Origin of the sequence: Tenacibaculum sp. M341 (assembly GCF_004337695.1) — a bacterium.
Lineage (GTDB): Bacteria > Bacteroidota > Bacteroidia > Flavobacteriales > Flavobacteriaceae > Polaribacter.
In genome coordinates this window covers 172,669-276,748 of record NZ_SJXJ01000005.1, presented here as the reverse complement: position 1 = coordinate 276,748, position 104,080 = coordinate 172,669, and the positions used below count along the sequence as shown (strand labels likewise).

Annotated in this window: 113 protein-coding genes, 3 tRNA genes and 1 pseudogene (1 of these 117 cut by a window edge); 70 read left to right on the top strand and 47 right to left on the bottom strand. The window is 29.5% G+C overall.

The window, feature by feature from the left end:
* Positions 1-107 (top strand): annotated as a pseudogene (locus EYW44_RS07855) (IS982 family transposase); the annotation flags it as partial.
* A 29-nt stretch (positions 108-136) separates the two neighbouring features.
* On the opposite strand, the gene EYW44_RS07850 reads toward EYW44_RS07855, so the two are convergent.
* Positions 137-478 (bottom strand): hypothetical protein, encoded by a 342-nt coding sequence (locus tag EYW44_RS07850; protein ID WP_132723113.1) that lies wholly within the window; start codon positions 476-478, stop codon positions 137-139.
* A gap of 23 nt (positions 479-501) precedes the next feature.
* The gene (locus EYW44_RS07845; protein ID WP_132723112.1) at positions 502-1,104 is read right to left on the bottom strand and encodes a hypothetical protein; all 603 of its coding nucleotides are present in this window, start codon (positions 1,102-1,104) and stop codon (positions 502-504) included.
* 139 nt (positions 1,105-1,243) lie between these two features.
* Here EYW44_RS07845 and EYW44_RS07840 point away from each other — a divergent pair, with 139 nt between their 5' ends.
* Complete coding sequence (locus tag EYW44_RS07840) at positions 1,244-1,813, top strand: Crp/Fnr family transcriptional regulator (RefSeq protein WP_132723111.1); 570 nt, start codon at positions 1,244-1,246, stop codon at positions 1,811-1,813.
* A 59-nt stretch (positions 1,814-1,872) separates the two neighbouring features.
* Positions 1,873-2,301, top strand: a complete 429-nt coding sequence (locus EYW44_RS07835) for an SRPBCC domain-containing protein (protein WP_132723110.1) — start codon at positions 1,873-1,875, stop codon at positions 2,299-2,301.
* A 48-nt stretch (positions 2,302-2,349) separates the two neighbouring features.
* Here the strand turns inward: EYW44_RS07835 and EYW44_RS07830 are convergent, their stop codons facing one another.
* Positions 2,350-3,582, bottom strand: coding sequence for an ABC transporter permease (locus EYW44_RS07830; RefSeq protein WP_132723109.1), 1,233 nt, complete (start codon positions 3,580-3,582; stop codon positions 2,350-2,352).
* Positions 3,583-3,587: 5 nt separating this feature from the next.
* On the opposite strand from EYW44_RS07830, the gene EYW44_RS07825 reads away from it, so the two are divergent.
* From EYW44_RS07825 to EYW44_RS07795, 6 genes are all read left to right on the top strand, one after another.
* A complete protein-coding gene (locus EYW44_RS07825; protein WP_132723108.1) occupies positions 3,588-4,865 on the top strand; it encodes an exo-beta-N-acetylmuramidase NamZ family protein in 1,278 nt (425 codons plus the stop codon).
* A 1,015-nt stretch (positions 4,866-5,880) separates the two neighbouring features.
* Positions 5,881-6,894 carry a hypothetical protein gene (locus EYW44_RS07815; protein WP_132723107.1) on the top strand — a complete coding sequence of 338 codons (1,014 nt, stop codon included), beginning with the start codon at positions 5,881-5,883 and terminating at the stop codon, positions 6,892-6,894.
* Positions 6,895-6,994: 100 nt separating this feature from the next.
* On the top strand, positions 6,995-7,459 hold the full coding sequence (locus EYW44_RS07810) for a hypothetical protein (protein WP_132723106.1): 465 nt from the start codon (positions 6,995-6,997) through the stop codon (positions 7,457-7,459).
* Positions 7,460-7,591: 132 nt separating this feature from the next.
* Positions 7,592-8,245 (top strand): hypothetical protein, encoded by a 654-nt coding sequence (locus EYW44_RS07805; protein ID WP_132723105.1) that lies wholly within the window; start codon positions 7,592-7,594, stop codon positions 8,243-8,245.
* A gap of 166 nt (positions 8,246-8,411) precedes the next feature.
* Positions 8,412-9,278 carry an AraC family transcriptional regulator gene (locus tag EYW44_RS07800; RefSeq protein ID WP_165872182.1) on the top strand — a complete coding sequence of 289 codons (867 nt, stop codon included), beginning with the start codon at positions 8,412-8,414 and terminating at the stop codon, positions 9,276-9,278.
* A gap of 258 nt (positions 9,279-9,536) precedes the next feature.
* Complete coding sequence (locus EYW44_RS07795; protein WP_132723103.1) at positions 9,537-10,421, top strand: sterol desaturase family protein; 885 nt, start codon at positions 9,537-9,539, stop codon at positions 10,419-10,421.
* A 45-nt stretch (positions 10,422-10,466) separates the two neighbouring features.
* Here EYW44_RS07795 and EYW44_RS07790 read toward each other — a convergent pair whose 3' ends face one another.
* From EYW44_RS07790 to EYW44_RS07770, 5 genes are all read right to left on the bottom strand, one after another.
* Positions 10,467-11,123, bottom strand: a complete 657-nt coding sequence (locus EYW44_RS07790) for an aspartate/glutamate racemase family protein (protein ID WP_132723102.1) — start codon at positions 11,121-11,123, stop codon at positions 10,467-10,469.
* A gap of 30 nt (positions 11,124-11,153) precedes the next feature.
* Positions 11,154-12,101, bottom strand: a complete 948-nt coding sequence (locus EYW44_RS07785; RefSeq protein ID WP_132723101.1) for an L-histidine N(alpha)-methyltransferase — start codon at positions 12,099-12,101, stop codon at positions 11,154-11,156.
* The gene (gene egtB / locus EYW44_RS07780; RefSeq protein ID WP_243643623.1) at positions 12,101-13,255 is read right to left on the bottom strand and encodes an ergothioneine biosynthesis protein EgtB; all 1,155 of its coding nucleotides are present in this window, start codon (positions 13,253-13,255) and stop codon (positions 12,101-12,103) included. Before egtB ends, EYW44_RS07785 begins: the two co-directional genes overlap by 1 nt.
* Positions 13,256-13,532: 277 nt before the next feature.
* The gene (locus tag EYW44_RS07775) at positions 13,533-14,528 is read right to left on the bottom strand and encodes a PLP-dependent cysteine synthase family protein (protein WP_132723099.1); all 996 of its coding nucleotides are present in this window, start codon (positions 14,526-14,528) and stop codon (positions 13,533-13,535) included.
* A gap of 101 nt (positions 14,529-14,629) precedes the next feature.
* Positions 14,630-16,726 (bottom strand): S9 family peptidase, encoded by a 2,097-nt coding sequence (locus EYW44_RS07770; protein WP_132723119.1) that lies wholly within the window; start codon positions 16,724-16,726, stop codon positions 14,630-14,632.
* A 130-nt stretch (positions 16,727-16,856) separates the two neighbouring features.
* Between EYW44_RS07770 and EYW44_RS07765 the strand changes: the two genes are divergently transcribed.
* The 4 genes from EYW44_RS07765 (at position 16,857) to EYW44_RS07750 (ending at position 18,390) form a co-directional block, all read left to right on the top strand.
* Positions 16,857-17,180 (top strand): YbaB/EbfC family nucleoid-associated protein, encoded by a 324-nt coding sequence (locus EYW44_RS07765; RefSeq protein WP_132723098.1) that lies wholly within the window; start codon positions 16,857-16,859, stop codon positions 17,178-17,180.
* Positions 17,181-17,188: 8 nt separating this feature from the next.
* Entirely contained in the window at positions 17,189-17,494 is a 306-nt protein-coding gene (locus EYW44_RS07760; protein WP_243643622.1) for a DUF2752 domain-containing protein, read from the top strand.
* 4 nt (positions 17,495-17,498) lie between these two features.
* Positions 17,499-17,834, top strand: a complete 336-nt coding sequence (locus tag EYW44_RS07755) for a CCC motif membrane protein (RefSeq protein WP_132723097.1) — start codon at positions 17,499-17,501, stop codon at positions 17,832-17,834.
* A 136-nt stretch (positions 17,835-17,970) separates the two neighbouring features.
* Positions 17,971-18,390, top strand: coding sequence for a lipocalin family protein (locus tag EYW44_RS07750; protein ID WP_132723096.1), 420 nt, complete (start codon positions 17,971-17,973; stop codon positions 18,388-18,390).
* A 157-nt stretch (positions 18,391-18,547) separates the two neighbouring features.
* On the opposite strand, the gene EYW44_RS07745 is transcribed toward EYW44_RS07750, so the two are convergent.
* The 3 genes from EYW44_RS07745 to EYW44_RS07735 form a co-directional block, all read right to left on the bottom strand.
* A complete protein-coding gene (locus EYW44_RS07745) occupies positions 18,548-18,862 on the bottom strand; it encodes a hypothetical protein (protein WP_132723095.1) in 315 nt (104 codons plus the stop codon).
* Positions 18,863-18,974: 112 nt separating this feature from the next.
* Complete coding sequence (locus tag EYW44_RS07740; protein WP_132723094.1) at positions 18,975-20,195, bottom strand: hypothetical protein; 1,221 nt, start codon at positions 20,193-20,195, stop codon at positions 18,975-18,977.
* Positions 20,196-20,461: 266 nt separating this feature from the next.
* Positions 20,462-21,001 (bottom strand): hypothetical protein, encoded by a 540-nt coding sequence (locus EYW44_RS07735; RefSeq protein ID WP_132723093.1) that lies wholly within the window; start codon positions 20,999-21,001, stop codon positions 20,462-20,464.
* A 486-nt stretch (positions 21,002-21,487) separates the two neighbouring features.
* Here EYW44_RS07735 and EYW44_RS07730 point away from each other — a divergent pair, with 486 nt between their 5' ends.
* Entirely contained in the window at positions 21,488-24,460 is a 2,973-nt protein-coding gene (locus EYW44_RS07730; RefSeq protein ID WP_132723092.1) for an AAA domain-containing protein, read from the top strand.
* 64 nt (positions 24,461-24,524) lie between these two features.
* On the opposite strand, the gene EYW44_RS07725 is transcribed toward EYW44_RS07730, so the two are convergent.
* The 4 genes from EYW44_RS07725 to rocD form a co-directional block, all read right to left on the bottom strand.
* Complete coding sequence (locus EYW44_RS07725; RefSeq protein ID WP_132723091.1) at positions 24,525-24,722, bottom strand: hypothetical protein; 198 nt, start codon at positions 24,720-24,722, stop codon at positions 24,525-24,527.
* A gap of 123 nt (positions 24,723-24,845) precedes the next feature.
* Entirely contained in the window at positions 24,846-25,034 is a 189-nt protein-coding gene (locus tag EYW44_RS07720) for a hypothetical protein (RefSeq protein WP_132723090.1), read from the bottom strand.
* A 139-nt stretch (positions 25,035-25,173) separates the two neighbouring features.
* Complete coding sequence (locus EYW44_RS07715) at positions 25,174-25,455, bottom strand: hypothetical protein (protein WP_132723089.1); 282 nt, start codon at positions 25,453-25,455, stop codon at positions 25,174-25,176.
* A gap of 11 nt (positions 25,456-25,466) precedes the next feature.
* The gene (rocD, locus tag EYW44_RS07710) at positions 25,467-26,747 is read right to left on the bottom strand and encodes an ornithine--oxo-acid transaminase (RefSeq protein ID WP_132723088.1); all 1,281 of its coding nucleotides are present in this window, start codon (positions 26,745-26,747) and stop codon (positions 25,467-25,469) included.
* 239 nt (positions 26,748-26,986) lie between these two features.
* On the opposite strand from rocD, the gene EYW44_RS07705 reads away from it, so the two are divergent.
* The 4 genes from EYW44_RS07705 to rlmD all read left to right on the top strand — a co-directional run bounded on the left by EYW44_RS07705 (position 26,987) and on the right by rlmD (position 30,762).
* Positions 26,987-28,144 (top strand): mechanosensitive ion channel, encoded by a 1,158-nt coding sequence (locus tag EYW44_RS07705; RefSeq protein ID WP_132723087.1) that lies wholly within the window; start codon positions 26,987-26,989, stop codon positions 28,142-28,144.
* A 54-nt stretch (positions 28,145-28,198) separates the two neighbouring features.
* A complete protein-coding gene (locus EYW44_RS07700) occupies positions 28,199-28,552 on the top strand; it encodes a hypothetical protein (protein ID WP_132723086.1) in 354 nt (117 codons plus the stop codon).
* 104 nt (positions 28,553-28,656) lie between these two features.
* On the top strand, positions 28,657-29,160 hold the full coding sequence (locus tag EYW44_RS07695; protein ID WP_132723085.1) for a hypothetical protein: 504 nt from the start codon (positions 28,657-28,659) through the stop codon (positions 29,158-29,160).
* A 147-nt stretch (positions 29,161-29,307) separates the two neighbouring features.
* Positions 29,308-30,762, top strand: a complete 1,455-nt coding sequence (rlmD, locus tag EYW44_RS07690; RefSeq protein WP_132723084.1) for a 23S rRNA (uracil(1939)-C(5))-methyltransferase RlmD — start codon at positions 29,308-29,310, stop codon at positions 30,760-30,762.
* Between the two features lie 270 nt (positions 30,763-31,032).
* On the opposite strand, the gene EYW44_RS07685 is transcribed toward rlmD, so the two are convergent.
* Complete coding sequence (locus tag EYW44_RS07685; RefSeq protein ID WP_132723083.1) at positions 31,033-31,776, bottom strand: hypothetical protein; 744 nt, start codon at positions 31,774-31,776, stop codon at positions 31,033-31,035.
* 8 nt (positions 31,777-31,784) lie between these two features.
* Positions 31,785-32,480 (bottom strand): hypothetical protein, encoded by a 696-nt coding sequence (locus tag EYW44_RS07680; protein ID WP_132723082.1) that lies wholly within the window; start codon positions 32,478-32,480, stop codon positions 31,785-31,787.
* A 140-nt stretch (positions 32,481-32,620) separates the two neighbouring features.
* Between EYW44_RS07680 and EYW44_RS07675 the strand changes: the two genes are divergently transcribed.
* The 9 genes from EYW44_RS07675 to EYW44_RS07640 all read left to right on the top strand — a co-directional run bounded on the left by EYW44_RS07675 (position 32,621) and on the right by EYW44_RS07640 (position 38,704).
* Positions 32,621-33,106, top strand: coding sequence for a DUF6452 family protein (locus EYW44_RS07675; protein WP_132723081.1), 486 nt, complete (start codon positions 32,621-32,623; stop codon positions 33,104-33,106).
* Entirely contained in the window at positions 33,081-33,809 is a 729-nt protein-coding gene (locus tag EYW44_RS07670; RefSeq protein WP_207893759.1) for a DUF6048 family protein, read from the top strand. Before EYW44_RS07675 ends, EYW44_RS07670 begins: the two co-directional genes overlap by 26 nt.
* 43 nt (positions 33,810-33,852) lie before the next feature.
* Positions 33,853-34,800, top strand: a complete 948-nt coding sequence (locus EYW44_RS07665; protein WP_132723079.1) for an isopenicillin N synthase family dioxygenase — start codon at positions 33,853-33,855, stop codon at positions 34,798-34,800.
* Between the two features lie 13 nt (positions 34,801-34,813).
* Complete coding sequence (locus EYW44_RS07660; RefSeq protein WP_132723078.1) at positions 34,814-35,137, top strand: translation initiation factor; 324 nt, start codon at positions 34,814-34,816, stop codon at positions 35,135-35,137.
* 166 nt (positions 35,138-35,303) lie between these two features.
* Positions 35,304-36,242 carry a DUF1835 domain-containing protein gene (locus tag EYW44_RS07655; RefSeq protein WP_132723077.1) on the top strand — a complete coding sequence of 313 codons (939 nt, stop codon included), beginning with the start codon at positions 35,304-35,306 and terminating at the stop codon, positions 36,240-36,242.
* Entirely contained in the window at positions 36,243-37,112 is an 870-nt protein-coding gene (locus EYW44_RS07650; protein WP_132723076.1) for a nucleoside phosphorylase, read from the top strand.
* Positions 37,113-37,967 (top strand): substrate-binding domain-containing protein, encoded by an 855-nt coding sequence (locus tag EYW44_RS07645; RefSeq protein WP_132723075.1) that lies wholly within the window; start codon positions 37,113-37,115, stop codon positions 37,965-37,967. It abuts the gene before it with no gap.
* A gap of 25 nt (positions 37,968-37,992) precedes the next feature.
* Positions 37,993-38,151, top strand: coding sequence for a hypothetical protein (locus EYW44_RS22150; protein WP_165872180.1), 159 nt, complete (start codon positions 37,993-37,995; stop codon positions 38,149-38,151).
* Positions 38,135-38,704, top strand: coding sequence for a hypothetical protein (locus tag EYW44_RS07640; RefSeq protein ID WP_132723074.1), 570 nt, complete (start codon positions 38,135-38,137; stop codon positions 38,702-38,704). The genes EYW44_RS22150 and EYW44_RS07640 overlap by 17 nt, the downstream gene beginning before the upstream one ends.
* Before the next feature lie 2 nt (positions 38,705-38,706).
* On the opposite strand, the gene EYW44_RS07635 is transcribed toward EYW44_RS07640, so the two are convergent.
* Positions 38,707-39,348, bottom strand: coding sequence for a protein-L-isoaspartate(D-aspartate) O-methyltransferase (locus tag EYW44_RS07635; RefSeq protein ID WP_132723073.1), 642 nt, complete (start codon positions 39,346-39,348; stop codon positions 38,707-38,709).
* A gap of 118 nt (positions 39,349-39,466) precedes the next feature.
* Here EYW44_RS07635 and EYW44_RS07630 point away from each other — a divergent pair, with 118 nt between their 5' ends.
* Complete coding sequence (locus EYW44_RS07630; RefSeq protein WP_132723072.1) at positions 39,467-40,432, top strand: Gfo/Idh/MocA family protein; 966 nt, start codon at positions 39,467-39,469, stop codon at positions 40,430-40,432.
* Between the two features lie 25 nt (positions 40,433-40,457).
* Positions 40,458-41,345, top strand: coding sequence for a 3-hydroxybutyryl-CoA dehydrogenase (locus tag EYW44_RS07625; RefSeq protein ID WP_132723071.1), 888 nt, complete (start codon positions 40,458-40,460; stop codon positions 41,343-41,345).
* A gap of 398 nt (positions 41,346-41,743) precedes the next feature.
* On the opposite strand, the gene EYW44_RS07620 is transcribed toward EYW44_RS07625, so the two are convergent.
* The 5 genes from EYW44_RS07620 to EYW44_RS07600 all read right to left on the bottom strand — a co-directional run bounded on the left by EYW44_RS07620 (position 41,744) and on the right by EYW44_RS07600 (position 48,841).
* Positions 41,744-44,323 (bottom strand): DUF6923 family protein, encoded by a 2,580-nt coding sequence (locus EYW44_RS07620; RefSeq protein ID WP_132723070.1) that lies wholly within the window; start codon positions 44,321-44,323, stop codon positions 41,744-41,746.
* Between the two features lie 189 nt (positions 44,324-44,512).
* Positions 44,513-45,631: an efflux RND transporter periplasmic adaptor subunit gene (locus EYW44_RS07615; RefSeq protein WP_132723069.1), complete on the bottom strand. Its 1,119-nt coding sequence runs from the start codon at positions 45,629-45,631 to the stop codon at positions 44,513-44,515.
* 33 nt (positions 45,632-45,664) lie between these two features.
* Positions 45,665-46,909, bottom strand: a complete 1,245-nt coding sequence (locus EYW44_RS07610; RefSeq protein WP_132723068.1) for an ABC transporter permease — start codon at positions 46,907-46,909, stop codon at positions 45,665-45,667.
* A 2-nt stretch (positions 46,910-46,911) separates the two neighbouring features.
* Entirely contained in the window at positions 46,912-48,141 is a 1,230-nt protein-coding gene (locus EYW44_RS07605) for an ABC transporter permease (protein WP_132723067.1), read from the bottom strand.
* Positions 48,134-48,841, bottom strand: coding sequence for an ABC transporter ATP-binding protein (locus EYW44_RS07600; protein WP_132723066.1), 708 nt, complete (start codon positions 48,839-48,841; stop codon positions 48,134-48,136). Before EYW44_RS07600 ends, EYW44_RS07605 begins: the two co-directional genes overlap by 8 nt.
* A gap of 139 nt (positions 48,842-48,980) precedes the next feature.
* Between EYW44_RS07600 and EYW44_RS07595 the strand changes: the two genes are divergently transcribed.
* Genes EYW44_RS07595 through EYW44_RS07585 form a run of 3 tightly spaced genes read left to right on the top strand, consistent with a single transcriptional unit; the run spans position 48,981 to position 50,712 of the window.
* Entirely contained in the window at positions 48,981-49,397 is a 417-nt protein-coding gene (locus EYW44_RS07595) for a thiol-disulfide oxidoreductase DCC family protein (RefSeq protein WP_132723065.1), read from the top strand.
* Position 49,398: 1 nt separating this feature from the next.
* Positions 49,399-50,049, top strand: a complete 651-nt coding sequence (locus tag EYW44_RS07590) for an HAD family hydrolase (protein WP_132723064.1) — start codon at positions 49,399-49,401, stop codon at positions 50,047-50,049.
* Between the two features lie 9 nt (positions 50,050-50,058).
* The gene (locus EYW44_RS07585) at positions 50,059-50,712 is read left to right on the top strand and encodes an SMI1/KNR4 family protein (RefSeq protein WP_132723063.1); all 654 of its coding nucleotides are present in this window, start codon (positions 50,059-50,061) and stop codon (positions 50,710-50,712) included.
* Between the two features lie 31 nt (positions 50,713-50,743).
* Here EYW44_RS07585 and EYW44_RS07580 read toward each other — a convergent pair whose 3' ends face one another.
* The 7 genes from EYW44_RS07580 to EYW44_RS07550 form a co-directional block, all read right to left on the bottom strand.
* Positions 50,744-51,886 carry a flavohemoglobin expression-modulating QEGLA motif protein gene (locus tag EYW44_RS07580; RefSeq protein ID WP_243643621.1) on the bottom strand — a complete coding sequence of 381 codons (1,143 nt, stop codon included), beginning with the start codon at positions 51,884-51,886 and terminating at the stop codon, positions 50,744-50,746.
* 50 nt (positions 51,887-51,936) lie between these two features.
* On the bottom strand, positions 51,937-52,770 hold the full coding sequence (locus tag EYW44_RS07575; protein WP_132723061.1) for an N-formylglutamate amidohydrolase: 834 nt from the start codon (positions 52,768-52,770) through the stop codon (positions 51,937-51,939).
* A 19-nt stretch (positions 52,771-52,789) separates the two neighbouring features.
* Positions 52,790-53,116, bottom strand: coding sequence for a hypothetical protein (locus EYW44_RS07570; protein WP_132723060.1), 327 nt, complete (start codon positions 53,114-53,116; stop codon positions 52,790-52,792).
* The gene (locus EYW44_RS07565; RefSeq protein ID WP_132723059.1) at positions 53,117-53,953 is read right to left on the bottom strand and encodes a sulfurtransferase; all 837 of its coding nucleotides are present in this window, start codon (positions 53,951-53,953) and stop codon (positions 53,117-53,119) included.
* 143 nt (positions 53,954-54,096) lie between these two features.
* Complete coding sequence (locus tag EYW44_RS07560) at positions 54,097-54,963, bottom strand: tetratricopeptide repeat protein (RefSeq protein ID WP_132723058.1); 867 nt, start codon at positions 54,961-54,963, stop codon at positions 54,097-54,099.
* A 107-nt stretch (positions 54,964-55,070) separates the two neighbouring features.
* On the bottom strand, positions 55,071-55,778 hold the full coding sequence (locus EYW44_RS07555; RefSeq protein WP_132723057.1) for a LytR/AlgR family response regulator transcription factor: 708 nt from the start codon (positions 55,776-55,778) through the stop codon (positions 55,071-55,073).
* 8 nt (positions 55,779-55,786) lie between these two features.
* Positions 55,787-56,809: a sensor histidine kinase gene (locus EYW44_RS07550; protein WP_132723056.1), complete on the bottom strand. Its 1,023-nt coding sequence runs from the start codon at positions 56,807-56,809 to the stop codon at positions 55,787-55,789.
* A gap of 201 nt (positions 56,810-57,010) precedes the next feature.
* On the opposite strand from EYW44_RS07550, the gene EYW44_RS07545 reads away from it, so the two are divergent.
* Positions 57,011-57,751: a S1 family peptidase gene (locus EYW44_RS07545; protein WP_132723055.1), complete on the top strand. Its 741-nt coding sequence runs from the start codon at positions 57,011-57,013 to the stop codon at positions 57,749-57,751.
* Between the two features lie 65 nt (positions 57,752-57,816).
* On the opposite strand, the gene EYW44_RS07540 is transcribed toward EYW44_RS07545, so the two are convergent.
* From EYW44_RS07540 to EYW44_RS07530, 3 genes are all read right to left on the bottom strand, one after another.
* Positions 57,817-59,667 (bottom strand): DUF4419 domain-containing protein, encoded by a 1,851-nt coding sequence (locus EYW44_RS07540; RefSeq protein ID WP_132723054.1) that lies wholly within the window; start codon positions 59,665-59,667, stop codon positions 57,817-57,819.
* Positions 59,668-59,715: 48 nt separating this feature from the next.
* Positions 59,716-60,747: a glutathione synthase gene (gene gshB, locus EYW44_RS07535; protein WP_132723053.1), complete on the bottom strand. Its 1,032-nt coding sequence runs from the start codon at positions 60,745-60,747 to the stop codon at positions 59,716-59,718.
* 121 nt (positions 60,748-60,868) lie between these two features.
* Positions 60,869-62,194, bottom strand: coding sequence for a dicarboxylate/amino acid:cation symporter (locus EYW44_RS07530; protein ID WP_132723052.1), 1,326 nt, complete (start codon positions 62,192-62,194; stop codon positions 60,869-60,871).
* Positions 62,195-62,523: 329 nt separating this feature from the next.
* Here EYW44_RS07530 and EYW44_RS07525 point away from each other — a divergent pair, with 329 nt between their 5' ends.
* Both EYW44_RS07525 and EYW44_RS07520 read left to right on the top strand, forming a co-directional pair.
* Positions 62,524-63,168: a DUF937 domain-containing protein gene (locus EYW44_RS07525; RefSeq protein ID WP_132723051.1), complete on the top strand. Its 645-nt coding sequence runs from the start codon at positions 62,524-62,526 to the stop codon at positions 63,166-63,168.
* A gap of 71 nt (positions 63,169-63,239) precedes the next feature.
* Positions 63,240-63,557: a DUF6787 family protein gene (locus tag EYW44_RS07520; RefSeq protein WP_132723050.1), complete on the top strand. Its 318-nt coding sequence runs from the start codon at positions 63,240-63,242 to the stop codon at positions 63,555-63,557.
* Here the strand turns inward: EYW44_RS07520 and EYW44_RS07515 are convergent.
* The gene (locus EYW44_RS07515; RefSeq protein ID WP_132723049.1) at positions 63,554-63,832 is read right to left on the bottom strand and encodes a hypothetical protein; all 279 of its coding nucleotides are present in this window, start codon (positions 63,830-63,832) and stop codon (positions 63,554-63,556) included. The genes EYW44_RS07520 and EYW44_RS07515 overlap by 4 nt on opposite strands.
* Before the next feature lie 104 nt (positions 63,833-63,936).
* Here EYW44_RS07515 and EYW44_RS07510 point away from each other — a divergent pair, with 104 nt between their 5' ends.
* The 4 genes from EYW44_RS07510 to EYW44_RS07495 all read left to right on the top strand — a co-directional run bounded on the left by EYW44_RS07510 (position 63,937) and on the right by EYW44_RS07495 (position 67,237).
* The gene (locus EYW44_RS07510; protein WP_132723048.1) at positions 63,937-64,572 is read left to right on the top strand and encodes an NUDIX hydrolase; all 636 of its coding nucleotides are present in this window, start codon (positions 63,937-63,939) and stop codon (positions 64,570-64,572) included.
* Between the two features lie 36 nt (positions 64,573-64,608).
* Complete coding sequence (locus EYW44_RS07505) at positions 64,609-65,430, top strand: lysophospholipid acyltransferase family protein (protein WP_132723047.1); 822 nt, start codon at positions 64,609-64,611, stop codon at positions 65,428-65,430.
* A gap of 88 nt (positions 65,431-65,518) precedes the next feature.
* Positions 65,519-66,610 (top strand): M42 family metallopeptidase, encoded by a 1,092-nt coding sequence (locus tag EYW44_RS07500; protein ID WP_132723046.1) that lies wholly within the window; start codon positions 65,519-65,521, stop codon positions 66,608-66,610.
* Between the two features lie 72 nt (positions 66,611-66,682).
* Complete coding sequence (locus EYW44_RS07495; protein ID WP_132723045.1) at positions 66,683-67,237, top strand: NUDIX hydrolase; 555 nt, start codon at positions 66,683-66,685, stop codon at positions 67,235-67,237.
* On the opposite strand, the gene EYW44_RS07490 is transcribed toward EYW44_RS07495, so the two are convergent.
* The 5 genes from EYW44_RS07490 to EYW44_RS07470 all read right to left on the bottom strand — a co-directional run bounded on the left by EYW44_RS07490 (position 67,224) and on the right by EYW44_RS07470 (position 71,431).
* A complete protein-coding gene (locus EYW44_RS07490) occupies positions 67,224-67,784 on the bottom strand; it encodes a hypothetical protein (protein WP_132723044.1) in 561 nt (186 codons plus the stop codon). The two genes, EYW44_RS07495 and EYW44_RS07490, sit on opposite strands and share 14 nt — an antisense overlap.
* Positions 67,785-67,850: 66 nt before the next feature.
* The gene (locus EYW44_RS07485) at positions 67,851-69,383 is read right to left on the bottom strand and encodes an alpha/beta hydrolase-fold protein (RefSeq protein ID WP_132723043.1); all 1,533 of its coding nucleotides are present in this window, start codon (positions 69,381-69,383) and stop codon (positions 67,851-67,853) included.
* Positions 69,384-69,625: 242 nt separating this feature from the next.
* On the bottom strand, positions 69,626-70,051 hold the full coding sequence (locus tag EYW44_RS07480) for a DUF2147 domain-containing protein (protein WP_132723042.1): 426 nt from the start codon (positions 70,049-70,051) through the stop codon (positions 69,626-69,628).
* Positions 70,052-70,167: 116 nt separating this feature from the next.
* Positions 70,168-70,695, bottom strand: coding sequence for a KdsC family phosphatase (locus tag EYW44_RS07475; RefSeq protein WP_132723041.1), 528 nt, complete (start codon positions 70,693-70,695; stop codon positions 70,168-70,170).
* Positions 70,688-71,431: a Rossmann-like and DUF2520 domain-containing protein gene (locus EYW44_RS07470; RefSeq protein WP_132723040.1), complete on the bottom strand. Its 744-nt coding sequence runs from the start codon at positions 71,429-71,431 to the stop codon at positions 70,688-70,690. The genes EYW44_RS07475 and EYW44_RS07470 overlap by 8 nt, the downstream gene beginning before the upstream one ends.
* A gap of 73 nt (positions 71,432-71,504) precedes the next feature.
* Between EYW44_RS07470 and EYW44_RS07465 the strand changes: the two genes are divergently transcribed.
* The 5 genes from EYW44_RS07465 (at position 71,505) to EYW44_RS07445 (ending at position 74,692) form a co-directional block, all read left to right on the top strand.
* Complete coding sequence (locus tag EYW44_RS07465) at positions 71,505-72,653, top strand: trans-sulfuration enzyme family protein (protein WP_132723039.1); 1,149 nt, start codon at positions 71,505-71,507, stop codon at positions 72,651-72,653.
* 5 nt (positions 72,654-72,658) lie between these two features.
* Complete coding sequence (locus tag EYW44_RS07460) at positions 72,659-73,102, top strand: OmpA family protein (protein ID WP_132723038.1); 444 nt, start codon at positions 72,659-72,661, stop codon at positions 73,100-73,102.
* Positions 73,099-73,815 carry a bacillithiol biosynthesis deacetylase BshB1 gene (gene bshB1 / locus EYW44_RS07455; protein ID WP_132723037.1) on the top strand — a complete coding sequence of 239 codons (717 nt, stop codon included), beginning with the start codon at positions 73,099-73,101 and terminating at the stop codon, positions 73,813-73,815. The genes EYW44_RS07460 and bshB1 overlap by 4 nt, the downstream gene beginning before the upstream one ends.
* A gap of 55 nt (positions 73,816-73,870) precedes the next feature.
* Positions 73,871-73,946, top strand: a tRNA-His gene (locus EYW44_RS07450).
* A gap of 248 nt (positions 73,947-74,194) precedes the next feature.
* A complete protein-coding gene (locus EYW44_RS07445) occupies positions 74,195-74,692 on the top strand; it encodes a hypothetical protein (RefSeq protein ID WP_132723036.1) in 498 nt (165 codons plus the stop codon).
* Between the two features lie 535 nt (positions 74,693-75,227).
* Here EYW44_RS07445 and EYW44_RS07440 read toward each other — a convergent pair.
* The gene (locus tag EYW44_RS07440; RefSeq protein ID WP_132723035.1) at positions 75,228-76,133 is read right to left on the bottom strand and encodes a lysophospholipid acyltransferase family protein; all 906 of its coding nucleotides are present in this window, start codon (positions 76,131-76,133) and stop codon (positions 75,228-75,230) included.
* Between the two features lie 91 nt (positions 76,134-76,224).
* On the opposite strand from EYW44_RS07440, the gene EYW44_RS07435 reads away from it, so the two are divergent.
* A complete protein-coding gene (locus EYW44_RS07435) occupies positions 76,225-76,875 on the top strand; it encodes a rhomboid family intramembrane serine protease (protein ID WP_132723034.1) in 651 nt (216 codons plus the stop codon).
* A 59-nt stretch (positions 76,876-76,934) separates the two neighbouring features.
* Here EYW44_RS07435 and EYW44_RS07430 read toward each other — a convergent pair.
* The 3 genes from EYW44_RS07430 to EYW44_RS07420 form a co-directional block, all read right to left on the bottom strand.
* Positions 76,935-77,007 (bottom strand) — tRNA-Gly (locus tag EYW44_RS07430).
* A 385-nt stretch (positions 77,008-77,392) separates the two neighbouring features.
* A tRNA-Gly gene (locus EYW44_RS07425) sits at positions 77,393-77,465 on the bottom strand.
* A gap of 64 nt (positions 77,466-77,529) precedes the next feature.
* On the bottom strand, positions 77,530-77,976 hold the full coding sequence (locus EYW44_RS07420; RefSeq protein ID WP_132723033.1) for a GNAT family N-acetyltransferase: 447 nt from the start codon (positions 77,974-77,976) through the stop codon (positions 77,530-77,532).
* A gap of 26 nt (positions 77,977-78,002) precedes the next feature.
* On the opposite strand from EYW44_RS07420, the gene EYW44_RS07415 reads away from it, so the two are divergent.
* Together EYW44_RS07415 and EYW44_RS07410 are read left to right on the top strand one after the other, a co-directional pair.
* Positions 78,003-78,449: a GNAT family N-acetyltransferase gene (locus EYW44_RS07415; protein WP_132723032.1), complete on the top strand. Its 447-nt coding sequence runs from the start codon at positions 78,003-78,005 to the stop codon at positions 78,447-78,449.
* Complete coding sequence (locus EYW44_RS07410; protein WP_132723031.1) at positions 78,436-79,344, top strand: MBL fold metallo-hydrolase; 909 nt, start codon at positions 78,436-78,438, stop codon at positions 79,342-79,344. The genes EYW44_RS07415 and EYW44_RS07410 overlap by 14 nt, the downstream gene beginning before the upstream one ends.
* 221 nt (positions 79,345-79,565) lie before the next feature.
* Here the strand turns inward: EYW44_RS07410 and EYW44_RS07405 are convergent, their stop codons facing one another.
* Both EYW44_RS07405 and EYW44_RS07400 read right to left on the bottom strand, forming a co-directional pair.
* Positions 79,566-80,705 (bottom strand): response regulator, encoded by a 1,140-nt coding sequence (locus tag EYW44_RS07405; RefSeq protein WP_132723030.1) that lies wholly within the window; start codon positions 80,703-80,705, stop codon positions 79,566-79,568.
* A gap of 104 nt (positions 80,706-80,809) precedes the next feature.
* A complete protein-coding gene (locus tag EYW44_RS07400) occupies positions 80,810-81,937 on the bottom strand; it encodes a response regulator (RefSeq protein ID WP_132723029.1) in 1,128 nt (375 codons plus the stop codon).
* Positions 81,938-82,111: 174 nt separating this feature from the next.
* On the opposite strand from EYW44_RS07400, the gene EYW44_RS07395 reads away from it, so the two are divergent.
* Genes EYW44_RS07395 through EYW44_RS07385 form a run of 3 tightly spaced genes read left to right on the top strand, consistent with a single transcriptional unit; the run spans position 82,112 to position 87,980 of the window.
* Positions 82,112-85,210: a hypothetical protein gene (locus EYW44_RS07395; RefSeq protein WP_132723028.1), complete on the top strand. Its 3,099-nt coding sequence runs from the start codon at positions 82,112-82,114 to the stop codon at positions 85,208-85,210.
* Positions 85,210-86,430 carry a hypothetical protein gene (locus tag EYW44_RS07390; RefSeq protein ID WP_132723027.1) on the top strand — a complete coding sequence of 407 codons (1,221 nt, stop codon included), beginning with the start codon at positions 85,210-85,212 and terminating at the stop codon, positions 86,428-86,430. The genes EYW44_RS07395 and EYW44_RS07390 overlap by 1 nt, the downstream gene beginning before the upstream one ends.
* 5 nt (positions 86,431-86,435) lie before the next feature.
* Positions 86,436-87,980 (top strand): glycoside hydrolase family 2 TIM barrel-domain containing protein, encoded by a 1,545-nt coding sequence (locus EYW44_RS07385; protein ID WP_132723026.1) that lies wholly within the window; start codon positions 86,436-86,438, stop codon positions 87,978-87,980.
* 112 nt (positions 87,981-88,092) lie between these two features.
* On the opposite strand, the gene EYW44_RS07380 is transcribed toward EYW44_RS07385, so the two are convergent.
* Positions 88,093-89,133: a serine hydrolase domain-containing protein gene (locus tag EYW44_RS07380; RefSeq protein WP_132723025.1), complete on the bottom strand. Its 1,041-nt coding sequence runs from the start codon at positions 89,131-89,133 to the stop codon at positions 88,093-88,095.
* Positions 89,134-89,821: 688 nt separating this feature from the next.
* Between EYW44_RS07380 and EYW44_RS07375 the strand changes: the two genes are divergently transcribed.
* From EYW44_RS07375 to EYW44_RS07355, 5 genes are all read left to right on the top strand, one after another.
* Positions 89,822-90,721 (top strand): DUF6438 domain-containing protein, encoded by a 900-nt coding sequence (locus EYW44_RS07375; protein ID WP_132723024.1) that lies wholly within the window; start codon positions 89,822-89,824, stop codon positions 90,719-90,721.
* 37 nt (positions 90,722-90,758) lie between these two features.
* Complete coding sequence (locus tag EYW44_RS07370; protein ID WP_132723023.1) at positions 90,759-91,268, top strand: hypothetical protein; 510 nt, start codon at positions 90,759-90,761, stop codon at positions 91,266-91,268.
* A 115-nt stretch (positions 91,269-91,383) separates the two neighbouring features.
* On the top strand, positions 91,384-92,328 hold the full coding sequence (locus EYW44_RS07365) for an SDR family oxidoreductase (RefSeq protein ID WP_132723022.1): 945 nt from the start codon (positions 91,384-91,386) through the stop codon (positions 92,326-92,328).
* Between the two features lie 9 nt (positions 92,329-92,337).
* Complete coding sequence (locus EYW44_RS07360; RefSeq protein ID WP_132723021.1) at positions 92,338-93,249, top strand: helix-turn-helix domain-containing protein; 912 nt, start codon at positions 92,338-92,340, stop codon at positions 93,247-93,249.
* 3 nt (positions 93,250-93,252) lie between these two features.
* Complete coding sequence (locus EYW44_RS07355; RefSeq protein WP_132723020.1) at positions 93,253-93,768, top strand: hypothetical protein; 516 nt, start codon at positions 93,253-93,255, stop codon at positions 93,766-93,768.
* A 172-nt stretch (positions 93,769-93,940) separates the two neighbouring features.
* Here the strand turns inward: EYW44_RS07355 and EYW44_RS22700 are convergent, their stop codons facing one another.
* On the bottom strand, positions 93,941-94,066 hold the full coding sequence (locus tag EYW44_RS22700) for a hypothetical protein (RefSeq protein WP_256369372.1): 126 nt from the start codon (positions 94,064-94,066) through the stop codon (positions 93,941-93,943).
* An 807-nt stretch (positions 94,067-94,873) separates the two neighbouring features.
* Here EYW44_RS22700 and EYW44_RS07350 point away from each other — a divergent pair.
* The 15 genes from EYW44_RS07350 to EYW44_RS07285 form a co-directional block, all read left to right on the top strand.
* Positions 94,874-95,536 carry a GIY-YIG nuclease family protein gene (locus EYW44_RS07350; RefSeq protein WP_132723019.1) on the top strand — a complete coding sequence of 221 codons (663 nt, stop codon included), beginning with the start codon at positions 94,874-94,876 and terminating at the stop codon, positions 95,534-95,536.
* Between the two features lie 73 nt (positions 95,537-95,609).
* Positions 95,610-96,233: a T6SS immunity protein Tdi1 domain-containing protein gene (locus tag EYW44_RS07345; protein ID WP_132723018.1), complete on the top strand. Its 624-nt coding sequence runs from the start codon at positions 95,610-95,612 to the stop codon at positions 96,231-96,233.
* Between the two features lie 52 nt (positions 96,234-96,285).
* The gene (locus tag EYW44_RS07340) at positions 96,286-97,569 is read left to right on the top strand and encodes an APC family permease (protein ID WP_132723017.1); all 1,284 of its coding nucleotides are present in this window, start codon (positions 96,286-96,288) and stop codon (positions 97,567-97,569) included.
* 85 nt (positions 97,570-97,654) lie between these two features.
* The gene (locus EYW44_RS07335; protein WP_132723016.1) at positions 97,655-98,194 is read left to right on the top strand and encodes a hypothetical protein; all 540 of its coding nucleotides are present in this window, start codon (positions 97,655-97,657) and stop codon (positions 98,192-98,194) included.
* Positions 98,195-98,215: 21 nt separating this feature from the next.
* Positions 98,216-98,719 carry a hypothetical protein gene (locus EYW44_RS07330; protein ID WP_132723015.1) on the top strand — a complete coding sequence of 168 codons (504 nt, stop codon included), beginning with the start codon at positions 98,216-98,218 and terminating at the stop codon, positions 98,717-98,719.
* Positions 98,720-98,741: 22 nt separating this feature from the next.
* Entirely contained in the window at positions 98,742-99,272 is a 531-nt protein-coding gene (locus tag EYW44_RS07325; protein WP_165872179.1) for a DUF1572 family protein, read from the top strand.
* A gap of 23 nt (positions 99,273-99,295) precedes the next feature.
* Positions 99,296-99,877, top strand: a complete 582-nt coding sequence (locus EYW44_RS07320) for a hypothetical protein (protein ID WP_132723014.1) — start codon at positions 99,296-99,298, stop codon at positions 99,875-99,877.
* Positions 99,878-99,957: 80 nt separating this feature from the next.
* The gene (locus EYW44_RS07315) at positions 99,958-100,356 is read left to right on the top strand and encodes a hypothetical protein (RefSeq protein WP_132723013.1); all 399 of its coding nucleotides are present in this window, start codon (positions 99,958-99,960) and stop codon (positions 100,354-100,356) included.
* 32 nt (positions 100,357-100,388) lie between these two features.
* The gene (locus EYW44_RS07310; RefSeq protein ID WP_132723012.1) at positions 100,389-100,871 is read left to right on the top strand and encodes a hypothetical protein; all 483 of its coding nucleotides are present in this window, start codon (positions 100,389-100,391) and stop codon (positions 100,869-100,871) included.
* An 88-nt stretch (positions 100,872-100,959) separates the two neighbouring features.
* Complete coding sequence (locus EYW44_RS07305; protein WP_132723011.1) at positions 100,960-101,523, top strand: TetR/AcrR family transcriptional regulator; 564 nt, start codon at positions 100,960-100,962, stop codon at positions 101,521-101,523.
* A gap of 91 nt (positions 101,524-101,614) precedes the next feature.
* Complete coding sequence (locus tag EYW44_RS07300) at positions 101,615-102,553, top strand: alpha/beta fold hydrolase (protein ID WP_243643620.1); 939 nt, start codon at positions 101,615-101,617, stop codon at positions 102,551-102,553.
* 202 nt (positions 102,554-102,755) lie between these two features.
* Positions 102,756-102,974, top strand: coding sequence for a nuclear transport factor 2 family protein (locus EYW44_RS22595; protein WP_243643619.1), 219 nt, complete (start codon positions 102,756-102,758; stop codon positions 102,972-102,974).
* Between the two features lie 20 nt (positions 102,975-102,994).
* Positions 102,995-103,207, top strand: a complete 213-nt coding sequence (locus tag EYW44_RS22590) for a nuclear transport factor 2 family protein (RefSeq protein WP_243643618.1) — start codon at positions 102,995-102,997, stop codon at positions 103,205-103,207.
* Between the two features lie 147 nt (positions 103,208-103,354).
* Positions 103,355-103,921 carry a PAS domain-containing protein gene (locus EYW44_RS07290; protein WP_243643617.1) on the top strand — a complete coding sequence of 189 codons (567 nt, stop codon included), beginning with the start codon at positions 103,355-103,357 and terminating at the stop codon, positions 103,919-103,921.
* A 37-nt stretch (positions 103,922-103,958) separates the two neighbouring features.
* Positions 103,959-104,080 carry the 5' portion of a hypothetical protein gene (locus EYW44_RS07285; protein ID WP_132723009.1) on the top strand. It continues 403 nt past the right edge of the window, so 122 of the gene's 525 nt are visible here — the first part of the coding sequence; the start codon lies at positions 103,959-103,961; its stop codon lies off the right edge, out of view.

The following is a 104,080-nucleotide window of genomic DNA, read 5'->3' as shown; positions in this document are numbered from 1 at the left end:
TTAAAACTAGGATACTATCCAAAATAACAGCGCTAACATTGATTCAATATATAAATAAGTTCATTTTCAATAGAAATATAAACAATATCAAAATCAATATTACTTAAAATGCACAACGGGTACTATTAATATATTTTTAAGAAGTCATTCTTTTTAAATTGTTCAAATCAACTTCTAACCAATCAAAAATTAAATTATTCAATTTTTTTGATTCCAATTTGAATTCAACGTATAGCATTTTTTTTAGTTTTTGATACGATTCGGGCAAGTCTATTAAAAAAGTTTTGTCGCAATCGTAAATACTTTCTAAAAATTCTCCTAATTCCTCTTCTACATCTTTATTGTACTCTATTATCTCTTCTAAAAGGAAATCAAAATCATTTTCTAAATAATCTAACAATTCACTTAATATAGTTCTATTGTCAACTACTTTTTTATTAATTAATGATTGGAATTTTATCGGAATTTCTTCTTTCATTTTAGTTACCCAAATAATACTAATTAAATTCTTTTTAATATCTCTACCTTACTTCTTGATTTAAGTTTTTTTACCAAAACATATATTATTATGCATAACAAAACGATGTAACCAGCTGTAACATTAAATACCCCAAAATTAGCAACTCCAAAAACCAACGCTCCAAGCCCTGGTTTACCTACTAATTCATATTCTACTCCTTTTTCAATTTCTGTGGCATAATGTAAAATCCACATAAAAAGTAAAGAAGTAAACAATAATGCATAAAATTGAGGTTTTGCATATCTAAAAATACTTGGTAACTCAGAACTATTTTGAAAGTCTGGAATATCTTTTTTTAAAAATTCGAAAATATCTTTCTTAATATTTTTATCATTTACTATTAGCTCCTCCTCAGATTTTTTTCCATAAAATATTTTAATCTCATTTTTTCCTTTTTGATTTTCTATCCTTTTTATATAAGAATAAGGAATACAAAAAAGATGATCTAAAAAATCTAAGTTTGTCGATTCTAATCGAAGTTTATTTAACTCCCCTCTTTTGGGATTTCCTTTGTAGATTGTTTTATCCTTTATTAAAATTAATTTATTGGCTTTAGAATCTCTTAACTCCCAAAATTTATACATCAGTTTTGTCTTTTTCAAAAAAAATAAAAGTACATAATAATATTATCTATAAAAATGATTTTTATACTTTTAAATTAAACAAAACGACATATTGACTTTTTAAAATTAACAATTAAATATAATATAAGAACATGATTCAATGAACAGTTTAACAGCTTACATCAACTCATATTTCGGAATTACCAAAGAAGAAGCAGCACAAATAACTCATTTATTTAAAGCTTCTGATTTACCTAAAGGTGAGTTTTTTATTCAGCAACAACAATATTGTGAAAAGTTAAGTTTTATTCACTCGGGTTTTATTAGGGTTTTTGCTGATTTTAATAATAAAGAAGTTACCCAATGGGTTGCTTCTAAAGGTTATTTTATTACTGAAATTAATAGCTTAATTTTTAAACAACGTAGTCGCTGGAATATGCAAGCTTTAACCGATTGTAAGTTATTCACCATTGAGAAAAAGGACTATGATCGATTAGCTGAGTTTATTCCGAATTGGCATGCAATAGAAAAGAAATTCATCGTTTCTTGCTTTACCACACTTGAAGACCGTGTATTTAGTCATTTATCGTTAACCGCTGAAGAACGCTACGAACACCTTTTTAATAACAACAAGGAAATTTTTAAAGAAATTCCTTTAAAATTTATTGCTTCAATGCTTGGTATGTCTCCAGAAACTTTGAGTAGAATTAGAAAAAAAAGTATTTCTTGACATTTATCAAGATCAACCAATGCTTTTACCTTAGACCTTTGTATCATAATTTTATAATGATGCAAAAACAAATTACCACTTCTATTACAATTAATGCAACTACCGAGCAAATTTGGGCTGTTTTAATGGATTTTGAAAACTTTCCTAAATGGAATTCATTTATCAAATCTATTTCAGGAACTCCTAAGGTTGCTAATACTTTACATGTTCAGCTCCAAAATATGAACTTCACTCCTACCGTATTAAAACATCGTAAAAATTCAGAATTCATTTGGAAAGGAAAACTTTTTATGAAAGGGATTTTTGATGGAGAACATCGATTTTATGTAAAAGATAATGGGAATGGTTCTTCTACTTTTGAACACAGCGAAAAGTTTAGCGGAATTTTAGTTCCTTTTTTCTCTAAAAATCTAGATAAGAATGTTACTAAAGGGTTTGAAACTATGAATAAAGAACTGAAAGACTTTGTAGAAAAAATAAATAGTTGAAAATTATTATTAATAAAAATTAAGAACTACAAGTTTCAAACTTCAAAACTATTCAAACTTAATTGCCTTTGAAGGATTTATTTTAGTTACAATCATTGATGGAACAATTAACATAATTACACATAAAAGCAATGTACCTATATTTAAAAGCAAAAAATGAAAAACGTTAATATAAATTGGCACTGTTGATACGTAATAGGTTTCAGAATTTAATGTTATAACATTAAAATACTTTTGAATCAACAACAAGCTCAAAGCAATTAGATTACCATAAAACAATCCTCTAATCACTAAATAAGAAGCACAATACAAAAACATCTTTTGAATACCAACATTATCTCCTCCTAAGGCTTTTAAAACTCCTACCATTTGTACTTTTTCTAAAATAAGTACTAATAATGCTGTAATCATATTAATACCTGCAATTATAATCATAATAATGATGATGAAAATTACATTATTATCAAACAACTCTAGCCAATCAAACAAACTAGAAAAACTCTCAAGAATAGTATTGGTCTTTAATAAAGGTCCTGTTTCTTCATCAATTTTTTCCTCTTTAAGCTTTATAGAATCAAAATTATCTAAAACCACTTCAAAACCACCAACTTCATTGTCTTTCCATTTATTTATTCGTTGAACCTCTTTCAAATCCCCCACAATAATGGTGTTATCATACTGTTCAAAACCTGTTTCATAAACACCTACAATAACAGGCTTTCTCATTTTAAAGCTTTTTGAAGCTTCTTTTTGAAACCAAGTTACAATGGTATCATTCAATTTTAATTGTAAACGATCCAGTATAGATTTTGATATTAAAATTTCTTTATTTCTTTTTTGCTCGTAGTTTGGCAGTCTTCCTGCTACTAAATAATCTTTAAAGAAAGTAAAATCGTACTCTTTATTAACTCCTTTAAAAACTATTCCTTGAAAATCAGTAGCTGTTCTAATAATTCCTGCTTTATTTGCATAAGGTTGCACAGCTTTTACTCCTTTTACTGAAGAAAAGTTTGGATAAAAATCTTGATCTAATAAGATAGGAACCGTAGAAATATCTGAATTATTATTATCGTAATTCGTTACTTGTACATGACCTTTAAAACCAGCTATTTTCTCTCTAATCTTTTGTTTAAAGCCAAAACTTACAGCTACAGAAATCAACATAATAGCAATACCCAAACTAATTGCTATGATAGCAATTTTTATAATTGGTGATGATATACTACTTTTATACTCTTTACCAGCTATAATTCTTTTAGCAATAAATAATTCGTAATTCAAAGAAAATGTTTTTAAATCACATCAAAAGTACATATTTATTCTTTTTAATAAGCATGATTTCGGTATTGACTTCTTGCAAACAAACCGCTTCTGTAAAAACTGTAGAAGAAAACAAAGAAAATAGTACTGTTACTACTATTATTGAAAAGAAAATTATCAAAACTGGTGCTGATCAAACTAAAGCTTATATTCCTAATTTATTTGGAAAAAATGTAGCTATTGTTGCCAATCAAACTTCTAGAATTCAAAAAACTTCTAATTTCGATAGCAATATTACCTCTATACATTTAGTTGATTATATTCATAATTCTGATAAAATTACAGTTAAAAAAGTGTTTGCACCTGAGCATGGTTTTAGAGGAAAAGCTGATGCTGGTGAACTTATTAAAAACGGAAAAGATTTAAAAACTGGCTTGCCAATTATATCATTATACGGAAAAAATAAAAAGCCAACCAATGAACAATTGAAAGGTATTGATGTTGTTGTTTTTGACATTCAAGATGTGGGTGCTCGTTTTTACACTTATATTTCTACATTACATTATGTGATGGAAGCTTGTGCAGAAAATAATATTCCATTGTTGCTTTTAGACAGACCTAATCCAAATGGTCATTATGTAGATGGACCTGTTTTAGAAATGGAACATAAAAGCTTTGTGGGAATGCATCCTGTTCCTGTGGTTTATGGAATGACCATAGGTGAATACGGAAAGATGATTAATGGTGAAGAATGGCTTAAAAATGGAATTCAATGCGATTTAACCGTAGTTCCTTTAGAAAATTATTCGCACAAAACTGCGTACACATTACCTGTAAAACCATCTCCTAATTTACCTAATGATGCTGCTATTAATCTTTATCCTAGTCTTTGCTTTTTTGAAGGAACGAATATTTCTGTTGGAAGAGGAACAGATCATCAATTTCAAATAGTTGGAAGTCCGTTTTATCATTTAAAAAGCCATTATTATTCTTTTACTCCTCATCCGAATGAAGGAGCTAAAAATCCTAAACATAACAACAAAGAATGCCATGGTTATGATTTATCTAAAAGTGAAAAATTACATCATTTAGATGTAACTTGGTTAAAGGAATTTTATGATGCTAATAAAGCGCACTCAAAAAACAAAAAATTCTTTACATCGTTTTTCACAAAATTAGCTGGTACTAAAAAACTACAACAGCAAATTGAAAATGGTACATCTACTGTAGCTATTAAAAATAGTTGGCAAAAAGATTTAAACGATTTTAAACAAACGAGAAGTAAATATTTATTATATGAATAATTCTTGAAGTTTACTTTATATCTTTTAGTTAAATAAATATACATTCTTTTGTACACTTTTTTACTTTTTTTGTTTTACAACTGTACAAGCGTGTACAATCGTAAAAAAATAAAAAAATGAAATGTACACGCTTGTACAGTTCAAAATCGAGTTGAAAAAAAAGTGTACAGAAATTTTATTAAAAAAACGTGAATCTCGTTTAAGAGTAAAAGTGTCACTTCGAGTGAAATTATTTGTAATGGAATTCAACATAATCTTGTATCGAGAAGCTTTCGTAATACGAATTGTTCTCGATACAATTTTTTATTACGTTTTACTCCATAAAAAATCACTCGAACTGACATGCCGTTCTTATCTAAGATTCACGTTAAAAAAACATTTTTTTGATTATCATATAAAATAGTAAAAACTAGCCCTTACTGTAGCTTTACCTGATTTGTTGAAATGTTATAGCAATTTTCAATTCAATTTTAATTGATTATCTACTCAATTGTAAAACTTAGATGGATTTAATTTTGACTGCTTATATTGATATGAACTTTTACAATGTACATCGCAAAATTTTTTATTCGATCTTCCTTCGAGTTCTTTACTACAAGATAAACAATGTTTTATTTCCAATTTCGTAACAGTATATTATTCGAATAATATACGTATAATATTCAACTAACAAAAAGTAGTATTTTACTTTGGTCTCATGAAAATGGACAAAAACATTTCTTTAAAACATCCACATAACAAAAACAACTTACAACACTCTTTTCATACCACTTACAACAACAAACTACATAAACACAATATATTAGAAAATGGAACTGATTTGAGATAAATACAAGTATTATTAAGACACAACTCTACAAAAACTACTGAAATATATACACATGTTGCCACTAAAAACTTTAATAATATTAAAACCCTTTAAATTTATAATATATATGAGTATTTTTGATGTATATATATCGAGAATAAACACAATTGTGTTTAGCCCAACGTTATGTACAACTAGAACAAAAAAATGGAAATAACCGAAAATATATCTCAAATTACTAACCCTGAATTGGACTTAAATAGAATGACTGTTCTTGGTATTAGGTTGGGTGATTCAAGAGAAAATATTCCAATTGAATTAATCACAGAGGGATCTCATGGAGATTGGCTTCATACGACTAAAGGTATAACCATTAGAATTTCTAAAGAAGAACCCAAAAAAGTTGTCGAATTTCTTCTTAACCCTGAAATATTAGAAGATTTAAAAATCACCAAGGAGAAAAGAATAGAAAAGAGATTCGGAAAAACCATATCGAAAGAAAAAAAAATAGGCTCAACTTTTTACTTTTATGAAAACCAAAAAATAGTAGTTGGATGGGATAAATCTGATGATAAGCTTTTTGGCATTTACGTTGGAAATAATATAATTAAACAAACCAAATTCAGAATAAATGATTTTCTTGACAAATTCTACGAGTTCAAAGGTATGGTTCCTAACCCTAATGAATGGAATGCTAGAAGTTTAAAATACAATGAACCTAGATTCTATAGATTTAAAGAACTCGAAGCTCTAATGCGTGCTTTTGAAATAGGGAAAGATCTGCTTAAGGATTTCCAAAATCGAAATTTCTTAAATAATCGTTCAATTGATGATTTTCAAGCTATCATAGACGATATTGAAAAATATGTAGTTACCAAGGAATTTGAAAAAAAACGTTGGCAAAGAGAAAAAGAAAGACTGACAGACGTTAATCGATTTGGTATGTTAATCCAAAGTTTTATGAGGTTCTCAGAGGAAACAAGAAATCTTCTAAGGTTTAATAGCGGATGGTTAGAGACTGGTTCAGTTACATCTAGATATTCAATTTACAAGACTCAAAAGCTTCTAGATAACATTGATTTAAGCGAACTAAATGAAATTGAAGCTCTACTGGGTAAATTATTAGACCCTAAAGAGCGAATTTTCACCAAAAGCGAATTAATTAAAAATTATAAATTTCCAGACGTTGATTTACATTCAATAGATATGGAAAACTATTAAAAGAAAAAAGTACATAACACTGTATATGAAATCATTGCCGCTTAACGGCAGGCTACGCTTCATATACTAACCGTTATAAGCAATTTGACAAAACAATCGGATGAACATTAAAAAGTACATAAGAAAAGAATATAAAGGTTGGATAATTGCAATCTTTATGTTTTTGATTTTACTCGCTTTTGGAGAATCATTTGAATACATAAAATCAATTGCGGAACTGAATCTGATTTTTAAAATTGGACAAATAATTTTGATTTTGGTATTCGGATTTTCATTTGTTTTTTATGCAATTTATGTAAGCGGACTTGAACATAACGTGGAACTTGATTTTAGAGAATATGAACCTGAAGACGTGGAAAGATTAAAGCGGAATTTAAAAAAAATGCTGACTATCTTTTCTGTAAGTTCCGTGTTATGGATAATCGGAAACTTAATTATCGGAATTGAATACGGAAATGCGGAAAATTTAAAATATTTTATTGCAATAACTTCACTTCCAATAATTATAAACGGAATTATGATTTATATAAAAAACGAAATAAAAACTGCTTATAACAATCTATAACCGCAATTACGGCGGATTCGACTACGTCCGAATCCACTCGGAATTGTTATAGCTAGTGTATAAAAGAAAAAATAACTTATTTAACCCGAAACGGACGGTTATACGAGACCGTTAGCCACAATTCTAAAATTAATGAAGGAATTAAAAAACATTTACGAAGTGCTTGACTTTATAAAAGACAGGCCAAGTATGTTTATAGGAGATAACAAAATTACTTCCTTAAAGATTTTTCTTGATGGTTATCAGTTATCAAATAGGCTTCATAATATAGAAACTGAATTAATTTTCCCTCCGTTCTATTATTTTCATAGATGGATTCAATTACACTTTAACAGCACGTTATCTACTGCTGGATATTCGCAAATAATATTACAGAATAACAATAACAATGAAGAAAAATCATTAAGTAGTTTTTTTTCTTTTATAAATGATTTTAAAGAATTGAGACCTGTAAACATTATTAATGCAAAGTTAGGAGAATTGGAAATAAGCTTTCATCATTCTAAGCAGTGCAAAGTAAAGACAATTGATCCAAAAACAAACGAAAAACACTTTATTTACAAAAATGCTGATGAAATATTTATTGTAGAAGTTTCGCATAGTTTTGGGTTTGGTTTATTTATTAAATTAAACGGACTTTTGATCAAAGATTGGATTGGATATGAATTATTTGACACAAAGCAAGAAGCATTTAATTATGCTAACTCATTATTTGGTGAAAGTTTGAAATGGAATTATTCAAAAAATAATTTGGACAACTTAATACTATATATTTTAAAAGGATAAAAAAAGTGGCTAACAAAGGTAGCCGTTGCACAACTCTATAATTTCATAGAAAACAACTATAAATATAGCCTACACTGTGTACATATTATTGCTTACTTTTAACTAACTTAGTTACTCAAACTCTCTACAACAAAAAAATAAATAAAGACCTTTGTGTTCGATTAAAGTGAACTTAAATAATACAACCCAAATAGACCGATACAAAAAACTTATTCAATTTATAGATAAGAATTTCAAAGAAGAAATTAATATCGAAAAAATTGAAGCAATAAGTCATTATTCATATCGAAATATCAATCGTATTTTTCAAGCTTTACATAATGAAACCATAGGAAAATATATCAAAAGGATTCGACTAGAAAAAGCTGCTGAGTACTTAAAATATTCAGAGGAACAAGTTTCAGATATTGCTATTAATATTGGTTTTAGCGATGTAGCTTCTTTTGGTAAGGCTTTCAGAAAAAAATTCAACTGCTCCCCCATATCTTTTCGTAAATCAACTAAAAACATACAAACAAAAAGCCAACAGGTTTTAAAAAGACTTCAACAAAAACCACTATTACATACAATAGAAATACTTCCTGAATTTGATGTCTTATATTTAGAACATAAAGGAAGCCATCAAAATTTAAAAGCTATTGAAAAAACTTGGGATAGATTTATTCAATATTGTGATAATAAACAATTGATTTTTGATGAAAGTATCTTTTTTTCAGAAATCATAGACGATAATGAAATAACGGATGATTTACAGTGTAGAACAAATGTGGCTATTATTTTAAAAAAGCCTTTAAGCTTTGTTCCTAAAGGGCTATTTCAAGTAAAACCACATGCTTCTCAGAAATATGTAAAATTCGTTCACAAAGGAACCAACGAACAACTTCTTGATACTTACAACCATATTTACAGTTCTTGGATGATAGATATACAACTAGAATTTGAAGATAAGCCTACGCTTGAATTTTATGTTAATCATCACGAAGAAATTCCTAAAAGTGATTTGATTACTGAAATCTATATTCCTGTTAAGTAGATTGTCCAAAACGGACAACTAACCAAATAATACACCTACTACTTTTGTAGTATGAAAAATTATAAATTTAACACTTTCCGATTTCAAGGCTTTTCAGGCTTGGTTGTTTTTCAAAAACTACCCACAATCATCAACTTTTTTCAATGTAAAAAACTTGATTACAAACCCCTTAATTCATTTTGATTTTTCTCCCTTATCACCAAACATATAAAAACGAATTAAAAGCATACTTAAACTTTCATTTTAAAAACTAAGATCATGAGTTTTTCACAACTTATTTCTCTATTAGAGGAATCCCCCATTATGACATATATCGTTTATTTTTTCATTTTTAATACTTCTATAGTAGCAATTGAAATAATTGTCGATTTGATTACTCATAAAAAAAGAAGATGGAAAGATTCGATGGCTAATTTCTGTATTTTTTTAATCAATCAACTGCTAGAAAAAACGATAGTTGGATCTATTGGTATTATAGCATTAATGCCTTTTCATTATTTAACACCTTTAGCAATAAACGAGACTTGGTGGTCTTGGATACTTGCCATACTTGCTGCTGATTTTACATATTATTGGATGCATAGAATAGAACACGAACACAGAATATTATGGGGCAACCACAGTGTGCATCATTCCTCTGAAGATTATAATTTAACCATTTCATTTAGATTAAGTATTATTGAACCGATGATAGAATGGATATTCCTTATTCCAATGATCCTTATTGGATTTAGCCCTTTTCAAGCTATTGTAGGATTAATATTTGTTGCTCAATATCAAACCTGGATTCATACAGAGCGAATAAATAAACTAGGTTGGTTGGATTGGATTTTTAATACACCATCTGTGCATAGAGTACATCATGGTTCAAATACAAAATATCTGGATAAAAACTACGGTGGAATTACAATGATTTGGGATCACCTTTTTGGTACGTATCAAAAAGAAGAAGAAAAAGTTATCTATGGTTTAACCAAACCTATAAAAACAAACAATCCTATAAAAATCAATTTTATTGAATACATGAATATTTGGGAAGACGTAAAAAAATGTAGAACATTCAAAGATAAACTTAGAATCATTTTTGGGGATTTGATTTGGAAACCTTCCTATTTCAAACAAATTAAAAAAGAGACTAAATAATTACGATTATTACTATTACTAAATGAAATTCACTTGTAAAGATAATTATTGAAAAGCCGACTGAATAGCTTTTTCAATTTGAATAGTAACCATATCCAACACGTTATCAGATACTGTTTTATTAGCTATAGATAATTCTGTACAAGCTATAACAATACTTGTTTGTGCTGCATACTCAGATAGTAACTCGTTAAATTCTTTTATTAACTGCTGATTATCTTCCTCATATATTTCTCTTCTAACTTTATCAACAAATAACATCTCTTCTTTAGGAAGTTGATTTACAGTGATACCTTTATTAGTAAAAATTGAAGTGATATAAGATGACTGCATTGTATACATAGAACCTAAAACTATCACATTTTTATGATTTTTACTACTTAAAATATCTGCCGTAATTTTTACAGGATGTATCACAGGAACATTTATAAACTCCTTTTGAAAAACAATATCAATTGTCTCATGCAAAGTTATATTGGGAATTAATAGAGCATCAATATTAAGCGATATTAACTCTTTTACATACTTTTCTACATTCTTTATCAATTCAGGAGATACATTCGGCAACAGCGGATTAATATCATTAAAATTTGCATTCAATAACTTTAACGGACAAGTACTGTAGCCTCCATGCAACTCATTATATAATTGATTTAACTTTTCCAAATAAAAGAGTGTAGACCTACTCCCTAGCCCTAACATGCCTATATAGTTTCGTGTATCCAAAAAAGTCTATTTCCTGGTTAATATATAATTTGCAAAATACCCTTTATCATCTGTCAACTTTCCTGAAACTTCAAAATCTGTTTTTGAAATTATGTTCTCTATAATTTCATCGTTGTATTTTCTTGATATTTCAGTAAAAATTTTTTCTCCTGCTTCAAAAGCAAACGATTTATTTAATTTTTTAATCGTTACATTTTGTGCTACATCACTCTGTAAGTAACTTTTGGCTATACCCGTTTCTTCTGAATATTCTGGTGCGTGTGAGAAATTTTTTAAATCAAAATCAGCCTCTAATTCCTTATTAATTCTTTTTAATAAATTCAAATTAAAATCTGCAGTCACACCTTCTTTATCATTATACGCTGGTAACACAATTGATTCAGGTTTAATTAAATCTACTCCAAGCAACAATTTATCATTCGGTTTAAAGCTTTTCCCTAGTTTATAAATGAAATCAGCAGCAATTTCATCATTCATGTTTCCTATGTTTGACCCTAAAAAAAGTACTATTTTCTGATGTTCAGAATTTTTAATAGCATCTAACACTTCAAAATAATCTCCTTGCTGTTGTTTTACTGATACCTTCGGAAGCTCATTTTTTAACGTTTTTTCCAAATTATCTAAAGCATTTTTTGAAATATCCACAGGTAAATATCCAAATGAATAGTTTTCATCTATCAATACTTTTAATAATTCTTTCGTTTTTAATCCGTCTCCAGCTCCCAATTCAATTAACTCAAAGTAGTTTTCTTTGGATAATTTTAAAATATTTAAAAGCTCTGTTGATTTTGTTTGAAAAACCTCTAGCTCAGATCTTGTTAAATAATACTCTGGTAAATGCATTATTTTCACAAAAAGAGCATCTCCTTCTTTATTATAAAAGTATTTTGAGGGTAGTGATTTTTGTTGCTGACTTAATCCAAAGTCAACATCATCCATAAATTGTTCTATCATTATTTTTTTACTAAACGGATTCCTGTAAACTGCCATCTTTCACTAGCATGAAAGAAATTACGATATGTATTTCTACTATGATTTTTTGAGGTTGCCGTTGAAGCTCCACGCAACACCATTTTATTCATCATAAATTTACCATTGTATTCTCCAATAGCTCCTTTAGCTTTTTCAAATTTTGGATACGGAAGATAGGCACTATGTGTCCATTCCCATCGTTGCCCCCAAGAAAACGAATCTGATGCTATTTCCCACTCAAACTCTGTTGGCAATCTCATTTTTTTCCACTCAGCAAACGCAGCAGCTTCAAAAAAACTAATATGACCAACTATTGCTTTAGGGTTTACTTTTTTCAATCCCGACAACGTAAAATAACACCAATCTCCATTTACTTTGTGCCAATATAAAGGTGCTTCAATATTATTTTCTAAAATCCAATACCAGCCTTCATCTAACCACAAATTAAAATCTTTGTAACCTCCACTTTCAATAAACTCAATATATTCTGCATTAGTTACTAGAGCTGTACTAATTTCATAATCTTCAACATATACTTTATGTCTACCTAACTCATTATCGTAACAAAAATCATCTCCTTGATGCCCTATTTCATAAATTCCTGAAGCTACTTTTTCAAACTCTTGCTTGGTATCATTTTCTATATCTAAGAGATTAAAATCTTCTTTATACATAGGAAATGTAGGATTGTTACCTAGTGTATACTTTATGTCTGTCAACAATAATTCTTGATGCTGTTGTTCATGATTAATTCCTAGCACCACTAAATCTATTAACTCTTTTGAAGGATTTTTAGCTAACATTTTTTTTATATGATTATCTACATACGTTCGATATTCATATACTTTGTCTACTCCAGGACGAGTTATATTCCCTCTATTAGTTCTGATGATTCTGTCGCCTGCATTGTTATAATAACTATTAAATAAGTAAGCAAAATCTTTATCAAAAGGAACATAATTTTCTTGATATTTATCGAGAATAAACTGTTCAAAAAACCATGTAGTGTGTGCTAAATGCCATTTGGGTGGGCTTGCAAATTCGGAGGGTTGTACTACATAATCTTCAATTTCTAAAGGATCACATAAAGTAACAGTATAATTTCTAGTTAAAAGGTAAGATTCAAGTATATTCAAAATTCTGTTGATTAGGCTTTGTAACATTAACACAAACGTCTAATAAATGAAGGTTTTATGATAACATTTTTACTGATATACCTTTAAGACCTATTATCTAAAAAGTATAAAAACTGTCCTTTAAAAATATAAAAATTATCTCTTAATATTAAACTATCTACTTTAATATACTGTGATTATTTCTTTTTAAACAACCTATAAAAACCTAACTAGCTATATAACAGCACAGCTTGAACAAAAAAATTAATGTAATATGAAGAAAAATAGAGATAAGATCTTAAAGGAAACCTTGTTCTTTCATCCAATCATCTGAATAAATTTTATCCATGTATCGAATACCATGATCTGGAAGTATTAAAACGACAACACTGTTTTCATCAAACGTATTTTTAGCTGCATACTGAAATGTTGCTTGTACAACAGCTCCAGATGTATAACCACATAACATACCTTCTTGTTTTACCAATTCCCTAGAAGCTAAAGCAGCTTCTTTATCTGGTACTTTTTCGTAAACATCAATAACATCAAAATCAGTAGAAGTAGGAATTAAGTTTTTACCTAGTCCTTCTATTTTATATGGTGATATTTCTTTTGGATCGAACTTTTGTGTTTCGTGATACTTTTTTATGACAGAACCAATAGCATCTACTCCTAAGATTTTAATATCTGGGTTCTGCTCTTTCAAATACCTTCCTGTTCCAGAAATAGTTCCTCCTGTTCCACTAGCAGCTACTAAATGCGTAATTTTTCCTTCTGTTTGTTCCCAAATTTCAGGACCAGTAGTTTGGTAGTGTGCCTCAATATTTAATTCGTTAAAATATTGATTAATGTAGATTGATTTTGGAGTTTCTTTATGAATTCTTTTTGCTACTTCGTAATAAGATCTTGGATCATCTGGAGTAACGTTTGCAGGGCAAACATGTACCTCTGCTCCCATTGTTTTTAAAATATCAATCTTATTTTTAGATGATTTATCACTAACCGCTAAAATACATTTATACCCTTTAACCAAACTAATCATAGCTAAACTAAAACCAGTATTACCTGAAGTAGTTTCTACTATAGTATCGCCCGGTTGTAGTATTCCTTTTTCTTCAGCTTTGGTAATAATTTGTAAAGCTATTCTATCTTTAGCTGATTGCCCAGGATTGAAAGACTCTAATTTTGCAAAATAGTTACCCTTTAGATGTTTAGTAATATTATGTAATTTAACCACTGGGGTTTCTCCTACTAAATCTAATATCGAATTAACTATCGCTTTATTTCTATTCATCTCTTATAACAAAGAAAAAGTGTTATTGTAAAAAACAATTACTTCATATATTGAGTTTTACAATAACACTTACATTCACTCAATCGAGCGCAAAAATATAATTATTTTTCTAACTTCTCTTCTAAAGCTAATAAGAATGTGTATTCTCTTGCTGTTTCTTTTAAAGAATCGAATCTTCCAGATGCTCCTCCATGCCCTGCTTCCATGTTTGTATGCATAAACAATAAATTATCATCTGTTTTTAATTCTCTCAACTTAGCTACCCATTTTGCTGGTTCCCAATATTGTACTTGACTATCGTGTAAACCAGTAGTTACTAACATATTTGGATACGCTTTAGCACTTACTTGATCGTATGGAGAATATGACTTCATATAGTCATAATATTCTTTATCGTTAGGATTTCCCCACTCATCATACTCACCAGTTGTTAAAGGAATTGTATCATCTACCATCGTAGAAATAACATCTACAAAAGGTACCGCTGCAATTACTCCATTATACAATTCAGGATTCATATTGATAACAGCTCCCATTAATAAACCTCCAGCAGATCCTCCCATTGCATATAAATGCTCTGGAGAAGTATACCCTTCAGCTATTAAATATTTAGAACAATCTACAAAATCATTAAATGTATTCTTCTTGTTCAACATTTTTCCATCTTCATACCAGTCTCTACCTAAATATTGGCTTCCTCTAATATGAGCTAATGCAAAAATAAATCCTCTGTCTAATAAACTTAAACGTGTCGTTGAAAATCCATCTGAAATAGTATATCCGTACGAACCGTAAGCATACTGTAAAACAGGCGTATTCTTATCTATTTTTGTATCTTTTCTATGTACAATTGATAAAGCTACCTTTTTACCATCACGAGCAGTAACCCATAAACGCTTACTTACATAATTACTCTTATCAAACTTCCCTCCTAGTACCTCTTGTTCTTTTTTAATTTCTTTAGATTGATCTTTCATATTAAAATCAATCACAGAACTTGGCGTAGTCATCGAGTTATATGAATAACGAATAACATCTGTATCAAATTCAGGATTTGAATATACTCCTGCTGAATATGTTTCTTCATCAAAAGGTAAGTAATAGTCCTCAGAACCATCCCAACGCTTAATTCTAATTTTAAATAATCCGTTATTACGCTCTTCTAATACTAAGTAATCTTTGAAAATAGAAAAATCTTCAAATAAAGTATCTTCTCTATGTGGAATAACATCTACCCAATTTTCTTTGGTAGTTTTATCCTCAGGAGTTTTCATTAACTTAAAGTTAGTAGCTCCGTCTTTATTCGTTTTTACGTAGAAATGATCTTTGTAGTGCGCAATATCGTACTCTAAATCTCTTTCTCTTTCCTGAATTACTCTAAACTCTCCGTTTGGATTATCAGCTTCTAAAACCTGGTATTCTGAAGATACAGTACTATAAGAACCAATTACCAAATATTTTTTAGATTTAGATTTAGTTACAAACGTTCCGAATGTTTCGTCTTTTTCTTCAAAAACTAATACATCTTCACTAGCGTCTGTACCTAAAACATGTTTGTAAATTTGAGAACTTCTTAACGTAACAGGATCTTTTTTTGTGTAGAACAATGTTTTGTTATCATTAGCCCAAACGCTTCCTCCAGTAGTATTCTCTATATTATCTGAATAGATTTCTCCTGTTTCTAAGTTTTTGATTTTGATAAAATATTGTCTACGACTTACAGTATCGGTTGCGAAAGCGATCAATTTATTATCAGGAGAAACATTTAAACCTCCTAATTGAAAATAATCGAAACCTTTAGCTTCGTCATTTACATTAAATAAAATGATTTCTTCACTATCTAAACTACCTTTCTTTCTAGAATAAATAGGATATTGTTGCCCCTTTTCATATCTAGTTATGTAGTAATATCCGTTCTGTTTGTAAGGTACAGATTCATCATCTTCTTTAATTCTTCCTTTCATTTCCTCAAATAATGATTCTTGAAAGTCATTTGTGTACCCCATTTTATCTTCAAAATAAGCATTCTCTGCATTTAAGTAATCGTATACTTTTTGAGTTTGCTCATCTTTCTTTTCCGCATTTTTTTGTTCGTCTGTCAAACGCATCCAAAAATAATCGTCAATGCGGACATCTCCATGTTTTTCTAATTTATATGGTTGCTTATCAGCTACCGGCGGCGGTGTGTTTTTCTCCATCTTTTCGGTTTTGCAGGAAACAAAAATAACACTTAATATGAGACCTGTGATAAGTTTTTTTTTCATTTTAATTAATTTTAGTTCCTTGCAAAATAGTAATTTTGTTACAAATAATTTAAAAAACAAAGATATGTTTGGTGATTTATCGGGAATGATGGATAAGCTTAAACAAGCGCAACAAAAAGTAGAAGAAACTAAGAAACGTTTAAACACTGTTTTAATAGATGAAGATGGTGCTGACGGCAAACTAAAAGTTACTGTAACTGCTAACAGAGAAGTTAAAGCTGTATCTATAGACGAATCTTTATTAAATGATGCTGAAGAATTAGAAGACTATTTAATTCTAACCTTAAATAAGGCTTTAAAAAGAGCTAGTGAAATTAACGAACAAGAGATGGCTGAGGCTGCTAAAAATGGCTTGCCTAACATTCCTGGAATGGACTTATTTAAATAAAATATAGCATGAGAAATCCTGAAGATTACATGTTACCCTGCCCAAATAAAAAGTTTTTTGGGATAGATTGTCCTGGATGTGGTTTACAACGTTCGGTGGTAATGGTGTCTAAAGGAGAGTTTAATAATGCTTTTCACATGTTTCCGGCTGTATACACAACAATACTTTTAGTGATTGCTGTTTTTTTTCATTTTATTTTGAAGAAGAAAGTTACTACTAAAATTATTTTAGTGTTGGCTGTTATTAATGTAATTATCATTATAATTGCTTACATTTTAAAAATGAATCCTATTTTATCTAACTTAAAATCATAAATTTATGTTTGAATTTGAACAAAAACAATTGCCTAACGCAACGGCTGTTTTAGTATTGGGTATTTTATCTATTGTAACTTGCTGTTGTTATGGAGTTCTAGGTATTATACTAGGTGTAGTTGCATTAGTACTTTATAGCAAAGATGCTAAATTATATAAAGAAAGCCCTAGCTCATACACAAACTATTCTAACTTAAATACAGGTAGAATTTTAGCTATTATTGGTATTGTATTAAGCGTTCTGTTTTTAATATACGTAATAGGTTTAATTGCTTATTTTGGCTTTGAAACACTTCAAAATCCTGAATTATTACAGGAAAAATTAAACGAATTACAATAGTTTTTTCAATAATATATTTAAGTCGAATCTTAGTTAGATTCGACTTTTTTATTGCTCAAAATCAACCTATTTAATTTAAAGCCAATCTTAACATTATAAAGTGTAAATTTGCTCAAATTTTAACAAAAAAGTAATAATGAAAAGATTCTTAATTTTATCTCTAGTAGTATGTGCGTTTTTATCTTGTTCTGATGAAAAAGAAGAACCAATCACTATCACAATTGATCCTATCATTGGAACATGGAAATTAGAAAAATTTGTAGAAGTGGATACTGATGGTACAGAAGTTGAAGCTACTGGTGACTGTTTTTCTAAAACTACATTTATTTTTAAAGCTGATGGTAATGCTACTGATGAATGGTTTGGTGGACCTAATGGTGCTGGAGAGTGTATTTCTGATCCTGTTTTTAGTTACAAATGGACTAAAAAAGAAGACAATGTTTATGAACTTTTACCAGAAAATCAAACATCTACAAGAACTTTAAACGTTACATTTGGAGAAAACAATACTACGTTTAGTACTGATGAAGGAAGAAGAGTTTGGAGAAAGCAATAAATGATTTAAATATCTAAAAATAACAAGATAGCAAACGAATATTCTATTGCTAATTACACTAATTTCGTCACTTTTTACAAAAGTTATTAATTTATAAATACGACAATAAGAGGGTACTAAATGAACGAGAAAAACAAAAAGAAGAGATCATAAATATTTAAGAACGTTCATTATTCGACTTCTCCTCAAAATACTTTAGAGCACTTCTGTAATCTTGAAGCATCTTTAAAATATCTTTTGTAGGAATTTCTGAAACAAATTCTCCATGATATTCTAAAACTGAAGTTTCTTTCTCTATAAGCAGTTCAAAAACTTCTAACCCCCAACTATAGCCCGTTTTATCTTCATGCATTGCAAGCTTACAGGTATCCAGACCATCTTGGATTTCTGAAGAAGTCATTTGATAGATTTCTGAAAACATTAAATTGAAATCAGCATTATTAGCTGTTATGTAAGGTTTAATTTCAAACATAGTTTATCTCTTTTTTGGAAAATAGGAGCCAACATCTTTAATTTGTTTATATTTAAAAGAACTTACCCCTTGAATAATCTATAATTCTTGTTTCATCGGTTTTTAAATTTATTTAAACGCTATCTAATAGTTCTTTTAATTCTTTCTTTGATTTCAAACCATTAGTCAATATATGAGATTCAAATTCTTTTCTATATAATATTACAGGATACATTTCAATATCTATATCTAAAGCAACAAATCCTTTCACTTCATTACTGTTTTGGAAAGATTTTAGACCAAAATTTAAGTTTGGGGATTCCTCCGAAATTTCTACAATTTCATAAAATGTTTTAATAGTAATACTTGACAATTCATCAAATAAAACAAGTATCCATTTACCTTCTAAAAACTTAGAATGACTATCGAACTGAATATGATTCACTATAAATAGATTTTCAGGAAAATCCTTAATACTTAGTGTAAAAGTATTCTCTGTACTTGTTGCATCATTATGTATTCTTAATTTGAATTTTGGTTTTAATTCTACTATTTTCCTAAATGTATTTTCTTCTGGTAAACGATATCTATATTTAACACTTTCTTCTGAGGAAGCCCAAATTTCTACCCCGCACATTCTTAATGCTGTAAATATTTTATAATCTAAATCATCATCAATTGTTTCTGACAACATTTTCAGCAGTTCAGGAATCATATTTTCTCCAAATACTAATGTATTATAATTATCAAATTCAAAAAAATGTTCATCGCTTATAGTAACAAATTCTTTAATATATTTAATAGGAGTGATTTTACTTGGATCTATGATACATTTAGGTTTTACCACCTTAGCACTTCCAGAACATAGTGTACAGTTGCCTTGTTCATTTAATTCTTCTATAGTATTACACAAATAACATTTTGGTATATCTACTTTTTCAAGTTCTATATTAAAGTTTCTAAATAATACTTCTAACTCTGTAATATCATATTCTCTAGAAGGTAAAAATTTAACTTTTTTATCTTTTTTAAATAAGACAACAGGAGCAACTTTAACTTCCTTTATAACACTACTAAACTCAATTATTTTAGTGGTATTTGAATATGGTTTAAAAGCAAAATTAAGGTTTGGGTAATTATCAATTGTTTCTGATAATTCCTCTAAAAACTTTATTTCAATCTCAGAATATTCATTAAATAATATAAAAACCCAATTTCCTTTAGAAAACATCTCATTTTCTTCTGTTTCTATTTGAGTAATAGAAAATATATTTTTTAAGGTGCCTTTCTTTACAAACAAGAAGAAATCTTCTTTTTTAGAATTATACTCTGAACTTATTTTAACTTTTTTCAATATCGTAATTTATAATATTATCTTTAATTGTTTCATTAGACAAACCCTAACGATTTTTCCCCTATCAACTACATCTTTTGAAGATCGAACTATTCTTGATATATCATGTTTTTCTATTTTATCATCATTTGAAATATCAAAATCATCAATGTTTTTTCTACTTAAAATAGTGTATGTTTCTTCTATATATTTATTCCAAAAACTTAAATCGAAATGAAAGAAATAAAAAAAACAAGTCCAATTAAAATTATTTTTCTTATTATCTTTTAACTGTTTTTTGGTATTCTATTTATTATTAAATATCCTTTTTTGTCTATGCAACTTTTCACATTAACTGTTTCAAGAAATTGTATCAAATTATTCTGTATCTGATCTTTTTTAAAGTGAAATTTAAAATTTTCTTTATCATAGTCGTATTCATAAAGTACATCAGCAAGTGTAAATCTTGTTTCATCTTCTTTTATAAAATTAATTTCAAGAAAATTGAAAACATCATTAAAATTAACATATTTTCTTTTCTCAATACCAACTGTTATACTCTTTAAAGTAGGACGCTTATAATTGTCTTTCAAAAGTTTAGTTGGTACTTCCAAATTATGCACTCTCTTGAATTTTTCACTTTTTTTATTCACCATGATTGGACTATTGCCACCTACTGTTGAGTATCTATCATCATAATCTATGTCTTTAAACTTTTTTAATTTAGTAAAAACATAAATGTTATCTTCATCTTCATATGTTTTGTAGATAAATTTTTCTTTATCTATTTCATCATTTAATAAAATTTGTAATTCTTTGTTTGTCATAATCCACCTTTACATACTATTCTTTAACTGATCTGTATCTAATATAAAACGTATATCTATTGCTGAAGTACACTTAATTTTTTTCTAAACTTCTAAAAGTAATCGATCTTCAATAAATTTATATAAATCGTAATTATAGTATTTTACTATCTCTTTTAATTATTCTTCATTCAAAAACCTCTGTGTAATCTAAAATTTTTCAGTCATTCTATCTATCTTCCGTTCCGCTAGTTTCCATAACTAGTGTCGGTATGAGTAAGAAAACACAACTCATAATGCTAAAATATAGAAATCATTGTAAACTTGAAGAAAACAATAAACGACTCTAATATCTAAAAATAACAAGCGAATTTAATTGATTTTAAATTCGCTTTTTTTGTTAATAAAAACAATATAGTAAACGAATTTTCTATTGCTAATTACACTAATTTCGTCACCTTTTACAAAAGTTATTAATTTATAAATACGACAATAAGAGGGTACTAAATGAACGAGAAAAATTGGTTAGTCTATTATAAAAACAGCTTGTACGATAGTGAAAATCTGGCTATTGACATTGCTAAAATCAAAAATCTATATCATCAAAATAATACTGATTTAACAAATGCTATTATTAGTAAAGATCATGCTAATGAATTGTTAGATGCTGAAGAACGAAGAATTAATAGACTTCTTGGAATTTCTAAAAAAGATACTGCTAAATGGAGAGAAGTTGAAGAAACTAAAATACTAATATCTCCTTTCCATTTAAAATATCAAACCGATAATCCTAAATTTAAAGATCGTACTATTTATCCTTTTTGGCTTACTGCAACTGTCAATAGATCTGGACATTTATCCGCTCCAAAAGAACTATTCCCTTTAATTGTTAGAAATTATCTGACACCTGTTGCCGATACTAAAAATGATTTTATCTTTTCGTCTATTGACACTATTATAGATGCTCAAGAAATTGAACCTCCACAGCCTGATCTTGAAGATGAACCTGTGCCTTGGGATGAATACTGGGATTATATCAATGAAATTTTCAATAGTATTACCTATAAAAATATACCTAGTTACAAAGTAGACAAGTACAAAACAGAACATAAACTGACTTATTTTGCTGTAAGTTCTAAAATATCTACCGCTAAGAGTATTTTATTTTTATATGAAAACTTACTTCAAAACGAGGAAGAGTTACCTGTTTTATCTAAAATAATTTCACCTGTTGTTACCGAAAAAATTGATGCGATTACTGATCGTGATTTTCTAAATTACAATCACTTTCATTTGGGGCAAATGTCCAATCAATTTCCTTTATCGGTAAGTCAGCGTAAATCGTTATTATCTTATTTAAATTCAGAAGAAAATTCAGTTACAGCTGTTAACGGGCCTCCTGGTACTGGTAAAACAACATTATTACAAAGTTTGGTTGCCACTGAAGTAGTAAAAGCTGCAATTATAGGAGAAGAGCCTCCTATTGTTTTAGCTTGTTCAAACAACAATCAAGCAGTAACCAATATTATTGACAGTTTTATCAACTCTCAAAGCTCTATGGGAGAACTTGCTGAGCGTTGGATTCCTAATTTTAAAGGATATGCTACCTATTTACCATCAAACTCAAAGAGTGAGAAATACTTAGGAAGTATCAACTTTTTAAAAGGGAATTTATTTGGTCATAAAGGTACTTTATGCGATTTAGAAAATGAAGATTATGTATACGATGCTGAATACTATTTTTTAACTCAATACTGTAATTACTTTAATGTTGAGAGTAATTCTTTAGAAGAAGCTTGCAACCATTTACAGGATGAAATTATCGCTATTGAGGATCTATTAATTGATAGTGTAGAGTTTTCTAGCAACTACATTAACGCTATTACTTACATCAACAATGTTCTTTTAAATACTGATGATCAAATTGAAATTGGCGATTTAAATATTGCTAAATTAACTGAATGGCGAAACATTGTTACTGATTTAAAAAACATATCAAAAAAGCCTGAATTTTCTGAAAAAGCAAAGCAGTTTTTTAAATCCAATTCATCAACTGAAGTTAGTGATACTTATGTTTTCAAAGTAGAAGAAACCATTCTAACGAACAATCAGAAATTAGCGGGACTGGTAAAAGAAATTCTTTCCAATTTAAACATAGCTTTACAAGCAAATTTAAAGCTCAAAAATTGGAGAATGCAAAATAACATTACTGGTTTTCCTATTATATCTGAAGATGAAATTTGGGAAGCAGAACTTTCTAAAGCCAGTTCAGAAGGAAATCCTCACCGTTATTTTTATGACGAACTGGATTTAACTTTACGTCATAGAGCTTTTTTACTAGCTACGCATTATTGGGAAGCACGTTGGCTGATTGAAACCATAGACATGCTTGAGAACGATACAGAGAAAGGTACTGGAGAATATCCTGTAAAATTAAAATGGAAACGAAGAGCCATGCTGACTCCTTGTTTTGTAGCAACATTTTATATGGCTCCTAGTCACTTTTTATACAGTCAGTTTTTAGGAGAAAACGAATATGGTAAACCTGTTTTTGATTATTTACCGTTATATAACTTTTTAGATTTATTAATTATTGATGAAGCTGGACAGGTAACGCCTGAAGTAAGTATTCCTGTATTTTCTCTAGCTAAAAAAGCATGTGTAGTAGGCGATTTAAAACAAATTGAACCTATTTGGTCTATTCCTCCAAAAATAGACAAAGGAAACTTAGTTAGTTTAAATATTTTAAACAGCGAAAATGATAATACTGAGTTGGAAAAAATGGGATTTTTAGCCTCTAGCGGTACCATTATGAAAATGGCTCAAAACGCTTGTGAATATGAAACACCTATTGCCGATACTAAAGAACAAGGATTGATTTTATTGGAACACAGACGTTGTAATGATGAAATTATTGATTTCTGTAATGAATTGGCTTATGGAGGAATTTTAAAACCGATGAAAGGAAAAGCCAAAGAAGATCAGGCTTTCCCTTCTATGATGGCATATCATATTGATGGTTTTAGCGAACGAAAATATAACAGTCGTCAAAACTTAAAAGAAGTAAATGCTATCATTACTTGGCTTCAACAAAACAAAGAAAAAATTCAGAAAGCTTATAATGTTGAAAAAATTGAAAGTGTTTTAGGAATTATTACACCATTTGCTAGTCAGAAAGGAGAACTTTCAAAAGCTTTGATTGACGCTGGTTATAAAGTAAATGATATTAAACTAGGAACAGTACACGCTTTACAAGGTGCTGAACGTAGTATTATTTTATTTAGTTCTGTTTATACTAATGCTGATGAAGGTACTTTGTTTTTTGAAAAAGACAACAAGCCTAACATGCTAAATGTTGCTGTATCTAGAGCTAAAGATAGCTTTATTCTGTTTGGTGATACTCGTATTTTTGACGAAACTAAAAATACACCTTCTGGTATTTTAAAGAAACATTTAAACGTGCATGAAATGACCACGTAAATAGTAAAAAAAGAAAAGAGGTTTTTTATAAAAAACCTCTTTTCTTTTTTCTGAATTAGTCAGCTTATATTAATACCATTCCACAAGCATCCCAGCAAGTATCTGTACACTGATTAAATGTATCTCTACCTTCAGGAGTACTCTCATCATAATCTTCAAAACATCCTTTATGGCATGTTCTGTAACAATTTTGTCCTGTAATTTGTTTTGATTGTTTTTTACTTAGTTGGTAAGCTTTGAATTTTGCTAAACTAGATTTCATAATTTTAAATTTATAAGGTTAATTCTTACAATTTAACTAAAAATCAGCAATAAACAATCTTTACACACTCATAAACAACTATTTACAAGTTCTACTAGTACTTTACAAACTAATTTCTACTCTCTATAAAAGTACACATTCTTTGCACCCTCTTCCTATATCTAAACAAAAGTAATCACCTATATAGCCATTACCTAAAAAGAAGCAATCTGTAATATTATTACAAGGTACAATACCTCTTACTCCTCCGTTAATTTGTTTTTGTTTGCTTTTAGAAATAATGGTTCCTAGCTTTGAAATGTTTTTTTTCATCTTTTTTAAATTTAAAGGTTAATTACTTAAAGTTAAGAAAAATGAAATTAGATACGCATAAAAAAAGCGACTCTATTTAAAGAATCGCTTTAATTTTATATAACAATATTGTTAGTTTTCATTAAAAGTTGTAACAATATTATTTTTTACAGTAAAAACTATCATTGTTTGTTTTTAAATCAGACAATACTAATTGATAGCTATTATCTACTCTATGGTTTAATTCAAAAGTTGCTAATGGGGTTCCTTTACAAAAAATAGTATCGTTTCTATAGCTCCATTTATCATTATTCAATACTATAACATCATCGTAATATTCACCTCCGCAATACTTCCAAAAAGTAGTTTCTCCATTTGATTTTATTTCTTTTTTACAGCTTAAGAAATACAATACTGTAAAAAACAAGACTCTAAATTTCAAAACTTCTCTTTTTACTTCTTAAACTCAGAAATCGTCTTTTTAATAATAGAAATACAGTCTCTTAACTGCTCTTCATTCATTACTAAAGGTGGAGCGAAACGAATGATATTTCCGTGGGTTGGCTTTGCCAACAAACCATTATCACGTAATTTCATACAAATATTCCAAGCAGTATCACTTTCTTCTGTATCGTTAATTACAATTGCATTTAACAATCCTTTTCCTCTAACTAAAGTTACTAAATCATTCTCTTTAGCAAACTCAGATAATTCAGATCTAAAAATTTCTCCTAATTTGTAAGCATTCTCTGCTAACTTTTCATCTCTTACTACTTCTAAAGCAGCAATAGCTACTGCAGCAGCTACAGGATTCCCTCCAAAAGTAGAACCATGGTTTCCTGGCTTTATCACATTCATGATAGGATCATTTGCTAAAACTGCAGATACAGGATAAGCTCCTCCACTTAATGCTTTACCTAAAATTAAAATATCTGGCTTAACATCTGGAGTTTTTGAACAGTTTTTATCTTCACAAGAACAGTTACCACAAGTAGCTAATAACCTACCAGTACGCGCAATACCTGTTTGTACCTCATCTGCAATAAATAACACATTGTACTTTTCACACAATGCTTTTGCCGCTGCTAAATAACCTTCAGAAGGAACATATACTCCTGCTTCACCTTGAATAGGCTCAGCCATAAAACCTGCTACATTCTTATTATTCTCTAAAGCCTCTTCTAAAGCTTTTAAATTATCGTATTCAATTTTAATAAATCCATTTGTAAATGGTCCAAAGTTTTTACGAGCTACTGGATCATTTGAAAATGAAATAATAGTTGTTGTTCTTCCGTGGAAATTATTTTTACAAACAATGATTTGAGCTTCATTTTCTTCAATTCCCTTCACCTCATAAGCCCATTTTCTACAAATTTTCAATGCAGTTTCAACAGCTTCAGCACCAGTATTCATTGGTAATAATTTATCAAAACCAAAGTACTCAGTAGCAAACTTTTCATATTGCCCTAACATATCGTTATAAAAAGCACGAGATGTTAACGTTAATTTTTTAGTTTGATTTACCATTGCATCTACAATTTTTGGATGACAATGCCCTTGGTTTACTGCAGAATATGCCGAAAGAAAATCATAATACTTTTTTCCTTCTACATCCCATACATACACACCTTCTCCTTTACTTAAAACTACTGGAAGCGGATGGTAATTATGTGCTCCGTACTTGTTTTCTAAATCAATTGCTTGTTGTGAAGTTAGTTGTTCTAAAACAGCCATTTTCTAATATTTTTAATTTATAAAATAACCATTCCTTATCTACCTTTATCCTTTCGAAGAATCGAAAATTCAGCGTGGGAAAGAAATCATCCCTAAGAGATGTGCAAAATAATAAATATTAAGTATCTTTAAAAGGCAATTTAACTTAAAAATTATTGCATTAACTATCTCCTATTAAGTGACTTTTATCTTATTAAAAGGTCTAAAAAAGTATATTAACAAAAAATCAACTTTAAAAAATGGAAAACATCTTAAAAACCTTCAATGAGATCACTGGATCTTTTGGAGCACCTATCAGCGCTTTACTTATTATTATTCTTGGATGGTTTATTGCTGGTTTGATTAGAAAATTAATTCGTAAAGTTTTCTTTAAATCACAAATAGATCAAAAACTAAATAACGACAAAGTAAATATCGGCGCATTAATTAGTAAACTCGTATACTATTTGGTAATGATCTTTGTGTTTATGCTTGCTTTAGAAAAATTAGGCATGACAAGTGTTTTAGAGCCTGTAAAAGATCTTTTAAAAGGTTTTACAAACTTTATTCCTAACATTATTGGAGCTTCTTTAGTTGGGTATATTGGTTACATGCTAGCTACTATTGTATCTGAACTTGTTGAGCTTTCTGGTGAAACCATTAAAAAATTCACTCCTAAATTACGCTTACCTGAAAATATTAACTTAGTAGACATTTTAAAAAAGATTGTGTTTATCTTCATTTTTATTCCTCTATTAATTGTTGCTTTAAATATTTTAAATTTTGAGGCTATTTCTGAGCCTGCTAGCAATATGTTACAAAGCTTTTTTGAAGCTATTCCTAAAATATTAGTCGCTACCATTATTATGATTGTTTTTGTGATAGGTGGTCGCTTTTTAAGCGAATTAATTCGTGATTTATTAGATAGTTTAAACGTAAATCAGGTAATGGAAAAAGCAGGATTAACTTCGTTAACAGGAAATACGAATGTTGAAAAACTAATTTCAAACATTGTATATGCTTTTATTGTGTTATTTGGTCTAATGACTGCCGTTGATAAACTTGAGTTTACACGTCTTTCTGAAATAATGAATACCATTGTTGAATTGGGTGGTAATATTTTATTCGGACTATTAATTTTAGCTGTTGGTAATTGGATTGCCAATATTGCTTCTAAAAACTTTTTACAATCTGATAACAATCCTTTTATTGGAAACATTATTAAAGTAGCCATTTTAGCTATCTTTTTAGCCATTGGTTTACGTAGAATGGGAATTGCTGATGATATTATCAATTTAGCTTTTGGTATTACTCTTGGTGCCGTTGCTTTAACCATTGTTTTATCTTTTGGTTTAGGCGGTCGTGAAGCTGCTGGCAAACAAATGGAAAAAATCTTAGACAAGTTTAATAAGAAATAGTTTTTATATTCATAACTTAAACACATAATAAACAAATATTTAAAACCCCAATACATGAATTTAATTAAAAAAACATTTAGCGTACTTTTGATTTCATTTTTAACCTTTTTTCAAAGTTGTTCTGAATGTGATAATGAAAACCCTACTGCTAAGATTACCAATTTAGGTACAAGCGAAGTTAGTGTACAAATAAAAACTTCTGGAGGAAACACCGAAAATATTAACAACATAGATTCAGGTAATTCGTCATCAGCGACCAGTTATGCACCTGGAGAAATCACTTATACTATAGTGGTAAAAGATGGCACTGAACTAGAACAAAAAGTTACTGTGGATTTTTGTGAAGATTACACTATTATTGTAAATCCTGATAACACAATTACAACAACGTCTGTACCTAGAGATTAAGTTTAAATAGAAAATTTTAAAAGACACCTTATTGAGGTGTCTTTTTTATTTTACGAAACATTGATTTTTAGAATTTGTTACTTTTGAAGAAAACACCTTTTGCTATGATAGATACAATAGTTACTAAAAATAAAGAAAAGCAGGGTGCAAAAATTGCGCTGTTTTACGGACTCCTTTTTAGTTTTTTTTCTATGATTCCTTTAACTTTTATTTTTCTAATTTTATTATTTAGCGTTGATTTAGTAGGACTTGTAGGAATTGGTGTTCTTTCTTTTTTTCTTTTTACAATACTAACCCCTGTTTTAACAACAGTTTTTCCAATTGCTTTATGGTATTTAGGTAAAAGAAATGTTCGAAGTTTACTAAAAGGTAAAACCATTATAAGAATATCTACTGAATTTTCTTTTGGTACTAACTTAATCGTATGGTTATCTATATTTATATTTTTAGTGGTATCTGGAAATACATTTTTTCTATTAGGATTAATTTACGTGATCCCTATTTTATTTATAGTTTTATCTACCTTAACTACATTTACTATTGGACTTTTTATAGTAAAAAAGACAAAAAAGAAAATGAAATCTCTATATGATTTCCCTAAAATTTAACTCTTAATAATTAAATTCAACAACACACATTTAAAACAAGAAGCACATATATTTTAGCTGTTTTTACGGGCAAATAATTTTTGTAAAGTAAAAGAGTACTCTAAACATAAGTTTTTCTAATTTTGCAACCGAATAAATTTCAAAGAAATGCCACGTAGAGAACGAAACAAATTTGTAAAAAGAGGAGAAATTATTGAAATTCTAATTGAAGATTATGCCTTTGGAGGTAAAGGAATTGGTAGAATTAGAAATGAACATGGTGAGTTTGTTGTTTTTGTTCCGAATACATTACCTGGTCAGTTGGTAAAAGCAAGAGTTGCTAAATCGCAAAAAAAATACGCTGAATGTAAACTTATTGATGTTTTACAATCTTCTGAAGATGAAGTTGTTGTTCCATATCAAGAAATACCTGGAGCTCCATACATAAAGCTACCTATTGAAAAACAACATGAATACAAATACCAAAGTACCATGTCTCTTTTTCAACGAATAGGTAAAGTAGAAGACATAGAAGATAAATTTGATGAGTTTGTAACCTCTCCTAATGTATTTCATTACAGAAACAAAATGGAATATAGTTTTTCTGCTATTGGATATAGCAAAGAAAAAAATTCAGATGTAGATGAATTCACTTTTGGTTTTAAAAGACGTGGTGTTTGGTGGATGGGTGAAAACCTTGATAAGGATAGTGGATTATTTGACGCCGAATTAGAAGATAGATTAATTGATATTCGTGAGTATTGTGAAAAAACTGGACTTCCACCTTGGCATGGACCAAAAAAAGTTGGTTTTTTCAGGTATTTAGTAATCCGTAAGTCATATAAAACCAATGAACTGTTATTCAACTTGGTTACTACTTCCGATAATTTAGACACCTTTAGTTTGAATGATTTTGCAAACTTTTTAGTCTCTTTATTTGGTGATCGTGTTGCTGGTTTGTTACACACCATCAACGACGAAACTGGTGATAGAACCATAGCCACAACTGGTAGTATTGATTTGGTTTATGGTAAAGACAAAATTGTAGAAGAGTTATTAGGTTTAAACTTTGAAATTAGTATGAAAAGCTTTTTTCAAACCAACCCAAAATCCGCAGAAAAATTATACAGCAAGGTTATAGAATATGCTTTAGAAAATAAAGATGCTATTGATAATACTGTAGTAATGGATTTATTCTGTGGTACCGGAACTATTGGACAAATTTTAGCTTCTAAAAGCTCAAACACTAAAATTGTTGGAGTAGATATTGTTGAATCTGCAATTGTAGATGCTCGAAAAAATGCTAAAAGAAACAATATTGAAGGGGTAGAATTTTATGCTGCTGATGTTGGAAAATTTTTAACTGAACACCCTCAATACAAAGGTAAAATAAGAACACTAATTTTAGATCCTGCGCGTGCTGGTATTGCTCCTAAAACACTAAAGAAAATTATCCATTTGAATGCTGAAAGAATGGTATATGTTTCTTGTAATCCAGCTACACAAGCTAGAGATACAGAACAATTAAAAGAAGCTGGCTATGCTATTAAAAAAATTAGTTTAGTTGATCAGTTTCCTCATACATCTCATATTGAGACTGTAGTTCTTTTTGAGAAAAACTAATAATTTTAGCTTACAGCGCGGAATATTTTATTAACTGATTTAATTCAAACAAGCGTATTTCTTTAACTATGATGTTGAGAAATACGCTTGTTTTTTGAAAATAAAAAGTAATTTTTTTTCATAATTTATGTTTTTGGATTAGCTCAATATTATTGATAAGCAACACACTAAAACATACCTACCCATAGGTGTTTTTATTACCTATAAAAAACAGGCTACCTTTAAAGATAGCCTGTTTAACAACAAAAATTAATTCTACAATTTAAAACACTATTTTTTTGTTAATTCTATTTCAAAAGTTGCCACTACTTCTGGAACTCCTCCAACTTGTTCTATAATTTCTTCAGTATAAACTAACCTGTCTCCAATTTTATTCAATGTAAAAATGAGCTCATCGTTATTCCAAAAAAAGCTAACAGAATCAGCATCTTCAGTAATTTTACCTTCCGCTCTAATAATTTCATTTACTTCTTCAGGGTCTTCTGTATTTAAAATTACTTTTTCAATTCCCTTCCAATTACTACCATAGATCGTTAAGTTAAATGTCGATTTACGAATGATCCTTCCTTCACTAGTATTAATGGAAGTACCTACATAATTCCTATTAGGATTTGAAATAACATTTGTTACTATAGTATATTGAACATTATGTCCAGGAATAGTAAACGTTAGCTCAGGAAACAAATCACCATTATCTGTTATTTTTATTGATATGGTTCCTTCTGTTAATGTTATGGATCCATTAGGTGCTAAACTTTCATTAGATGTTAATGTATATATATTTCCGTTGAAAAAAACGACCGCAATTACATTATCTTCTTCTAATTTTAAAGTATAACTACCAGTAGATCCAACCAATACTCCAGAAAATTCACCTGCTATATACTCCATATTACCTCCTTCTCCTTCATCCCCTTCTGTATCTGTACATCCAAACAATACAAATACACTAAATAGCACTAATAAAATTCTATTTAAGCTCTTTATTTTAGTTTTAAAAAAATTGTAATCCATAATTTAACTTATTTAATTCTTGCCTGAAATTCACCAATCACATCAGAATATGAACGTAACACCCTATCCCATTCTTTATACAACTCATCACTTTTTACACTTGTTAATGGTAAACCTGAAGATTCACTTATCAATTTTACTTTAAACACTAATGGTTCTGATGATGATTCTTTTACTATAATTCTAGTTCTTACAGTATTTTGGCTAAATGATTTTAACGACCAAGCTGTTCTTAAATATCCGGTTTCTTTGTCTGTCATTTCAATTACATCTATGTAAGTCAATACAATCTGATTAATCAACTTCCATGCTTTATCTTTTGTCAACTTTTCACATTTAAGCTCTATATCAACATTTGCAATATCAGTTTGCACAGAGGCATCATAAGAATCATCTCGTTTCATTTCTACATAATGTGATTTTGGTGGTTTTGTCATATCTTTTTTATTACAAAACTCAATGCGCTCTGTTAGGTAAGCTATTTTTTTTACTACCACAGTTACACAATCTCCCTTAGGTACAGTTACCAAAGTGCTTCCCTTACCTACCATTTTTCCGTTGATAAAAATTTCGGCATCACTTTCAGAAACCCCTAATTCTACTTTTTTCTTTCCTAAAAGAATATCTAAACTAGCATTAGAAGTAGTACTGTAAACTGTAAACATGCTTAGTAACATTGTTAAAAAAAGTATCGTTTTTTTCATTTTAAAAGTTTTTATATTTCTCTTTGGTAAAGAAATAAATTCAACACACGTCAATGCATCACTACTATTAGGTATATTTTAACCTTTAAATATTAGCAATAATTAGTACTTTTGAAGCCTATTCTTATATATACCAAAGAATGAAAAAAAGTTTTATAGCATTTTTAGTCCTACTTTCTATTGGACAAAGTAGTTGCGAAAAAGATGATTTTTGCACACTTAACCCTGTTACACCTAATTTGGTTTTACGTTTTTATGATAATGACGATAAAGATGAATTGAAAAATGTTACAAGACTTTCTGTGATCTTAAGAAATGAGAATGATACCTTAATTAATGTTACTTCAACAGATAGTATTGCCATACCATTAAATACCAATGCTATGGAAACGGTATACACTCTAATTAAAAATGAATCTGAAGATGGTAATGAAGCTGCTAATGAAGAAGCTACATTAACCATTACTTATGAACCAGAAGATGACTATGTATCTAGATCTTGCGGATTTAGAGTTATTTTTAACAATGTAAATTTTACAAGTTCTGGTTGGATTGATGAGTTATCTACAGAAGAATTAGAATCTATTAAAACACAAGAAAATGCGCACGTTAACATTTTTCATTAAGCTGAGTATATTCTTGAGTTTTTTCAACTCTTACTCTCAAGGAATCATTTCAAAAAAGAAAGAAACTAAAAAAGACACAATTGTATATAAAACTGGATATGGAATTCGTGTAGGACTTGATATTAGCAAACCTGCACTTGGTTTTATTGATAAAAGTTACACCGGCTTTGAATTGGTTGGAGATTATAGAATCTCAAGACGCTGGTATCTTGCAGGAGAAATAGGAAGAGAAGAAGAAATTACTTTTGAAGATTTTACTACTTCAACAGCTAAAGGTAATTATATTAGACTCGGTGCTAACTACAACACTTACAACAATTGGTTAGATATGAATAACGAAATATATGTAGGTGGAAGATACGGTTTAGCCATTTTTGAACATACATTAAACAGTTATACACCTAATGTTACAACTGGTGATACAAATACTGACATTCAATTTCCTAGAGATCCAATTACAACTCCAATTTCTCAAAGTGGTTTAAATGCACATTGGGTAGAATTTCAATTAGGAATAAAAGCAGAGACTTTTAAAAATTTATTCATTGGTTTTCATGGTGCTTTCAAAATTGCACTGAGTATTGATGACCAAGAAGGGTTTCAAACCCTATATGCTCCTGGATTTAATACTGTAAATACCAGCAGTACTGGATTTGGTTTTAATTATACCATTTCATATTTAATTCCGTTTACAAAAAAATAATACTTTTTTAGTAACTTTATATTATTAGAAAACAACAACAGTAATGAACAAAATACCTAGTGTAGATTTAAGAGACTTTTTATCAGATAGTAAAGAACGAAAGCAAAAATTTATTAATGAAATAGGTCATGCATATGAAACTATTGGTTTTGTTGCTTTAAAAGGTCACTTTTTAGATAATGAGTTAGTAGATAACTTATATGCTGAAATTAAAAACTTTTTCGAATTACCTGTAGAAACAAAACAGCAATATGAGATTCCTGGTATTGGAGGTCAACGTGGTTATGTTTCTTTTGGAAAAGAAAGTGCAAAAGGAAAGAAAGAAGGTGATTTAAAAGAATTTTGGCATTTTGGTCAATATGTAGATGACAACCCAAAATTAGCTGATGAATACCCTGACAATGTAATTGTTGAAGAATTACCAAAATTTAATGAAGTTGGTAAGCAAACATATCAAATGTTAGAAAAAACAGCTAAATATGTACTTAGATCATTAGCATTATACTTAGACTTAGATGAAGAGTATTTTGATAAATATATACATAATGGGAATAGTATTTTAAGACCAATACACTATCCTCCAATTAAAGAAGAACCTAAGGGAGCTGTCAGAGCGGCTGCGCATGGAGACATTAATTTAATTACGTTATTAATGGGAGCGCATGGTAAAGGACTTCAGGTTCAAAATCATGATGGCGAGTGGATTGACGCAATTGCGGAACCAGATGAATTGATGATTAATGTTGGTGATATGTTATCTAGACATAGTAATAACAAATTAAAATCTACCATTCATAGAGTTGTAAATCCACCAAAAGAGTTGTGGGGTACTTCAAGATATTCTATCCCTTTCTTTATGCACCCTGTTTCTGAAATGAAATTAGATGTTTTAGAGAATTGTATTGATAGTGAAAATCCTAAACAATTTGATGATATTACTGCAGGTGAATTTTTAACTGAACGTTTACGTGAATTAGGTTTAATTAAATAAAACTAAAAAGCTAATGGATTTACAAGACCAATTAAAAAATCTTTTTCCTGAACATAAATTCGAAGAACCAAAAAAAGAGGAGAAACCAGATATCTGGTTACAAGATGAGCCTCTTTTATGTAAATACGAAAAGCGAAAAGGAAAGCCTATCACTATTATTGATGGCTATAATGGGGCTAGTAGCGATTTTAAAAAATTAGCAAAAGAAATTAAAACTTCATTATCTGTAGGCGGTAGTTTTAAAGATGAAAAAATTATCATTCAAGGAGACTATCGAGATCAAATAATGCAAATACTTAAAGACAAAGGTTTTAAAGTAAAAAGAGTTGGAGGTTAATTTAATATTAATAATTTAACTATTTTACTGTTAAAAAAATAAAAATAAAACCAATAAACATTAATAAAACCAAACAATACTTAAAAATAAGATACATTAACAACATATTTCACAAAGTATTGTTTTTTTTTATTAATATTGGTAAAAATTTTTTAAGCCCCTTTCGATGAGTTCTATTTTGCATATAACTAACGGAGATTCGACTACTCAACTTTTAAAGAGTCAAAAAATTAAAGGTGAAATTATCACTTGGCGAGAAATGCTTTGTGAAGGTAAAACCACAACGGATGTTGGAAGTGAAGACTTCTGGAAAACTCGTTTTGACTTTTTAAATACATCTTATAAGGTAACTAAAAAAACTTTTATTGATCTTACCTTAAAGGAGTACAGAAACTTATGTAAACAAAATCAAGACGAAATTGTACTATGGTTTGATTACGATTTATTTTGTCAAGTAAATCTAATTGCTGTAGTTAGTTGGTTAAAACGCTACAGAAAAGGACGAAAAATCACATTAGTCCAAAGTGGAAAAACAGATGAAAGTGAAAAATTAGTCGGTTTCTCAGAACTATCTTCAAAAGGTCTTAAAAATTTATACAGTAACAGAGCAACATTAACTAAAGATGACATTGAATATGCTGATTATATTTGGCAATTATACTGTTCAGACAGTCCTTTACGCTTAGAAACTGTTCATAAATTCAATCCTTCTTCTCCTTTCATTTACCTTCCAGATGCAATTAAAGCACATTTATTAAGATTTCCTTCAATAGAAAATGGTTTAAATGCCGTTGAAAATGAAATTATTGAAACTGTAGCCTCAAAAACATTTGACTCTAAAAATGAATTAATTAGAGAATTACTTAACAATCAAACTGTATACGGTTTTGGAGATGTGCAATATGCGAATAAGTTAAATGAACTTAAAAAATTATTCACATCATTCTCTCCAACAAAACTAAGTAAGAAAGGAAAACAAGTTTTAGAAAAGCAATTTAATTATTACAGAGAAATTCGTTCTGATTTTTCGTATCTTGGCGGAGCTAAAAAATATAGCTACTTGTATGTAAATACAAACGACAAGTTACTGAAATTAACATCTTAAATGACGATTAAAAACTCTGAACTTATTTTAAATGAAGATGGTAGTGTATATCATTTAAATTTAAAACCTGAACACATAGCCACTGATATCATTTTTGTTGGTGACCAATATCGTGTAGATAAAATAACTAAACATTTTGACTCTATAGAGTTTACAACTCAAAAAAGAGAATTTAAAACCACTACTGGTTTTTACAAAAACAAACGTATTACTGTAATGTCAACGGGAATTGGTCCAGATAATATAGACATTGTATTAAATGAATTGGATGCGTTAGTTAATATTGATTTAAAAACAAGAAAAGTAAAAGACACACATACCAAACTTAATATTACTAGAATTGGTACTTCTGGATCTTTACAAAGTGACATTCCAGTAGACAGTTTTTTACTAAGCTCACATGCTCTTGATTTAAATGGTATGTTACATTCATATCAAATTCAAGATATTTGTAACCCTGAAATTGAAGATGCTTTTGTAGCACATACTAATTGGTCTGAAAAAAAGTCATATCCAATAGTTATAGCTAATTCAAGTGAATTAGAACACAAATTATCATCTGATATTGTATACAAAGGAATGACAGCTACTGCTGGAGGTTTTTACGCACCGCAAGGGCGTGTATTAAGACTTCCTTTGCAAGATGCTGATATGAATGCTAAAATAGATAGCTTTTCTTTTAAGAATACTAGAATTACGAATTTAGAAATGGAAACCTCTGCAATATATGGTTTGGCAAAACTTTTAGGACACAATGCGTGTTCTATGAACGCTATTATTGCAAACAGAGCCAATGGTACTTTTAGCGAAAAACCAAAAGAAACAACTGAAAACTTAATCACCTATACTTTACATAAATTAGTGGAATAAATGTTGAATTTGAAAGTAGGTGGTGTACCAGAACATTTTAATTATCCTTGGTACATTACGTTAAAAAATAAAGAATACACCAAAGAGAATATCAATTTAAGATGGCAAGATTTCCCTGGCGGAACTGGCGCTATGTGTAAAGCCTTACGTGAAGGTGAAATTGATATTGCAATTGTATTAACTGAAGGAATTATTAAAGATATCATTAATGGAAATCCTTCTAAAATTATTCAAACTTTTGTAAAAAGCCCTTTAATTTGGGGAATACATGTTGGAGCTAAATCTAACTTTAAAAGTATTGACGATTTAGAAAATGCAACTGTTGCTATTAGTAGATACGGATCTGGATCTCACCTAATGGCTATCGTAAACGCATACAATAATGGTTGGGATATAGACAAATTAAAATTTAAAGTTGTTAAAAATCTTCAAGGAGGAATTGACGCGTTAACAAACGGAGACGCCGATTATTTTATGTGGGAACATTTTACAACAAAACCTTTAGTAGATAATGGAACATTTAGAAGATTAGGTGACTGCCCTACTCCTTGGCCTTGTTTTGTAGTAGCTATTAGAGATGAAGTTTTAGAGAAACATCCAGAAGAAGTTCAAAAAGTTTTAAGCATTATTAATAATTGTACTGAAGACTTTAAAGCAATTGATGATATTGACAAAACATTGTCTATTAGATACGAGCAACAACTAGAAGATATTAAAGAATGGTTATCAATTACAGAATGGAATGACGGTAAACCTATGACTGAGAATTTATTGACAGACATACAAAATAAAATGGTAGAACTTAACGTTATTAATCAGAAGATTGATTCTAGTAAATTAATTAAAATTTTGTAAATTTAGCATCTAAATTAAAAAGAACATGAAAAAAGTAGTATTTATTGCAATTTGTACAGTTGGTTTCTTAGGATTAACTTCTTGCGGAAGCACAGCTCCTTGTGGTTTAGCAAACAAAGAAACTAAGCAAACTCAACAATTACACCAACAAGAATTGGTTGTTGCTGATGCAACAGCTGAATAGTTGGTTGTTTTTTTATTCAAATTCAATAAATCCGCTTTTTAATTTAGGCGGATTTTTTTATGATGCTATGAAAGAAGATATTGTTTTTTACCAAAATAAAGCAACTAGAATCTCTATGGGAGTACTTTTTGGTATTCTATTTCTATTTTTCTTATGCTTATCTATATTTTTTATTGAAGGAACATACAGAGGGTTTGACAAACCTAATTCTTTACTTTTTTATTTATTTTTTTATAGTCTATTTTTAATTCCAACATTCTTTTTTGGCTTCGTATCATACAATTATTTAAAAAACAACAAAATAGAAGCTTGCTCGCTATCTAAAAGAAAACTCTCAATCTTTGAAGTTAGAAGACACCTTAGTAGAAGAAATGAATCCTTAGAAATTAGCACAATAAAATCTGTCACCACTAAGAAACTATTTTTTAATGATGTTGGTTTAATTATTAAACTAAAAAACGGAAGGATTCACCCTACTACTTTAAACATGCTTTTATCAAAAAAAGATAAAATTCGACTCTGTAAAGAAATCAATAAACGTATAAACCCTTAGTTTTAATTCTTCTTTTGAAGCATTGGCACAAATTTAAAATCACCCAGTTCGTGTTTTTCGAACTCTTTCAATGACTTACGAATTAATAAAGTCATAACTTGTGATTTGTCTCCAACAGGAATCAATAATTTTCCTCCTACTTTAATTTGCCCTAATAGTGCCTTAGGAATGAAAGGAGCACCAGCAGTAACAATTATTTTATCAAAAGGAGCTTCTTCAGGTAGTCCTTTATAACCGTCACCAAAAATAAAACGTTTAGGTCTATAGCCTATTCTAGGTAAAAACAAAGAAGTTTTCTTAAACAATTCATGTTGTCTTTCTATGGTAAAAACCTCAGCTTTTAACTCTAACAACACTGCTGTTTGATACCCAGAACCTGTGCCAATTTCTAACACTTTTTCACCTTCAACAATTTCAAGCACTTGCGATTGAAAAGCAACTGTATACGGATGAGAAATTGTTTGGTTAGCCGCTATTGGAAATGCTTTATTTTGATATGCATGATCTTCAAAACTACTGTCAATAAAAAGGTGTCTCGGAATTTTCCTTACTGCGTTTAGCACTTTTTCGTCTACAATTCCTTTACTCATTAAAACAGTAGCCAGTTGGTTTCTAAGTCCTTGATGTTTGGTAGTATCTCTCACTAATTTGATTTTTTGAAGATGATAAAAGTAGTAATTAATATAATAAAAAAATCTATAAAAGTGTATCTTTGTTAACAAGTACTATATAAAAATAGGCAATCAAATATAACTTACATTTATGCTAAAAGCTGGAGTATTGGGTGCTGGGCACTTAGGAAAAATTCACCTTCGTTTATTACAAGAATCTGAAAAATATGAATTGGTAGGATTTTATGATCCTAATAAGGAAAATTCCGAAAAAGTTTCTTTAGAATTCGGGTACCATTTATTTGACTCTATAGAGAGTTTAATAGATGCTGTAGATGTAGTAGACATAGTTACTCCTACCCTATCTCACTTTGACTGTGCTAAACAAGCTATAGAAAAAGGGAAGCATATCTTTATAGAAAAGCCAATTACAAATACAATACAAGAGGCTGAAGCTATTAAAACATTAGCCAGTCAAAACCATGTGAGAGGTCAGGTTGGTCATGTAGAACGTTTCAATCCTGCTTTTATTGCTGTTAAAGATATTATTGATACACCAATGTTTATAGAAACGCATCGTTTAGCTGAATTTAACCCTAGAGGAACAGATGTACCAGTAGTGTTAGACTTAATGATTCACGATATTGATATTATTTTATCTGTTGTAAAATCAAAAGTTAAAAATATTTCAGCAAGTGGTGTATCTGTAATCTCTGAAACTCCAGATATTGCTAATGCACGAATAGAGTTTGAAAACGGATGTGTTGCCAATTTAACGTCTAGTAGAATTTCAATGAAAAATATGCGTAAAACACGTTTTTTTCAGAAAGATGCCTATATTTCTGTTGATTTTCTAGAGAAAAAATCAGAAGTAGTAAAAATGAAAGATGCTCCAGAAATACCAGATGATTTTGCGATGATTTTGCAAAATGCAGAAGGTATTAAAAAGCAAATCTACTTTGAAAATCCAAAAATACACCAAAACAATGCAATTTTAGATGAATTAGATTCTTTTGCAGATGCAATTCACAACAACATAACTCCAGTTGTTTCTTTAACACAAGGAACTGAGGCTTTACGCGTTGCTCATCAAATAATTGATTGTTTTTCTAAATAAACATAACTATAAACTTACTTTTTACATGAAAAATATTGCAGTAATTGGTGCTGGTACTATGGGAAATGGTATTGCCCATACTTTTGCACAATTTGGTTACAATGTTCAACTAATTGATATTTCTCAAGAAGCTATTGATAGAGGTTTAGCAACTATTTCTAAAAATTTAGATAGAATGGTAGCTAAAGAAAAAATAACTACTCAGGACAAAGAAAATACGCTAGCTAATATTACTTCTTTTACGTCTATTAAAGAAGGAGTTCAACAATCAGAACTAGTGGTAGAAGCTGCAACTGAGAATATTGACTTAAAACTTAAAATTTTTAAAGAATTAGATGAAGTTTGTAACGAAAATACTGTTCTTGCAACGAACACTTCTTCTATTTCAATTACTCAAATAGCAGCAGTAACATCTAGACCTGATAAAGTAATTGGTATGCACTTCATGAATCCTGTACCGATTATGAAACTCGTTGAAATCATTCGTGGTTACAACACTTCTGATGAAGTAAATAACGCTATTGTTTCTTTAACTGAGAAAATCAATAAAGTTCCTGTAGAAGTTAATGACTATCCTGGATTTGTTGCTAATAGAATTTTAATGCCTATGATAAACGAATCTATTGAAACTTTATACAATGGTGTTGCTGGTGTTAAAGAAATAGATACTGTAATGAAATTAGGTATGGCTCATCCAATGGGACCTTTACAGCTAGCTGATTTTATTGGATTAGATGTATGTTTATCTATTTTAAATGTAATGTATGAAGGATTTAAAAACCCTAAATACGCACCATGTCCTTTACTAGTAAACATGGTTACTGCTGGTAAATTAGGCGTAAAATCTGGTGAAGGTTTCTACGATTATGCTGAAAGTAGAAAAGCTGAAAAAGTAGCTAAAATGTTTAGCTAAACTTCATAAAAACAAAAAGGAACTTTTAAAAAAGTTCCTTTTTTACTCTCTCTAGGGATTATAATTTGTTTTATTACTGTTTTTTAAGTAATAAAGGGCTTTGATAAGATTCGGGGTAATTTCCTCTTTTGTGAAAAGGAACGACATTTACCTATTTTTAAATAGGATTTTTTTTTGATTCTTAATTATAATTTTAGATTGCTTAATATTAAATTTACTCTGGCTACGTTTAAGAATATTACTTGTTAACTACTAATAAACGTAATATCCGTTATAAAATTATCATATATTAACAATTAAGAATAGTTTTTTTAGATAACTTGATATTTATATTCGATAAACGGTATATATTTCTCGTTGAATCTAAAAAAACTATTTTTACATTTATCTATACTATATTATCTGATAATGAACTTACCTTTAAACTCATCTTCTTTATTTCCTATTCTGTAGAAGTAAATTCCTGATGATAAAGTTCCTCTATCGAAGTTGATAGTATTCTTACCTTGACTGGCATTAATCTTTTGGCTATATACTGTGTTTGATAATAAATCGTACACTTCAAAATCAACCTCTTGCGTAAACTTAGATTCGAAATTAAAAGTAGCTTTTCTTTGAATTGGATTAGGAACAATTGTTACTCCACTCTCGTTTTGAGTTTCATCTTCAACACCTGCTGTAGCTCCTTTCATAAAAGACACTCCATCAATTTCTATTTTATTATTAGTACTACTCTTGTCTGCTGACGTTAAAGCCGTAAAGAATAACATTTTCACATCGTTTAACTCTATTTCAGTTGACGAACCATTAGTGAAATCATCTTTGCTAATAGTATATGCTTTCCCTGTTTCAGATAAAGTAATCGTAGCTGTAGGTTGGTTTTCCCAAGAAGAGATACTCTCTTTAACTAATGTTACTTTTAATTGACCTGTTCCTTTAGCATTGAAAGCAAATGAACTGTAGTCAGATAAATCTACTTTTTCAAACTTAGGTGTTAATGATCTGTAAATTGAAACATCTTGATTGTTATCTGTTGAGAAAGAGATGTTACGTTCTACAGCATACATATCTTCTGTTGATGAAATATCGTTTTGAGTTACTTCAAAATTATTTACATATGGCTCTGAACTATAGTCAACTCCCCAAGTACCATCCGAGATAAATAAATCGTCTGGTGTAGTGTTAATGCTGTTATTTATTCTGAAACCGAAGTCGTATAATTTACCAGTCTCAACAGTTACCTCGTTTAGGTAGTTAGGGATATCAATATCGTATGTTATTTTTTCACTTTCACTTGTTTCTGTTGGTCTCATATAACCTTCTAAGAAAACACTTGTAGGCTTTGATGAATTTACAATTGTTAAGTTCATTTTACCATCGTTGTAACTAGCTTTCTTTACATATATAGCAGGTGCCTCAGAATTCTTGTATTCAGTAATTTCTTTTTGTACTGCTGCTAAGCCTAATACTTCTTTTCCTATTGAATATAAATCATCTATTGAGCTAGCCCAGATTTGGAAGTTATAAAAAGTTCCTTCTGAATATTTATCTAAATTCCAGTGAGATTCTACTATGAATGAACTATCGTCATCTGTAGGTCTAACAGAAAAACTTAATACAAACTCTAATGCTCCATCAGGATGTTTTACTACTGACTTGATAAAGAAAGCGTCATTGATTTCTACATCAGATACTGATAAGATTTCTGCTCCTGAAAAACGATCACAAATATGTTTTGTATGTTCATATACTTTTCCTTCAGTTTTTAATGCTAATAAAGTACCTCTATTATCTCCATTCTGTAAATAATCTACCGAAACTACATCTACTGCGTTTGTAATATCTTTTAAATCTTCTGGAGTACTTTCAATTACTTCAGCATTTAAAATATCTACTGGAATAAAATCCCATAATGTAATGTTTCCGAATGATTTTTGCTGGAACATTCTATCGGTTGGTACTCTCTTCGCTAAAGCTTTATCAAACTTGTGGTTTGTACGTATTCTGTTAATGTTTCTTTTGCTGATTTGTTGAGATAATCTATTGTTACTTTCTAAACCTCCGTCATTACCACTAGAAGTTGATCTTAATGTTGGACAAGCAGCAACCCCTGAACATGAAGGATCATCACAATCAACTAATCCATCTCCATCATCATCTACACCATTTGTACAGTCTTCTTGTGGTACTGGAGCTGTAGGACATCTTGCTCCATCATTACTACTACTTGATGGTCCATATGCAAATAAGTTAGAAGTCATGCTTCCTCCAGGTGTAATATTTTGAACTCCGTATACTATATATACTGTTCCTGTTTGATTTGCTGAAATGTAAAAGTTACCATCTACATCAAAATAAACTGCTCCATAAGTATAAGATAATCCTGCTAAAATAGGAACCTCTCCCAAAGCCGTTACATTTCCTGTACTTGAATCTATTCTAAAAAGAACGTTAGAATGCTTTTCAACGGTGTATAACATTCCATCTGCAGCATTAAATGCCCAGTCATGGTTAGTTATTGCTTGTGAAAGTGTTCTTGATCCTATATTTGTTAAGTAATTAGGTGAGTCTGGATCTAAATCTATCATATAAAATGATGAACTACCATTTTTTAAATGATAGATACCGTTTGGATCGACATCTCCTACATATGAAAAAGGTGCATTTGCTATAGTGTAAGTTGTAACTTCATAATTGTTACCAACTCTTATGATTGTATTAGAAGGTGATTTTAACGATCCCCAGATATAACCGTCTTTGTTATTATATCCAACACCATTGATGTTTGCTGGATCTAAGTCTATTCCGTCTAAACTTGCACTACCTGATGCTAAGTTTTGAGCATATACATCATTCCTTTGGAATAAATATGCTTTTGTTTGACAATTGAAAGGTTCTTGTGCAAAAACGCTTGCTGTGATAATTAATAAAACAAATGTTAAAAAAGATTTTTTTATACCAGTGTAGATATGTTTCATAATAATTGATTTTGGGGTTCAACATTAACAGCTACAAATATAAACCTCTTTATCAGTTAATTACACAGGAAAAAGCCCGTTATATCTTGCAAAACGGTAAAATATAAGTTAATAACGACGAACTACTTAAGCACAAAAAAAGAAGCTCAAAATGAGCTTCTTTTCAATATTAACGTATGTTAATTACCATTAATCTTCATCTTTCTTCTTTTCGTCTTTAGAAGCCTTGTTCCAAATCTTGATTTCATCGTCTTTAGTAACCCCTGAAATGATTTCAATATTCACTCCATCAGAAATTCCTAACTCTAGTTCTTTCTTCTCAAACTTACCTTCACCTGTCTTAACTTCTACATAAGGCTTTTCTGTTTTCTTATTAAAACGTAATAATGCTTCTTTAATAGCCAATATACTATCTTTCTCTTCTAATACTATATCTGCGTTTGCTGAATAACCAGCTCTAATAAAATAGTTTTTATCTAAAGTTACATCAGCTTTTATTTTAAATTGAACAGCTCCTCCTTCTTCTGTACCTTTTGGTGCTATGAAGTTTAATTTTGCAGGAAACTTTTTATTCTCAATAGCTCCTAAAGAAACCTGTAATTCTGTTCCTTTTATTAATTTACCTACTTCAGACTCGTCTACTTTTCCTTCAAAAATCATTTTACTCATATCTGCAATAGTAGCAATTGTAGTTCCATCGTTAAAACTATTACTTTGAATTACTTGAGCTCCTTTTTTAATAGGAATTTCTACAATCATACCTGAAGAAGTTGCTCTAATATTAGTATTTGCAGCACTACCTAAACCAGCAGTCGTTCCTCTTTTTACAATATCCATGTTTGATCTAGCATTAGATAAACGTTGATTCGCATTGTTGTAATTCAATTCAGAATTTTCAAACTCTTGCCTTGCAATTACACCTTTCTCAAATAAACTCTTATTACGCTCAAACTGAACTTTAGCATTATCAAATGCTAACTTTGCATTTTTTATTTCATTATTAGCTGAATTTAATGCTTCTACATTAGGTACAACTCTAACAGTTGCTATTAAATCACCCGCTTTTACTATTTGCCCTTCTTCTGCTACAACTTTATCTACAATACCCGCTATTTGAGGCTTAATTTGAACTTCTTCTAAAGGGATTACCTTACCAGTAGCTACCGTTTTCTTTACAATTGTTGTTTTAAAAGGTGTTTCAGTTTCAAATTCAACAATATTCTTTTTATTCTTTTTCGCGAGCCAAACTAATACTGCGGCGAATAATAATAGTACTATAATTAATATAACTTTTGCTCTTTTACTCATTGTTTTTGTTTATAAGTCTGATTATGTTTTTGTTTATTCTTCTCTTAATGCTTCAATTGGTTTTACTAATGTTGCCATATAAGCTGGTATTAGTCCAATTGCGGTTCCTAAAATAATTAGAATAGTAAATGCTATTAAAATAATAGGAATGTTTACTGTAGGATTTAAAAGTGTTGGATCTGGTCCTGAACCTATGGTAGAATCCATTATATACAACACAAAACCACCGAATACTATTCCTAGCATTCCTGCTATGGTTGTTAAAAAAATAGATTCTAAAATTACCTGTTGCCTTATTTCTCTTGGTGTTGCTCCTAAAGCTCTTCTAATTCCAATTTCTTTGGTGCGTTCTTTTACCGTTATTAATAAAATATTACCAATTGCAAAAACTCCTGCTATTAAGGTTGCAATACCTACAAACCAAGTTAAAAATTGCATTCCTGTTAAAAAACCCGTAAACCTACCTATTTGTTTTGCTAGATTAACTCCTCCAATTGCTTTGCTATCTTTTGGATGAACTTTATGAAGGTTTTTCAATGTTAATTGTAAATCTTTTTCAAATTGACTGATATCTACTCCTTGAAAAACAGTTACCAACATCCAATCTATACTATTTCCTCTATTATAAACTTGCTGAAAAGTAGTAAAAGGAATGTAGGCTGCTTCTCCATCAAAATCAATTGCTCCTGATTTATAAACTCCAACAACTTTATAGTTTACATTGTTTATAATTACATACTGATTTACAGGATTTTCATCTTTCTCAAATAATTGCTTACAAATTTCTTCTTCAATTACCACTACTTTCGATCTATTTTTGATGTCATTCTTGTTTAAAAAACGTCCATAAATCAAATTCTTTTTTTGCACTTTATCTAACACAGGGTAATCTCCACTTATTTGAAAATCTCCATATTTAAAGCCATTTAATATTTGGCTAGATGTTTGACATCTTGGTGCTATGTATTGTAACTGATCTTTAAATTCTTCTTTTAAAATCTCAATATCTCTAGATTTTAACTGGATTCTTCTTCCTTTTTGAAATCCTTTGAATGGAGTATCTGTTCTCTCTGTCCAAACTGCTAAACTATTTGTAGCAAAGTCACCAAAAAGAGTTTTAAAATTATTCTCCATCCCCCTTGCTGCACCTAAAAGAACTACTAATAAAAAGATTCCCCAAAGTACCCCTATGATGGTAATTATTGTTCTGACCTTATTTTTACGAATACCTCCGTAAATTTCTTGCCACGTATCTGAATCAAATATAAATTTAAACATAACTAGTCTGCTCTTAATGCTACAATAGGTTTAATTTGAGCCGCTTTTTTTGCTGGTAAATATCCTGCTAATAAACCGGCTAATACTAAGGTAATTGTTGCTCCAATTACCAATCCTGAACTTACACTTGGATTGTAAATAAAATAGTCTTCTAAACTATCACCTATTTGATTTAGAATAAAAGTTCCTGCTAACAACCCTAAATAACCAGCTAAACCAGTAATTAAGAGTGATTCTTTTACAACCATACGAATAATCGCTACTGGTTTCGCTCCTAAAGCTTTACGAATACCAAACTCTTTAGTTCTTTCTTTAATAGAGAAAATCATAATGTTACTAATTCCAATAATTCCAGCTATTAATGTTCCTGATCCGACAAAAATTACAATAAAGAATAATGCTGTCGTTAATTGACCAATACCTTTGTTTGCTTCTGCTCTATTTCTTATGGATAATGCATTTTGATCATCAGGATGAATATCTAACTTTTGCCTCAATTCTCTTTCCAATCTGTTTCCAAAGGCTACTGCTTTATCAATAGTTAATCTTGGATTATACCCAATTAATATATTATCTAAATAATCATTGTTTCCGTACAACTGTTGGGCAGTTGTAATGGGCATGTATACCAAACGCTCCTCTCTATCTCCTCCTTCATCAGAAAACACTCCTACAATTTTGTATGATATATCGTTTACATTTACATATTTACCCAAAGCTGGTCGTTCTCCAAACAAATCTTTTTTTACCAAACGCCCTATTACAATTACTTTATTCTTCTGATTTAAATCTAACTGATTGATAAACCTACCATCATCAATAATGGTTTTCTCTAAGTATCTATGATCAGGGTGAACCGCTCTTATATTGTAATTGTCTTGTTTTGTTTTATACGTTAATCGAGCATTTAAATATTTTCTAGCAGAAATATGCTGAATTTTATCTGAATGCTTCTTTATGATATAATCAAAATGAGCATCTTTTAACTGAATTTTTCTACCAGATTGTAACCCTTTATATGGTTTTGTAGTTCTCCAAGTACGAACAAACATTGAGTTATCAGCATCATCTACAAAAGCCTGCGTAAAAAAGTTTTGCAATCCGTTTACAATTCCAAAAAGTAAGGTGAATAATAAAATAGCAAAAGCAACTGTAAATCCTGAAAGAATAGATCGTAACTTGTTTTTGTTTATACTCTGAAATATTTCTCGCCAAGCATCTATATCAAACATATTGTTTTGTTTTTGCTTTACCAGATTCAGTTAGTTCATCGCTTATTATTACACCATCCTTCAATCTTACTACTCTATCAGTTTGTTCTGCCACCTCTTCTTCGTGTGTAATAACAAAAACTGTCATTCCTTCATCATTAATTCCTTTTAACAAATCCATTACAGAATCTGTAGTTGTAGAATCTAATGCTCCTGTAGGCTCATCTGCCAAAATTACTTTAGGTTTTGTGGCTAAAGCTCTTGCAATTGCAACACGCTGCTTTTGCCCTCCTGATAATTCGTTTGGTAAATGATTTGCCCAAGGACCTAATTCTACTTTTTCTAAATATTCTTTTGCTATTTTAAGACGTTCTTTTCTTCCAATACCTTTGTAATACAATGGTAATGCAACGTTTTCTGCAGCTGTCTTATATGAAATCAAATTAAATGATTGAAAAACAAACCCTAAAAACTTGTTACGAAGTATCGCTGCTTTTTTCTCATTTAAATTATCAATTAGCTGTCCATTTAAGTAATAATTACCTTGATCATGAACATCTAGCAACCCTACAATATTTAGTAATGTGGATTTTCCTGAACCAGAAGATCCCATAATAGAAACAAATTCTCCTTCTTTGATATGTAAATCAAGTCCTTTTAAAACATGAAGTGAATCGTCTCCCATTGGGTATGATTTGTGTAGCCCTTCAATTTTTATCATAGTGTTTAGTTAATTTTTATACTAAGATAAGTATATCTTGTTAAGATTTAACATACTTACACTCACTAGACGCACATTTTAAATTTATGTTACAAAAACTTATTGTAATTTTGCATAAATATTTTTTAATAAAATGTTTATGGGGGAAATTTACGGAGGTAAAAAGATAATTCTGTTTGACGGAGTTTGTAATTTTTGCAATGCAACAATTAATAAACTAATCAAACTGGATAAAAAGGATATGTTTTTATTCTGCTCTTTACAATCAGATACTGGAAAAAAAATAGTTTCTGATTTAAAGATTGATACCTCTAAAATAGATTCTATTATTTTATTTGAGCCAGGTTTGGCTTATTACATAAAGTCCACAGCTGCTTTAGAAGTAATTAATTCTTTAGGTGGTTTTTGGTCATTATTAAATGTGTTTTATATTTTCCCTTCAAACATTAGAGATATTTTATATGATTTTATCGCTAAAAACCGATATAAGTGGTTTGGTAAATCAACACAATGTATGATACCAACACCAGAATTAAAATCTAAATTTTTAATGTAGCATGAAACAAAACATTAAGTGTGTTATTTTTGATATGGATGGAGTTATTATTGACTCTGAACAATTACATAAAAAAGCTTACTTTGAAACATTTGAATCTTTAGGAGTTGATGTTTCTGAAGATTTATATAGTTCTTTAACTGGTTCTTCTACCCTAAATGCTTTTCAAAAGTTAGTTTCTCACTTTAATTTAAACCAAAATCCTGAAGATTTAGTTTTAGATAAAAGACGTCGTTATGTGAACTTTTTTGAAAACGATCCTAATTTAAAATTGATCAACGGTGTGGAAGATATCATTCGATATTTTTATGAGAAAGGTTACACCTTAATCTTAGCATCTTCTTCAGCTATGGTAAATATCAATAGAGTTTTTAATCGTTTTAACCTTCATCAATACTTTAAAGCTAAAATTAGTGGTGCAGATTTAAAAGCTTCTAAACCTCATCCTGAAATCTTTGAAAAAGCTGCCGATTTAGGAGAGGCTAATAGAGATGAATGTATTGTTATTGAAGATTCTGATAACGGAATTAAAGCTGCAAATGACGCTAATATTTTTGTTGTTGGTTATAACAATCCACTAGTAACAAACCAAACATTAAAGAATGCCGACATGGTGATTTCTGACTACGTTGAATTAAAAGCACATCTTTAAAAAACTATTATGAAATTTTCTTCATATTTCACTTTACTTATTGCCCTTTTAGGAATTGGTTTCTTTATAAAAATAAACCATATAAAATCGCAAAAAACAAATTCAAAAATAGCTGAAAGAAAAGCTATTGCTACGAAAGCTCGTCAAACTATTGATTCTATTCAGCAAGATTCACAAACTGAAATTGAGACTATGGACTTGATTATTGAACTTGCCGACAATCACGATCAACATAAAAAGGTAGGAACAAAGCTTTCTGATCAGAAAATACACGAAATTGAAAACAAAATTGGACTTAGTTTACCTGATTCTTATAAAATGTTTTTGAAATACTTTGGTGATGGTACTGAACAAATTTATAACGATCCTGAAAAATCTATAGGAAAAATTACACGTTCATACTGGTTAACTGAGTATAAAAAAGATATCGGTGATAAAATAGAAACTACGGGTAAAATTTACATTGATTCTAGTTCTTTACTTTGTTTACCTACAGAAAATTCTAAAGATGGTACATGGTGTTTAATTACTTCTAAAGAAGAAGATGAATGGTCTTTAGCTTATTACAATCATAACGATCAAAAACTCCATCATAAAGTACCAAACTTTACTGAGTGGTTAAAAATGGTAGTTAGCGATAGACTAAAAACATCTGATAGCTAGAATTAACTACTCAAAACACATTTTACAGCCTTTATTTAAGATTATCTAAAATAAAGTTGATCGTTTCATTAGTATTTTTATTTGAGTCAAAAGATTCTGTTATAAATTTAGGTTTACTCGCCAAGTTATTCTCTATTAAATATGCTATATCGTCTTTAAAATCGAGAGTTACTTTTCCTGTTAACAGTAAACTTAAATCTTGTTTCTTTTTATATTCTGTGTAAATTTTCTTTAACCCAGTTAAATACAGATAATCTTTGGTAAACCCGCCTCCTCTGTAAGCTCTTACAGTAATATAAAAAGCATCTTCTCTATTTAAATCGTAAGTATTATGTAGTAATCTAAAAGTTTTTGAAAAGGAGTACCCTTTAGCTAAACCATTTACTGCCAATACACGGTATGCTAATTCTTTTAATCGCTTAATTGTTAAATTACCCGACATATACTCGCTAAATACAGCTAAACCTTCCTGAGTTTCTTCATTATCTGGAAAACCGTGAGAAAATATTTTTAGTGGATGACATAAACCATTCATGGTAGTCACTATATGTACTCCAATTTCATGATTTGTTAAAACTGCCATTTGATTTTCTGAGTATGTGTAATTTTCATTAACTACCAAGGTTTGTGTGCTATTTAATACCATGGCAATAGCACTCATTTTATCTGATTTTTTTACGTTAAAATCAAAGTCATACTTTTTTCCATACTCTTTAAAAATAGCTACAGCTTCATCTGAATTATATTTAGGTAAAAACACTTCACTGCTCTCATCATCATCTTCAAAATGAAGAATAAACTTTGCATTTTCAACATCTGCCTCAGTAGGTGAACCAAACGATCGTAAACTGTTGTAATAAAACTTTTTCCCTTCTCCTATTGTTTCTATACACTGAATTAAACCTGAATAAAAGTAAATAATCTCTTCGTATAAATTTCTAATCCTCTCGTCTTCTATTTTTTCTAAAGGAAGTGCAAAAAACTCACTATGCAACTTAAATTTATCAAAATCTCGTTCCGGATATTTAAATACAGGATCCGTTAAGTATTTAGAAGCAAAAAACTTACTCTTTTCTTCTTCTGTGTTAATTGGGTTTACATATCTGAGAAGTTCTATTTTTTTTACTAACTCATCTATGCGATTATCTATTTTTAATAAATTTTCAACTTCCATCTTTAATACAAAACTTTTAGGCATTAAATGCTATCACAAGCCTTTAATTTCTAGCCAATTTTATAGGTGTTGTAAAACTTTTCAGCATGCTCTGGTAACTTTTCTCTCAAATAATTTTCTACAGCATTGACTACTTCTGGGTACATAATTTGATTCAACTCGTCACAATACACCTTGGCTATTTCAGTTGCCAAAACTAATGTATTTGAAAAATTTTCTGTAATAAATTTTAAAAAATATCCATTTCCTTGAAACGTGTCATTAATTTTAGAAGATGAAACTATTCCGTTAGGTAATGGCATATTTTCTAGTACGTTTCGCCAATCTTCAATCACTTTTCCAAAACGATCATTATCAACATTTTTTGTACCTAAATTCCATGTCGGTACCACTCTATCCCAACGTTGCCAATTATAACTATGCATATCATAAACAATAGCCACAGAGAACTTCTCTTCTATTTTTGATAATAAACTCTTTACTACCTTATAAAAATTCTTATGCTTTGCTAAACTCTTAGTTCTCATTACCTCTGACAATGGTTGTTTCCACAACTGTTTTCCCCAGGCATCAGAATATATAGCTGTCTCTGGAGCTCTATTTAAATCATACTCAAAACGAGAATCTAAACCAGCAATAACAATTGGATGCGATTGAATCATTGCTTTTGTTTTTGGATCCTCTTCATACCATCGTTCATATGCTGTATGCAAACAATTAGTCCATAACTCTCTTCTAAATTGACTTCCATCATGAACCGCAGCGCATACGTACGGTACATAACTTTCTATTTTTATGGTAAAAGAATAGTCCGAAGACACAGCTTCAAAAGTTTCTTCTGAGGCTATTTTTTTTATAATCTCTTCTATTGAAAACTTATTCATATTAAAAGTGATCTAAATTTTAATTCAATAAATCTTTTAAAAAATTAAATGCTTTTTTCTCTGATTGATCTACAGTTCCATCTGCAAAAAACACTTCTTTCACTTCATTTAAAAGAGCTCTTTTTTGATCTTTAGAATAGGAGTTCACTCGTAAGTAATCTATAATTCTTTGTTCATTTTCTCGCTCACTACTAATAACTATTTCAGTATGTACTTTGTTATAAATATTCTCTCCCACTCTTGAAAGAATGTAATTTACCTCTTCTTTAGTTTCTATTTGGTTGCAATGTGCTGCAAATAACAACACATATGTTTCAAACTCTTCTCTAGTCCAGTTTATGTTCATTTATTGTTCTATCGGTAACTCTGTTAAACTCCCCCATTCTGTCCACGATCCGTCATACACAGCATAATTACTATTTCCAGTAATTTCTAAGCCTAAAGCTAAAATACAAGCTGTGATTCCTGTACCGCAAGAAAAAATATAAGGTTTATTATTACTATTTATTTTTTGAAATATTGTTGCTAATTCATCTTTTGATTTCATGAAACCATCATTCTGTAAATCCGCATAAGGTAAACTTATTGATTTTGGAATATGTCCTCCTCTAACTCCTTCTCTCGGTTCTTTTACTTTGGCATAAAATCTCCCTTCAGATCGAGCATCTGCAACGCAAAAAGTTTCTAAAGCAATGTTATTTAATACATTTTGTACATCAGTAAACTTAGCTGCATTATATACTGCCTTAAAATTCCCTGCTAATCTGTTTATTTCTTTTGGTTTTTCTGTTGGAAGTTTAGCCAATTCCCAAGCAGGTAGCCCACCATCTAAAACAGCTATATTTTTAAATCCGAAAATCGTAAATAACCACCAAACTCTAGCAGATGAATAAATTCCTAAATCATCATAAACAACAATACAACTATCTTGATGGATTCCTAACTTTTGAACTTGTTCTTCAAAATATTTTGCTGACGGAATTGTATTTGGAAACTCACCTGTTTTATCTAAAAAAACCTTTTTTAAATCAAAAAAAATCGCATTCGGAATTTGTCTTTTCTCACTAATATTTCCTCCTCCTACAACTTTTGGAATTGTAGCATCTAATACTATTAATTTTTCTGATGTTTTATTTTCTTTTAACCAGTTTACAGAAACTAGCGGTGTTGGTAGTGTTAGCATTTGATTTGGTTATTCTTGATAAAAATACAATGTTTAATTTTGTATTACATTGTTACATTTAATAATAATCTATGCTTACTATTAAATGTAACAAATTTACTCTTTATTTAATAATTTACCATAAAGTATAATATTTCACATTTTTAAAGTTTATTAATAGAATCTAGCTTTAACTTTGATAAATTATATACTTTTTTAAACTGTTTACTGTTTTTAAAATTTTTACCATAAAAAGAAACTTTATTCACATAATTTATAACTTTTTCATACATCTTATTCTTGTAAAATAAAAACCCCTTGTACTCAGAAAAGTAAATATCATTCTTATCATTTGCTCCATTTTTTTCAGCTATATCAAGATATTCTAAAGCTTTTTGGTATTGCTTTTTCTGATAATACATAACAGATACAAACTCGTAGCCCTTTGGTAAACCAGGCAATAACTCTATACTTTTTTTATAACATTCCAAAGCTTTATCTAACTCTTCATTATAATAATAAGCCATACCTAAAGACCAAATAGCCGCAACACTATCTGGATAAAGATCTACTACTTTTTGAAAATATTCTTGTGCCTTTTTATAATCTTCTTCAACTAAAAGTGAATACTCTGCCTGAATAATATCTCTTTCTGATTTTAATCTTGATTTCTTAGATAATTCATATGCTTTTGTTACTTTTTCTTTGTACTTTTTTGAATCAAACACGTAAAAAGAACTCATTAAAATTCCACTAGGATATTCGGGATCTAACTCAATTATTCGTGCGGCTTTTCTTTCAAACTCTTTTTTATCTCCGTAGAAATAAAAATTTTTCTCCAAATCATTGAATAATTGATGTACCTCAGGAACTGTTGAATCTACTGGTAATATAAAACCGTGAGTATCTAAATTTTTGGGAGCGTATTTTTTGACAAAATCATCTTCTTTTTCTCTTTCTGATTTTTGTGAATTTACTAGCGTTACACTAATTAAAATTATTAGACTTATTAATTTTTTAAGCTTAAACATATTTATTGTTTTTTTATTTGAATATGTCTAAATTAAAAAGTCAATCTTCTCCTAATTCAAAAAATAGATGTTTCATAAATAATAGTATAAGTAAAAAGAAGATCTATCTACACACTTAATGATAAAATCTGAAAAACATCTTTATAATAACTAGAACCTATTGGAACCTCTATTTCTCCAATTTCAACATCTCTATGTGTAAAAGCCGTTACTTTATCTAATGAAACTATATAAGATCTATGAATTCTTAAAAATTTTTCTTGTGGCAATAACTCTTCTATTCTACCAATATTCCCCTTTACTACAATCCTCTCTTTCTTTGTATGAATTCTAACATAATCTTTCAGGCTTTCTATAAAAAGTACTTCATTAAAAATAATTTTAATATGTTTTTTATTTACATTAACATACATGAAGGCGGGTTGCTTTTTCGGTATCTTTTTTATTTCAGAATTTAAAAATTGCTGACGATTATAAAACCTCTCTATTGCTTTTACAAATCGATCAAAAGAAATCGGTTTTAATAAATAATCGATAATATCTAAATCATAACCTTCTAATGCATACTCTCTATAGGCGGTAGTTATAATAACTTTAGGAGGGTTTTGTAAAGATTTAAGAAAATCTAACCCTTTTAATACGGGCATTTCAATATCTAAAAAAATTAAATCTACTTTTTCTTTTTTTAAAATTGCTAAAGCCTCTAATGCATTGTAACAACTAGCTACAATTTCTATTTCTTTAAATTTTTGTAAATGATTTTTTAATAAATCAATAGCTGGTGATTCATCATCAACCAATAAACATTTTATCATAACTTAATTTATTTTAAACACAATTTCAATTTGAAAAAAGTTTCTAATTCTTCTATTTCAAAAGTATGTTTATTGAAATAGGCTAAATCCAACTGTCTTTTAATATTTTTCAAACCAATTCCTTCTTTATAATCGTCGGTTTTATTTACTTCTTTAGCTGGTAATTTTGTATTACAAACAACAAATTCTATAATTGAATTTGTTTGGGTTAATACTATTTTAACTTCTGGTTTCTCTACACTACCACTAACTCCATGTTTAAAAGCATTTTCTACAATCGACAGTAACAATAATGGTATTATATGTTGTTGTTCATTTTGTATGTTTTTACTAAAATCAACATTTAATCTATCTCCATATTTAATTTGTTCCAATGCTATATAATTCTCTATTGTTTGTATTTCCTCCTTTAAAAAAACATAAGGTTGCTGACTCTTATATAAAACATAATCTAAAATTCCAGAAAGCTGTAAAATCATATTTGGTGCTTTTGGTGATTTCGTAATTACAAAAGAGTATAAATTATTCAAAGTATTAAATAAAAAATGAGGATTTAATTGTGCTTTTAAATATTTAAGCTCAGTTGATATTTTCTCTTTTTCTAACTGATAAATTCTTTCTCTCTTAATTTCCCCTTCTTTGTTTGTTTTATAAAAATACAATATCAAAGCTGGTAAATGAAAAGACATCATATAAAAAGGAAAATCAATTAAACTAATAAATGGATAAGGTCCTTCTTTACAAAACTTATCTAAATAATAATAACCTATAACTCTTGATAACAAAACCAAAATCACTATTACAATTATTACAGATATCATAAAAAATATATACTTTTTTTTCTTTAAATAATAAGGTACTTGCCAATAATTAAAAGTATACGCTGCTATTATAAACGAAGGGAATTTTAACAGTGTTGAAATAACTGTTTGTTCTAACAAATTCGGTTCTGTTGAGGATAATATGTAAAATAAAAAAACTCCTATCCAAAAAAAAATATGCTTCCCTATTTTCACTATTTGTCTATTCATTTTTGAAAGATAATGAAATTGCTCTTCTTCAATTAGCTTTTATCTCTATACACTGTTTTATCGTATACCAATAGAATAAATCAGAATACGAATTAAAATATATTCTTTTAATTTTTATTCTTATACATTTTCTGCTCGTACTTCTATTTATAACACATACTGATTATTCTATTTTTAATTTAGTTTATAAAACAATAACTTATGAAGTACCTTACATTTTATATATTACTATCTACCTATTTGATCATAGGCTGTTCTAGTTCTAAATTTTTAAAAAGTAAACCTATTGGGTTAATCAACAATGTATCATATCATAACCCTAAATTCAACAACAATAATGCTTCAAATGGCTTTTTAATTTCTTATTTAAACAATACTTATGCTATTACAGCAAAACATATTTTAATGATTGCTAAAACTAACAAAATGAAATTCATTGATTTTGAAAATGAACTTAAAGAATGGAAAATGCACCCTAAAAATGACTCTACAAGGTATGTTATCCTAAACAAGCTACTAAACCAAAATCGTTCAGATTCACTTACTTGGAATTACATTAATACCAAATGGGATACTTATAATGACTGGTTAATTTTTTCTATCAAAGAAAACAAATCAAATCATACTCCTTTAAAATTCAGAAATAAACCTTTAAAAACAAATGAATTACTATACGCTGTAGGTTGGTCATATAAAGACTCAATAGGCGAACAACGTCTTTATAAATATAAATTCAAAAAAACCGAAAACAACTATCATTCTCTTGTAGAGGTAAGTGGTCCTGAAAGTTTAGGAGGATTGAGTGGAGCTCCTGTAGTTGATATAGATGGAAAAGTAGTAGGATTAGTATCTTCCGGATGGAAAGATGAAATCACAAAAGAAACTTGGTTACAAATTACCCGTATAAAAAACATTAAAGTTTTTCTTGATAAACAAAACTAAATATTTCTAACAAATCAAATTACTTCTAAAATATAAATGTTTTTTAGAAGTAATATTTGTTATTGCTACAATTGAATATCTATTCGACTGTTGACTTTAACATACTGATTTAAATCTACAGACTCTTTATATTCTCTATCTAAAATATTTGATAATTCAGATAATGCCGGAAACCACTTTTCAGGTAATTCTTCTAATACTTTTGTTGCAACTGTCACTAGTGAACCTTCTGATTTTTCATTCACTTTTACATCGGTGATTTTACCATTAGTTAAAATTGTAAAAGAAACTGTACTTCCTAATAATTCATCATGAGATGCTAAATAAGATTTTAAATACCCTTCACTTCTTGATGCTGTTTTATGAACTTTAACATCATAAATTGCAGATTGATATAAATTCTTATCTCTAATAACATGTGGACTCCAATTTTCACATACTTCAAGATAATTTCTAATACTACCAGCAAAAGCTGTCGTTTTATTTTGTTCAGACAAAGTTGCCTTTTTATCTGCAATAGCATAAGAAATGTAAGGCTCTATAGATCGGTCTTTATGTTGAAGCATTCCCATAAAACCAGCATAAACTTCCATTGGTCGCTTCTCACCAGTCCTTAAATTATTCCATAAAATATCTATTTGAGCTACTCCAGAAGGAAATACATCTGTTGCTAACGTTGACATTAAATAATCTGAGCCTTTGTAATATGGATTTTTAATGTACTTTTCCTTCACCTCCATCCCATGATTTTCTTCATTATATTTTCCTGTTGATTCTCCTTGAACTTTCAAGTAAGGGAAAAATTTAACAATCCAACCAGAAATATAAAAACCTCCATATTCACTAGCTGTTTTATAAATCTGACTCCAAAACTTCTTATTAACATTTCCTTTTGAACTTGCTACTAGTTCATCCAACACAGAAAGTAAACTATCAATCCAATCATCTAAGCCATATCCTTTCAACTTTTGAATATTTGCTTTTAAAAGCAACCAATCTTTTGTATTCCCTTTTAATGTTACATACGGAATACCACAACCAGATTCTCCAATATATTGAAAAGCTTGTTTAAAGCTTTCTAATAATGTTATTTGATAAGTAGCTGTAATTACTGGTGTAGTTGTTGAAAATTCAGGTACATATGTATCGTAAAAGTCTTGATTAGTATACTTTTTTGTTTGATTAGCCAACTTAGCTACCAATGTTCCCCACTGTGAAGCATCATCTGATAATTCATTAACTTTACATTTGATTTCGCTTGGTTTATCTGCTTTAAAAATTTTAGATTCTAATTGTTTGTAATTTTCATTAATGTGAATAGAAAAACCTTGAGCAATTGCTAACCACAAAACATCTGGAGAAAGTACTAATGGATAATGATTATCATAAGCTACTTGCACCGACTCTATTAAACAATTATTGCTAGAACTTGTTAATTGTAGTTTTCTAGTTTCTGAAGGAATTAAAAATGGATCTTTACCAATTTTACTACTAACTACTTTTATAGCTTTATCTTTTTTCATAAAACTATTCGTTACCTCAACATCATCAACAAAAAACTGTTGCATGTTCATTTGAGAAAAGTAGTTTGTTTTATCCTTAACAAAACCACCAAAAACATATCCTGTTCTGCCTCTATATTTAACCTTCAGCCAATAATCAGAAATCATTTTACCTTCATCAGAAATACTTAAAGATTCTTGGGTTTTATTTACTATTTGAACCTTATTTAAGTAAGGTATTTTTCCTATTCTCTTTCCTTTTAAACTAGGATAGTTTCTAACAGACAATCCGCTTTTAGCAGTTACCACAGGTATTGAATCTATCTGTTTTGCGTATTGTTGATTTTTATTTAAACTGAAACAACTTAGATAACTAAAAAAACTAATTAATATGATTAAAACTATTTTCTTCATTTTCTTTCTTTTTATACTAAACTGTTTCAGTTTAATTTTTTATTTCTCTTAAGCCTCTTCTACTTTACGTTTTAAATCGGTCATTCTTCTAAAAGCAGCATTTTTTTCTAAGACTTTACTCTCTAAGAAATCAATTACTTTTTCTTGTAATTTAACCTTTGATACTTTGTTTATGTAAGTAATTCCTCCAGGACTCATTACATTTACCTCTACCAACTTTCCATTAATTACATCAATTCCTACAAAATACAATCCGTCTTTAACCAACTTCGGTCCAATCTTTTTACACAAAGCTTTTTCCTCTGCTGTTAATTTGTGTTTTTCAATGCTTCCGCCTGCTGTTATATTTGATCTATGATCTTTCTCTCCTGGAATTCTTTTCAAAGCACCTATTGGTAATCCGTTTAATAATAAAATTCTTACATCACCTTTTTCTGCACCTTCTATATATTCTTGAAGAATTACATAATCCGAAGATCCATCACTTTTACTAATATAAAAATCCAACAACGAATTAATATTTCCCATTGCCGACTTTTCAATTAAAATAACTCCTGAACCTCCATATCCATTTAATGGCTTTAAGATCATTTTATCAGATGACGATTCTTCAATTGTTTTAATTAAATAGTTCTTGTTTTTAGAAACATGCGTAACTGGAATAATCTCGTTATTAGGATCTTCAAAAACTGCGGTGTACAATTTATTATTTGCCTCACGCATTCCTTGCACTGAATTAATAACAAAAACATCGTCTTTTACAGAATCTAAAAAGTTAAGCATTAAAGGATCTAACGGTGGATTAGCTCTCATAAAAATAGCATCAAACCCAGCTAAAGGCAACATTTCTTCTCTAGTAGTTGCTTTTTTATAATACGATTTTGGTGAAGCAGGCACTTTTTCCATCCTATTAATAATGGTACAAAATGCATTGGTAACACTGTTTCGTATAGTTAAATTTGAAGGAGTACAAATAGCAACGCCATGCCCTCTTTTAGCACACTCATGAATAAGCGTTAAACTTGAATCTTTTTCAGGATTTATTTCCTCCCATGGGTACATTAAAAAGCAAATATTCATTATACCTAAAATTGTATTTAGTTAGTTTTTAAATTAGTTAATCACAAAAAAACACCAACTACACATTTGTATATTGGTGTTTATAAAAGTACTATTTTTTTACGTATTTGAAACAAATAAATTATTTCACTTCATCGTAGTTATCGTCCCAGTTTTTAGGGTTTGGTGTTCCTAATTTACCTACTGATTTTGCTACTAAAGTTGATACAGTAGCATCTCCTGTTACATTGATTACTGTTCTACACATATCTAAAGGTCTATCTACAGCAAAAATCAATGCTAAACCAATAGCTAACTTATCTGAAGGAAAACCTACTGCTTCTAGTACAATTACCAACATAACCATACCCGCTCCTGGTACTGCAGCAGAACCAATAGATGCTAATAAAGCTGTTAAAATAATTGTTAATTGATCTGCAAAAGTTAAATCGAAACTTAACGCTTGTGCTATAAACACAGCTGCTACTGCTTGGTACAAACTTGTTCCATCCATATTAATAGTAGCACCAACTGGTAACACAAAACTAGACACTTCTTTATCTACTCCTACATGCTCTTCTACTCTTTCCATAGTTACCGGTAAAGTTGCTGCACTTGAACTTGTTGAAAACGCTAATAATTGGGCTGGACTTATTTTTTGTAAAAACCACATCGGATTTTTCTTGGTAAATACACTTATTAAAACCATGTAGAACGCTACCATAATTAATAATCCGAATACAACTGTACCTGCATATTTTAATAATGCCAATAATAAATCTGGATCATTTGAAGAAACAACTACATTTGCCAATAATGCAAACACTGCATAAGGAGCAAATAACATTATAAGATCTACCATTTTCAACACTACTTCGTTTAATGAATCGAAGAAGTTTTTTAAAGGTTCTGATTTTTTCTCTCCAATTAAAAGCATTGCGATACCAAAAAATATTGTAAAAAATATTACTTGTAACATTGCTTTATTATTACTCATTGCTTTCATAGCATTATCTGGAACCATATCAACTAAAAACTGTAATGGTCCGCTAGACTTTTGTTTAGATGCTTCCGCTATTTTAGCTTGTACACTACCACTATTTGCATAGGTTTCTGTAAGTCTAGTAATCGTATCTTCAGAAATTCCTTTCCCAGGCTGTACTACATTTACTAATAACAACCCTATTGTAATAGCTATTACAGTTGTACCAACATAAATAGCAATAGTACGTAACCCTATGTTTTTAAATTTTGAAATATCTTTTAAATCGGAAATACCTTTGATTAATGAAGCTATAATTAATGGAACCGCTATTAATTTTAATAATTTCACAAAAATAGTTCCGAATGGTTTAATCCAACTTCCAACAAAGCTAGCTCCACCATCAACTGAGGTCATAGCTAAACCGAATAGTATCCCCAATACCATTCCGATCAAAATTTTCCAGTGTAGTGCTAATTTCTTCATAAATTATATTCAGTTTGTATAATGTCTGTAAAAATAGCAAATTGATTAAACATCTATGTTACTTCTTTCACAAACTCTTTTTTTACCTATATCTTATTGCGATTCTGTAAACTCGTCCTTACCAACACTTTCTTATTGTTTTCAACTTTCAACCTCATTATCAAACCAATAACCACACAACGACTAATCACGAAACAACATCACAATCAAACATTTAAACCTCAACTACTTTTAAACATACTAAGTAATTTGATTCAATTTGTGACTTTGTTTTTGTATATTGTGTCTATTAAAGTGTCAGAGTAACAATTAAAATTAAATTATAACAAATGGAAGGAATCTTAGATTTATTAAACGGTCCTATCGGAAAAACAATTATTAGTGGTGTAGCTGGTTCTACAGGACAAGACTCTAGTAAAACAGGAAGTGTTTTAACTATGGCTTTACCTGTTTTAATGAAAGCTATGCAACGAAACGCATCTACCCCTGAAGGTGCAGAAGGTTTAATGGGAGCATTAAACAAACACGATGGGGGTATTTTAGATAATTTAGGAGGTCTTTTTGGCGGCGGTGTTGATCAGTCTGTTGTAAATGACGGAAGTAAAATTTTAGGTCATGTATTAGGTAGTAAGCAACAAGGAGTTCAACAAGTTATTGGACAAAAAGCTGGTATGGATGCTGGTGCTGTTGGTGATATTTTAAAAACTGCAGCTCCTATTTTAATGGGAATGTTAGGAAAACAATCTAGACAAAACGGAGTAAGCAATTCTAATGGTATTGGTGATTTATTAGGTGGAATGTTAGGTGGTAGCAGCAATCAACAAGAACAAAGCTTCCTTGAAAAAATATTAGATGCAGATGGTGACGGTAGTGTTATTGACGATGTAGCTGGTATGGTTTTAGGAGGTGGAAACCAACAAAAATCTGGCGGTTTATTAGGAGGACTTTTAGGTGGTCTTTTTGGTAAAAAATAAGATTCTTCATAAAATATATTTTAAAGGGTAAACATTTTTGTTTACCCTTTTTCTTTTTATACTTTTGCGCCATGGAAAAACTTAAAGAGCGTTGGGGCTTAAAAACAAACTGGGATGTAATTGCTGTGTTTATAGTATTTTCTATTAACGGTTCTTTTGCTGCTTGGGTAGCAAAACCTATCACTCATTTTTTGGGGCTTTCTCCAGAAACTATAAGTCCTTGGATATATTATCCTTTACGATTTCTTTTAATATTCCCTATATATCAAACTACTTTACCTATTGTTGGATGGTTATTTGGTCAATTTAAATTCTTTTGGGAGTTTGAAAAGAAATTTTTAGGTCGTTTAGGCTTAGGTTTCTTATTCAACAGCAAAAAAAACGGCTAATTTTTTTCAGTCTTATTTAGTAGATATGTGTAAATCCACATTAATGTAAATGTTGGCACTGCATCTACAAAAGGTAATGCTTCTTCAATAAAAACTGTTACTGAAGCTATTTTACCTTTGTTTCCTTTATACATTTTTAACATTAAAAATGCAGATAATGGAGCCCAAACAACATCTATAAATTCTCCAAATACAGGAAAAAGGTATGATGCATATCCTACTGCGTCAAAAACTATACTTAATGCTAATTTTTTGTATTTATTTTTTCGATTCATTTTTAATTAGTTTATTGTAGAACGTTTTCAATAAAGATTGTGTATTGTTTTATGCTACCTTCTTTATTTTAGACTCTAAAAACTAGAAAAAAGTAACAGAATTAATGAAATTTTCAAATTTTAATTCCAAAATTAACCAACTTAAAAATGATTCTTTAGGCGGATTACCCTCTCAATTTAAACTTGTTCCTAAATTGAGATTGCAATTTTCAGAAGAAAAAATAAGAGAACGTAACCCTAGAAAAGCAGCTGTATTGGCACTATTCTATCCTGATAACAATAATGAAACTATCTTTTTACTAACCAAAAGAGCTAGTTATAATGGAACACATTCAGCTCAAATTAGTTTTCCTGGTGGAAAATTTGACAATTCAGATACTTCTCTACAAGAAACTGCCTTGAGAGAACTTGAAGAAGAAGTTGATGTACCTAGAAATGAAGTAATTGTTATTAGAGAATTATCTGAAACCTATATACCTCCAAGTAATTTTATGGTTTCGCCTTTTATTGGTTATGTTCATACAAAACCTAAATTTACTCCTAATGAAGAAGTAGAAGAAATTATTGATGTAAAACTTTCTGATTTACTAGATGATAAAAATTTGACTTCTGAAATTATGGAAACTTCTTATATGAAAGAAATAGATGTTCCCTGTTTTAAATTAAACAACCACATTGTTTGGGGAGCTACAGCTATGATTCTTTCTGAAATAAAAGATTTAATAAAGGGTACTCTTTAAAATCTTTTGTAAATTTGTTTAAATAAAAAATTTTTTATGCCCCTATTTAAAAGAAATCCGTTCGGACATATTCTTTGGATTAAAAAATGGCTCATTAGAATTCTTGGTATTATTTCTCATGGTCGTTATCGTCGTTTTAATGAACTACAAATTGAAGGTTCAGAAATTATTCGAAACTTACCTGATCAAAATGTTCTTTTTATCTCTAATCATCAAACTTATTTTGCAGACGTAGCTGCCATGTTACATGTGTTTAACGCTTCTTTAAAAGGACGTGTAGATAATATTAAAAACATTGGATATATATGGCATCCTAAATTGAACATTTATTACATTGCTGCTGGTGAAACTATGAGATCTGGGTTGTTACCTAAAATATTCGCTTACACCGGGTCTGTTTCTATTGATAGAACTTGGAGAAGCGCTGGAAAAGATGTAAAACGACAAGTTAAAATGTCTGATATTTCTAATATTAGTAAAGCATTAGATGATGGATGGGTTATTACTTTCCCGCAAGGTACTACCACTGCTTTTAAACCTATTAGAAGAGGAACTGCTCATATTATTAAAACATATAAACCTGTTGTAATACCAATTGTTATCGATGGTTTTAGACGTTCGTTTGATAAGAAAGGGTTAATGATTAAAAAGCGTAATGTTTTACAATCGATGGTTATTAAAGAGCCTTTAGATATTGATTACGAAAATGAAGAAATTAGTAGCATTGTAGAGAAAATTGAATATGCTATTGAACAACATCCTTCTTTCTTAAAAGTACTAACTCCTGAGCAATTAAAAGAACAAGAGGAATTTATTGAAAGTAGAAGTTTTTGGGGAGTTGACAAAAAGAAAGACTAATACGATCAAGATAAAAGTTAGCTAACCATTACCAAACTAACTACAAACTTTTTAATAGATAAAAACAAATCAATTATAATATAAAAGTATGTCAGAAAACAAATCAATTCTAAATGAAAAGTCTTTAGACTTTCTTGAAAGATATTTGAACAATGCTGCTCCTACTGGTTATGAGTGGGAAGGACAGAAAATATGGATGGAATACCTAAAACCTTATGTTGATGAATTTATTACAGATACATATGGTACTGCTGTAGGAGTTATTAATCCGGATGCTCCATACAAAGTTGTAATAGAAGGACATGCTGATGAAATTTCTTGGTATGTAAATTACATCTCTGACAACGGATTAATTTATGTTATTAGAAATGGTGGTAGTGATCATCAAATAGCACCGAGTAAAATTGTAAACATTCATACTAAGAATGGTATTGTAAAAGGTGTTTTTGGATGGCCTGCAATTCACACAAGAGACAAAGGAAAAGAAACTCCTCCAAAACCAGATAATATTTTTATCGATGTAGGTTGTACTACCAAAGAAGAAGTAGAAGAATTAGGGATTCATGTTGGTTGTGTTATTACCTATCCAGATGAGTTTCATGTATTAAATGGAGATAAATTTGTTTGTAGAGCTTTAGATAACCGTATGGGTGGTTTTATGATTGCTGAAGTTGCTCGATTATTAAAAGAGAACAACAAAACACTTCCTTTTGGTTTATATGTAACGAACTCTGTTCAAGAAGAGATTGGATTACGTGGAGCGGAAATGATTACACAAACAATCAAACCAAACGTTGCGATTGTTACTGATGTAACTCACGACACCACAACTCCAATGATTGATAAGAAAAAACAAGGTCATTTAGAGATTGGTAAAGGACCTGTAGTTGCTTATGCTCCTGCAGTTCAACAAAAACTACGTGATTTAATTATTGAAGGTGCTGAAGAAAACAATATACCTTTCCAAAGGTCGGCACTATCTAGAGCTACCGGAACTGATACTGATGCTTTTGCTTACAGCAATGGCGGTGTTGCTTCTGCGTTAATCTCATTACCTTTACGCTATATGCATACTACTGTAGAAATGGTTCACAGAGAGGATGTAGAGAATGTAATTAAAATGATTTACGAAGCATTACTTAAAATAGAAAACGGAGAAACATTCTCTTATTTCAAATAAAAAGATTTAAAGCGTTTAAAAGTTCATACTTCTAAACGCTTTTTTATTCTCATTTTCAAAAAACAACTAATTATGGCTGATGAATTGATAGACATTGTTGATAAACAAGGTAATTATACAGGTAAAACCTGTTTAAAGTCTGAAGCTCATCAATTTGGATATTTTCATGCTACTGTTCATATTTGGATATACACCTCTAACAAAAAGATACTACTTCAAAAAAGAGGTCTTAATAAAAAAGTATTTCCTGGTTTATGGGATATTTCTGTAGCTGGACATATTGGCGCTGGAGAGAGTATTGAGAATGCTGCTATCAGAGAAATTGAAGAAGAAATTGGCTTTTCTATACCTAAAAACAAACTAACTAAAATAGGTACTCGTAAACATCAAGTAAAACATAACAACGGAATTATTGATAATGAATTCCATCATGTTTTTATTACTGAGTTAACCATTCCTGTAAATCAACTTAAAATTCAAGAAGACGAAGTAGACGCTATTGATTTATTCGATTTAGATATTTTACTAGAAACTGAAAAACATGAAAATGTGTTACTTCCTCAATTTCATGATTATTATGCAAATGTACACACAGCAATTACAGATAAACTATTTACGAATCAATAGCTTGAAATTTTTCTATATCTTTTAAAATTGACTTTTGAGTACCAATCACATCATGCATCATAATTTTTAAGATTTCTTTTTCTTTATAATCTACACTATACATACCACTATAAATTAAATCCAAAACCTTCTCTAACTTTAAATGCAACAATTCTTTTAGCCCTTCAATATCTGCTAAAACAGCAATTTTCTCATAGTTCACCAATTCTATTTTAGAATTAGAAACAGCCTTCCAAGTACTTACCCTTATATGTGGTAAAGAAATACCACCAGCTTCATAAACAACATTAAATAAAGACTTGTTTTTATTATTCATATTAGCGCTTAATGAATCTATCAGCCTATTTTGCTGTGCAGTTTTCTTTACGATATCTTCTTTAGTCTCTAACAGTTCTTTCGAAATAGTAGAAAAAATCTTTTCTATATACTTCTTTTCCTTTCTTGTTTCTGCCCAATTATTTATAAATAGCGCTATTAATATACCTACAATTACTGGTATAATTTCTTTTATAAATTGATTAAAATATTTCTTTGCTTTCACTGCCATATACTTGCTATATCAAAAAAAAGAAGGCTTTAATAGCCTCCCTTGTAAATTCTATTTATTTTTAGACTAATACTCTTTTATGTTCTTTAATTTATCTTGAATTTGTTCTAAAACAATTCTATGTGAAAATTTAGAACAATGTCCTTCTAAAGGATCAAATATAATCTCTGCATCTGATTTAGGATTCTCTGTATTACTCATAAATTCACTAAACTCCCTAGCCGACGAATTTAAATAAAAATGATCCATATCTCCCATCCATATAAATATTTTTCCTTTTAACTTAGGTCCTAAAGTATCCCAGTTTTTTCTTGCATAAATTTTAAAATCATATTTCTTCCAATGTTCAGACACTGACTTATCAATTTCACCAGTTTCAGCATCAAATAAAGGCTTAGGCAAACCATTTTCACCTTTTGGGCTATATAATGCTGTGTGTGAACCAAATTGACCTCCTGAGTTTAAATATGTATTAGAACTAGCAAACACATTTTCAAATTCTATAAACTTTTTCATTGATAAAAATGGCTCTCCATCAATAAATCTTGCAAATGGCCTGGGAAAACCAAATTCGTTCACAAAAATGTTTTTATCCTCATAAATATTAATCAACTGATAATTTTCAAACTCTATCGCATCTGGACTGTATGAGAAAGCTCCATTAAAATGATCTGGATAATATAATTGTAAACCAAGCGACACCCATCCTCCGGTAGAACAACCATCAACAAAACGAGTAAGCGCGTTAGATGTTCCTCTGTATTTTGATTCTATAAAAGGAATTAACTCATAAACCAATGCCTTTCCATAAGGTCCACTATTCTCAGAATCCATCTGATACGAATCTCCAAACGGTCCATCACCATCTAAAAACACGTTAATAATCTCTGGAGACTTCTCTGAATTCCACCAATCCATAAACTCTCCATTTCTAACAATACTATTTACCCTTGTATACCTACCTCCATAACCAGCAACATTATATCTAATTGGGTAACTCTTTCCGCTTTTATAATTCAACGGAAGCAATACACTCGCTTTCAAATACATTGGTTTATTCCACCACTCAGAGAGCACTTTACTTTGAAACTTTATTTCTTTTACCTGTTTGTGAGTAATCACCCTTCTTTCAGTAACAATTTGATCTATTTCAACGGTTACAGTATGTTTTCCATTTACAGTAATTTTTTGTGGTTTACTAAATAAGTTACCAGGAGCATCAGTTCTAGACATGTCTAAATTTTGATCCCATAATATCTGAAGAAAATATTCTCCTTTTGGAATAGAATTCAACGACCAATTAATAGTTTTTGACCAAGGCAGTGTACTATTTAACACTAATAATTGATTCGGATTTAAATTGGAAAAGTTAGTTGCAAAAATGTGATTTAAACTCATTGGATTCGGAAAGGTTTGAAGCCTTGGTTGTGGTTTTTCATTCTCAGCTAAAAACACATAAAGCCTTCCCTTACTCTTTGTTAAAGATTTTATCTTTTCTGAAAAAGATAAGTTCACCGTTAATTCACCTACATTGTTTTGACTGACGACATCAAGCATTACTATGAAACATAGCAACACTCCTAAGAGTTTTTTTTTCATAATTTTTAGAATAAATGATATTGGTTGATTAAGCAAAAAACAAAACGTAGCGCAATTACCTATCGTTAAGTTTTATCTAGCATTATACCAAATATAACCTTTTGTTTTCTGTTTAAATCAAAAATATCGAAAGAAAGAGACTCTTTTTGTTAAAAAACTCTGAAATATCACGATTTTAACTCTTTTCCATAAAAAAACTCCAACATTTCTGTCGGAGTCTTTATATATTTTTAAAAATAAAATTATTTCTTTCTATACCAGTAAGCAGTTCTACCAATTAAAGAAAAACCAATGTATCCTCTAATTTTTAACTTATCATTTTCAACAAGCTGAATGTAACACTTGTATACTTTACCGTTTTTAGGATCTAAAATTTTTCCTCCAGACCATTCGTCTCCATCTTTCTCTAAACCATTTAAAATATTCATTCCTAAAATAGGTTGATTTTTATTTTTCCCTTTACATTGGTCACAAACAGCATCCTTTCTATCTTCATTTAAAATTTCAACAATTTTAGCATAAGCTTTACCATCTTTTTCGTAAACCTCAATAACACTATCTACTTTTCCTGTATCTTCATCTTTATTCTCCCATTTTCCAAAAATAGTTTGAGCGCTTACTGATGCTACTAAAGCTAAAAATAAAATTGTTAACGTTACTTTCTTCATGTTATCTATATTAATTGTATTTGTTTGTAAATATTATGTTTTTCGCAATATAAAAAAATAACATTTGTTATTTTTTAAACTACATTAATTCTTACTTCATTTTTCATGCCAGTTTTTTAATCGTAAGTAGCATCAAAATTATCTTGCCACTTTCCTTGCACACGCATTACCTGCTCTATTACATCTCTAGCACAACCTTCTCCTCCTTTTTTATCTGAAATATAAACAGATAACTGTTGCAATTCTCTAACCGCATCGTTAGGACAACAAGGAACACCTACTTTTTCCATTACAGGTGCATCAGGAATATCGTCTCCCATGTACATAATGTGCTCTGGGTTTAAATTATATTTTTCTAAAATCTCGTTGTATTGCACTAGCTTATTATGTGCTCCTAAATACACATCTTTAATCCCTAAATTCTCTAAACGCGTACGAACACCTTCATTTTTTCCTCCAGAAATAATACACACGTTATAACCTGCTTTTACAGCAGCTTTCAATGCATACCCGTCTTTTATATTCATTTGTCTAACCAACTCTCCATTCGGAAAAACAGTAACAATACCGTTTGTTAGTACACCATCTACATCAAAAATAAATGTAGTTACATCATTAAAAAGTATTTTATAGCTTTTATCCATGTTGGATTGATTTTGTTATTAAATTATAAATTTCTTGTTGTTGTTTATCTAAATCATTCAAATGACGCTGAATCGTTTTCTGATCATTTCTCTTCGCTGGACCAGTTTGAGCCTCTTTAGGATTTATATGTTGAATTTTAGCAGCTGTTTCTTCTATTAAAGGATGTAATACCTCAAAAGGAACTTCAAAAGTGTTACAAATATCATTACCTATAGTATACATATGATTCACAAAATTATTCACAAACACTGCTGCTACATGTAACTTACTTCTTTGCATCGAATTAATTCTGAATACTTTTTTAGTAATTATATTCGCTAATTTTTCTAAGAGCTGTAAATGATGCTCTTCTTCAGCTTCAACACAAACAGGTACCTTATTAAAATCTACTTCTTTATCTTTTGAAAAACTTTGAAGCGGGTAAAATACTCCTTTACTACCACCATTCTGTAATGTATCCATTGATACACTTCCAGAAGTATGTACTACAAAAGCTTCCTTTGGTAAAAAAGATGATACTTCTGCTATTGCGTCATCAGAAATCGCTAGTATGTATACATCGGCTTTAGATAATAAAGCTACATTATCTGTAATTGAAACACTACTTTCAAATAATTGTATCTTCTTAATAGAACGAGCATACAATTGCTTTACCTTCACGTTTTCATTATGTAAAAAAACACGAGTTAAATGATGCGCTACATTGCCGCTACCTAGAATTACTACCGATATCATATAAAGCGAAGATATATAATTTATTTGAGGCTATAGAAAGGTTTTAGTAAATTAGATGGCTAAATTTCGTTACATGAAAAAAATCAACCAATTAGGAATAAATACTATCTGTACGCACGTAGGAGAACTAAAAGATGAGCAATTTAAAGGAGCAGTTTCTCCATTATATATGTCTAGTTCATATCAGTTTTATGATGTAGATGTAAAAAGATACCCACGATATTTTAATACACCTAACCAAGAAGCATTATGCAAAAAAATTGCAGCTTTAGAAAAAACTGAAGAAGCTTTAATTTTTGGATCTGGGATGGCTGCTATTAGTACTACAATGTTAGCTTTTTTACAAAAAGGAGATCATGTGGTATTACAAGAAACTTTGTATGGAGGTACTTATAATTTTGTGGTTGAAGAATTTGATAAATTTGGAATTGAATACTCTTTTACTAAAAGTTTAGCTATTGATGATTTTAAATCGGAAATAAAAGTAAATACCAAAGTAATTTTTATTGAAACACCTTCTAACCCATTACTAAAATTAGTAGATATTAAAGCCGTTGCTGACTTAGCAAAAGAAAACAACATTATTACAATGATTGACAATACTTTTGCTTCACCCATAAACCAAACTCCAGTTGATTTTGGTATTGATGTTATGATTCATTCTGCTACAAAATATATGGGAGGACATTCTGATATTTTAGCTGGAGCAGTTGCTACTAGTGAAGTACATATTAAAAGAATTTGGAATTTAGCTAAGAATTTTGGTGGTAGTTTAAGCGATTTTACCGTTTGGATGCTTGAAAGAAGTTTGAAAACGATGAATTTACGTGTAAAATGCCAAAGTGAAAATGCTTTAAAAATGGCACAATACTTAGAACAAAATCCTAAAATAGCGAAAGTATATTATCCAGGGTTAACATCACATGAAGATCACGAATTAGCAAAAACTCAAATGAAGGCTTTTGGAGGTATGATGTCATTTGAATTGATCGATGAAATTGACGCAATACAATTTCAGCGTAATTTACAGCTAATAAAACCGTCTATGAGTTTGGCAGGTGTAGAAAGTACTGTTTTAAGTCCGTCACAAACTTCTCACGCTCTTTTATCTCCAGAGGAAAGAGAAAGCCAAGGAATAAAAGATGGTTTGATTCGTTTTTCTGTTGGTATTGAAGAAACAGAAGATTTAATAGCAGATATTGAACAAGCCTTAGCCAAATAATATTTATGAAAAAAATTGCTTTAATTATAATACTCCTGATTAATTTTACAGGAACTGCTCAAAGAGTAAAGAAAACATATTTAGATAGCTTGGCTAGAAAAATCCATTTTAAGGGTAAAAGCCCCGTTTTTTTTGAAGGATCTTTAGATGCAATGAAAGAAATAGCGAGTTATATCAATAAAAAAGATGGTTACTATTTAATAGAATGCCATACATCTTCAGAAGGAAAAGAAGAAGATAGCCAAATATTAACTGATAAAATAGCAGGTATGGTTCAGAGAATATTTGTCAATTTAGGAGTTAATTCATCCAAAATTGTTAGTATGGGCAAAGGAGAATTATATCCTTGTTGTAACTCAAAAACAAGAGCAACTAGATATTTAAACAGACGCATAGAAATTAAACAAATTACCGAAGAAGAAATTAAAAACTTAAAAAGTAAAAAATGAAATTAGACATATTAGCATTTGGGGCACATCCAGATGATGTAGAATTAGGTGCAGCAGCTACCATCGCCAAGGAAGTATCTTTAGGAAAAAAAGTCGGTATTGTAGATTTAACTCGTGGTGAGTTAGGTACAAGAGGTTCCGCTGAACTAAGAGATAAAGAAGCAGCAAAAGCAGCTGAAATTTTAGGTGCTTCTGTTCGTGAAAACTTAGCCTTTGCAGATGGCTTTTTTACAAATGATAAAAAACACCAACTAGAGGTTATAAAAATGATTCGAAAATATAAACCTGAGATTGTTTTATGCAATGCTATTGACGATCGTCATATTGACCACCCTAAAGGAAGTAAGTTAGTATCTGATGCTTGCTTTTTAAGTGGCTTACTAAAAATTGAAACCGAGCTAGATGGTAAAAAACAGGAAAAATGGAGACCTAAATTAGTATATCATTATATTCAATGGAAAAACATAGAACCTGATTTTGTTGTAGATGTTTCTGGATTTATTGAAAAAAAGATAGATGCTGTTATGGCTTACAGTTCTCAGTTCTACGATCCGAATAGTAAAGAGCCTGAAACACCAATCACAAGTAAAAACTTCACAGACAGCATAGTATACCGAGCTAGAGATCTAGGACGCCTTGTTGGAAGCGAATATGCAGAAGGTTTTACAGTAGAAAGATATATTGCCGTAGAAAATTTAAGTAAAATAATTTGATTTTTTTTTGCAGCAACTAAAAAAAGTTATATATTTGCACCCGCAAGTCGCAAATGGTGATTGTAGCTCAGTTGGTTAGAGCGCTGGATTGTGGTTCCAGAGGTCGCCGGTTCGAACCCGGTCTTTCACCCAGATTAGAAGCCCTTTTTTTAAAGGGCTTTTTTATTTTCTATAGTTTAAAAAGCACTACAAAAAACATAGAAAACTCAATTTCAACACTTTAAACATAAACTTTAGCAAACTAGTTTTCCCTCTAAACAAAATGTTACTTAGCTGAAAGGTAACATTCAATCGTTGAAATACACAAAAGCAAAGCCCAACTAAACCACTAATAACCTTTTAATTAGCTATATTTAATATAACTTAAATCCCCACTATTATGTATAAATATCTACTTTTACTATTAACCTCTGTAATTTTTAACTTCTCTAACGCACAAAACAAAACTACACAACTTATTGACAATGCTTTAGAAAAAGCAAAACTGGAAAAGAAATACGTTTTTGTAAACTATTTTTCAGAATCTTCTGAGTTAAGCAAAAAATTAAGCAAACAGCTCAACAATGAAGAACACAGAGATTTACTAGAAAAGAGTTACGTTTTTGTTGACATCGCTATTCCAAATGAACAAATGGGAAGCAACTCAAAAGAAAACAGAGTTCCTTTTTGGTATATTCTTGATGATGCAGGGAACTTTATAGATATTTCTATAGACTCTAAAGGAAACAATATTAGCTATCCTAAAACAAAAAAATCTGTAGATAAGTTCATGAAAATTTTAGAAAAAACTTCTAAAATGTCAGAAAGCCAATTAACCTCAATAACCAATTCTTTTCATAACATGAATACAAATGCTCAATTTTATTCAAGTAAGTGATTAAAACATATAATTTAGTTTTATAAAGTGAAGCCTCGAATATTTTTCGAGGTTTTTTAATTTTAGTTACTTACCACCGATTTCTCAAATAACTATTAGAAGAAATAGAGCTAAAAAAGCGTTAATTATACATCATATAAAAAAACAACACATTTAATTAATGTTATTTTTATATTAACATAAAAAACTAACAATACCTCAACAAAAACACCTAAAAAATAATCATATCACAAAAACAAGACTTAATGTTAGCCTACAATTTAATATTAATTATAAATCCAACATTAAAAAAAACTACTTACACCATTTTTGACAAAATTATACTAAGGGAAAACCCTTAACGACTCAGGGTAAACCCTGAGTAGGCTTTCAGGGTGTTTTGAAGTTGTGCAAATTATGAGACTATACTAGATTTGTACTAATTAAGGATTGGGGATGCAATTTTTATTAGAACATGTAAAAGTGTAATTGTTGTGGGGTTAATCGATCAATTTATATAACTTTTTAAATTCTACATATAATTGTTTTCCCTTTTTTAGTTTTTCTTAAAATTTTCAACCCAATAATCATATCTATCCTTGTGCTTAAAACGCTTGTGTGTCCATAAATAAAACTCAGGTTGCTTTCTTATGTATTTTTCAGTAACTGCTAAGTATTTATCGGTTAATTCGTAATTATCAAATTCTTTAGGATTTTCAGTTATCACTTCAAACGTAACTTCGTAATAACCTCTTTTTACTTTTATTGGCGAATAATTAATAATTGCCATGTCAAACTTTTTAGCTAAAAGCTCAGCTCCTGTATGCACAGGAACTTTTACCCCAAAAAACTCCGACCAATAATACACTTTATTTAAAGGTGGATTTTGATCACTCAACAAAATATAAGCTCCAGGTATTTTATTCTTTAAATTACTAAGCATATTTGGAATGGTTTCTTGCATTTTAGAAGCCACCACACCAAACTTTGTTCTCGATTTTTTCATAAAATCATTGAAGTATGGATTGCTAATCTCTTTGTAAGTACCAAAAATTTCAATTTCTGAAACCAACGGCATAGAAACCGACCATTCCCAATTGTTTAAATGAGAACCTGTTAAAATAATATTCTTTTTTCGTTTTGAAACCGAATTCAACACCTCTGGATTCACAAACTTATAACGCTTAGACATCTCTTTTTCTGAAATAGAAAAAGCCTTAACACTTTCTACTAGAAAATCACAAAAATGACGCAATGCTTTCTTTTGTAACACTTTTAATTCAGCTTCATCTTTCTCTGGAAAAGCCAATTTTAAATTACCATACACTACTTTTTTTCTATAACCTGCCACATAATACACTATCAAAAACAAAAAATCAGAGATAATATACAACACTCTCATTGGTAAATGAGACACCAACAAGATAAAAGGATACGCTATGATAAATAAAATTAGTTTCATCTAAAGTTTCAAATTTTTCACAAATATCGTTATTAAAATTCAAACCTCTTAATGTAAATCTTTTCTTAGCTTTGCCTCAAATTTTACATCTATGAATACCGTTTTATTAATTATAATAATTGCTACCGTATTAACGTCTTGGAAAGGCTTTGAAGACAATCAATTTTTTAATGAGTACAAATTTCAAGTTAACAGAATTTTAGAAGGAGATAAACTAAGAATGATTACCTCGGGCTTTTTACATGCTGATTGGATTCATTTAGGACTAAACATGTGGGCACTTTACTTATTTGGTGGCGTAGTTAGCAACAATTTTAGCAATACCTACTTTTTATTAATTTATTTTGGAAGCTTATTAACAGGATCCATGTATTCTCTATACAGAAATAAAGATGATTACTACTATTCTGCTATAGGAGCTTCAGGAGCTGTTTCTGGAATTGTTTTTTCTGCAATTATGCTAAAACCAGAAATGACACTTTACATGCTACCTATTCCTATTCCTTTACCTGGATATGTGTTTGCGGTAGGATATCTTTTATATTCAATCTACGGAATGAAAAACAAATTAGGTAACATTGGACATTCCGCACACTTAGGAGGTGCTATGGGAGGTTATGTGATCACCTTATTAATACAACCTAGCGTTGTTATGAATAACACTCCAATGATTATTACTATCGGTCTTATTATTTTAGGATTACTTTTATTTGGTAACAAATTAGAGTCGAATCGGTTTTAAACTGATTTGACTTACTTTTTAAAATAAAAAAACCGAAACTAAAAGTTTCGGTTTTTTTGAGCGGGAGACCGGGTTCGAACCGGCGACATTCAGCTTGGAAGGCTGACGCTCTACCAACTGAGCTACTCCCGCATTGGTATTGCGGGTGCAAATATAGAAAGGTTTTTCGTTTCTACAAAACTTTTATATTTTTTTCTACAATTATAGTAATTCATAAAACGATACTTCTCACATTATCAAACTCTTTACTCGGATATATTTTTTACAATAAGTCTGTCTTTTATATTCTATCTACAGAATAAAATAAACTAAGTAACATTAAACTTTTTATACACTCATTAAAAACTATTAGATTATTATTTATGAAGCCAAATTGTTACCAACAACACTACTATGATTACCACAATAGATATTATTACTCTAAGATATCTTTTATTTGGAAACGAATAAACTTTAAACAGATTGACTTATTTTTTAGAATAAAAAAAACCGAAACTAAAAAAGTTTCGGTTTTTTGAGCGGGAGACCGGGTTCGAACCGGCGACATTCAGCTTGGAAGGCTGACGCTCTACCAACTGAGCTACTCCCGCGTTGGCATTGCGGGTGCAAATATAGTAAGGTTTTTCGTTTCTGCAAAACTTTTCAAAAAAAGTTTTAAAAAAAGTTTTGATCTTCCCTTAAAATTTTTAGAAAATGAAAAGCATAAATATTAAACCCTTCATTGTAATAAAACTTATGTGATTTAGTATTAGACGTATATGTATTCAACTCCATTGCCTCACAACCTTTTTGCTTCGTATACTCATAAATCCACTTAAAAAACTTCTTTCCTATATTTTTTCCTCTGTACGATTCTAAAATAACAACATGATCTGGCTCAACACTTTTTCCAATATAATGTCTAGTGCTATACCAAAGTCCAGATATACCGATCATTTTTTCATCATCAAAAACAGCAACACATTCATAATTTTGGTAATTTCCCATTTCTAAAACACGTTTTTCTAATATATCGTGAGGTGTTTTAGTGTTTACTATTTTTAATAAAGGAAGAATTGTTAGAATGTTTTCTTTTAAAATAGGTTTAAAAGTTAAGTTCATAAAAATTATATTTTTAGATAAAAGTAATGATTACAGTAAAAAAAATAACAGCCAAAGAAACATATTTTTTAAGGAAAGAAATACTAAGAAAAGGAACTGATTTACCTGTTGAGTTTAAGGAAGATTTAGACACAGACACTTTTCATATAGGTGTTTTTAAAAACACAAATATTGTATCTATTGGTACTTTTATAAAAAATAAATATACTGAACTAGAAGGTAAACAGTATCAATTAAGAGGAATGGCTACAAGTTTAGAGGAACGTGGAATGGGACATGGAAAGTTATTGCTACACTTTGCGACCAATGTTTTAAAAGAATTGGATATTGATTTTTTGTGGTGTAACGCCAGAGAAAATGCTACCAACTTTTATATAAAAAACGGATTTAAAGTCAGCGGAAATAAATTTATGGTAGACCAAGTAGGTTACCATTACAAAATGTTCAAAACCATTATACATGAAAACAATTAAAAATTTCACATTACTCCTATTCCTTTCTCTTTCTGTCATTACAACTGCTCAAAACAAAGAAGTTTTAATCAAGCCTACTAAAATTACCGATCAAGTATACATGTTAGAAGGTCAAGGTGGAAATATAGGCTTATTTATTGGTGAAGATGGTACTTTTATGATTGATGATCAATTTGCTAAATTGACTCCCAAAATTTTAGCTGCTATTAAAAAAATTACAGACAAACCTGTTAATTATTTAATAAACACGCATTGGCATGGAGATCATACTGGAGGAAATGAAAACATGAGTAAAGAAGGAGCTGTAATAGTTTCTCATAAAAATGTTAGAAAACGTATGGGAGCAACATCTGTTGTTAGAGGAAAAACAAGACCTGCTTCTCCCAAAGCTGCATTACCAATTATTACTTTTACTGAAGACTTGATGATTCATTTTAATAATGATGATGTATTAATTTCTCATGTACATAACGCCCATACCGATGGTGATACTCATATTTACTTTACCAAAAACAATGTTATTCATATGGGCGACACTTACTTTAATGGAAAGTTTCCTTATATCGATTTAAATAGTGGTGGTAGCATTGATGGTGATATTGCTTCTGCTGAAAAAGCATTATTAATAGCTGATGATGAAACAATTATTATACCTGGTCATGGAAAATTATCTAACAAAAAAGAATTACTTGCTTACAAAGAAATGTTAGTACTGCTAAAAAACAGAATTCAAGAAAAAATAACCGCAGGAAAAACATTAGAAGATATTAAAAAAGATAATTCAATAACCAAAGAGTATGATGATAAAAAGTATGGTGAAGGATGGTTTATCACTAGTGAGCGAATGCGAGAAACAATATATAGGAGTATTACAAAAAAAAATAAAAAATTTTAACATAAGCTATTTTTTTCTAACAATTTAATTACTAAATTCAACGTGTAGTTGAGAGTTCCTTCAGAAGGAACTTCTTAAAAGAAGTTAAGCTCCCTTTTTATGAGAGGGAGTTTTTTTATTGAATATGATATATCTCTTTTTAAAAGTTATAAAAAAAGCTCTATACTAACGACGGTACAGAGCTTTTGCTTGAAATAAAACTTAATGACATCATATAAAAATTATCTATAATGTGTCGCTATTTTTGTTAATTGTAATGCTATTTTTACTGAATCTTTCATAGATAGCTTTGATCCATCTGCATGAATCCATCTTCTTAATGGTTGTTCACAAATTAAAGATTTTACTTTATCTCCGAAATGCTTTTTCATTCTTAAAAACATTTCTACATCAAATAACCATCTCGTAATAAACTTATCTTTAAATAATAAAGGAACTACATCTTTGTCTATAATTTTAGCCCCACATTGGGTATCTCTAAAATTCATTTTTAAAATTCGTTGAATAATGTAGTTTATAGTAAGGCTAATCACCCTTCTTTTGGATGCTTTTTTTATGTTAGCTCCTACTCTTTCTATTCTAGAACCACTAACAATTTTGTAATTACTTCTTTCAATAACATCTATTAAGCTATTAAAATCTTTGAAGTTTGTCGACAAATCTGCATCTAAAAAACCTAAGTAATCAAAGTCTAAACCGCTTTTTTCTGTTAAGTAAAGCATTCCCTGACGAACAGCTTCAGCTTTACCGCCATTTTCGGCACAATCAACAATACCTATGCAGTTTTCGTTGCCTTGCTGAATTTCTTTTAACTTTTCTAATGTATTATCGGTACTTCCATCATTAACAAAACACAGGTAATAACCTATATTATTGTTTATAAATGTTCTGAATTCTTCTTTGAAAAAACGATCTGCTTCGTTGTAGCAAGGAATTACAATTCCTACACTTTTATTTCTTAAAATAACTCCAAAATTTATAGCTAAATTCTGCTCAAGAGTATTAACAGAACCAATTAGTCTACTAATTCTAGCAACAATTTCATTTAAAGAAACTGGCTTTCTAATAAACTCATCAACACCATAGTCAAATAAATCTGTGATTAAATCCTCTTCTACCTCACCCGATATAACAACAACTTTAGTATTCAATTTAGCTTCTTTGATATACTTTAATACATCAATACCAATCATATCTGGCATTTTTATATCTACAGTAACCAAATCTGGGGTTTCTTTTTTCAAAAGCTCAATACCTTCATCAACTGAACTGGCAGCTTCAACATCGTATCCTGTTTCAATTAGCCTTTTTTTTAGAGAATGCAAAATTAACTTTTGACTGTCTATAGTAATAATTTTCATAAAATTGGGGTTATGATTACACTTTATGTACTCACTCATCGCCTCCCCTAATTTTTTTCTAAATATACAATTATATTTTAAACAAACAACTTATAAACAGCAATTTATCTATAATGAGTTGCTATTTTTGTTAATTGAAATGCTATTTTTAAAGAATCTCGCATTGATAATTTTGATCCATCTGCATGAATCCATCTTTTTAATGGTTGTTCACAAATAAATGATTTTGCCTTCTCTCCAAAATGTTTTTTCATACGTAAAAACATCTCAACATCAAACAACCATCTTGTAATGAACTTATCATTAAATAAAATAGGAATTACATCCTTATCAATTATTTTCGCACCACATTGAGTATCCTTAAAATTCATGCCTAAAATTTTACGAATAATGTAGTTTATCGTCAAACTAATAATCTGTCTAGCAGACTGTTTTGTAATATTAGCTCCCATTCTTGAAATACGAGATCCACTTACAATTTTGTACTTAGTAGTTTCAATAGTTTTTACTAAATCATCAAAATCCTGAAAATCAGTAGACAAATCAGCATCTAAAAAACCAATGTAATCCAATTCAGAATTTTGAGCTAAATGCAACACTCCTTGCCTAACAGCCTCAGCCTTACCTCCATTCTTTTCACAATTGTATACACTAATATAATCTTCTCTGCCTTCACTAAGTTTATTTAAAACCTCTAGTGTTTTATCTGTACTACCATCATTTACAAAACATAAATGATAACCAACGTTAGCATAAACAAAGGCGGTAAACTCATCACTAAGCAAACGATCTTCTTCGTTGTAACATGGTATAACTACACCAATACATTTTTCTCTAATGAGTCCGTTGCTTTCCTCTGGTATGTTTTTTATGGTAGGAGTTCCTATTAATTTTTTTACTCTGGCTACTACTTCATTTAAGCTTACAGGTTTCTTCATGTAATCGTCTATACCAAGCTTAAAACCTTTTAAAATAGTGTCTTCTTGTGTATCTCCTGACATAATCATGACTTTGGTTGCAATTGCAGCTTCTTTGATATACTTTACAATATCTAAACCAGACATTTTAGGTAAATTTATGTCCACAATTACTAAATCAGGCTTTTCAATATCAAAAAGCTCAATTCCTTCGCCTCCTGTTTTCGCAGTAATTACTTCGTAACCTAACTCAGATAATTTTTTCTCTAAAGAAAGAAGAATCAAAGTTTGATCGTCTATGGTAAGAATTTTCATAATAATTAAGTCTTTTTAAGTTTTATTAATGCCTTACCCCCTATTGGCAATATAACACTAATATACCAATAAACAATTAGTTAAATTCACTTTTTAGACGAATGCACAATTTAAATCGATGATTAAAATTTTAATCTATTCTTCATTATTGTATATTTAAGGAAAATAATTTCTTTGGATAATAAGACCAATAAATATTTAATCAGCGCCATTCTTATAGGATTAATGTATCACACAACTTGTGTGTTTTTCACATTAGAATACACCTATGATGCTTTGATACATTTATTCTTTGCTAATCACTACGCAACTAGTTGGTTTGATCCTTGGAATTATAGTTGGTACACTGGCTTTACTGTAATGGGATATCCTCCATTAGTTCATCAATCAATTGGTTTTCTATCATATATAGGCGGATTAAAATTCGGATTATTTACGGTTAGCATCATTGCTATTTTATTATTCATTACAGGGGCTTACAGATTTGCGTTACTTATTACTGGAAATCGAAAAGTAGCAGGATACGCCTCATTAATTGCCGTTTTTTCCTCCTCATTTGCAGAAACCCTTCATATTTTCGGCCAGTTGCCTAGTATTGTAGGTATATCGGTTTTAATGCATGCCCTACCCGAGATTTATTTATGGATTAAAACAGGACTTTATAAATACTTATTTAAATCGCTCGTATTAATTTCTGTTACGGTAACTTCTCATCACGTAACTCCAATTTTTGGAATGGTATTCTTTATTTTTCCTTTAATTGGTATGATTATTATGGATACGGCTAAAGATGAAGCAGGAAGTTTTAAAAAGATTACTTTAAAACTATTTTTAATCACCTTTGGTCGTTTATTTAAACGAATGATTATGTTTGGTTTTTCGTCACTCTTTTTAATCATTTTTTGTTTACTTCCTTACTGGATTAATACCAAAAAGAACCCTATTACTCAAGTTCCTATTCCACATGGATCTCGTGATAATTTTTTAGAAGTTACCTCTTCTGGTTTAGTTTTCTTTTTAATTCCATGGGGCATAATGCTCGTATTATTACCCTACATTTTTTACAGATATTATAGCAAGCGCTATCTTTTCTTTGGAATATCAATTACTATACTAACTATTTTGGGTACTGGTGGTACTACTCCAATTCCTAAAATGATGCTGGGCGATAATGCTTTTAATATTTTAACCTTAGACCGATTTACACTTTGGGCTTCTATTATGTCACTTCCTTTATTTGGTGAATTTGTATATCGTTTGGTTGAAACTGATTTAAAAACATTATTACAACAAAAAATTGGGGCAGTTCCTCATCGTTTATTAGGTGGTTTTTTAGCTATTACCTTTTTAGCAATTTCTATTTTCACCGTTTGTTTAGGCTATTTTAGACCGTCGCAACCTCAGAAAATTAAAATGCTTCCTATTGTTAACTTTTTAACTCAAGACCAACATGACCATTGGCGATATTTAACATTAGGTTTTGGAGATCAAATTGCTTGGCTAGGAGCGCAAACAAAGGCTATGAGTGTAGATGGAAACTACCACTCTGCAAGAAGGTTACCTGAACTTACCACCAGAGCTATAGAAAGGTTGGAGAATTCTAAATTTAGAGGAATTGAAGGGCTTGGATCATTACAACAATTTTTAACCATTCCAGAAAAATACAATTTGAAATATGTTTTTTCTAACGACAAATTCTACGATCCTATTCTCTACTTCTGCGGATGGCAACGTTTACAACAATTAGAAAACGGAATTATGGTATGGGAACGTTTAGGTGTTCCTCCACTTTCTTCTATTTTACCAAAGGAAGATGTTCCTAAATATCAAAAAATAATGTGGGGAGTTATGCCTTTTTTAACAGTCATACTCACCTTTTTTATCATTAATATTCAATCTCTTTTTAAGAGAGTCTTTAAGTTTTCATCAAAAAACGCAGAAAAATCTGAATATTTAAATTATCCAATACGTTACAATAAGTTTTCCCGAATTATGGTTTACAGTTCCTTTATTTGGGGAATTATTACTTGTATTATTGTGAGTGTTGCATTTCATCGTTTTTATATTGAAAACAAAACTCAAATATCGCCTACCAGTGTAATACAGGCTTATTTTGATGCATTAGATTTTAAACGCTATGAAGAAGCCCATTCCTATGTTGATCCGGAAAGTAATATTTTATTAGATCAATATTTATTAGAAGTTGCTGTAAACGATGGGCTATTGAGTTCTTATGCTAAAATGGACGCCATTGATATTGATATTACTGATGAAACAGACACCAATGCCAAAGCTAAAGTTACTACCTATTGGATTACTCCGTTAGAAAAAGCAGAAAAGCATCATTTTTTTAAGTTGATAAAAAGAAGGAATAAATGGTATGTGATAATTCCGAAACCAAATTCTGATTTACCACCAGATCAATTGATGGTAAATAATAAAACCACCTACTTTAATCATGGTAGACGAAGAGTTACCACTCAACAAACACTTCATGAAGATGTATTAAAACAACCTGTGTTAGAAATTTTAAAGGCTAAACTTGTTAAAAAAGGGAAAAGTTACGCCATTGTTGGTAGCATACAAAACGTTGACAATGTTCCTGCTGATGTTGCTATTAAAGCTACTTTGTACAATGCTGATAATAAAAAGTTAGCTAATTACAATGCTAAAGACATTATTAAACATAAATTAATGCCTAAAGAAATCTCTAACTATCGTATTAATTTTGAAGGTATTGCTTGGTCCAAAACAAAAGATTCTATTCCTAAAACATTTAATCCTGACGAATTTACTCCAACAGAGTTTGAAGAGCAACCTGTTCTTTTTAACTTACATGCTGAAGGAAATGTAGCTTATAAAGATTTATACACCAGTGTTGGTATTGATCGTATTACAGTTAATGATAGTATTGTTTCTGGTTCTGTTTTTAATTCGGGAAGTGAAGAGTCTACTATTTGTCAATTAATCGTTTCTTATTATTCTGATCAAAAAAAACTTATTTGGATAGATCATCAGTTTTTAAAACATGGGGTACGACAACAACGTAAACAAGATTTTAGCATTCCTCTACAAGACTTATCCGATATCACTGAAATTTATAACGATTTAGAATTTTGTTTTGTTAACGGGCTACCAAACCAAGATATTTCTGATAAACTAGTACCAAATAGAAGACGTTCACACAGTAAAGAAAATCTACTAAAAGTAAATGGTAAAGGTTTTAATTATATTAGTATTCAGTTGAACAATTACATTGGAAATCCTAATTAATGAATATAAAACACGTACATATCGTTTTTTTATACCTATTGTTGATTTCTGTTACTAACAACAAACAAACAGCTAATACTTCTTCAGCTATAAAAATAATACAGCCAATTTCTGAGAGTATTGCAGGAAATCCAATTACATTAGAATTCTCTTCAACCAATTCTTCTTTGTTACTTTATTGTTCTAATTCATACAGTACTACTGTACTTGAACCTGAAGTAAACTCCAATCGTATTACTTTTAATATTCCTCCTCATTTTTATAAAAAAAGAGGAACCTTAAATTGGAAAATACTTGAAAATGGAAATACTATTTTAGAAAATACTATTTTGGTGTTACCTTCTGAAAAAAACCATCGTATAGAATCCTATTTTGGTCCGCCAAGTATTATTGCTGGTGGTAGAGACTATGCTATGTTAGTAAGTATTCCTACTGATAGTAACGACAATCCTTTGATTGAAGGCACTGAAGTTTCTATTAATTTTCAATTTTTAAACAGTATTGAAAAAAATGCAGAAGAAACGAATCATTTAATGGCTTGGAAAAACCTTTTTTCTCCGGATAAATCTGGTAGAGTATTGGTAAATTCAGTATCAAAAGGGATTTCTTCTAAAGAAATTACCGCTGAAATTTTCCCTGATAATGCAGTTGATTTTACTATTAATAGTGAACGCTCTCATAGATATGCTGATGCCAATCAAATTACTACTTTTTATACTAGCATCATAAGAGATCAATTTGAAAATATCGTTAGTGACGGAACCCACGTAGACTTTTTTATTCAATGCAACAACAATTCATATTTAAAAACTTCTGGAAATACTATAAACGGTATTGCTAAAGCAAAAATGATTCACCCAGACCAAGAAGAAACATGGACTGTAAAAGCATACATACACGGCATTGCTGAAAGCAATACTATTCAACTGAGCTTTGTGCAATTGTTTAATGATTTTAATGTTGAATTTTCAGATAACAATAGGTTAATATCTGTAGGTGTTTTAAAAAGTTTTATGGATCAGTTAATTCCTGATGGGTTTCCTGTTGAATTAAGTATTTTTAAGAATGATACTTTAGTTGATACCAAAAAAGGATTATCAAGAAAGGGAATGCTTTCTTTCAAATTAAAGAAAGATTTTTATCCAAACGGAGAGTATAAATTAGTTTTAAAAACTGGCGGAAATCAAAAAGTATTTGAAAACATCCACCTAAAAGATTAAGTTTTATGGAAAAAAAACGATACAGTATTTTTTTAATTTTCTTTTTTATTGTGCTTTGTACGGTAACTGTATATGGCATTAGTGCTGTTTTATCGTTTTTAAATACTGGTGCAGAAAGAGCTTCTATTCTTCATTTAGCTGTAAAAAGTAGCCAAGTGTATTTACCTAAAACTACTTGGTTGTCTTTTGACAATCCTGGCAGAGAAATGGAAGAGCAAACTGCTAAAGAAATTACCAAAGACTACTTGAATTCGTGGCATATTAAAAACGTGGCCTATAAAGACAATAGTACTTTTGGTATTCAAGACTATTACACCGATAGTGCGCAAGTAAATCTTATTAAAAGTATTGGATATAATGCTGAAAAAAAATTAAAACTACTTACCACCACTTTAAGTCATCATTTAAAACTCAACTTTTATAGTGCAGACGGACAATTGGTTGTTTTTACAGATAATAATGTTGAAAAATATACTCGTGTTGTAAAGAATAAAGATGTTGTTACCGAAGTTAATGAGTTGAACAGCTATAAAGTTATGATGCTTTTAGAAGATGGGTTTTGGCGAATTAGACACTTGGTACAATCTCCTTCTATTCCTCAAAAAAAATCTAAGATTTTAAGACCTTATGCTACTACTAAAAACGATAGCATTTTAATTAATGGTAAAAAATTTACAATTAGAGGTGTTAACTATTACCCTCAAGAATCTGCTTGGGATATGTTTGGAAAAAAATTTGATTCATTAACCATTCACAACGATTTTAAATTAATTGCGAATGCTGGTTTAAATACCATAAGAATTTTTGTACAATACAAAGATTTTGGCGAAGCGGATGTACTTAAAGAAAAACTTAAAAAATTAAAAACTACTTTACAACTTGCAAAACAAAACAACTTAAAAGTAATTGTTACTTTGTTTGATTTTTATGGTGATTATTCGGTTAGTAATTGGACTTTAACACACCGTCATGCTGAACAAATTGTATCTGCTTTTAAAAATAACACTTCAATTATTGCTTGGGATATTAAAAACGAACCTGATTTAGATTTTAAAAATCGAGGTAAAAAAAATGTACTTGCTTGGTTGGAATACATGATTAAAGAAATAAAAAAATACGATAAAAATCATTTGGTTACCATTGGTTGGTCTAACTCAGTTGCCGCAAAACATTTACATAAACAAGTTGATTATGTGTCCTTTCATCATTTTAATGAAAATTTAAAAAATGACTTTGCTGATTTAAAGAAAGAAATCCCTAATAAACCTCTCGTACTAGAAGAGTTTGGAGTTCCTTCGTACAGAAGTATTTGGAATACTTTTTCTGGATATTCAAAAAAATCACAAGCAACCTATCACCAACAAATACAAACATTTTTAAACGAACAAAATGTATCTCGACTTTCATGGACTTTATACGATTTTAAAAAAATTCCAACTTCAGTAGCGGGTAGTTTACCATGGAGAAAAAACAAGCAAAAACATTTTGGTTTTATTGATAGCAATGGAAATAAGAAACCTTCATTTGATTTTATCAATAGCAATGAATAAATGTGAGTTCGATATAACTTAGTGATATCTCAACTGCGTTCGAGGAGACGTATGTTTCTTTTCAAAAGGAACAAACACTAATCGAGATACTCATATACCGAACTCTTATTATTTAATCAAACTTTAAAATCTTTACTATTTCATCAGAAATATCAAACATGTTTTGTCTTTTTAGATTTGCCTGAACTACAATAGTTAAAACATCTTTTCCGTTGTTCATTCTTTTTACAATACACTCATAATTTCCTGTTTCTCCATGATGATGATGATTAGTTACAATTCCATTTTTCCAAGTAACACTGCCTAAAGGAGCTTGAATATTTCCCCAGAAATCAGCTTTTTGAGATAAAAACTGTAATGACGCTTTATTGATAATTTTAAACGCATGTAAGTTTGTTAACCAACCTTCAATATCTCTTGCCGTAAAACTAAAAAACGCTCCAGAAATAGAAACTTTATATGCATCTTCTTTAAAGTTTTCATTAAAAGGAATAGCTATAAATTTCTTATTTATGATAGGCATCTCTGGTAAAATCTTAGCACTTTTTAATCCATAAGGCTCAAATAAGTTTTCATTAACATATACTGAAAAAGACTGTTTTGTAATAGTTTCTACAATTTGTTTTAATAAAATTGGGCTGTAATTGGTGTACAAATAATCTGATCCTGGTTCAAACTCCAATTCTTTCAAATTTAATAAGTCATTTTTAATTTTTTCATCGGTAATTCTCTGATTGTTTTCAAAATACTTATCCCATGATATTCTTGGCAAACCTCCTGTATATTGCAATAAGTTTTTTATCGTAATTTTTGACGACCAATTTGGTAGATCTTTTAAATAGGTATTTATTGTATCATCTGTATTTAGTAATCCTTTTTCTTGAAGTTGCATGATAGCAACAGCCGGAAACTCCTTATATACCGATCCTAAACCAAATCGATACTGATTTGTTAATTTTGTAGTTTTAGATCCATCTGAAAAACCAAAAGATTTTTCATAAATAGTTGCTCCGTTTTTCACCACTAAAACATTACCATTAAAAACTCCGTCTGCGACTAGTTCATTCATGTAAGCATCTATAGAAGTATGTGTTTGACAACTTGCAAAAAAAATTGATATTGATAATAAAAAGGCTGAAATTATATGCTTCATTTGGTTGATTTTTTAAAATATACTTTAAAGACGATGAAGTTTTTATTTTGCTACAATGGTTGTAACTACTTTTGCTACATTTACCTCTTTTTATACTTTGTTTGCGTTGCTTTTAAAGCAAAAAAATGGTACTGTTCTGTATTTTATAATGCCATAAACAAAAAAGAAATTGATGAAGTCCTTTTTTACAAAAGATCAAGATCGAAACTAGTTTCAATCTTGATCTTTTTTTAATTTAATTAAGTTGATTCTATTAAAAAACAAGCTATTATTATAATTTATTACATAAAAAAACTCAAGCTTTTTAGCTTGAGTCATTCTTTAAAAATTTAAAATACTATTTTACATCTTTATATTTTCATAGAACATGTGATGAAACTTATATAGTTCTGTTGAATATAAATTATGGTTATTCTGTTTATTTTTTGTTGTATTCATAACTCTTAAGTTTTCTTTTTCTAATAGCTTTAAATGTTAGTATTCTTTTTAAGAAATGTAATATTAAGTAGTTTTTAGTATGATACAAAATCAAATTTCAAAGGTTGAGGATTTACTTACAATGTTTGTATGCTTTTTTCACTAATTAATTACTCAACTTTCGCTGAAGCTAATGATATTGCAATAAATAATTTTTGTATGTTTATTATGCCAGAATCTCTTTCAAACTATTAAAAACGAATTGCAAAACATGAAAAAATCAATATTTATATTATTCATAATAATTGAAATTTTAGGATGTACCTCAAATAAGACATCTATTAAAAAAACATTGAAAGAAAAAATAAAAGGTAACTGGAAAACCGAACACTTAAAAGACAAATGGGATGATACTCCCTTTATTTTCACTTTTCAAGATAGCGTTTGTTCATACTCTCAAGCTTGGGGTGCGTACTCACCCTATTGGATTAATGGTGATACATTAAATATTAAAGAACAAATAATAAAAAAGAAAGGATATATTTTTGGAGGAAAAGCTATTTATCAATTTGTAATTGACACTATCACTCCTAAAAAATTAGTTTTAAAACCTATTACCAATGATACAAAAGATATTTACAGAAAAGATAAGAATGATAGTTTAAACAAAATTTTATTAACTAAAGTTAAAGAACAATTTAATTGGAGAATTGAACGAATAGCTTTTTATAGCTCTGAATGTTATGGTAGCTGTCCTTCTATGTATTTAGAAATTGACAGCTTAGGAAACCTATATTTTAAAGGAAAATATTACACAGAGAAAGAAGGTCTGTTTTCTGGTAAATTATCTAATAAAAACTTTGAAAACATAAAATCAAAAATTAACAGTATTGATTTTAATAAATTGGAGAAAAGCTATTCTGCAAATTGGACTGATGATCAAACTTGTACAATTGTTTTAAAAACAAAAGATACTATTTATAAAAGTGAATGTTATGGTTTTTACAAAGAGCCTGTTGCTTTAAGAATTCTTTTTCATAGTTTGATGGAACTTTATAAAAATGAAGAAATAAAACAAGATTCGACTATTATAAATGAATTTATGTTTAAAGAATCTACTTTTTACCCTCCTCGTCCTCCGGTCCCACCAATACCGTTTAATGAAAGGTAATATTCTCATTTAATTACCGCTAAATAATGATTATAAAATGATAGAACAGACTACACAAATATTAAATAAAAAACACCTTTTAATCATTGGTAAAACGGCTACTGCAAGAAAACTTTTTATTAATGATTTACTCTTAAACACTAATTTTGAAGTATTCCGATTTCCTTCAAAAATGAAGCTTTTTGATGAATACATAGATTATGTAAAAATGAAAAAATTGTATGAACCTTGGTACAAAGCTAAAAGCTACAGTACTGATCAAATTTTTGATTTTCATTTTGATTGGATTTCAGAAAGTAGTTCACTTGTTATAATTGAAGAAATTCAATATTTGGAAGAAACTTGGCAGATTGAATTATTAAGAATTTATTTAAATGTTATTGAAAATCGGAAAAAGGGAGAAGAGAAAATTCATCTAATTATATCTCAAGAAAGTGAAAATAATTTAATCAGTAAGCTTTCAAAAGTAATTGATATTAGAGACAACGAAAGAAGAACAAGCCGACAAATTGTTGAACAAAATTTAAAAGTAATTGACCTTAACTAGTAAAAAAACTACATAAAAACCAAAAAGTATACGACATACGAAAATCTGTATAACACCTAACCTTTACCCTTGCCCGACCTTTGCAGTATTCTTTTATTAATTAAAAATAGGCAACATGAAAGCACATCAATTTGGTAAAAAAGGTTGGACTCCAGATAGAATTGGAAATTTAAATGATAAAACATTTGTTATTACAGGTACCACTAGTGGTACTGGATTTGAAGCAGCTAAAATATTACTATCGAAAGGAGCTAGAGTAGTAATGCTTAACCGAAATCCTAAAAAATCTGATAATACAATCTCTACTTTAAAGCAAGAACTTGGTAACAATATAAAAGTAACTGCTATACAAATGGATTTAGGTATTCAAACATCTGTAAAAAAAGCTGCTGAACAAGTTCTTGAAACCGTACCTAAAATTGATGCACTAATTTGCAATGCTGCTATTGCACAAGTACCTCAACAAAAACTTACCACAGATGGTTGGGAAAGTCAAATGGGAGTAAATTACTACGGTCATTTTACACTACAAGCTTTGTTATATCCACTTATTGAAAAATCAAAAGGTAGAATTGTTACAGTGGGTAGCATGGGGTATGACATGGGAATTAAAACTATTAAGTTTGATGATTTAAACTGGGATAAAGACTACACTCCCAATAACGCATACAGTCAAAGTAAATTGGCTCAAATTATGTCTATTTACGAACTACAAAATAGATTAAAATCAGCAGGAAAAACTACTGTAAAAACGTATGCTTGTCATCCAGAAGCTTCCAGAACTTCTTTAATTTCTACAAGTGGTAGTTTAATGATGAGAATTATTTTTAATTTAATGAAGCCCTTAACACAATCTGCTGAAAAAGGAGCGTATCCACAATTAATGTGTGCAACCGAAGAAAATTTAGATCAGGAAGGTTTTTATGGACCTACTGGAAGAAGCAATTGGGTTGGACCCGTTGGTGCACATAAAATAGCTTCTCATGCAAAAGACAAAGAAGTAGCAAAAAAGTTATGGGAAGTTTCAGAAAAAGAAACTGGTTTAACATGGAATTTTTAAATTAGTAGTATGCAACATTTTAAAACATTATCATCTTATTTAGATTATTTAGAACTTCCTCGTCCTGAGCATCCTATGCTAAGTGTATTTAATTCAAAAGGTAATGGTTTTCTCCCTTGCCCTAAAGAAAGTTCTCCTCCAATAACCAATGATTGTTACACTATTAGCTTTAAAAAATATGTAAACGGTAACTTAAATTATGGCAGAACTAAATACGATTTTACAAACGGTGCTTTAATTTTTATTGCCCCTAGACAAGTTTTACAATGGGATAACAGCGTTGTTTTTGAACAAAAGGGATTTTCAATAAATTTTCATGAAGATTTTTTGAAAGGAACCGAACTGGCTAGGCTAATAAAAAAATATGGATTCTTTTCTTACACTACTAATGAAGCGCTTCACCTTTCTCCTAAAGAAGAAAAACAAATTGAAGCTATTGTTGAAAACATAGAAATAGAATATGAAAACAATCAAGATGAGTTTAGTAAAGAAATTATTATTTCTCAATTAGATACATTACTAAAATATGCCAATCGTTTTTACGAAAGACAGTTTTTAAACAGAAAAGAACTCTCTAACAATTTATTAGATCGTTTTAATTTACATTTATCAAATTACTTTGATTCAGGTCTATTAGCCGAAAAAGGAATTCCTAGTATAGAAGAAATAGCTAAAAACTTAGCTGTATCTCAACGTTATTTAAGTGATACATTAAAAAAAGAAACTGGTAAAACTTCTACCGAACATTTACATTTACTTTTAATAGATGAAGCAAAAAACATCTTACTTCAACCTAATAAAAGTATTGCTGAAGTTGCTTACGAATTAGGTTTTGAATATCCTCCTTATTTTTCGAGATTATTTAAAAAGAAAGAAGGAATTAGCCCTACTGAATATAGAGATAAATACAAATTAAATTAACCTATGGACATTTTAAAATTAGCCACTGAATGGGCTAAAGCAGAAGTTTTTTCAACTCGATTCTTTATTTTCTTTGCGTTGTTATTTTTTACAGCAAGTATTGGTTTTTGGCAACTTGGAAAAACCGCTATTGCTAAAGCATATATTATTCCAACCTTAATTGCCGGTGTTTTATTACTAACCATTGGAATTGGTTTAGTTTTTACAAATATCTCTAGAATCACTAAGTTTGAAATAGCTTATAAAAATGATGACACTGCGTTTATTAGTTCAGAAATTAATCGAACAGAAAGCACTTTAAAAGAATATCAAACTATTGTTTTTAAAGTTATTCCAATCATCATAATTGTAGCTGCTTTACTTATTATCTTTGTAAATACTCCAACATGGCGAGCCATAAGTATTACTTCAATAGCTATGTTAATTGTTATTTTATTAGTTGACGGAACGGCTCATGCAAGAATAGCTACCTATAACAAAGCTTTAAAAACTGTAAGTTTAGAAAGTAAACTCAATTGATAATTGACACATTGTCATTCATCGACAGTATTCCACATCATACCTAATTTTCAATGTGTAAACCAGTAAAGCTTCTTACTTTTATAATATGATATGATCTCAGGGGTTGAGGAGATTAAAAAGCCAACTATTATGCAAATAATAGTGGCTTTTTTATTTTTAAAATTTCTTATTAAAAATAATCATCTTTCTTATAGTACTCGTGTAACATAAACACCAAACATACAAATGTTGCAATAGCTATTACAATAAAATAATATTGAAGCCCTTCTGCTTGTTTCCAGTAATCGTTCATCATTTTATTTATATTATATAATTGGTTAAACTATAGCTAATCATAACTAATATCATGCCAAAATCGTTTTAAAAAGTCATTAAAAAAAAAACCGTTTTTTTCCTGTATTTATACTTACTGTATCTTTTGAATACTTTTATTTACTATCTTGTTAACACGTAGTAGTTAGGAGTCCCTTGAAGGACTATGAAATTAAGTTTTGTTTGCCTCTAATTTTTTAGAGGCTTTTTTATTTAAAAAATTTTGTAAGTAATTAGAAAAGCCTACGACTTAAACAACATATTTAGTTTGCTGGGGGGCAAGCTCTAAATACAAGTCTTAAGTTATTTTCATAATAATTGCCCACTTTTCAAAGAGTGGGCTTATTTTTTGCAAGACATTTTCTATAAAAAACTAATAACAGTTGTGATAACTACTAATTAATATGGTTTATATGTTATTCATCGATACAAATTATACACACAACTAATTAATCAATTACAGAAATAACAATCTCATTATCTTTACAGTGTAAGTTAGTCCTTGGGGGCGAGGACGTATAAAAAGCCAGCTATTATAAAAACAATAGTGGCTTTTTTTATTTTATTTGAATTGCTAAAAATTCTATCTCTGAATTAAAAATTTATTTTGACATTAAACCGCACACTTTCGCTTTTTAAACTTCTTCAATTACATTATATTTATTCATTATTAATCAACCAAAATATTAATCATGTTAAAAAACATTTCAAATCTTGGACAAACTCTAAGTAAAAATCAACAACAATCTATCAAAGGTGGTGGATTTTATTTCTTTGTTGCATCTAATTTATGAAAAACCGTCAACTTTACTGGCTTACAACACCTTGTAATAGGGAAAACTGGTTTGTTCTTTCCACAAGTATAAAAGATGCAGAAGATTTTCACGATTCAGCAGAAGGGTTCAATGAGGGGTATTCCACTGCCGAATATATTTGTGATGTTTCTAAAAAAATACTGGAAACTGAACTTGAAACAGACGAAGATTGGTGGCCGTATTTACCTATGCTTGAGAAATTAGGATTTAAGATTATCGAAAATGAATTTCCAAGAATTGTCTCATATAAAGGAAGAATATTTTATGAAGGAAAAGGGTTTATACAGATTATAGAAGATGAGGCACATAAAAATCCAGGCGTATACGTTGTTAACATAAACAAAACAAACAAGTACAAAATAGGGTTTACAAAAAATTTAAAAGCAAGATTGCAAGCATTTAGAACTGCTATCCCTTTTAAACTGACTTTGACATATTACATTGAAACCAAACATTACGTAAGTTTAGAAAAACTAATCCATAATCAGTTTAAGAATTCTAGACGAAAAGGAGAATGGTTTGAACTAGAACAAAAGGAGTTAACAGAATTAGAAGCTACTTTTGAATTTTTAAGTGCGTCAAGTTCAGATTTTACATTCGTTCATATAAAAAAAATTTTTGAACACTTGGGATATTAAATAAAAAAACATCCTCGAAAAATGATCTTCGAATAGTTACTTCTTTTAACCAAATTAACTTTACAGCAGAATCATGACTTTTTTTAAAAATTTATTCGGAAATAAAAATCCTGAGAAAGCAACAAATCATCCAGAAAATGAATTCAATAAATGTTTTAAAACTTCTGGAAAAATGACTCTTCCATCAGAAGATATTATAGAAGAATACAAAGCAAAAGTTCCTTCTTATTTAATAGATCTTTGGAAAAAAAATGGATTTGGCAACTATAATAACGGTTTAATTGAGCTTGTAAATCCTAAAGATTTTGAAGATTCTTTATGGAATTGGCTAGGTAAAGAGGTTGAAAATTATGTTCCTTTTGCTATTAGCGGATTTGGTGAATTGTTTTATTACCGAAAACTAACAGAAACGGATGAAGATGTTTGTATGATTGATATTCAGTATCGGAAAATAGAAACAGTGGTATGGAGCCTCGAATCTTTTTTTGAAGATTTTTTAACTGATAAAGAAGATCAGGAAGAATGGCTAAGAGCTTCTTTATTTGAAAAAGCAATTAAAGAACAAGGAAGCTTAAAAACACATGAAGTTTTTACGTTTACTCCTGTTTTAGCTATGGGTGGCGCACTTGAAACTAAATATTTAAAAAAGGGAAATGCACAGGTATATCAAGATATCGTTTTACAAATGACAATGTAAAAATTATATCCTACTTTTATTACTCTTAAAACAAAACTAATACTACAACCAAATGAATAAAAAAATAGGATTAAAAGACACTATTTCTATCGGAATTGGAGGAATGGTAGGGGGCGGAATTTTTGCAGTACTCGGATTGGCTGTTGCCCTCGCAAAAGGAGGAACTCCTGTATCTTTTTTAATTGCAGGTTTAATTGCTTTAGTTACTTCCTATAGTTATGTAAAAATGTCTCTTAAATATCCTGACCGAGGAGGAACTGTAAAATTTGTAAATCAAGGATTTGGTATTGGTATTTTTAGTGGCGGTATTAATAACTTACTATGGATAAGTTACATTATTATGTTAGCATTGTATGCTTCTGCCTTTGGTTCTTATGCTCCTAACCTATTTGAACTAACCGGTAATAAAGTTTTAGATACACATATTTATGCTTCTGCTATTGTAATTTTAGCTACTGCTATCAATTATTATAGCATTGCTGTTGTTGGTAAAATAGAATCTTATGCGGTTATTATTAAACTGGTAATACTTTTATCTTTTGTTGGATTTGGGTTATATGGATTAATAGGAAATTCTCATTTAGAACAATTAGATCCAGAACATTGGGAGTCTTCTTTTAAGCTTATTACAGCTGGTATGGTAATTTTTGTAGCATATGAAGGTTTTGAACTCATTGCAAATGCAGCTCCAGATATTGAAAATCCTGAAAAAAATATTCCTAGAGCTTATTTTTGGTCTGTTATTTTCGTAATTATACTTTATGTTATTATTGCTATTATTACTGTTGGATCTTTAGATTTTAAAGATATTGCTACAGCACAAGATTATGTATTAGCTGAAGCAGCAAAACCGATGTTAGGAAAAATTGGATTTACAATTATTACTGTCGCAGCATTAATCTCTACTTTTTCAGCAATTAATGCTTCTTTATATGGTGGAAGTAGAGTGAATTATGAAATTGCTGAAGATGACGAATTACCGAAACAGTTTACTTATCAACTATGGAATCAGCCAGTAGGTTTATTAATCACTGCTATACTAACACTTGTATTAGTAAACACCTTACAATTAGAAAGCATTTCAACTGCTGGTAGTGTTGGTTTTTTGCTCATTTTTGCTATTGTTAATTTTGCTGGATTTAAGTTAGCTAAAGAAACAAATAGCTCTAAAATTATTCCTTTTGCAGGTGCTATTATGTGTTTTTTGGCAATGATTACCTTATTAATTCAACAATACGGAACTAGTAAAGTTGATGTATTTATTGCTATTGGTATTGTTGCTTTTAGTTTTGTTATTGAGTTTCTTTATAAAAAAGTGTTTGATAAAAATGGTTAAATTAAATAATCTTTATCTCCTACTTCTTTTAATTCTATTTAGTTGTCAACCTAAAAACTGTAATTGTAAAATTGATGAAAATGTTTTGAATGAAAATATTCAAGTAATAACGGAATACAACAAAACTGATAATTGGTCGAAATTAGGACTGCAGCATCATAAAAATTTTAAATATGATACGTATCGATTAATTATAATTCCTAGTTGGACTAATAGTATCGTTTATGAATATATCTTAAAGAATCATACGGTAAAACCTCAAATTTTAGTCAATCAATATCGAAGGATTGATAAAAACGGTGAAGTCTTTTTCAACAAAATGAATCAAACTACAAAAATTAGTTTATCTAATGAAAAATGGACTGATTTTGAAAAACTAGTTGCTGATAAATGCTTTTGGACAGTACCTACTAAATCTAAAAAAAGATTTTTAGATGGAACATCATGGATTTTAGAAGTAAAAAAAAGAAAAGTTAATGATTGCTCCAATCAAAATTATCATATTGTAACAAGAGTTGATGCTGCACCTATTTTTTTTGAGTTATGTGATGATTTACTAAAGCTCGCTAACAGTTCTAAAAAAGAACTCGATGATTTACTAAATAAAAGTTGGACTTCTGATTAAAGCTTAACAAAAAACAATAAAATGGGACATAATATTGAAGCTATAATTACCAAAGAAAAGCCTAATAGCGAAACATTAAAAAGTTTAGACATTTCGATTTTTAAAGAAGGAGATTTTAATATTATTCCTTTAGACTCTTGTCATTTAACATTCTGGGGAAAAAAGTGGAACACATTTGATGAATATGGGGAACTTTTTGGTGGAGTTAATATGATCTGTCTCAAAAGCATTGAAAGACTTGCTGTAGAATTAAACATTGCTGACTTTATCATAATAGGTACTGATTACCATGCGGGTATTGGAGATCAAGCTGCTAGGGTTTATAAAAATTCAACGTTTGTTAATATTAAGGGTACATTTTATAACAATAATTTTGGATTAAAAGGTGTAGATATCAATAGTGCTTTAAAAGAAATTGGAGTTATAAAATTAGAAGATATGGATGAATTTGACACCATAAAACTAAGTAAATACAGAAGCTTTGAATCATATTTTACGGCATATGAAAAATACTGTGATGAATAACTTATTGCTAAAAAAATAAACAATGGTAGAAGAATATTTAGAAAACATTAAAAAACAATTTAAATCTTATAAAGAGGTAGCTGATAAGACTATTTCACAATTAACAGAAAAAGATTTATACTGGAAATACAACAATGAAAGTAACGATATTGCTTGTATTATGATTCATTTATCAGAAAATATGCTATCTAGATGGACTGATTTTTTTGAAAGTGATGGTGAAAAAGAATGGAGAGATAGAGATGGTGAATTCTCTCAACAAAATTTAAGTTATAATGAATTAATAGAAAGATGGAACAAAGGATGGGACTGCCTTTTTAGTGCCTTAGATGCTATGAATGAAACAAATTTCAATCAACCTATCTTCATTAGAAATAAAAAAGTGAAACTAATAGAAAGTATTACTCGACAGATTGCTCATTATCCATATCATATTGGTCAAATTGCTTTTATTGGTAAAATGATTTTAAACGATAAATGGAATTCTCCATCAATACCGAAAGGTAAATCAAAAGAATATATTCAATTAGAATTTGAAAAGAATTCTAAGTAGAAATTCATAATTAACATTACACTATGTTTAGACGATCGTTTCCAAAATGCGAAGTAAAAGGATCTTATACACCTGTAAAATATGGACACATGTTTTCTGAAGGAGCGATACCTCAAAAATGTTCTACATGCTCTAATTTATTTGAAGGAGAATGTTTACGTGGTTTAGATAAAATAGAAAGGTTATTACGGTTAGATTATAATCATTGTGGAGTAAATGGTTCTTCTGAACCTACCGAAATAGAAAAATTAAATGATAATAGCATTTATGTGCCTAAAAAATGTGTCGAATGTAAGTTTCTAAAAAAGTCTACAATAAGACAATACTTTTGTAATAAAGAGCATGAAATATGGAAAGATTTCCCAAGAGATTTAGATTGGGGGAATTGGCATCCTGATTACCCTTTAGTTGGTATAAGAAAAGTTGATAAATATAAAAACATCAACCTGGGACCTGCTATAATAACTAAAGACTTAATTTTATTGTTATTAAATAAAGAAACAACTAAAGCTATGAAGTTATATAGAAAGTTAAATAACATTCCTACTATTATAGAAGCCATTGACGATATTAAAAAATTAACTCAAAAACTGGAATTAGATTAAAAAAGTATCGAAATAAATAACTTTTTACTTAGTTTTACGATTAAAATTGCAATAATCACATTAAGAATCAAAAAAACACTATGAATCAATCAATTATTTCTGGAAAAAGAAAAACAATACAGGTTTCGTTAAGTGTTGTATTAATATCTATCTATACTATTTACATTTATCACTCTGTAAGACCTGAAATTAACTTTAGCAAACTAATACAACAAATAATAAGACTTTCTCTTTCTATTGGTCTTTTAATAATGGTTTACAAAGGGAAAAACTGGGCTAGAATTGTATCTATAGTTTTATTCACACTAGCTATTATTGCTGCAATTGTTGGAATGGTATTTTTAAACACATCTCACATCAATAAAATTCCTTTATTAGTAATGATATTTATTTATTCTAAAGGAATTTATCATTTTGGATTTTCGAAAGATGTCAAAGATTTTTTTCGTTTTCAAAATAATGCCACAGAAAATTTTTAGTTAATCCAAAATCACAAAAAGCAAGAAATTCAATGACAAATATTATCTGGAAAAAAGGATTTTTCTCTTCAAATTATGAGCTATTTCAAAACAATATTAATATTGGAAAGTTCCGTCGATCTTCATTTAGTGATATTTCTAAAGGAAAAATTAATGATGCCAAATTAGAATTTAAAAAGAAAGGTCTTTTTAGTTCTAATACAGATATTATGGACTTAAGTTCAAATAAAAACATTGGTAAAATTCAATTCAATACTTGGGGAAATAAAGCAAACATTACCCTAAATAATGAAAAATATACTTGGAAATACGATAATTTTTGGGGTTCTAAATGGAGTATTTCAAACAGTGAAAAAAAATTAATTATTTATAAAAGTGCTACTACTTCTGGTAATATTAAATCTATATCCAACAATGATTTGTTGTTACTAAGTGGCTTTTATGTATTCGATTATCTACGTAAATTAATTGCTGTAACTTCTATAGCAACCTCTATAACCTTACTAAGTTCGTAATTTTTCAAACAAACACATAAGCAAAGGTTCTGAGATTTTTTTTACCAAACGTTCGGTTATTAATATTTTTTTTATATCTTTGTACCATATGAGACCACAAAAAGTTTTAGATAACGAAGTTTTTTCCGCTTTAACAAAAGTATTCAGAGCCAAAGGATTTGAAGGAGCTAGTTTAAAGGAAATTGCAGATGCTACTGGTTTAAAAAAAGCTAGTTTGTATCATCGATTTCCTGATGGGAAAAAGCAAATGGCGGAAGCTGTTTTCAGTTATTTAGATGAGTGGGTACAGCAAAACATTTTTCAAACTTTAAAAAACACCAACCTCTCTCCTACTGAACGATTAGATAAAAGCTTATTTTATATAAATGAACTTTATAACAATGGAGCAGAATCTTGTGTATTTAGAACATTATCTATGAAAGCAGGTATGGAATTATTTGGTGATCTAATTACTAATGGTATGAAACAATGGATACATCATTTTGAAATACTTGGATTAGCCTTTGGCAAACCTGAACTAGAAGCAAAACAAAACGCAATACAAAATTTAATCGATATTCAAGGTAGCCTAATTGTTTCTGAAGGCTTAAAAGACTTGGATGTTTTTAAAAATACTTTACAACAAATAAAAAATAGATATAAAATCGAATAATATTTTTTTGAATTTAAATTTTACCAAACGTTCGGTAATAAATATATTTAACATTATGACAAAAAGTAAACTCTTATACCTACCCTTGATTATGGCAATAATTTCATGCTCAAAACCAACTCGTTCAACAGAAAATAAAGAAATAACAATTAAAAACAATCATAAAATGGCATTAGTAAAATACAGAAAAATTGAAGTTAACGGCGTAAATGTTGCCTACAGAGAAGCCGGGAATCCAGATAAACAAACAATAGTTCTTTTACATGGTTTCCCTTCTTCATCACACCAATACAGAAAAGTATTGAATCAACTTTCAGATGAATATCACTTGATAGCTCCTGACTATCCTGGCTTTGGAAACAGCGACTTTCCTTCTGATAAAGCTTATGAATATACCTTTGATAATATTGCAAAAACAATCAATTCTTTTTTAGAGTTAAAAGAAATCAATAATTATGCTTTAATGATTCAAGATTATGGTGCTCCTATTGGTTTTAGAATAGCCACTGCACACCCTGAAAGAGTTACCGCAATCATCAATCAAAATGGTAATGCATACGAAGAAGGTTTAGGAGAAGCTTGGAAAAGCACAAAAGATTTTTGGGTTAATAGAAATGCAGAAACCGAAAAAGCATTATTACATGTTTTCTCTTTAGAAGGTTTAGAATGGCAATATACCCACGGAACAAGAAATGCTGAAAATGTAAATCCTGATACTTGGCATTTAGATTTTCTAAGATTATCTAGACCAAATGCGCATAAAGTAAACTTAGATTTATTTTATGACTATCAAAATAATGTAAAATTGTATCCAAAATGGCAACAATATTTAAGAGATCACCAACCACCTTTATTAATTGTTTGGGGTAAAAACGATGCTTTTTTTCCTGAAAGTGGTGCTGAAGCTTTCAAAAAAGATGTCAAAAATATTGATTACAATATTTATAATACAGGACACTTTGCTCTTGAAGAAGATGGTGATAAAATCATTGAAAAAATGAGAACTTTTTTAAGGAAATTAACAAAGTAAGATTATAAATTATTAACGATTTAGGACGTACCTAAATCGTTATTTTCATTTTTGAATTGTCACGAACAATATATTATTCAATATAGTTATATCTAAATTCTTTATTATATGAAAATTTTAAGAAGATATAAGATCTAATAAATTAAATTTAAGTTAGAATTTGACAAAACACATCATAATCATAGCTTTAAATTTAAAAAACATGAAAAAAACACATTTACTTTTAAGTTCCATCCTATTAATAGTCAATCTTTCTTTAACTGCTCAAACCAAACAAGATTCATTAGCCATAAAGAAGGTGGCTTTAGACTATATTGAATCTCAACATAACGTAAAACCAAAACAATTTGAACAAGCGGCACACCCGAGAATGGTAAAACGTACTTTTTGGACAGATAAAAAACTGGTAAAGAATATTTAAGAGAAACCTTTACTGATGCAATGATTCTACTTGCAGAAACATACAATACCAATAAAGATAAATTCCCTCAAAAGCCTAAAAAAGAAGTTGTTATTTTAGATGTATTTGGTAAAATAGCTTCTGTAAAACTTATTGCTGATGATTGGGTTGATTATATGCATATTGTAAAACTAAATGGAAAATGGCAACTAGTAAATGTTTTATGGCAGTTTAATAATTCTACAAAACACTAGAAAAAAATCTTGCTGAAATATTATCACTGTTGGTAATCAAAAAAATTATTTCACTATAATATAATTTGATTATTGTAATAATTACCTTACTTTGCTAGCCTATAACTCCTCTTTAGATTTAGTGTAAACTTTTTTAAAAACCTAACTATGAAATATGATCTTAGCGAAATGTACTCTTTAGATATCTTTTTATCTAGTTTATCTAATGAAGAATACAATAAAATTAAACACGAGATTAAAGGTAGAACTACACCTCCAATGAGTTTACTAAGTTGGGAGTTTTTTATGGATGGTTATTATCAACGTATGACTCAAAGTAAAAAGAAAAGTGAGTTAAAACAAGTATTGACTTTAGCTGAACAGTTTAACTGGAAAAACAATCTAAAGTTAGCTTTTTCTGAAAATGATTACGAAGCATTAATTATTACTGATAAAAACCAGAAAATAATTTGGGTAAATGAAGGTTTCACCTCTATGACAGGCTATTCTAAAAAATATGCTTTAGATAAAACTCCTAGATTCTTACAAGGAAAACACACTTCTTTAGAAACCAAACAAAGAATTAAAACAAAAATAATTCTCAATGAACCTTTCAAAGACACTATTATCAACCACAGAAAAGATAATACTACTTATAAATGTGAAGTAAAAATATTTCCACTATACAGTAAAGAAACAACGCACTACATTGCTTTTGAAAAACAAGTAGTTTAAATTTTTAAAGTAAAAAATCAACCTTTTAATTATTTGAATGAAAAATTTTGAAGATCGGTTAAAAGGAGGACATCCAAATTCATTAGGGAGCACAATTGAAATAGTTGAAGAAGTTTTAGCTGATTATAAACTCTTTGATGAGCTTTTTAATTGCTATTT

What these genes read in the sequence shown, in the direction of transcription:
- EYW44_RS07380 (WP_132723025.1), bottom strand. Translation starts at nt 89,133, where the DNA reads ATGAAGCATATAATTTCAGCCTTTTTATTATCAATATCAATTTTTTTT.
- EYW44_RS07420 (WP_132723033.1), bottom strand. Translation starts at nt 77,976, where the DNA reads ATGAACTTAACTTTTAAACCTATTTTAAAAGAAAACATTCTAACAATT.
- EYW44_RS07760 (WP_243643622.1), top strand. Translation starts at nt 17,189, where the DNA reads ATGAGAAATCCTGAAGATTACATGTTACCCTGCCCAAATAAAAAGTTT.
- EYW44_RS07695 (WP_132723085.1), top strand. Translation starts at nt 28,657, where the DNA reads ATGATAGATACAATAGTTACTAAAAATAAAGAAAAGCAGGGTGCAAAA.
- EYW44_RS07545 (WP_132723055.1), top strand. Translation starts at nt 57,011, where the DNA reads ATGAAGTACCTTACATTTTATATATTACTATCTACCTATTTGATCATA.
- EYW44_RS22590 (WP_243643618.1), top strand. Translation starts at nt 102,995, where the DNA reads ATGATTCTACTTGCAGAAACATACAATACCAATAAAGATAAATTCCCT.
- EYW44_RS07575 (WP_132723061.1), bottom strand. Translation starts at nt 52,770, where the DNA reads ATGAATAAGTTTTCAATAGAAGAGATTATAAAAAAAATAGCCTCAGAA.
- EYW44_RS07410 (WP_132723031.1), top strand. Translation starts at nt 78,436, where the DNA reads ATGAAAACAATTAAAAATTTCACATTACTCCTATTCCTTTCTCTTTCT.
- EYW44_RS07795 (WP_132723103.1), top strand. Translation starts at nt 9,537, where the DNA reads ATGAGTTTTTCACAACTTATTTCTCTATTAGAGGAATCCCCCATTATG.
- EYW44_RS07370 (WP_132723023.1), top strand. Translation starts at nt 90,759, where the DNA reads ATGATAGAACAGACTACACAAATATTAAATAAAAAACACCTTTTAATC.
- EYW44_RS07770 (WP_132723119.1), bottom strand. Translation starts at nt 16,726, where the DNA reads ATGGAGAAAAACACACCGCCGCCGGTAGCTGATAAGCAACCATATAAA.
- EYW44_RS07345 (WP_132723018.1), top strand. Translation starts at nt 95,610, where the DNA reads ATGACTTTTTTTAAAAATTTATTCGGAAATAAAAATCCTGAGAAAGCA.
- EYW44_RS07815 (WP_132723107.1), top strand. Translation starts at nt 5,881, where the DNA reads ATGGAAATAACCGAAAATATATCTCAAATTACTAACCCTGAATTGGAC.
- EYW44_RS07580 (WP_243643621.1), bottom strand. Translation starts at nt 51,886, where the DNA reads ATGGAAGTTGAAAATTTATTAAAAATAGATAATCGCATAGATGAGTTA.
- EYW44_RS07685 (WP_132723083.1), bottom strand. Translation starts at nt 31,776, where the DNA reads ATGGATTACAATTTTTTTAAAACTAAAATAAAGAGCTTAAATAGAATT.
- EYW44_RS07390 (WP_132723027.1), top strand. Translation starts at nt 85,210, where the DNA reads ATGAATATAAAACACGTACATATCGTTTTTTTATACCTATTGTTGATT.
- EYW44_RS07565 (WP_132723059.1), bottom strand. Translation starts at nt 53,953, where the DNA reads ATGCTAACACTACCAACACCGCTAGTTTCTGTAAACTGGTTAAAAGAA.
- EYW44_RS07350 (WP_132723019.1), top strand. Translation starts at nt 94,874, where the DNA reads ATGAAAAACCGTCAACTTTACTGGCTTACAACACCTTGTAATAGGGAA.
- EYW44_RS07640 (WP_132723074.1), top strand. Translation starts at nt 38,135, where the DNA reads ATGCAACAGCTGAATAGTTGGTTGTTTTTTTATTCAAATTCAATAAAT.
- EYW44_RS07310 (WP_132723012.1), top strand. Translation starts at nt 100,389, where the DNA reads ATGACAAATATTATCTGGAAAAAAGGATTTTTCTCTTCAAATTATGAG.
- EYW44_RS07745 (WP_132723095.1), bottom strand. Translation starts at nt 18,862, where the DNA reads ATGTTTGAAATTAAACCTTACATAACAGCTAATAATGCTGATTTCAAT.
- EYW44_RS07440 (WP_132723035.1), bottom strand. Translation starts at nt 76,133, where the DNA reads ATGAAACTAATTTTATTTATCATAGCGTATCCTTTTATCTTGTTGGTG.
- EYW44_RS07790 (WP_132723102.1), bottom strand. Translation starts at nt 11,123, where the DNA reads ATGTTAGGGCTAGGGAGTAGGTCTACACTCTTTTATTTGGAAAAGTTA.
- EYW44_RS22595 (WP_243643619.1), top strand. Translation starts at nt 102,756, where the DNA reads ATGAAAAAAACACATTTACTTTTAAGTTCCATCCTATTAATAGTCAAT.
- EYW44_RS07555 (WP_132723057.1), bottom strand. Translation starts at nt 55,778, where the DNA reads ATGATAAAATGTTTATTGGTTGATGATGAATCACCAGCTATTGATTTA.
- EYW44_RS07835 (WP_132723110.1), top strand. Translation starts at nt 1,873, where the DNA reads ATGCAAAAACAAATTACCACTTCTATTACAATTAATGCAACTACCGAG.
- EYW44_RS07630 (WP_132723072.1), top strand. Translation starts at nt 39,467, where the DNA reads ATGCTAAAAGCTGGAGTATTGGGTGCTGGGCACTTAGGAAAAATTCAC.
- bshB1 (WP_132723037.1), top strand. Translation starts at nt 73,099, where the DNA reads ATGAAATTAGACATATTAGCATTTGGGGCACATCCAGATGATGTAGAA.
- EYW44_RS07375 (WP_132723024.1), top strand. Translation starts at nt 89,822, where the DNA reads ATGAAAAAATCAATATTTATATTATTCATAATAATTGAAATTTTAGGA.
- EYW44_RS07330 (WP_132723015.1), top strand. Translation starts at nt 98,216, where the DNA reads ATGGGACATAATATTGAAGCTATAATTACCAAAGAAAAGCCTAATAGC.
- EYW44_RS07670 (WP_207893759.1), top strand. Translation starts at nt 33,081, where the DNA reads ATGCGCACGTTAACATTTTTCATTAAGCTGAGTATATTCTTGAGTTTT.
- EYW44_RS07675 (WP_132723081.1), top strand. Translation starts at nt 32,621, where the DNA reads ATGAAAAAAAGTTTTATAGCATTTTTAGTCCTACTTTCTATTGGACAA.
- EYW44_RS07585 (WP_132723063.1), top strand. Translation starts at nt 50,059, where the DNA reads ATGAAATTTTCTTCATATTTCACTTTACTTATTGCCCTTTTAGGAATT.
- EYW44_RS07385 (WP_132723026.1), top strand. Translation starts at nt 86,436, where the DNA reads ATGGAAAAAAAACGATACAGTATTTTTTTAATTTTCTTTTTTATTGTG.
- EYW44_RS07655 (WP_132723077.1), top strand. Translation starts at nt 35,304, where the DNA reads ATGAGTTCTATTTTGCATATAACTAACGGAGATTCGACTACTCAACTT.
- EYW44_RS07805 (WP_132723105.1), top strand. Translation starts at nt 7,592, where the DNA reads ATGAAGGAATTAAAAAACATTTACGAAGTGCTTGACTTTATAAAAGAC.
- EYW44_RS07660 (WP_132723078.1), top strand. Translation starts at nt 34,814, where the DNA reads ATGGATTTACAAGACCAATTAAAAAATCTTTTTCCTGAACATAAATTC.
- EYW44_RS07645 (WP_132723075.1), top strand. Translation starts at nt 37,113, where the DNA reads ATGTTGAATTTGAAAGTAGGTGGTGTACCAGAACATTTTAATTATCCT.
- EYW44_RS07515 (WP_132723049.1), bottom strand. Translation starts at nt 63,832, where the DNA reads ATGAATCGAAAAAATAAATACAAAAAATTAGCATTAAGTATAGTTTTT.
- EYW44_RS07720 (WP_132723090.1), bottom strand. Translation starts at nt 25,034, where the DNA reads ATGAAAAAAAACATTTCAAAGCTAGGAACCATTATTTCTAAAAGCAAA.
- EYW44_RS07610 (WP_132723068.1), bottom strand. Translation starts at nt 46,909, where the DNA reads ATGTTTAAATTTATATTTGATTCAGATACGTGGCAAGAAATTTACGGA.
- EYW44_RS07405 (WP_132723030.1), bottom strand. Translation starts at nt 80,705, where the DNA reads ATGAAAATTATTACTATAGACAGTCAAAAGTTAATTTTGCATTCTCTA.
- EYW44_RS07825 (WP_132723108.1), top strand. Translation starts at nt 3,588, where the DNA reads ATGTTTTTAAATCACATCAAAAGTACATATTTATTCTTTTTAATAAGC.
- EYW44_RS07665 (WP_132723079.1), top strand. Translation starts at nt 33,853, where the DNA reads ATGAACAAAATACCTAGTGTAGATTTAAGAGACTTTTTATCAGATAGT.
- EYW44_RS07560 (WP_132723058.1), bottom strand. Translation starts at nt 54,963, where the DNA reads ATGTTTAAGCTTAAAAAATTAATAAGTCTAATAATTTTAATTAGTGTA.
- EYW44_RS07550 (WP_132723056.1), bottom strand. Translation starts at nt 56,809, where the DNA reads ATGAATAGACAAATAGTGAAAATAGGGAAGCATATTTTTTTTTGGATA.
- EYW44_RS07625 (WP_132723071.1), top strand. Translation starts at nt 40,458, where the DNA reads ATGAAAAATATTGCAGTAATTGGTGCTGGTACTATGGGAAATGGTATT.
- EYW44_RS07290 (WP_243643617.1), top strand. Translation starts at nt 103,355, where the DNA reads ATGAAATATGATCTTAGCGAAATGTACTCTTTAGATATCTTTTTATCT.
- EYW44_RS07510 (WP_132723048.1), top strand. Translation starts at nt 63,937, where the DNA reads ATGAAATTTTCAAATTTTAATTCCAAAATTAACCAACTTAAAAATGAT.
- EYW44_RS07525 (WP_132723051.1), top strand. Translation starts at nt 62,524, where the DNA reads ATGGAAGGAATCTTAGATTTATTAAACGGTCCTATCGGAAAAACAATT.
- EYW44_RS07490 (WP_132723044.1), bottom strand. Translation starts at nt 67,784, where the DNA reads ATGGCAGTGAAAGCAAAGAAATATTTTAATCAATTTATAAAAGAAATT.
- rlmD (WP_132723084.1), top strand. Translation starts at nt 29,308, where the DNA reads ATGCCACGTAGAGAACGAAACAAATTTGTAAAAAGAGGAGAAATTATT.
- EYW44_RS07300 (WP_243643620.1), top strand. Translation starts at nt 101,615, where the DNA reads ATGGCAATAATTTCATGCTCAAAACCAACTCGTTCAACAGAAAATAAA.
- EYW44_RS07615 (WP_132723069.1), bottom strand. Translation starts at nt 45,631, where the DNA reads ATGAGTAAAAGAGCAAAAGTTATATTAATTATAGTACTATTATTATTC.
- EYW44_RS07415 (WP_132723032.1), top strand. Translation starts at nt 78,003, where the DNA reads ATGATTACAGTAAAAAAAATAACAGCCAAAGAAACATATTTTTTAAGG.
- EYW44_RS07495 (WP_132723045.1), top strand. Translation starts at nt 66,683, where the DNA reads ATGGCTGATGAATTGATAGACATTGTTGATAAACAAGGTAATTATACA.
- EYW44_RS07595 (WP_132723065.1), top strand. Translation starts at nt 48,981, where the DNA reads ATGGGGGAAATTTACGGAGGTAAAAAGATAATTCTGTTTGACGGAGTT.
- EYW44_RS07480 (WP_132723042.1), bottom strand. Translation starts at nt 70,051, where the DNA reads ATGAAGAAAGTAACGTTAACAATTTTATTTTTAGCTTTAGTAGCATCA.
- EYW44_RS07465 (WP_132723039.1), top strand. Translation starts at nt 71,505, where the DNA reads ATGAAAAAAATCAACCAATTAGGAATAAATACTATCTGTACGCACGTA.
- EYW44_RS07445 (WP_132723036.1), top strand. Translation starts at nt 74,195, where the DNA reads ATGTATAAATATCTACTTTTACTATTAACCTCTGTAATTTTTAACTTC.
- EYW44_RS07775 (WP_132723099.1), bottom strand. Translation starts at nt 14,528, where the DNA reads ATGAATAGAAATAAAGCGATAGTTAATTCGATATTAGATTTAGTAGGA.
- EYW44_RS07470 (WP_132723040.1), bottom strand. Translation starts at nt 71,431, where the DNA reads ATGATATCGGTAGTAATTCTAGGTAGCGGCAATGTAGCGCATCATTTA.
- EYW44_RS07620 (WP_132723070.1), bottom strand. Translation starts at nt 44,323, where the DNA reads ATGAAACATATCTACACTGGTATAAAAAAATCTTTTTTAACATTTGTT.
- rocD (WP_132723088.1), bottom strand. Translation starts at nt 26,747, where the DNA reads ATGGCTGTTTTAGAACAACTAACTTCACAACAAGCAATTGATTTAGAA.
- EYW44_RS07355 (WP_132723020.1), top strand. Translation starts at nt 93,253, where the DNA reads ATGGACATTTTAAAATTAGCCACTGAATGGGCTAAAGCAGAAGTTTTT.
- EYW44_RS07505 (WP_132723047.1), top strand. Translation starts at nt 64,609, where the DNA reads ATGCCCCTATTTAAAAGAAATCCGTTCGGACATATTCTTTGGATTAAA.
- EYW44_RS07320 (WP_132723014.1), top strand. Translation starts at nt 99,296, where the DNA reads ATGTTTAGACGATCGTTTCCAAAATGCGAAGTAAAAGGATCTTATACA.
- EYW44_RS07360 (WP_132723021.1), top strand. Translation starts at nt 92,338, where the DNA reads ATGCAACATTTTAAAACATTATCATCTTATTTAGATTATTTAGAACTT.
- EYW44_RS07785 (WP_132723101.1), bottom strand. Translation starts at nt 12,101, where the DNA reads ATGATAGAACAATTTATGGATGATGTTGACTTTGGATTAAGTCAGCAA.
- EYW44_RS07400 (WP_132723029.1), bottom strand. Translation starts at nt 81,937, where the DNA reads ATGAAAATTCTTACCATAGACGATCAAACTTTGATTCTTCTTTCTTTA.
- EYW44_RS22700 (WP_256369372.1), bottom strand. Translation starts at nt 94,066, where the DNA reads ATGATGAACGATTACTGGAAACAAGCAGAAGGGCTTCAATATTATTTT.
- EYW44_RS07755 (WP_132723097.1), top strand. Translation starts at nt 17,499, where the DNA reads ATGTTTGAATTTGAACAAAAACAATTGCCTAACGCAACGGCTGTTTTA.
- EYW44_RS07520 (WP_132723050.1), top strand. Translation starts at nt 63,240, where the DNA reads ATGGAAAAACTTAAAGAGCGTTGGGGCTTAAAAACAAACTGGGATGTA.
- EYW44_RS07850 (WP_132723113.1), bottom strand. Translation starts at nt 478, where the DNA reads ATGAAAGAAGAAATTCCGATAAAATTCCAATCATTAATTAATAAAAAA.
- EYW44_RS07700 (WP_132723086.1), top strand. Translation starts at nt 28,199, where the DNA reads ATGAATTTAATTAAAAAAACATTTAGCGTACTTTTGATTTCATTTTTA.
- EYW44_RS07475 (WP_132723041.1), bottom strand. Translation starts at nt 70,695, where the DNA reads ATGGATAAAAGCTATAAAATACTTTTTAATGATGTAACTACATTTATT.
- EYW44_RS07600 (WP_132723066.1), bottom strand. Translation starts at nt 48,841, where the DNA reads ATGATAAAAATTGAAGGGCTACACAAATCATACCCAATGGGAGACGAT.
- EYW44_RS07540 (WP_132723054.1), bottom strand. Translation starts at nt 59,667, where the DNA reads ATGAAGAAAATAGTTTTAATCATATTAATTAGTTTTTTTAGTTATCTA.
- EYW44_RS07730 (WP_132723092.1), top strand. Translation starts at nt 21,488, where the DNA reads ATGAACGAGAAAAATTGGTTAGTCTATTATAAAAACAGCTTGTACGAT.
- EYW44_RS07590 (WP_132723064.1), top strand. Translation starts at nt 49,399, where the DNA reads ATGAAACAAAACATTAAGTGTGTTATTTTTGATATGGATGGAGTTATT.
- EYW44_RS07845 (WP_132723112.1), bottom strand. Translation starts at nt 1,104, where the DNA reads ATGTATAAATTTTGGGAGTTAAGAGATTCTAAAGCCAATAAATTAATT.
- EYW44_RS07680 (WP_132723082.1), bottom strand. Translation starts at nt 32,480, where the DNA reads ATGAAAAAAACGATACTTTTTTTAACAATGTTACTAAGCATGTTTACA.
- EYW44_RS07315 (WP_132723013.1), top strand. Translation starts at nt 99,958, where the DNA reads ATGAATCAATCAATTATTTCTGGAAAAAGAAAAACAATACAGGTTTCG.
- EYW44_RS07485 (WP_132723043.1), bottom strand. Translation starts at nt 69,383, where the DNA reads ATGAAAAAAAAACTCTTAGGAGTGTTGCTATGTTTCATAGTAATGCTT.
- EYW44_RS07305 (WP_132723011.1), top strand. Translation starts at nt 100,960, where the DNA reads ATGAGACCACAAAAAGTTTTAGATAACGAAGTTTTTTCCGCTTTAACA.
- gshB (WP_132723053.1), bottom strand. Translation starts at nt 60,747, where the DNA reads ATGAATATTTGCTTTTTAATGTACCCATGGGAGGAAATAAATCCTGAA.
- EYW44_RS07340 (WP_132723017.1), top strand. Translation starts at nt 96,286, where the DNA reads ATGAATAAAAAAATAGGATTAAAAGACACTATTTCTATCGGAATTGGA.
- EYW44_RS07365 (WP_132723022.1), top strand. Translation starts at nt 91,384, where the DNA reads ATGAAAGCACATCAATTTGGTAAAAAAGGTTGGACTCCAGATAGAATT.
- EYW44_RS07605 (WP_132723067.1), bottom strand. Translation starts at nt 48,141, where the DNA reads ATGTTTGATATAGATGCTTGGCGAGAAATATTTCAGAGTATAAACAAA.
- EYW44_RS07435 (WP_132723034.1), top strand. Translation starts at nt 76,225, where the DNA reads ATGAATACCGTTTTATTAATTATAATAATTGCTACCGTATTAACGTCT.
- EYW44_RS07650 (WP_132723076.1), top strand. Translation starts at nt 36,243, where the DNA reads ATGACGATTAAAAACTCTGAACTTATTTTAAATGAAGATGGTAGTGTA.
- EYW44_RS07570 (WP_132723060.1), bottom strand. Translation starts at nt 53,116, where the DNA reads ATGAACATAAACTGGACTAGAGAAGAGTTTGAAACATATGTGTTGTTA.
- EYW44_RS07725 (WP_132723091.1), bottom strand. Translation starts at nt 24,722, where the DNA reads ATGAAATCTAGTTTAGCAAAATTCAAAGCTTACCAACTAAGTAAAAAA.
- EYW44_RS07325 (WP_165872179.1), top strand. Translation starts at nt 98,742, where the DNA reads ATGGTAGAAGAATATTTAGAAAACATTAAAAAACAATTTAAATCTTAT.
- EYW44_RS07840 (WP_132723111.1), top strand. Translation starts at nt 1,244, where the DNA reads ATGAACAGTTTAACAGCTTACATCAACTCATATTTCGGAATTACCAAA.
- EYW44_RS07500 (WP_132723046.1), top strand. Translation starts at nt 65,519, where the DNA reads ATGTCAGAAAACAAATCAATTCTAAATGAAAAGTCTTTAGACTTTCTT.
- EYW44_RS07765 (WP_132723098.1), top strand. Translation starts at nt 16,857, where the DNA reads ATGTTTGGTGATTTATCGGGAATGATGGATAAGCTTAAACAAGCGCAA.
- EYW44_RS07530 (WP_132723052.1), bottom strand. Translation starts at nt 62,194, where the DNA reads ATGAAGAAATTAGCACTACACTGGAAAATTTTGATCGGAATGGTATTG.
- EYW44_RS07460 (WP_132723038.1), top strand. Translation starts at nt 72,659, where the DNA reads ATGAAAAAAATTGCTTTAATTATAATACTCCTGATTAATTTTACAGGA.
- EYW44_RS07750 (WP_132723096.1), top strand. Translation starts at nt 17,971, where the DNA reads ATGAAAAGATTCTTAATTTTATCTCTAGTAGTATGTGCGTTTTTATCT.
- EYW44_RS07810 (WP_132723106.1), top strand. Translation starts at nt 6,995, where the DNA reads ATGAACATTAAAAAGTACATAAGAAAAGAATATAAAGGTTGGATAATT.
- EYW44_RS07735 (WP_132723093.1), bottom strand. Translation starts at nt 21,001, where the DNA reads ATGACAAACAAAGAATTACAAATTTTATTAAATGATGAAATAGATAAA.
- EYW44_RS07705 (WP_132723087.1), top strand. Translation starts at nt 26,987, where the DNA reads ATGGAAAACATCTTAAAAACCTTCAATGAGATCACTGGATCTTTTGGA.
- EYW44_RS22150 (WP_165872180.1), top strand. Translation starts at nt 37,993, where the DNA reads ATGAAAAAAGTAGTATTTATTGCAATTTGTACAGTTGGTTTCTTAGGA.